General features: G+C 64.3%; 76 protein-coding genes (1 of these 76 only partly in view). 31 read left to right on the plus strand and 45 right to left on the minus strand.

The genetic code is table 11. The annotated features are described in order from the left end of the window. The 5 genes from ACYOEI_RS10635 to ACYOEI_RS10655 all read right to left on the minus strand — a co-directional run. A protein-coding gene (locus ACYOEI_RS10635) for an OmpH/Skp family outer membrane protein (RefSeq protein ID WP_462849440.1) crosses the window boundary here: on the minus strand, positions 1-664 show its 5' portion. Its footprint begins 50 nt before the window's first position; only the first 664 of its 714 coding nucleotides appear in the window; its start codon is at positions 662-664; its stop codon lies off the left edge, out of view. Between the two features lie 1114 nt (positions 665-1778). Further along, positions 1779-2180, minus strand: a complete 402-nt coding sequence (locus tag ACYOEI_RS10640) for an ArsR/SmtB family transcription factor (protein WP_462849441.1) — start codon at positions 2178-2180, stop codon at positions 1779-1781. A 350-nt stretch (positions 2181-2530) separates the two neighbouring features. Next, positions 2531-3430 carry a 4-hydroxy-tetrahydrodipicolinate synthase gene (gene dapA / locus ACYOEI_RS10645; protein WP_462849443.1) on the minus strand — a complete coding sequence of 300 codons (900 nt, stop codon included), beginning with the start codon at positions 3428-3430 and terminating at the stop codon, positions 2531-2533. Positions 3431-3552: 122 nt separating this feature from the next. Then, positions 3553-4272, minus strand: a complete 720-nt coding sequence (locus tag ACYOEI_RS10650) for a pyridoxine 5'-phosphate synthase (RefSeq protein ID WP_462849444.1) — start codon at positions 4270-4272, stop codon at positions 3553-3555. A 137-nt stretch (positions 4273-4409) separates the two neighbouring features. After that, positions 4410-6650, minus strand: a complete 2241-nt coding sequence (locus ACYOEI_RS10655; RefSeq protein WP_462849445.1) for an ATP-dependent helicase — start codon at positions 6648-6650, stop codon at positions 4410-4412. A gap of 189 nt (positions 6651-6839) precedes the next feature. Here ACYOEI_RS10655 and acpS point away from each other — a divergent pair, with 189 nt between their 5' ends. Beyond that, positions 6840-7313 carry a holo-ACP synthase gene (acpS, locus tag ACYOEI_RS10660; protein WP_462849446.1) on the plus strand — a complete coding sequence of 158 codons (474 nt, stop codon included), beginning with the start codon at positions 6840-6842 and terminating at the stop codon, positions 7311-7313. Positions 7314-7501: 188 nt separating this feature from the next. Further along, positions 7502-9679: a reverse transcriptase domain-containing protein gene (locus ACYOEI_RS10665; RefSeq protein WP_462849447.1), complete on the plus strand. Its 2178-nt coding sequence runs from the start codon at positions 7502-7504 to the stop codon at positions 9677-9679. A gap of 110 nt (positions 9680-9789) precedes the next feature. Here ACYOEI_RS10665 and ACYOEI_RS10670 read toward each other — a convergent pair whose 3' ends face one another. The 3 genes from ACYOEI_RS10670 to ACYOEI_RS10680 all read right to left on the minus strand — a co-directional run bounded on the left by ACYOEI_RS10670 (position 9790) and on the right by ACYOEI_RS10680 (position 11322). Further along, positions 9790-10242, minus strand: a complete 453-nt coding sequence (locus ACYOEI_RS10670) for a type II toxin-antitoxin system VapC family toxin (protein ID WP_462849448.1) — start codon at positions 10240-10242, stop codon at positions 9790-9792. Next, positions 10239-10493 carry a type II toxin-antitoxin system Phd/YefM family antitoxin gene (locus ACYOEI_RS10675; protein WP_462849449.1) on the minus strand — a complete coding sequence of 85 codons (255 nt, stop codon included), beginning with the start codon at positions 10491-10493 and terminating at the stop codon, positions 10239-10241. The genes ACYOEI_RS10670 and ACYOEI_RS10675 overlap by 4 nt, the downstream gene beginning before the upstream one ends. Positions 10494-10602: 109 nt before the next feature. Beyond that, the gene (locus ACYOEI_RS10680; RefSeq protein WP_462849450.1) at positions 10603-11322 is read right to left on the minus strand and encodes a DNA topoisomerase family protein; all 720 of its coding nucleotides are present in this window, start codon (positions 11320-11322) and stop codon (positions 10603-10605) included. Between the two features lie 758 nt (positions 11323-12080). Here ACYOEI_RS10680 and ACYOEI_RS10685 point away from each other — a divergent pair. The 3 genes from ACYOEI_RS10685 (at position 12081) to ACYOEI_RS10695 (ending at position 19937) form a co-directional block, all read left to right on the plus strand. Then, entirely contained in the window at positions 12081-13160 is a 1080-nt protein-coding gene (locus ACYOEI_RS10685; protein WP_462849451.1) for an efflux RND transporter periplasmic adaptor subunit, read from the plus strand. Positions 13161-13223: 63 nt separating this feature from the next. Then, positions 13224-16589: an efflux RND transporter permease subunit gene (locus tag ACYOEI_RS10690; RefSeq protein ID WP_462849452.1), complete on the plus strand. Its 3366-nt coding sequence runs from the start codon at positions 13224-13226 to the stop codon at positions 16587-16589. Further along, a complete protein-coding gene (locus tag ACYOEI_RS10695) occupies positions 16590-19937 on the plus strand; it encodes an efflux RND transporter permease subunit (RefSeq protein ID WP_462849453.1) in 3348 nt (1115 codons plus the stop codon). 537 nt (positions 19938-20474) lie between these two features. Here ACYOEI_RS10695 and ACYOEI_RS10700 read toward each other — a convergent pair. Further along, positions 20475-23051: a serine/threonine protein kinase gene (locus tag ACYOEI_RS10700; protein ID WP_462849454.1), complete on the minus strand. Its 2577-nt coding sequence runs from the start codon at positions 23049-23051 to the stop codon at positions 20475-20477. Positions 23052-23448: 397 nt separating this feature from the next. Next, the gene (gene topA, locus ACYOEI_RS10705) at positions 23449-26097 is read right to left on the minus strand and encodes a type I DNA topoisomerase (protein ID WP_462849455.1); all 2649 of its coding nucleotides are present in this window, start codon (positions 26095-26097) and stop codon (positions 23449-23451) included. A 248-nt stretch (positions 26098-26345) separates the two neighbouring features. Between topA and ACYOEI_RS10710 the strand changes: the two genes are divergently transcribed. Then, positions 26346-28241, plus strand: a complete 1896-nt coding sequence (locus ACYOEI_RS10710; RefSeq protein ID WP_462849456.1) for a peptidyl-prolyl isomerase family protein — start codon at positions 26346-26348, stop codon at positions 28239-28241. A 127-nt stretch (positions 28242-28368) separates the two neighbouring features. Here ACYOEI_RS10710 and ACYOEI_RS10715 read toward each other — a convergent pair whose 3' ends face one another. From ACYOEI_RS10715 to ACYOEI_RS10730, 4 genes are read right to left on the minus strand one after another with little or no spacing between them, the layout of a single operon-like run. Continuing rightward, complete coding sequence (locus ACYOEI_RS10715) at positions 28369-29769, minus strand: cobyrinic acid a,c-diamide synthase CobB (protein WP_462849457.1); 1401 nt, start codon at positions 29767-29769, stop codon at positions 28369-28371. A gap of 45 nt (positions 29770-29814) precedes the next feature. Next, positions 29815-30594 carry a precorrin-4 C(11)-methyltransferase gene (cobM, locus tag ACYOEI_RS10720; RefSeq protein ID WP_462849459.1) on the minus strand — a complete coding sequence of 260 codons (780 nt, stop codon included), beginning with the start codon at positions 30592-30594 and terminating at the stop codon, positions 29815-29817. Further along, positions 30591-31121, minus strand: coding sequence for a hypothetical protein (locus ACYOEI_RS10725; protein ID WP_462849460.1), 531 nt, complete (start codon positions 31119-31121; stop codon positions 30591-30593). The genes cobM and ACYOEI_RS10725 overlap by 4 nt, the downstream gene beginning before the upstream one ends. A 40-nt stretch (positions 31122-31161) precedes the next feature. Next, positions 31162-31686 carry a hypothetical protein gene (locus tag ACYOEI_RS10730; protein WP_462849462.1) on the minus strand — a complete coding sequence of 175 codons (525 nt, stop codon included), beginning with the start codon at positions 31684-31686 and terminating at the stop codon, positions 31162-31164. A gap of 520 nt (positions 31687-32206) precedes the next feature. On the opposite strand from ACYOEI_RS10730, the gene der reads away from it, so the two are divergent. The 3 genes from der (at position 32207) to ACYOEI_RS10745 (ending at position 35777) form a co-directional block, all read left to right on the plus strand. Continuing rightward, on the plus strand, positions 32207-33712 hold the full coding sequence (der, locus tag ACYOEI_RS10735; RefSeq protein ID WP_462849463.1) for a ribosome biogenesis GTPase Der: 1506 nt from the start codon (positions 32207-32209) through the stop codon (positions 33710-33712). A 275-nt stretch (positions 33713-33987) separates the two neighbouring features. Beyond that, positions 33988-35103 (plus strand): HD domain-containing protein, encoded by a 1116-nt coding sequence (locus ACYOEI_RS10740; protein WP_462849464.1) that lies wholly within the window; start codon positions 33988-33990, stop codon positions 35101-35103. A gap of 95 nt (positions 35104-35198) precedes the next feature. Then, positions 35199-35777, plus strand: a complete 579-nt coding sequence (locus ACYOEI_RS10745) for a ChuX/HutX family heme-like substrate-binding protein (protein ID WP_462849466.1) — start codon at positions 35199-35201, stop codon at positions 35775-35777. Between the two features lie 135 nt (positions 35778-35912). Here the strand turns inward: ACYOEI_RS10745 and ACYOEI_RS10750 are convergent, their stop codons facing one another. The 4 genes from ACYOEI_RS10750 to ACYOEI_RS10765 form a co-directional block, all read right to left on the minus strand. Then, positions 35913-37217 carry a PP2C family protein-serine/threonine phosphatase gene (locus tag ACYOEI_RS10750; protein WP_462849467.1) on the minus strand — a complete coding sequence of 435 codons (1305 nt, stop codon included), beginning with the start codon at positions 37215-37217 and terminating at the stop codon, positions 35913-35915. A 231-nt stretch (positions 37218-37448) separates the two neighbouring features. Beyond that, a complete protein-coding gene (locus ACYOEI_RS10755) occupies positions 37449-39635 on the minus strand; it encodes a glutamine synthetase III family protein (RefSeq protein WP_462849468.1) in 2187 nt (728 codons plus the stop codon). A 530-nt stretch (positions 39636-40165) separates the two neighbouring features. Beyond that, complete coding sequence (locus tag ACYOEI_RS10760) at positions 40166-40591, minus strand: hypothetical protein (RefSeq protein WP_462849469.1); 426 nt, start codon at positions 40589-40591, stop codon at positions 40166-40168. Positions 40592-40728: 137 nt separating this feature from the next. Then, on the minus strand, positions 40729-41778 hold the full coding sequence (locus ACYOEI_RS10765; RefSeq protein WP_462849470.1) for a 3'-5' exoribonuclease YhaM family protein: 1050 nt from the start codon (positions 41776-41778) through the stop codon (positions 40729-40731). A 341-nt stretch (positions 41779-42119) separates the two neighbouring features. Between ACYOEI_RS10765 and ACYOEI_RS10770 the strand changes: the two genes are divergently transcribed. Beyond that, complete coding sequence (locus ACYOEI_RS10770; RefSeq protein ID WP_462849471.1) at positions 42120-43727, plus strand: phytoene desaturase family protein; 1608 nt, start codon at positions 42120-42122, stop codon at positions 43725-43727. A 6-nt stretch (positions 43728-43733) separates the two neighbouring features. Here the strand turns inward: ACYOEI_RS10770 and ACYOEI_RS10775 are convergent, their stop codons facing one another. From ACYOEI_RS10775 to ACYOEI_RS10790, 4 genes are all read right to left on the minus strand, one after another. After that, positions 43734-45206, minus strand: a complete 1473-nt coding sequence (locus tag ACYOEI_RS10775; RefSeq protein WP_462849472.1) for a glutamate synthase subunit beta — start codon at positions 45204-45206, stop codon at positions 43734-43736. A 3-nt stretch (positions 45207-45209) separates the two neighbouring features. Beyond that, positions 45210-45683 carry a GxxExxY protein gene (locus ACYOEI_RS10780; protein WP_462849473.1) on the minus strand — a complete coding sequence of 158 codons (474 nt, stop codon included), beginning with the start codon at positions 45681-45683 and terminating at the stop codon, positions 45210-45212. A gap of 23 nt (positions 45684-45706) precedes the next feature. After that, on the minus strand, positions 45707-50284 hold the full coding sequence (gene gltB, locus ACYOEI_RS10785; RefSeq protein ID WP_462849474.1) for a glutamate synthase large subunit: 4578 nt from the start codon (positions 50282-50284) through the stop codon (positions 45707-45709). Between the two features lie 144 nt (positions 50285-50428). Next, on the minus strand, positions 50429-51379 hold the full coding sequence (locus tag ACYOEI_RS10790; protein ID WP_462849475.1) for a LysR family transcriptional regulator: 951 nt from the start codon (positions 51377-51379) through the stop codon (positions 50429-50431). Between the two features lie 1224 nt (positions 51380-52603). On the opposite strand from ACYOEI_RS10790, the gene ACYOEI_RS10795 reads away from it, so the two are divergent. The 5 genes from ACYOEI_RS10795 (at position 52604) to ACYOEI_RS10815 (ending at position 62772) form a co-directional block, all read left to right on the plus strand. Then, entirely contained in the window at positions 52604-54514 is a 1911-nt protein-coding gene (locus tag ACYOEI_RS10795) for a heavy metal-binding domain-containing protein (RefSeq protein ID WP_462849476.1), read from the plus strand. Between the two features lie 228 nt (positions 54515-54742). Beyond that, on the plus strand, positions 54743-58861 hold the full coding sequence (locus ACYOEI_RS10800; protein WP_462849477.1) for an efflux RND transporter permease subunit: 4119 nt from the start codon (positions 54743-54745) through the stop codon (positions 58859-58861). Between the two features lie 377 nt (positions 58862-59238). Continuing rightward, complete coding sequence (locus ACYOEI_RS10805; protein ID WP_462849478.1) at positions 59239-59529, plus strand: metal-sensitive transcriptional regulator; 291 nt, start codon at positions 59239-59241, stop codon at positions 59527-59529. 22 nt (positions 59530-59551) lie between these two features. Continuing rightward, a complete protein-coding gene (locus ACYOEI_RS10810; RefSeq protein WP_462849479.1) occupies positions 59552-62197 on the plus strand; it encodes a heavy metal translocating P-type ATPase in 2646 nt (881 codons plus the stop codon). 23 nt (positions 62198-62220) lie between these two features. Continuing rightward, on the plus strand, positions 62221-62772 hold the full coding sequence (locus tag ACYOEI_RS10815) for a hypothetical protein (protein WP_462849480.1): 552 nt from the start codon (positions 62221-62223) through the stop codon (positions 62770-62772). Here ACYOEI_RS10815 and ACYOEI_RS10820 read toward each other — a convergent pair. The 5 genes from ACYOEI_RS10820 to ACYOEI_RS10840 form a co-directional block, all read right to left on the minus strand. Beyond that, entirely contained in the window at positions 62715-64316 is a 1602-nt protein-coding gene (locus ACYOEI_RS10820) for a TolC family protein (RefSeq protein WP_462849481.1), read from the minus strand. The two genes, ACYOEI_RS10815 and ACYOEI_RS10820, sit on opposite strands and share 58 nt — an antisense overlap. 138 nt (positions 64317-64454) lie before the next feature. After that, the gene (locus ACYOEI_RS10825; RefSeq protein ID WP_462849482.1) at positions 64455-65465 is read right to left on the minus strand and encodes an RluA family pseudouridine synthase; all 1011 of its coding nucleotides are present in this window, start codon (positions 65463-65465) and stop codon (positions 64455-64457) included. Positions 65466-65607: 142 nt separating this feature from the next. Then, positions 65608-66687, minus strand: coding sequence for a tetratricopeptide repeat protein (locus ACYOEI_RS10830; RefSeq protein WP_462849483.1), 1080 nt, complete (start codon positions 66685-66687; stop codon positions 65608-65610). Between the two features lie 410 nt (positions 66688-67097). Beyond that, positions 67098-67886: a platelet-activating factor acetylhydrolase IB subunit gene (locus ACYOEI_RS10835; protein ID WP_462849484.1), complete on the minus strand. Its 789-nt coding sequence runs from the start codon at positions 67884-67886 to the stop codon at positions 67098-67100. Positions 67887-68049: 163 nt separating this feature from the next. Then, positions 68050-68721: a nitroreductase family protein gene (locus ACYOEI_RS10840; protein WP_462849486.1), complete on the minus strand. Its 672-nt coding sequence runs from the start codon at positions 68719-68721 to the stop codon at positions 68050-68052. A 190-nt stretch (positions 68722-68911) separates the two neighbouring features. Between ACYOEI_RS10840 and ACYOEI_RS10845 the strand changes: the two genes are divergently transcribed. After that, positions 68912-69523: a 3-keto-disaccharide hydrolase gene (locus ACYOEI_RS10845; RefSeq protein WP_462849487.1), complete on the plus strand. Its 612-nt coding sequence runs from the start codon at positions 68912-68914 to the stop codon at positions 69521-69523. Positions 69524-69808: 285 nt separating this feature from the next. Beyond that, positions 69809-71389 (plus strand): amino acid permease, encoded by a 1581-nt coding sequence (locus ACYOEI_RS10850; RefSeq protein ID WP_462849488.1) that lies wholly within the window; start codon positions 69809-69811, stop codon positions 71387-71389. Positions 71390-71705: 316 nt separating this feature from the next. Here ACYOEI_RS10850 and ACYOEI_RS10855 read toward each other — a convergent pair whose 3' ends face one another. Next, on the minus strand, positions 71706-73820 hold the full coding sequence (locus ACYOEI_RS10855) for a carbon starvation CstA family protein (RefSeq protein WP_462849489.1): 2115 nt from the start codon (positions 73818-73820) through the stop codon (positions 71706-71708). A 192-nt stretch (positions 73821-74012) separates the two neighbouring features. Further along, positions 74013-74366 (minus strand): translation initiation factor, encoded by a 354-nt coding sequence (locus ACYOEI_RS10860; RefSeq protein WP_462849490.1) that lies wholly within the window; start codon positions 74364-74366, stop codon positions 74013-74015. A 322-nt stretch (positions 74367-74688) separates the two neighbouring features. Between ACYOEI_RS10860 and ACYOEI_RS10865 the strand changes: the two genes are divergently transcribed. Continuing rightward, positions 74689-76263 carry an FAD-dependent monooxygenase gene (locus ACYOEI_RS10865; RefSeq protein WP_462849491.1) on the plus strand — a complete coding sequence of 525 codons (1575 nt, stop codon included), beginning with the start codon at positions 74689-74691 and terminating at the stop codon, positions 76261-76263. A 160-nt stretch (positions 76264-76423) separates the two neighbouring features. Here ACYOEI_RS10865 and ACYOEI_RS10870 read toward each other — a convergent pair whose 3' ends face one another. Continuing rightward, entirely contained in the window at positions 76424-76924 is a 501-nt protein-coding gene (locus ACYOEI_RS10870; RefSeq protein ID WP_462849492.1) for a DinB family protein, read from the minus strand. Then, positions 76921-77448, minus strand: a complete 528-nt coding sequence (locus ACYOEI_RS10875; RefSeq protein WP_462849493.1) for a hypothetical protein — start codon at positions 77446-77448, stop codon at positions 76921-76923. The genes ACYOEI_RS10870 and ACYOEI_RS10875 overlap by 4 nt, the downstream gene beginning before the upstream one ends. Before the next feature lie 342 nt (positions 77449-77790). Here ACYOEI_RS10875 and ACYOEI_RS10880 point away from each other — a divergent pair, with 342 nt between their 5' ends. Both ACYOEI_RS10880 and infA read left to right on the plus strand, forming a co-directional pair. Further along, positions 77791-79560 (plus strand): NADPH-dependent assimilatory sulfite reductase hemoprotein subunit, encoded by a 1770-nt coding sequence (locus ACYOEI_RS10880; RefSeq protein WP_462849494.1) that lies wholly within the window; start codon positions 77791-77793, stop codon positions 79558-79560. A 225-nt stretch (positions 79561-79785) separates the two neighbouring features. Further along, positions 79786-80004 (plus strand): translation initiation factor IF-1, encoded by a 219-nt coding sequence (gene infA / locus ACYOEI_RS10885; RefSeq protein ID WP_015248164.1) that lies wholly within the window; start codon positions 79786-79788, stop codon positions 80002-80004. A 404-nt stretch (positions 80005-80408) separates the two neighbouring features. Here the strand turns inward: infA and ACYOEI_RS10890 are convergent, their stop codons facing one another. Then, positions 80409-80909, minus strand: a complete 501-nt coding sequence (locus ACYOEI_RS10890) for a hypothetical protein (RefSeq protein ID WP_462849495.1) — start codon at positions 80907-80909, stop codon at positions 80409-80411. Between the two features lie 439 nt (positions 80910-81348). Between ACYOEI_RS10890 and ACYOEI_RS10895 the strand changes: the two genes are divergently transcribed. Continuing rightward, complete coding sequence (locus ACYOEI_RS10895; protein ID WP_462849496.1) at positions 81349-82488, plus strand: 3-keto-alpha-glucoside-1,2-lyase-like domain-containing protein; 1140 nt, start codon at positions 81349-81351, stop codon at positions 82486-82488. 24 nt (positions 82489-82512) lie between these two features. Here ACYOEI_RS10895 and ACYOEI_RS10900 read toward each other — a convergent pair whose 3' ends face one another. From ACYOEI_RS10900 to ACYOEI_RS10910, 3 genes are all read right to left on the minus strand, one after another. Continuing rightward, on the minus strand, positions 82513-83178 hold the full coding sequence (locus tag ACYOEI_RS10900; RefSeq protein ID WP_462849498.1) for a flavoprotein: 666 nt from the start codon (positions 83176-83178) through the stop codon (positions 82513-82515). Between the two features lie 75 nt (positions 83179-83253). After that, entirely contained in the window at positions 83254-83493 is a 240-nt protein-coding gene (locus ACYOEI_RS10905) for a hypothetical protein (RefSeq protein WP_462849499.1), read from the minus strand. A gap of 244 nt (positions 83494-83737) precedes the next feature. Continuing rightward, entirely contained in the window at positions 83738-84556 is an 819-nt protein-coding gene (locus ACYOEI_RS10910; protein ID WP_462849500.1) for a restriction endonuclease, read from the minus strand. Positions 84557-84786: 230 nt separating this feature from the next. Between ACYOEI_RS10910 and ispD the strand changes: the two genes are divergently transcribed. Next, positions 84787-85569 carry a 2-C-methyl-D-erythritol 4-phosphate cytidylyltransferase gene (gene ispD / locus ACYOEI_RS10915; RefSeq protein WP_462849501.1) on the plus strand — a complete coding sequence of 261 codons (783 nt, stop codon included), beginning with the start codon at positions 84787-84789 and terminating at the stop codon, positions 85567-85569. Between the two features lie 152 nt (positions 85570-85721). On the opposite strand, the gene ACYOEI_RS10920 is transcribed toward ispD, so the two are convergent. From ACYOEI_RS10920 to pyrC, 3 genes are all read right to left on the minus strand, one after another. Further along, on the minus strand, positions 85722-86567 hold the full coding sequence (locus ACYOEI_RS10920) for an amidohydrolase family protein (protein WP_462849502.1): 846 nt from the start codon (positions 86565-86567) through the stop codon (positions 85722-85724). 255 nt (positions 86568-86822) lie between these two features. Then, positions 86823-88307, minus strand: a complete 1485-nt coding sequence (locus tag ACYOEI_RS10925) for a DUF1501 domain-containing protein (protein ID WP_462849504.1) — start codon at positions 88305-88307, stop codon at positions 86823-86825. 174 nt (positions 88308-88481) lie between these two features. Beyond that, on the minus strand, positions 88482-89567 hold the full coding sequence (gene pyrC, locus ACYOEI_RS10930; protein ID WP_462849506.1) for a dihydroorotase: 1086 nt from the start codon (positions 89565-89567) through the stop codon (positions 88482-88484). 439 nt (positions 89568-90006) lie between these two features. Between pyrC and ACYOEI_RS10935 the strand changes: the two genes are divergently transcribed. Together ACYOEI_RS10935 and ACYOEI_RS10940 are read left to right on the plus strand one after the other, a co-directional pair. After that, positions 90007-91596 (plus strand): tetratricopeptide repeat protein, encoded by a 1590-nt coding sequence (locus tag ACYOEI_RS10935; RefSeq protein ID WP_462849507.1) that lies wholly within the window; start codon positions 90007-90009, stop codon positions 91594-91596. Positions 91597-91642: 46 nt separating this feature from the next. Continuing rightward, positions 91643-92458, plus strand: a complete 816-nt coding sequence (locus ACYOEI_RS10940; protein ID WP_462849508.1) for a DUF6348 family protein — start codon at positions 91643-91645, stop codon at positions 92456-92458. 217 nt (positions 92459-92675) lie between these two features. On the opposite strand, the gene ACYOEI_RS10945 is transcribed toward ACYOEI_RS10940, so the two are convergent. The 3 genes from ACYOEI_RS10945 to ACYOEI_RS10955 form a co-directional block, all read right to left on the minus strand. After that, complete coding sequence (locus ACYOEI_RS10945) at positions 92676-93608, minus strand: hypothetical protein (RefSeq protein ID WP_462849509.1); 933 nt, start codon at positions 93606-93608, stop codon at positions 92676-92678. A 1002-nt stretch (positions 93609-94610) separates the two neighbouring features. Beyond that, positions 94611-96437 (minus strand): DUF11 domain-containing protein, encoded by a 1827-nt coding sequence (locus ACYOEI_RS10950; RefSeq protein WP_462849510.1) that lies wholly within the window; start codon positions 96435-96437, stop codon positions 94611-94613. A gap of 220 nt (positions 96438-96657) precedes the next feature. Then, the gene (locus ACYOEI_RS10955) at positions 96658-97665 is read right to left on the minus strand and encodes a hypothetical protein (RefSeq protein WP_462849511.1); all 1008 of its coding nucleotides are present in this window, start codon (positions 97663-97665) and stop codon (positions 96658-96660) included. Positions 97666-97949: 284 nt separating this feature from the next. Between ACYOEI_RS10955 and ACYOEI_RS10960 the strand changes: the two genes are divergently transcribed. Continuing rightward, a complete protein-coding gene (locus tag ACYOEI_RS10960; protein WP_462849512.1) occupies positions 97950-99095 on the plus strand; it encodes a LolA family protein in 1146 nt (381 codons plus the stop codon). A 283-nt stretch (positions 99096-99378) separates the two neighbouring features. Here the strand turns inward: ACYOEI_RS10960 and ACYOEI_RS10965 are convergent, their stop codons facing one another. From ACYOEI_RS10965 to ACYOEI_RS10975, 3 genes are all read right to left on the minus strand, one after another. Continuing rightward, a complete protein-coding gene (locus tag ACYOEI_RS10965; protein WP_462849513.1) occupies positions 99379-100080 on the minus strand; it encodes an endonuclease III domain-containing protein in 702 nt (233 codons plus the stop codon). Positions 100081-100301: 221 nt separating this feature from the next. Then, a complete protein-coding gene (gene rpsT, locus ACYOEI_RS10970) occupies positions 100302-100580 on the minus strand; it encodes a 30S ribosomal protein S20 (RefSeq protein ID WP_462849514.1) in 279 nt (92 codons plus the stop codon). A gap of 121 nt (positions 100581-100701) precedes the next feature. Next, entirely contained in the window at positions 100702-102072 is a 1371-nt protein-coding gene (locus ACYOEI_RS10975) for a tetratricopeptide repeat protein (protein ID WP_462849515.1), read from the minus strand. Between the two features lie 348 nt (positions 102073-102420). Between ACYOEI_RS10975 and ACYOEI_RS10980 the strand changes: the two genes are divergently transcribed. The 3 genes from ACYOEI_RS10980 to ACYOEI_RS10990 all read left to right on the plus strand — a co-directional run bounded on the left by ACYOEI_RS10980 (position 102421) and on the right by ACYOEI_RS10990 (position 110868). Then, on the plus strand, positions 102421-103311 hold the full coding sequence (locus ACYOEI_RS10980; RefSeq protein WP_462849516.1) for an SMP-30/gluconolactonase/LRE family protein: 891 nt from the start codon (positions 102421-102423) through the stop codon (positions 103309-103311). 239 nt (positions 103312-103550) lie between these two features. Beyond that, complete coding sequence (locus ACYOEI_RS10985) at positions 103551-103961, plus strand: hypothetical protein (RefSeq protein ID WP_462849517.1); 411 nt, start codon at positions 103551-103553, stop codon at positions 103959-103961. Between the two features lie 820 nt (positions 103962-104781). Then, positions 104782-110868, plus strand: coding sequence for an Ig-like domain repeat protein (locus tag ACYOEI_RS10990; RefSeq protein ID WP_462849518.1), 6087 nt, complete (start codon positions 104782-104784; stop codon positions 110866-110868). Between the two features lie 312 nt (positions 110869-111180). On the opposite strand, the gene ACYOEI_RS10995 is transcribed toward ACYOEI_RS10990, so the two are convergent. After that, positions 111181-111747 carry a hypothetical protein gene (locus ACYOEI_RS10995; protein ID WP_462849519.1) on the minus strand — a complete coding sequence of 189 codons (567 nt, stop codon included), beginning with the start codon at positions 111745-111747 and terminating at the stop codon, positions 111181-111183. A gap of 531 nt (positions 111748-112278) precedes the next feature. Here ACYOEI_RS10995 and ACYOEI_RS11000 point away from each other — a divergent pair. The 3 genes from ACYOEI_RS11000 to ACYOEI_RS11010 all read left to right on the plus strand — a co-directional run bounded on the left by ACYOEI_RS11000 (position 112279) and on the right by ACYOEI_RS11010 (position 115290). Then, positions 112279-113148, plus strand: coding sequence for a ParA family protein (locus tag ACYOEI_RS11000; protein ID WP_462849520.1), 870 nt, complete (start codon positions 112279-112281; stop codon positions 113146-113148). Positions 113149-113235: 87 nt separating this feature from the next. Further along, positions 113236-114180, plus strand: a complete 945-nt coding sequence (locus tag ACYOEI_RS11005) for a ribonuclease H family protein (RefSeq protein WP_462849521.1) — start codon at positions 113236-113238, stop codon at positions 114178-114180. Positions 114181-114222: 42 nt separating this feature from the next. Continuing rightward, entirely contained in the window at positions 114223-115290 is a 1068-nt protein-coding gene (locus ACYOEI_RS11010) for an NAD-dependent epimerase/dehydratase family protein (protein WP_462849522.1), read from the plus strand. The last annotated feature ends 53 nt before the right edge of the window (positions 115291-115343 follow it).

Consider the following 115343-nt stretch of genomic DNA (forward strand, 5'->3'; position numbering starts at 1 on the left):
GAGCGACGCCACCGGCGGCCTTATAGACCCGGTTGAGGTGGCCGACGACCAGGGTCGTGATGTCATTGGCGGGGTCGTAGAAGACCACCGACCGCTCGACGGCCATCAGGGCCGAGCGCGGATCCGACGACGTGATCGGCTCGTTGGAAACCCGGAGAACATAGGTCATCTTCTTCGACCGGGCGACGGCGTTGACCATGTTCTGGATCTCTTTGTAGACGGTCGCCATCATCTCGGCTTCTTTGATCGTGAAGTCGCGCTGGGCGTTCTCACGATCCGCTTCTCCTTTCGCCTTCAGCTCCGTGATCTTGTTCTCACCCTTCTTGAAGTCGATGCTGCCCGGGGTCAGCTTGGCGAGCATCTCCGACTCTTTCTGCATCTGCTGCATCAGGCCCATCATCTCGGCTTCCTTGGCCTTGACCGCAGCCCGGAACTCTTCGCTGAGAACCTTGACCTTATCGTAGCCCTTGAAGACGGCGCTCATGTCGATGGTGCCGATGACCGGCGCCGAGGGGACCGCCGAGGGCGTGGCGGGTGCGGCGGCCATCCGATTCGTCTGGCGAACGGCCGTGTCGGCCTGCTGGCCGAACGAAGGGGAGGCCAGCATCCCGAATCCTGCAAGACCGAGCCCGAGCGTGACAATCGCGCGAGAGGAGACGACCATCGGTACTACTCCATTTTCCGGCCGCCAAGACGGCCCTGAGATCGTCGGAAATGCCGCGCCAACGCGCAGGGAGCGTCCGCGCAACCGCCTCGCCGTATCCTACAGCAAGGCACGGAACACCTCGGAGTCGTCCCCCGCCTGGGGAGGTAGGGCCGAAATCGAGCGTCATCCCCGGACAAAGCAGGAATAACGATGTCGTGACGAGAGGGTGTCCGGCGTCGGGCGGCATTCTGCGCCGAACCCACATAACGGTCAAGCCGAACTCAAGACTTGCCTCATCCTCTCATTCTCAATTCGAGACGATAGTTTCGCTCTGAGACAAAACCGCTCGAGAACTCACGATCGTTGGAGCTCGAGAACCTGAGTTTCGCCGAGTGCACGAGACACAAGAAGCCTCAGCCCATTTATCGCAATCCAACCAAACACCCCATTCAGCTTGATCCAAGAAGTTATGCAGAAGGTCCCGTTCAGGAGAACAAGCGAGAAACTGGTCGGCGAACGATCCTCAGCTCGGCAGTCGACGCATCTCAGGCCAGATTATCAACCACCACGACCCCCTTCACCACAATCCTTTAGAGAACACCACTTTAAGAGAATCGACAGCGGCTCCCTATCGAGATTTCGCCCCGGCAAACTTATCGACGCGGCGACGAATCGGGATTTTTTTTCGGAGGCGCGGCTCATTCGGGCGCGGTACGTCGTCTAGTTTATAAGGATGGAGTGATCTGCGAGTGTCCTTGGATCCAAGGTCGCCCCGAGTTGCTTCAGTCCAGGCAGAGAGGCATAAATAATGGGCACTGCTTACGAGTTGCCGACCCAACGAACGTCGAACCAACTCGCCCCAAACCGGGGCGACATCTGGGTTCGCGGAAGGTCCGGCGCACGGAGCGGCCCCAATAATTAAGTCAGGGATAAACGTCGAACTGGCCTCCTGTGCTCCGGTGTACCAGACCGGGGCGCAGACGGCCAGTTCGAGAGAAATCGGTGGCTGAGAGAAAGTCAGACAGGACAACTGGCGGAACAGACCTTCGACGGACTCGGGTCGGTGAAGCGACCGAGTTCCACAAACGCGAGGGCTGTCGTAAGGGCGAGATGACGTCCGAGGGGTGCTCGATTATTCTCCCGAGTAGTTGAGCACGAAGTCATGGAAGCGGACCTTTCGCGGCATCTCGCCGGTCGCGGAGAAGAGGCTGACGAGCAGTTCTCCGAAGTGGTCGGTCCGGACGCTGTAGAAGTTGTGCTTCCCTTCACGACGCGACTCGATCAGGCCCGACACCCGCAGAAGGGCGAGGTGGTGGCTGACGGCCGGCTGGCTCTGCCCGAGGCGGTTGCAGAGGTCGGTGACGTGCAACTCGTTGTTCTGGGCGAGGTAGAACAGGATGCGGAGGCGGGTCTCGTCGCTCAGGAGCTTGAAGACCTGGGCGAGCTCGCGAACGGCCTGCTCGGAGACCTCGGGGACGACGTCGGCGGCTGGCGCGCTCGACTCACCGGCACGCTTGGCGGTTTTTTTCGACATGCTGTTCTTCACCTATTGCTAGAACTAAAAACATCCGAGATCGCGTGAACACCCTCCTTGGCACGGCTCGGCATCGGTCTCGGTAAGGATGCGAACCTAACTTGCTGCTGCGGAGGCGACCTCGCGTCTTCAAGAGGTCACCCTTGCGGACGACCCCTGGGTCGGCGAAGCAGTGGGGAGGGAATAGGACAACAAGGCGTCCATCGTCTTGGCCGACCCGTCTCGGCCTCTCGCCGCAACTCGACGAGAGGGGAGAAAACCGCGAGATCGTCGTCCTTCCGATCATACGTCAGCACATAACATGCCACAAGATCGACCTTGATACCATCAAAATCTCGGTCGGATCTTCATCATCCTGCGGACAACAATCCATAACGGGTGAGCGTGCGACGCAAGACTTCCGTCGAACGCTCATCGAGCGGGGTGAGGGGCAGGCGGAACTCGCCGTTCCCGCGGCCCAGCAAGGACATCGCCGACTTGAGGGGGATCGGGTTAGCCGCGATGGAGAGGAGGTCGCGGCAAAGCGGGAAGAGCTTGAGATGGAGCCGACGTGCCTCGGCGAGGTCGCCTCGCTCGAAGGCGTTGACCAGCTCGATCATGTCGCGAGGGACCAGGTTCGCCACGACCGAGATGACCCCCTCGGCGCCAACGGCGAGCATCGGCAGCGTGAGGCTGTCGTCGCCCGATAGGATGGTCAGGTTGGTCCGGGCCACCAGGTCGCTCACCTGGTCGAGCGACCCACTCGCCTCCTTCACCGCCACGATCGGGCCCGACTTCGCCAGCCGCTCGACCGTCTCGGGATCGACGTTCCGTCCGGTACGTCCGGGGACGTTGTAGAGGACGAGCGGAAGATCCACGCTCTCGGCAATCCGGGCGTAATGGGCATACAGCCCTTCTTGCGTCGGCCGATTGTAGTAAGGCGAGACGAGCAAGGCGCCATCGGCGCCCGCCTTGGCGGCGAACTTCGTCAATCGCACCGCCTCGGCGGTCGCGTTCGATCCGGTGCCGGGGAGGACCTTGGCACGGCCGGCGGCGCGTTCCACGACCGCCGCGATCACCTTCTCGTGCTCGTCGTGGGACAACGTCGGCGACTCGCCGGTCGTCCCCACCGGGCTGATGACGGGAGTTCCCTGGGCGATCTGCCAATCCACCGCGTCTTTCAACGCCTGGTAATCGACGTCTCCATCCCGAAACGGCGTGACCAGCGCCACAGTACAGCCAGCAAAGATGCGTCCCTTGGTGGAGGGCATTCCGAACTCCGGGAATCCTGATGATCACGGCGCCTCACGGAAGTCATAACTTGGAATTCTATGTCCGGCGCGCGTGAGAGGGAAGACCATATCTCCAAAGAACCTCGATCAATCCAACTGGCTCATGATCGCTCGATACATTCTTTCATTTCTCGAACAGCTCGTTCCAATCCGACGAAGACCGCGCGAGCGACCAGGCTGTGACCGATATTGAGCTCGGCCATGCCGGCGAGCCGGGCCACCGGGCCGACGTTCTGGAGGTTGAGGCCGTGGCCGGCGTGCAGGGCGAGCCCGAGTTCGACCGTAGTTCGCCCCGCCTCCTCCAGCGCCGCGAGCTCCCGTCGGCGATCCGCGTCCGACGTCGCGTCGGCATACCGGCCGGTGTGCAGTTCGACGGCGCGGACGCCGAGCACCGCGGAGGCCTCGACCTGCGCCCGATCCGGGTCGATGAAGAGGCTGACTTCCAGGCCGGCATCGTGGCAACGAGCGACGGCTTCCGCGACGCGGGCCCGCTGCCCGATGACGTCGAGCCCGCCCTCGGTCGTCACTTCTTCCCGGCGCTCCGGCACGAAGGTCACCTGGTCCGGCCTCGTCTTCAGCGTAATCGCCACGATCTCCGGTTCGACTGCGGCCTCGAGATTCAGGCGCACCTTCACCGTCTCGCGCAAAAGCCTGAGGTCACGGTCCTGAATGTGACGCCGGTCCTCGCGGAGATGGACGGTAATCCCGTCGGCGCCCCCGAGCTCGGCCGCGACGGCCGCCCAGACCGGGTCGGGTTCGTTCCCTCCCCTCGCCTGGCGAATGGTCGCGACGTGATCGATGTTAACTCCCAGCCTTGGCATGCTTGCGCCTTTCCTCTCAAATCATAGCGTGTCCGGCTAGCCTTCAAGGGCGCGTCGGCTCGTCTTATCAGCCATTTCGGCAGCCTTCCGGGTCGCCCTGGCTCGATCAAAGAATGAGCGGGATGCCCCCAAAAGGTTCACCGGCCGTTCACCGGCCTCAAGGGCGACTTCGCCAGGATGAAGGTCCGCTCTCCGCCGACGGTGAAGGCGACGCGCCCTTTGCGATTCGGACCGGCCCCCTCGATCGCGACGATCCGGCCGATTCCGTACTGGGGGTGCAGGACCGAGATCCCCGGCTGGAACGCGTTCAGGTTCGCGCCCGTGGCCGCCGACCCCGACGCCGGCGCGCCGGCTAGCTCCGCAGCCGTCGTGATCCGGAACTCGCGCGGGGCGGACGGGCGAGGCTCGTTGCGAGGCTCAGGCCGTCGCCAGCTCGCCAACGCCATGGTCGTGCCCGCCTCCGAGAGGTCGCGGACGTCCATCGGGTCCTCGGGAAGCTCGCCGAGGAAGCACGACGGGATCGTCGCCAGGCGCTGGCCGCGGAATTCGCGGATCCGGCAATGGCTCAAGTACAGCTCTCGCTCGGCCCGGGTAATCCCCACGAAGAGGAGCCGGCGCTCCTCTTCCAGTTCCTTGACGTCGTCGTTGGCCCTCGAGTGCGGCAGGATCCCCTGCTCTAACCCGACGATGAACGCGACCGGGAACTCGAGCCCCTTGGCGGCATGCAAGGTCATCAGCGTGACCGCGCCCTCCTCGTCTTTCCAGCGGTCGACCGCGGAGGCGAGGCTGATCTCCTCCATGAAGTCGATCACCGAGGCCCCCGGATGCTCCCGGTCGAATTCGCGGGCCGCCGAGATGAGCTCGTCGATGTTGGCGAGCCTTTCCTCACCCCCCCCTTTGGAGTCCTCGGCGAGGTGGTCGCGGTAGCCCGTCAGGACGAGGATCTTGCGAGACACTTCTTCGGCCGAGTGGTCGCGCAAGGCGGTCAGTTCGTCCATCAGGAGGCCGAAGTCCCTGAGGTTTCGTGCCGCCTTGTCTTTCAGGCCGGGGACGGCCGAGCCCTGCCGGGCCATCGCCAAGAGGGGCAAACCCAGGGCCCTAGCACGCTCGGCCAGATGATCAAGCGTCGTCTTCCCCACCCCTCGAGGGGGGACGTTCACGACCCTCAAGAAGGCGATGTCATCCTTCGGGTTCGCCAGCAGTTTCAGGTAGGCGAGGACGTCCTTGATTTCCTGGCGTTCGTAGAACGACAGGCCGCCGACGACCTGGTACGGGACCCTGGCCGAGCGGAACGCCAACTCGAAGTTGCGGGTGAGGGCCGTCACCCGGCAGAAGACGGCGATGTCGCGATAAGCGTAGGCGCCCTCGCGCACGAGCTCGTCGATCTTCGAGGCGACGCTGCGAGCCTCGTCGGTCTCGTTCCCGAAAATGGTGAGCGAGACCGGATCGCCTTGCGGATTCTCGGTCGTAAGCCCTTTGGCTTTTCGCCTGGTGTTGAAGCGGATGAGGTGGTCGGCAACCGCCAGGATGTTCTTCGTGCTGCGATAGTTCTGCTCGAGCTTGACGACGCGGCAGCCGGGGAAATCCTGCTCGAACTCGAGGATGTTGCTGAGGTTCGCCCCGCGCCAGCCGTAGATCGACTGGTCCGGATCCCCGGTGACGCAGAGGTTGGGATGGTCAGTCGAAAGGGCTCGGACGATCGCGTACTGGGCGAGGTTCGTGTCCTGGTACTCGTCGACCAGGATGTAGCGGAACCGCGCGTCGAGCTTGGCCCGGACGTCGGGATGCCCCTTGAGGATCGACACGAGGTGGACGAGCAGGTCATCGAAATCCACCGCCGAGGACTCTCGGAGCCGCTCCTGATAGCCGCTGTAAACCTTGGAAACGATCGTGTCGACGTGGTCCCTGGCCCTCCTGGCGAGGATCTCGGGGGTCACCAGGTCGTTCTTGGCTCGGCTGATCGCGGCGTCGATCCGCTCGGGGGTGAGGCTCACCCCTTCGAGGTCGAAGCGTTCCATGACCTGCTTGACGGCACGGACGCGGTCGGACTGATCATAGATCGTATAACCGCGGTCGATGCCGACAAGCGGGGCGTAACTTCGCAGGAGCCGAGCACAGAGGCTGTGGAACGTGCCGACCCACGTGCCCGACTTCGGGGCAAGTGCCTCGATGCGCTCGCGCATCTCGCCGGCGGCCTTGTTCGTGAAGGTCAGCGCCAGGATGTTCTCCCCGGCGATCCCCTGTTGGAGCATGTAGGCGACGCGCCGGGTGATCACGCGCGTCTTCCCGGACCCGGCGCCTGCCAGGACGAGGAGCGGTCCGTCCACGTGGGTGGCGGCGTCGCGCTGCACCTGGGTCAGATCGGTCAGCAAATCCATCGGCTAGCCATTCCTGGGATCGGGGCGGGAAAGGCCCGTCTCGGGGAGCCCCCGGAGGCCGAACGACCGACTCCAGAGTATAGCGCGCCGAGGCTCGGGCCGCGAGGGAACCCGGGCGAGGCCGCCTCTCGAACGCAAGTTCCCCCGGGACGATGCCTTGGCCGCAACCTCGGGAGCGATTTAGACTAGATGAAGCTGAACGGCGCGGACGCTCCTCATTCTCCGAACGGGGCCGGCATGGAAATCCTGGGGATTGGCACCGATATTATCGAGTGCCCTCGAATCGGCAAGATGATCCAGCAGCACGGGGAGCTCTTCCTGCGTCGAGTCTACACCGAGCGTGAGATCCGCTACTGCCAGGCCCGCAAGCATGCCATCGAGCACTTCGCCGGCCGTTGGGCGGCCAAGGAGGCAATCCTCAAGGCGATCGGCACGGGTTGGAGCCGAGGGGTCGCCTGGACCGACCTCGAAATCCGCAACTCCGAAGGAAGACAGCCCCAGGTCCTCGTCTGCGGCGGGGCCAAGGAAGCCGCCCGCCTCCGAGGCATCGGCGACATCCTCCTCTCCATCTCCCATTGCCGGACCTACGCCACCGCCTACGCCCTGGCCCTCGGCCTCCGCGACTCCGCCCCCACCCCCGCGCCTGAGAAGTCGTCGGATTGAGCTTGGAACCTTTGCGCACCGTTCCGAAGCCTTCTATCCCATAACGCCGTTTAGTGGGATAGAAACCGTGCGGAGTCAAGCGACGTAATTTTGGAAGTCATGGCGAGTTCGCCTAGCTTAGAAAGTAGGTTCGGTAGTTAAAAAGGAGGATTTGGCAAGCCAGGGAAGATAGAATACAACGAGAGGAAATGGGATTTAGGAAGGTCGGCAATTCAGATGCGGGTAAAGCGATGATCACAGGGTATCCGCGAGCTTTTCTGACGAAAGCTAACTTCAGGCTGGCCTTTACCAGGATCGTCCGAAGTACGCATCTTGATTACAAAGCATTTTACCGTCATGTATTTACCAGTTACAATATAGGGCTTGAAGAAAACCTTAAGGCCCTCATTGACGAGGTGCGTCAAGGAACCTATAAACCAACGCCTCCGACAATCGTTTTTCTACCCAAGAAGACCGGGGTTTTACGGCCTTTGACCTTATTGAAATTCAAGGATCTTCTTGTATACCAGGCGACAGCTAACGTAATTGCCGATCGGATGAAAACCGTTCAAGACGAGCACGCGTATGTGAATGCCTTCGGGGCGATTTACGGAGGTCCTTCGAGCCCGTGGTTCTTCAAATCCTGGAGGACGGGCTATCGCCGATTCACTGAAGCTGTAGAGGCGTCCTATCACCGTGGGAACGTCTACGTTGCTGACTTCGATCTCGTGTCTTGCTATGAACTAATCGACCATAACCTATTATCGGCGTCGATCGAAGGGCGAGTTAAGAGTCAGGAATTTTTGGCCTTGCTCCGCAAGTGTCTTGCCTGTTGGACCACGAATTCCAGCGGACGGAACCTTCGCCACGGCTTGCCACAAGGTCCTGAAGCATCTGCCTACCTTGCGGAGTGCATTTTGTTCAAATTTGATACAGCAAAATATAACAAAGTTCAATATGTGAGGTATATCGACGACATTAAGTTGATGGCGAAGGAAGAAACGCCACTTAGGCGTGCCTTGCTCAAGCTCGATTTGCTGTCGAAGGATTTGGGGCTTGTCCCTCATGCACAGAAAATCTCTTGGAGTAAGGTTGATCGCGTCGAGGATATCACGAAGACGATCCCTAGCCAGGTCGTTGCTCAGGTCGAGACCTCGGAAAAAGGTTCCCAAGCCACTCTGTTCAAGATGTTGAGTGAGAACCTGGTGCGAACAACAACAGGTTACGAGATCAAAGACACAACGAAATTCAAGTATGCCTTAAATCGACTGAAGGGACGGATCTCCGTTCTCAGAAAGATCGCAACCATGTTAAACGTGCGTCCGGATTGTTCTTTCGTCTTTGCTGAATACTTCAAGAATTTCGCTGAAAACGAAGAGGCTGCTGATATGTTGCTGGATAGTCTAAAACGTGACCCAACTTACGACGCTGTGGCTGCAAATTATATTGAAGCAATGGATGTGTGCGAACCATTGGATCGTAAGGCTGCCTATCGAAGTGTGATCCTCTCGGCGGAAAAGCGTTCGATAGAAAAATCGATCCTCCTCAGGATAGCCGTCTTGAAGTTCCGAGGGAAGAGAGAGGGCCCAAAATATGCGGCTCGCACGCTGAGTGGCGAGAAAAATTCATTGATCAAAAATATCGTAATTAACGAATTATATGGATATGATGACAAAACGCCTTACAAGGTCAGCGATTGCGTGGGGCTATTTCAGGAAGGCGTTACCGATCAGGATGAAGATGAGGATGAAGAGTTCGCAAGATGTTGTGCATTTAATTGGATATACCATTCGTCAATTACAGGTGGGGGATTTGCAATTCCCTCTGACGCAAACCCTGCTGTCCTGAGACTCTTGGTGGGATTGGGTGTACGCAAAAGGGGAGCGAAGCGAATTAGCGTTTTAGAGGGCTTTTTCGCAAACCTGGGCATCCGTCCGAAAATTACGTGGGCCAAGGCTCTTGGCAGTGATCTGGCTGATGCGGAAGGTAGGTGTCTGCGAATTCAAGAGCTTAGGCTAACCGAGCCAACAGCGTTTGTGTTGATTTTAGATACATTTAATGAGGTGTTGGTGCAATCGTTTTCTCGACGTCATCCTGTTCTAAGCTCGGTTTATTCTGCGGCGTCGGGTAGGAACGCTAATCCCAAATATGGGTCGTGGTTGATCACCATGAAAGACATTAAAAAAATCGCAGTGCCTCTTTCTTCGGGAACAATCGCATGGCTCCTGGAAGTACATAAAAGCCGAGTATCTGGCGATCTGGCTCATGCAAAGAGTGAGACAGGGAAAAACACAAAAACAATTTCGTTTAAGCATGCTGACAAATTGTGGAGACGTGCGAGTCCTGCTTGGAGAAACCTTTTGGAAGAATGGCAAAAAGTGCTCTAAGCTTTCAGGGTTTGCTTGAATTGAAGGGGCGATTAGATTCGACGCACGTCAGACACTCGACTGCTCCGGCTCTTGCCTTGGGAGGATTTTGGAACGGGCACCGACTCCCTTCACTGCACTCCGTATAGGGATACGCCTACGGCACCGGCTGCGGCCCTTAGCTTCTCGTCCAAAGTAGCCAGGAGAAGACCTCGCCTCATCGCGAGTTCTAGATACGCGGCGTCGTAGGCAGATAGACTCTGCGACCTGCCCAGGTCGGAAATCTCCTTGAAAGCATGAAGCTTGGTTTCGTCGTCGACGGTGATCGGAAGCTCGGTCAGAAAGTGCATCCAGGCGACCGTTTCCGCCTGGGTCGAGCGTTTGCGACGCTCGCCCACCAGCAATGTGTTAGCTACTTCGAGGTGCCAGAGATCGGGCACAAAGGCGGTTTTGGACGCGAGTGCATCGAGGACCGACTGCGAATAGGTATCTTGCTCGTCGGAGAAACACCACGCGATGGCGACGGAACTGTCGACCACGATCCCTTCCGTGGGAGGTTTCGCGAGTCCTTTCTTCTTGCTCACGGCCGCCCCTCCTCGATCATTTCCTTGATCTCAAGAGCCGAAAGGGAGCCACGGGCCTGGACGTGCTTCTTGCTAAAGGCACGCAATTCCTCGATGACCGCCTTCACGTCACGCTTGGGCTGTTCCTGGGCTGGGGACAGCACGGCAATGGGCTTGCCGCGTTTGGTGATGGTGATCGTCTCTCCTTTCTCGACCCGGCTCAGAAGATGAGGCAGGTGAGTTTTGGCCTCATAGCTCCCAACGGATTTCATACGGCTTCCTCCATGTGTGATCTGGTCTATTGCTCCTAGTCTAAAGCCGGTTGACGAAAATGCCAAGCCTTTCGTAAGTTTGGACCTCGTGGACCGAGATGTCAGGCGTTTAGGGGCCGGCTCGTCGAACTTGAGGCTGTCGCAGGCATATAGTACGGGGTGACTCGGTGCCTGACAGGATTTTGCCGTCGGGACAAAGCCCCTCGGGTTTGAAGAACTCCGGAACCAGGCCGAAGCAGCGACCGGTGACGGCCGCGACCTTCTCGAGCGTTCTTTCGCCGGGTTCGCGCGTGCCCTTGCACTTGGGGAAGTTGGCGCAGCCGAGGGAGTAGCCGCGACGGCCTTCGCGGACGGTCATCGTCGAGCCGCAGGTCTCGCAGGTCTCCTCGACCTCGATCGCCTTGAGGTCATCGCGGGCGGCGGCCGACGAGGCGTTGGCCTCGCCGAGCTGTTCTTTGAGCTCGGCGGGGATCGGCTGGGTGCTCCGACACTTCGGATAGTTCAGGCAGCCGAGGAACGCCCCGCGCTTGCCGCGCTTGACGCCCATCGGGCCGCCGCACTTCTCGCACTTGACCTCAACCTTGACCGGCGTGACCGGTTTGCCCTGGTCGTCGACCGGCATGGTGTTGCGGCACTTCGGGTAGCCCGTACAGCCGAGGAAGTTCCCGCGCGAGCCTTGCCTCAGGGCCATCGGCTTGCCGCACTTCTCGCACACGTGCTCCGTCTCGACGACCGAAGGGACCTGGTTCCCCTGGGCGTCGATGTTGAACGACTCCTTGCAGGTCGGATAGCCCGAGCACGACAGGAACGGACCACGATCCACGCCCACTACGGGCCATCGACCGAACGATCCCCGTCGAGCTGCAAACCATCGTCCTGAAGATGATCCCAAGACCCCGACCGATCGTTACGCCACGGCCTGGGAGCTTGCGGACAACTCCAGCGGTTTATGGACGAGCGCCCAATCCTGGCCCGGCGGCCGACGCTCATGGACCAGGCGGGAAAGTGGGTCCGCCGGCACCGGGCCATCGTGTCGGTCGCGGTCGGCATGGTCCCGTTGACCGCAGTCGGCCTGGCAATCAGTACCGCTCGAAGCCACTCGCGCATCGCTCCAACTCAGCAACTGGCTCAACAACAAGAAGGCCTTCGACGGTCTTTGGGCGAAGACGATCGAACAGATCGTGGCGTTTCTCACCCCCGCCCAGCGGATTCGGTAGGCCGAGATGATGGGACCGCCAATCCGGGGCGAGGGCCACTTCCCCCGACGCGAACCGGAAAAGTAAACTGGAACGGCTGGCGAAAAAATATCGAGACTTCGGCGCTTCGCTTTCCCCGCAGTGGCATCTTCTCCTCATAGAGTCGTGTATTCCCGATCCCACCCCGGCAGCGCCGAGGCGGGACGGGTTGCGGCCACCTTCTTGGTCGCGTCCTCACACGTAACAGGAAGTCCCCCCCTTGCAACTCCCGTGGCCCCCCCTCGCGCTTGCTCTCATCGTCTTGTTTTTCGGGTGTTCCAAGCCGCCCGGCGGAAGTCCTCCGGGAGCTGGTGGTCCTCCCGGTGGGCCTGGAGCCCCCGTCGAAGTGGAGGTGAGTACTCCCGTTCGCGGGACGGTCACGGATGCCGAGGTCTTCACGGGCCGGACGCAACCGATCATGTCGGCCGACATTCGCTCGCGGGTCTCCGGGTATCTGGAGAAAGCGCTCTTCCGAGACGGGGAGGACGTCGTGGCCGGCTCCCCCCTGTTCCAGCTCGAGCTCAGGCCGTTTGAGTTGGCGGTGAAGCAGGCCCGAGGGACGCTCGACCAGCAGAAAGCGCAACTGAAGTACAACGAAGCGAACTACTCGCGGGTCAATCGACTTTCGAGAAACGGTGCCGTGAGCGTGGACGAGGTCCAGCAAGTGAGTTCCTCGAGGGACTCGTCCCTGGCCGCCGTCGAAACGGCCACCGCGGCGCTGGAGATGGCGCAACAGAACCTGGACTGGGCCACGGTCCGCGCCCCTTTCGCCGGCCGGATCAGCCGACGTCAGGTCGATCCGGGGAACACGGTCGCGGCCGACACGACAATCCTGGCTTCGCTCGTCCAGCTCGACCCGCTCTATGCGTACTTCGACGTGGACGAACGAACGGTCCTGAGGGTCCGCTCCCAACTGGCCCCCGGCAAATCGCCCGAGTCCAGACTCGCCCTGCCGGTGTCGCTAGGTCTGTCCGACGAGCCGGTCGAAGTCTTCTCGAGGTCCGGTTCGCTCAAGTTCACCGACAACAAGGTGGACCCGAACACGGGGACGCTCCGGGCGTGGGGGACATTCGCGAATCCCCAGCGCGACCTGCACCCCGGCCTCTTCGTCCGCGTTCGCCTCCAACTCGGGCAGCCGAGGACGGTGCTGATGCTCTCCGAGGCGGCGCTCGGCTCGGACCAGGGGCGGCGATACGTCTATGTGGTGGACGCCCAAAACAAGGCGGAGCGGGTGCCGGTCGAGGTCGGGCCGCGGTCGGACGGATTGATCGCCATCGACAAAGGGCTGAAAGGGGACGAGCGGGTGATTACTCGCGGGATACAGAACATCCGCCCGAAGGCGGCGGTCATTCCGAAGACCGTCGAAATGCCGCGAGCGAAGGCCGGTTTTTCGCCGGCCTTGGCGATGCCCGCGTCGCTTCCCGCGAAGTAGGGCTGTCCACAAGGCGATCGCCGGCGGTCCGTCCCCGATTCCGGTCCCCTCGAGTCGAATCCCATGCTCAGCTCGTTCTTCATCACCCGGCCGGTGTTCGCGACGGTCTTATCGCTCGTGGTGACGCTCGCCGGCGGGGTGGCCCTGGTCAACCTGCCGATGACGCAGTATCCGCCGATCTCCCCGCCGAACGTGAGCATCGAGGCCAACTACCCGGGGGCGAGTGCTCGCGTGGTGGCCGACTCGGTCGCGGCACCGATCGAGCAGGAGGTGAACGGCGTCGAGAACATGCTCTACATGTCCTCGAACTCGTCGAATAGCGGGTCGTACAGCCTCACCGTCACGTTCAAGCCTGGAACGAATCTCGCGTTCGCCCAGGTGCTCGTGCAGAACCGGGTGAACCTGGCGATGCCGCTGCTCCCCGACGTCGTGCGCCAGGCCGGGGTGACGACCCGGAAGCGCAATCCCGACATGCTCATGGTCATCAATCTTTTCTCGCCGACGAGGGAGTATGACCAGCTTTACATGAGCAATTATTCGGCCATCAACATCCGCGAAGAGATCGCGCGGGTGAAAGGGGTCGGCGACGTCGGGCTGTTCGGCAACCTCGACTACAGCATGAGGATTTGGATCGATCCCGACCGACTGACGTCGATGGGGCTGACCGCCGGCGACGTCATCTCCGCCATCCGCGAACAGAACCTGCAATTCGCGGCGGGCCAGGTCGGGCGGTCTCCGGTCCCGGACGGGCAGGTGTTCGAATTCCCCCTCCACATCCGAGGCCGATTGGTCCTGCCGGAAGAGTTCGCGCAGATCGTCATCCGACGGACGGAAGACGGGCGGCAGGTACGAATCCGCGACGTCGGTCGCGTGGAGCTCGGCGCCAAGAATGTGGACACGTCCGACAAATTCGATGGCCAGCCGACCGCGAATATCGGTGTGTTTCAACTCTCCGACGCGAACGCCCTGGAGGTCGGCGACCGGGTCCGGGCGAAAATGGCCGAGCTGAAGGAAGCGTTCCCCCCCGGCCTGGATTATACGATCGCCAACGATAGCACCCGGTTCATCCGGGATTCGGTCCACGGAGTCGTCCGCACGCTCGTCGAAGCGGTGATCCTCGTGGCCGTCGTGGTGCTCTTATTCCTGCAGAGTTGGCGGGCCGCGATCATCCCGCTCGCCGCCGTGCCGGTCGCGATCGTCGGCACGTTCGCGGCGATGTTCGCGCTCGGTTTCACGCTCAACACGCTGACGCTCTTCGGCCTGGTGCTGGCCATCGGGATCGTGGTCGATGATGCCATCGTGGTGGTCGAGGCCGTTCAACAAAAGATCGAGCACGGCATGGCGCCGCTGGAAGCGACCCGGCTCGCCATGGACGAAGTGAGCGGGCCGGTGATCGCAACCGGACTCGTCCTCGTCGCGGTCTTCGTCCCCTGCGCATTTCTCGGTGGGATTACCGGGTTGTTCTTCCGCCAATTCGCCGTCACCATCGCGGTCTCGACCGTACTCTCCGCGCTCAACTCGCTCACGCTCAGCCCGGCCCTCTGCGCGATCCTGCTGAAGCCGAGAGGCGCTCGCCAGGACCTGCCGGGGCGGGTCATCAATCTCCTCTTCGGTTGGCTTTTCCGCCTGTTCAACGCCGGGGTCAACCGCTCGACGAGCGTCTACGCGAGACTCGTCGGATGGAGCGTTCGCGTGGTGCCGTTGGTGTTGATGATTTACGCCGGTTTGGTCGTCCTGACGGGTTGGGGTTTGGGCCAACTGCCGACCGGGTACATCCCCAGTCAAGATCAAGGACGGCTCATGTGTGCCGTCCAGTTGCCCGATGCCTCGTCGCTCGAACGGACGCAGAAAGTCCTCGATGATGTCTCGAGCATGGTGCGAGAGATGCCCGGCGTGGCCCACACGATCGCCGTGGCGGGGAGGTCGCTCCCGCTGGGGGCGAACGGGGCGAATTACGGGACGATGTTGATTACCCTCGACCCGATCGACAAGCGGAGCCTCCATCCTTCGCGCTCCGCCGAGGCCATCGCCAACAACTTGCGGAAGACCTTCGCCACTCGCGTCCCCGACGCCCAGGTCATGGTGATGGCCCCGCCCGCCGTACCCGGGTTGGGCGCTGCCGGCGGCTTCAAGGTGATAATCGAGGACATCAGCGGCGAGAATGACGTCCTCAAGCTCCAGGAGAACGTCGGGCGAGTGATTGGCGAAGGGCGTAAGGACCCGAACCTGGGTGGTCTCTTCACGTCATTTCGGGCCGACGCACCCCAGTTGTTCGTGGATGTCGACCGCAAGCAATGCCAGACGATGGGCGTGCCGGTGGGGGATGTCTTCGAGGCCCAGCAAGTCTTCCTCGGCTCCCGCTACGTCAACGACTTCAACCGGTTCGGCCGGACTTGGCAAGTCAACGTGCAAGCCGAGGGGCCGTATCGGAACTCCGTGGAGGACGCCAAGCGAATCCGAGTGCGGAACGACAAGGGGGGCATGGTGCCCCTCGGGGCGGTTTTGGACATCCGAGAGGTGGCCGGGCCGCTCGTCGTCACCCGTTACAACATGCACCTGGCGGCGTCGGTCATGGGTTCGACGGCCCCCGGCGTCAGCTCCGGGTATGCGATCACGGCCATCGATCAACTGTCGAAGCGGGTCCTTCCCGAGGGGACGGCCCACGAATGGACCGAAATCAATTACATCCAGATCGATGCCGGCAAGAATATCTGGAACCAATTGATCTTCCCGCTGTCGGTCTTGTTCGTCTTCCTCGTGCTGGCGGCGCAATACGAGAGTTGGGCGTTGCCGATGGCCGTGATCCCGATCGTCCCGCTTTGCGTCCTCAGCTCGATGGCGGGAGTCTGGGCGACGAGTTCGGACATCAACGTCTTCACGCAGATCGGGTTCGTGGTGCTGATCGGACTGGCGTGCAAGAACGCGGTCTTGATTGTCGAGTTCGCGCGGGCCTTGCGGAGGACCGGGGAGTCGCGAGGGGACGCAGTGGTTGAAGCGAGCCGGCTCAGGTTGCGGCCGATCGTGATGACCTCGATCGCGTTCATCCTCGGCGTTGTTCCCCTGGTCTTTGCAACCGGATCGGGAGCCGAGATGCGTCGGGCCCTGGGCACCGCGGTGTTCTCGGGGATGATCGGCGTCACGGTGTTCGGGCTGTTCTTCACCCCCGTCTGCTTCATCGTCGTCGACCGGCTGGCGGAGGGCCGATTGCTCAGAGCGACCTGGATGCGACGGCTCGGACGGAGCCTGCTCGACCTCATTCGCCTGCGCCCCTTGTGGAGCCTGGCCTCGATGGTGACCGGAGTACGCCGGAAACACCGTCCCGACCACCTGGTCTTCCCCAAGGAGCGAGAGATTACGACGGCCGGAAGGCCCGACTCCTTCGAGGGCCGCCTTTCGGTCCCGGCCGATCATTCCGAGGTGGCTTCATAAATGTCTCACTTTTTCATCAGTCGGCCGATCTTCGCGGCGGTCTTGTCCATCGGGATCGTCCTCACCGGCGGGATCGCCCTGTCGACACTCCCGGTCGCCCAGTACCCGGAGATCGCCCCGCCGACGGTCGAGGTCTCGGCGGTGTACCCGGGGGGCAACTCTCGAGTGGTGGCGGATACCGTCGCGTCCCCGATCGAACAGCAAGTGAACGGCGTCGAGAAGATGCTGTACATGTCGTCGCAATGCACCAATGACGGTGTCTATACGCTGACCGTCACCTTCGAGCCGGGAGCCGACCTGAACATTGCCCAGGTGCTGGTGCAGAACCGAGTGGCGATGGCCGAACCCGTGCTACCGGAGCTCGTCCGCCGCCGGGGGATCTCGGTCAAGAAGAAGTCGCCGAACATCCTGATGATGGTCAACCTGTTCACCACCGAGGAAGGCGAGGACCCGGCCGCGACGAACCTGTTCCTGAGCAACTACGCGACCATCCAGCTCGCCGACGGTTTGAAGCGAATTCCGGGAGTGGGGGACGTAACCTACCTCGGTCAGCGCGACTACAGCATGAGGGTCTGGCTCGAGCCGCATAAACTCCAGGCGGTCGGGCTGACGCCTCAGAACGTGATCGCGGCCGTCAACGAACAGAACATCCAGGTCGCGGCCGGGCAGATCGGACAGCAGCCGACCCCGATCGGCCAGGTCTTCCAGTACACCATGACCACGCTGGGCCGGTTGGAGACCCCCGAGCAATTCGGGACGATCGTGCTCAAACGCGGGACCGACGGGACGCTCGTGTATCTACGGGACGTGGCGCGAATCGAGATGGGAGCCCTGTCCTACGATCAGACCTGCACCCTCAACGGCCGCCCGTCCGTCGCGTTGTCGATTTATCAGCTTCCCGGCTCGAATGCCCTGGAGGTCTCCGGCCGGGTGAAAGCCAGGATGGAAGAACTGCGGGAGTACTTCCCGGCCGGCATCGCGTACGAGATCGTGTATGACACCACGCCGTTCATCAACGAGTCGATCCGCGAGGTTTTCCAGACGCTGATCGAGGCGGTTGCGCTCGTGGCCGCGGTGGTGTTGCTCTTCCTCCAGAGCTGGCGAGCCGCAGTCATCCCGCTGGCCGCCATCCCCGTCGCGGTCATCGGCACCTTCGCGGCCCTGACCTGCGCCGGCTTCAGCCTGAACACCCTGACCTTGTTCGGATTGGTGCTGGCCATCGGGATCGTGGTCGACGATGCCATCGTCGTCGTCGAAGCCGTCCAGCATCACGTCGATCATGGGATGCCGGCCAAGGCGGCCGCCTCGAGGGCCATGGACGAAGTGAGCGGGCCGGTGGTGGCGGTCGGGCTCGTGCTCTCCGCGGTGTTCGTCCCGTGTGCCTTCCTGGGCGGGGTGACCGGTCAGTTCTTCCGTCAGTTCGCCGTCACCATCGCGGTCAGCACGCTGCTCTCGGCGTTCAATTCGCTGACGCTCAGCCCGGCGTTGTCCGCGATCTTGCTCCGACCCCAGCGAGGCCGCCGGACCGAGGTCCTGCCCCGAATGGCGTATGGGCTTCTGGGGGCCGGATTGGGAATCGCGGCCGCCTTGCGTTGGCCCGTCGATCTCGGCCAACCGAGCGGAGTGCTCGTCCCCGACTGGTCCCCGATGGCCGCCGGTGTTCTCGGTGGCGCATTCCTCGGTCGGATCCTTGGCCGCCCCGTAGACGCGGTCCTTGGTTGGCTGTTCGAGCGATTCAATCGAGGGTTCGACCTCGGCACCGAGGGTTACACCCGAGCCGTCGGCGGGCTGCTGCGAGTCACCCCGCTCGTGCTCCTCGCCTACGGCGGGCTACTCGCATTGACGTACACCACCTTCGCGAACACCCCGACCGGATTCATCCCCGCCCAGGATAAGGGATATTTGCTGGTCGACCTTCGACTTCCGGACGCATCCTCGGCGCATCGGACCGCCGAAGTGATCCGGCAAGCCGAAACCGTCATCCACAGTCTGCCGGGGGTCAAGGATACGATTGCCGTTTCCGGGCAGTCTCTCCTGCAGAACGCAACGGCCCCGAACTTCGGTTCACTGTATGTGATGCTCGCACCGTTCGAAGAACGGCGGCGCCCCGACCTGTCTGCCGACGCCATCGTCTCCTCGCTTCAAGCACGACTGCGGGCCGATGTCCCGGATGCGGTGGTCGCCGTGTTCGGAGCACCTCCGGTGGAAGGATTGGGTACGGCCGGCGGCTTCAAGATCGTCATCGAAGACCGCTCCGCGGGCAACCTCGTCGATCTCCAGGATGCCGCGGACCGTGTGGTCGAGCTCACGGCGGCCGACCCTGCACTCAATCGAGTGTCAACAAGTTTCCGTGCCGACGTCCCCTGGCTCGAATTGGTCGTGGACCGGCTCGAAGCCAAGGACCGCGGGGTATCCATCGACGACCTGCGCACGACGATCGAGGCGAGCCTCGGCCCCTATTACGTCAACGATTTCAACCGGTTCGGCCGCACATGGAAGGTCAATGTCCAGGCCAGGGACGTGTACCGTCAAGACGCCTCGGCGGTCAATCAACTGAAGGTCCGCGGGGCCGGCGGCGGGATGGTGCCCCTGGGGTCATTGGCGACCGTGCAGCCGACGACCGGCCCGACGCTTGTAATGCGGTACAACATGTACCAATCCGCGGCCATCAATGCCGATGCCGCCCCTGGCAGCAGCTCCGGCGAGGCACTGACCAGGCTCGGCATGGCGGCCCGCGCCAAACTGCCGCCGACCATGAGGGCCGAGTGGACGGAGCTCGCCCTGCTCCAACTCCAGTCCGGCAACTCGGCCATGTGGGTCTTCCTGCTCGCCGTGATCCTCGTCTTCCTCGTGCTGGCGGCTCAGTATGAGAGCTGGGCGCTGCCCTTCTCGGTGATTCTCGTAGTTCCGATGTGCCTCCTTTGCGCCCTCGCCGGCGTCCAGATGGCGCATCTGGACATGAATATCTTCACGCAGATCGGGTTCGTGGTGCTGATCGGACTGGCGTGCAAGAACGCGATCCTGATCGTCGAGTTTGCCAAGCAGCAGCGAGAGGAAGGGTTCGACCGCCGGTCCGCGACCCTGGCGGCGTGCCGGCTCCGGCTGCGGCCGATCGTGATGACCTCGATCGCGTTCATCCTCGGCGTCGCCCCCCTGCTCGTGGCCGAAGGGGCCGGGTCGGAAATGCGGCGGGCGCTGGGAACCGCCGTGTTTGCCGGGATGATCGGAGTCACGGCGTTCGGTATTTTCCTCACACCGGTCTTCTACTTCGCCATCCAGTGGTTCGTCGATCGCAAACCCGAGATCGATGAGCTTACGGTCGACGACCCGGTGTTCGATCGCCCCTGACGATCGGGATTTCGCCAGGCCCAACCCAACGAATCATGGACGCATGCACCCCGATTTGCCGCGTGGAGGACAGAGTTGCGCATTCCCAAAAAAACCATTGTTTCATTAATAAAAGATCAATATACATATGACCCAAAAGAGGAATGGATAGGGGCAAGGGCAGGATGGTCTGGAGGTGAGAAGTCTTCGACGGGGAGCCAAGGCCGCATGACGGCTCTGTCATGCTGGAGGGCGAACTTCGAATGAGACTCTCCGTATTGTTCCCATTGCCTTACGTAATCGAGCCACCGCGCCCGGTGGGCCGGGCCGCTGCCGAGGGGCTTGACCCCGTCGAAGGTTTTGGGATGACTGGCCGCGGATCAACTCTTGTTCGGAAAACAAATTAACCGGGCTTCTACACGAATCGCTTAGCTCCGGAATGGCTGGGCTTCAGCCAAAGCCGTCGTTCGCATCCTGGGCGGGAACCTCCCGGAAACGCCGCGATTCTCCTGGTTCGAAGTTGATCGAGCATGGACGGTTTTCGATATTCCAAGCCCCCTACTCCCTCGCGAGTTCGCCGACGCCTTCGCTCCCTCGCCCATCCGAGAATTGGAATCGGATGGTATCGCCTACCAACCTACCTTTCATCAAATGATAAGGAAGGTCGTCTCTGGGTGACCTCTCCTGCCAGGTGATCGACGCTCCGACCACTTCCCCTTCATCTTCGGCGCGATTTCGGCCGACGCCATTTGCGAAATTATACCCCTGGAATCGCCGTCCCGTGCGCTCGCGCACATGGAGTTCATAGTGAACGGTCTTACCTTGATAGGGGCCGCTTCGAAACGTCTGCGTCCCCTTCCAGACACTGTCGGGAAGCAGCCGATCGGCCGCCTTGATCATTCTTGGGGCATTGGGTGCCAGTGACGTATCTGGGACCTTGCCCGCTTCGAATTTGCCGAGATTTTCGCCGACGGCCCCCTCGCGAGTCAGTACTCCCTTTCCCTTGTTTGGAAGCTCTCGCTCATAGAGAGCGACCAGTTCGAGTTGAATGACCCCTCCAGAGATCGTGCCCCGGATCGTCCAGACAATCCGGCCGTTATTCAGGTACTCGCGCCAACTGATGGCCTCCCCATCGACCTCGCCTTCAACCTCGGCTCGATTTCGATTCTTCCCGTTGTCGAAGACGTTTCCCTTGAATTTGTCCCCATCGCGCTCGCGGATATGCAACTCGTAAGTAACCGTAACACCTCGGTAGATTTCCGCCGGATAGGTTCGACTTCCCGTCCAGATGGTCCCCTCGGCGAGTTGATCCAGCGCGATTGGTGTCGATGGTTCTTTGGCGTCGGGTTGCTGCTTGCGATCTTCTGATTCAGCGGCCTCTGACGTCTTGATTTCGGATCGATTCGTATGCTCGTCGACCTGAGTCGGCCAGTCCTCGTCAGTAACGTCCTTTTTCTCCGGCAGGGGGACGAGCCGTACGTTGACGACTTCCGACTCGCCGGCATCCAGGGTCACCCTATCACCGAAGGTCTTGTACCCGACCTGCTCGACTTCGATCTTTCGTTCCCCTGGCGCGGCCCGGATCCGGACGGAACTCCCAAGTTCCGGCCAAGAAAGAGGGATCTTCAGCCCATCGACGAGCACCTCCGCATCCTTCGGGAGATTCTCTAGCACGATCGTGCCATCCGATATCTTGGCCCGGAACACCCCGACCATCCAGACGATGAGCAGGACGCCGAGCGCCGCCAGGCCCGCTGCCGCCGGCCAGAACCGGCGAATCCATCCCGATGGCATGACATCGAGGGGTGTGTCCGAGATCAGTTCCGGCTCCCGGATATCGATCAGCCCATTCCATGAGGCGATCTTCGGCTCCGGCGATGATCTCACCCGACCCACAGGCATCGAGTCATTCGTCCCCGGCTCCGTTGACGCGGACGTATCGTCATTTCCCAGGAAAGACTTCGTTCGAACGATCTCGACCTGCGAGGTCTCGGGCCTTAGCTCAAGGGGCTTGGACCTGAAGAATGGGGTCAAGGCTTGTGCGACATCGCCGGGCGTCTGGAAACGCCGCCTCGGCTCCTTCGCCAACATCTTTGCGACCAATGCGGCCAACTCCGCCGGCACCTCGGGGCGGATCACGTTCAGGGGTTCGGCATCACGCGAAATGTGGGCCTGGTAGACGTCGTAGAGCGAGGTGCATTGGAAGGGAGGACGGCCCGTGAGCAGATAAAACAGCGTGCCTCCGAGGCTGTAGAGGTCGGCCCTGATGTCCACGTCGTGGGCGTTCAGGATTTGCTCTGGAGCAATATAGTCGGGCGTGCCGAGCGCCTGGCCCTCGGTCGTCAGCCCGCCGTCGCCATTTTCCTCTCGGGACGCCTTGGCCAGCCCGAAGTCGAGCACCTTGACGACTCTCGCCTTGCCGTCGGGGGTGAGCATCAGGTTATGCGGCTTGATGTCGCGATGGATCAGTCCCTTCTCGTGGGCGTGCTGGAGGCCCAGGGCCGCCTGGTGGGCGAAGTAGGCGGCATGGGCGACCGAGAGTGGCCCTTTCGCCCGGACCAGCTTCGCGAGGTCGAGCCCCTCGATGTACTCCATCGCAAAGACCAGCCCGCCCTCGATGCGGAACGCGGCGTAGGCGGCGACGATGTTCGGGTGGTGGAGCTTGGCGACGGCTCGAATCTCGCGCTGGAACCGTCCGAGCACGCCGGGCCGTTCCATGATCTGCCGCCCCATGACCTTCAGCACCTCGTCTCGTCCCATCATCGTGTTGTGGGCGAGATACACGACCCCCATCCCGCCCCGACCGAGTTCCCTCCTGATCTCGTAATCCGGGTGGTTGGCCAGCCCGGCCGGTAGGGCGGCGGTAACCGGCGGCGGCGATACGAGCTCGGGCGATGTGAAGCTGAGCGTGCCGCCGTCCGGCGAACCATGAGGGATCGACCGGGGCGAAGCCTCGCGGACGTCGCGAAAACGACCGAGGAAGGTGTCGGACGTGATCCCCGCGACCCGCTGGCGGCACCGTTGGCAGCTCTCCAGGTGCTCGTGGACCGCGACCTCCGATCGATCGTCGAGCTTGCCGAGACCGTAGTCGTTGAGGATCCGGTCAGACGGGTGGGAGGAGTTGGGGACGTCCATCGGCCGGCCTCCGGTTCCAGGTCAGATTCACCGCCGCGACTGATGAATTAAGATCACGTCCGTCCCCGACTTGCCTCGAAGTCTCCGAATCTACATCAATAGCTCACCCGCATCCCGCCTCAATCCTTTGAGGCTCGGGGATTCGGCCCGGATCACGTCGTTCTCGATGATCCCGACCCGCCCTCGAAGATCATCGCCGGAACCCGGCCGGGCGCGAACCTCCGGAACGCCTCTTGTTCATGTTTAGCGATGGGCGAGCTCTAGCCCGCCTGCGCCGGCAGGGGTCCGCTCGAGGGGCTTTCGGGCTAACCCGATCTCAGATCGTTGCAAAAAAAGGGCCCGGCCGCAGAAAGGCCGAGCCCTCGAGGTTGATGACTTACGAATCCGAGCTCTAAGGTCAGCGACCGGTGACGGCCGCGATCTTCTCGAGCGTTCGCTCGCCGGGTTCGCGCGTGCCCTTGCACTTGGGGAAGTTGGCGCAGCCGAGGAAGTAGCCGCGACGGCCTTCGCGGACGGTCATCGTCGAGCCGCAGGTCTCGCAGGTCTCCTCGACCTCGATAGACTTGAGGTCATCCTTGGCGGCGGACGTGGCGGCGTTGGCCTCGCCGAGCTGTTCCTTGAGCTCGTCGGGGATCGGCTGCGTGCTCCGACACTTCGGATAGTTCAGGCAGCCGAGGAACGCCCCGCGCTTGCCGCGCTTGACGCCCATCGGGCCGCCGCACTTCTCGCACTTGACCTCGACCTTCACCGGCGTGACCGGTTTGCCCTGGTCGTCGACCGGCATGGTGTTGCGGCACTTCGGGTAGCCCGTGCAGCCGAGGAAGTTCCCGCGCGAGCCTTGCCTCAGGGCCATCGGCTTGCCGCACTTCTCGCACACGTGCTCCGTCTCGACGACCGAGGGGACCGGGTTCCCCTGGGCGTCGATGCTGAACGACTCCTTGCACGTCGGATAGCCCGAGCAGGACAGGAACGGCCCTCGCTTGCTCTCGCGAAGCATCAGGGGCTTGCCGCACTTCGTGCAGATGTGCTCGGTCTCGACGGCCGCCGCACGGGTCGACCCGTCCATCTGACGGGTCGCCTTGCATTCGGGGTACTTCGAGCAGCCGAGGAATTGACCCGACTTGCTGAACTTCACCACCATCGGCGCGCCGCAGACCTGGCAGGTCTCGCTCGACATCACCTGAACCCGCTGCATCCGGGTCGACGCCTGTTTCAGCGCCTCCTGGAACGGGTGGTAGAACTCGTCGAGGACCTTGACCATTTCCTCCTTGGCGGTCGCGATGTCGTCGAGCTCGTCCTCCATGTGGGCGGTGAACTTCAGATCCATGATCGTCGGGAAGTGCTCGACCAAGAGGTCGGTCACGAGCATCCCGAGGTCGGTGGCGAAGAATCGCCGTTCCTTCTGCTCGACGTAAAGCCGTGCCTGGATGGTCTGGATGATCGGTGCGTAGGTACTCGGCCGGCCGATGTTCTCCTTTTCCAGCGCCTTGATCAGCGTCGCTTCCGTGAACCGGGGCGGCGGCTGGGTGAAGTGCTGGGTCGGCTCGAGGGCGTGGAGGTCGAGCGCCTGGTTGGCCTCGAGCTTCGGCAAGAGGGCATCCTCTTGCTTGCCGGCCGGCGGCAGGGCCCGCCGATAGCCGTCGAACTTCATGATCTTACCTTGCGACTTGAACACCCCTTCGTCGGCGGTGATCGTGACGTTGGTCACGGCGAAGACGGCGGGGTTCATCTGGCTGGCGACGAACCGGCGATAGATCAGTTGATAGAGTTTGTACTGGTCGATCGTCAAGCGGCCCCGGATGGCCTCGGGGTTGAGCGCGAGGTCGGTCGGGCGGATCGCCTCGTGGGCCTCCTGGGCCGACTTGCCCGCCGCGTACCGCAACGGCTTGGCGGGGAGGTAGCGGTCGCCGTACTCCGATTGGATGAGGTCGCGGACGTTGGTGACCGCCTCGTCGGACACGCGGAGGCTGTCCGTTCTCATATAAGTGATCAAGCCGACGGGACCGGTGCCGTCGACGTCGATCCCTTCGTAGAGCTCCTGGGCGATCTTCATCGTCTTCTTGCCCGAGAAGCGGAGGCGGATCGCCCCCTGCTGCTGGAGCGTGCTGGTCTTGAAGGGGGCGTCGGCCTTGTCGAGCTTCTCGACCTCTTCGACGGACGAAACGACGTACGGGGCCGCGGCGAGGGCATCGCGGATCGTGCGGGCATCCTCCTCGTTATTGGCCTCGAACTTCTTCCCCTTCCAGTCGGCCAGGAGGGCTTCGAAGCGGTCGGACTCCGACTTCGCACCCGCCGGGCTGACCGTCGCGGTGATCTTCCAGTACTCTTCCGAGACGAAGGCGCGGATCTCCTTCTCGCGGTCGGCGATCAGCCGGACGGCCACGGATTGGACCCGGCCGGCGCTCAGGTGCCGGGCGACCTTGCTCCAGAGGAGCGGGCTCAGTTGGTAGCCCACGAACCGGTCGAGGAATCGCCTCGCCTGCTGGGCGTTGACCATGTCCATGTTGATCGGGCCGACGTGCTGGAAGGCTTCCTTCACGGCACGTTCGGTGATCTCGTGGAACATGACCCGTCGGGCACGTTCGACGGGGATCTCGAGCGCCTCGAGGAGGTGCCATGCGATCGCCTCCCCTTCGCGGTCGGGGTCGGTCGCGAGGTAGACGATGTCGGCCTTGGCGGCCTCGCGCTTGAGCTCGCCGACGGTATCCTTCTTCCCCTTCATGATCTCATACGAAGGGAGATAGCCGTGCTCGACGTCGAGGCCAAGCTTCCGCTCGGGGAGGTCGCGCACGTGCCCCATACTCGCTTTGACGACATACCCTGAGCCGAGGAACTTGTTGATCGACTTGGCCTTCTTGGGGCTCTCGACGATCACGAGCGAGCGGCCGCCCGAAGGCGCCGAGTCCGCCGAAGCCCGACGTTGGGGCGTCTTCTTCGCCGCCGCCTTGGGCTTGGAAGCCGAAGTCGCGGAGGCGGCACGCTTCGTAGTCTTGGTATCGGCAGACGGGGCAGGACTGCCGGACGTCTTGGCGGACTTGCGAGCCACGGTGTCTTCCTATCCTATGACCCACTCAGCCTTTAAGCCAACACCCGGGACACCACGGGGGGGCCGAAAGGTCGAGTTGGGGCGTCCTGTTTGCGATTGCCCTTGCAACGAATCCTGGTACACTACGGTTTGGGCCGGTGCATCGAAACCTGCGCCCTTCAAATAGCTAGGGTATCGTGGCGTGTCAAGGGGGGAGGGCGAGTTCCCCCCTCTCCGACGGCCTGTTATTGAAGCCCTTGAGGATCCCCATGCCGTTCGCCGTCTTTCGACGCCACCAGCGGAAAATGCTCGCCGTCTTCGCGATCCTCGCGATGTTCGGCTTCGTCCTGGCCGACTCCCTCCCGAGGCTGCTCAGCCCGGGGTACGGCGGGCCAAGGCAGGATCCGGTCGTGGTCGAGTTGTACGGGAAGACGCTCCACCGGAGCGACCTCGAAGAAATGACCGTCCAGCGCGTCAACGCCAACCGGTTCATGGCCGCCCTCACCGGCCGGCCCGTCTTCGGCACCCACAACACTCGGTCGATCGTCGATGCCCTGATCCTGCAGCACGAAGCCGACAAGCTGAAGATGCCGAAGGGGCCCGACGCCGGGCGCGAGTGGCTCAAGGAAGCGACCGACGGCCGGATGAACCGCGCCCTGTTCGAGGCCACGCTCAGCGGCTTCGGCAACCAGGTCAGCGGCGAGCAGATCCTCAGCGATATCGCCGGTCAGGTCCGGATCCTCAAGGTCAAGAGGCTCCTCGGGAGCCCCGTCGTCACCCCCCTCGACGTCTACAAGACCTATCGCGACCAGAACGAGCGGGTCTCGGCCCGGGCCGTCTCGATCCCCGTCGACGGCTTCCTCGCGAAGGTCCCCGAGCCGACCGAGTCCCAGGTCAAAAGCTATTACGACAAATACAAGGATGTCCTGCCCGACACCAACCGGGACACCCCCGGATTCAAGATCCCCCGGCAGGTCCAGGTCGAGTTCCTCACCATCGACGGCTCGGCGCTCGCCCTGAAGCTCAAGGACACCCTGACCGAGCCCGAGTTGCACTCCTATTACGAAAGCCGGAAGTCGGAGTTCAAAAAGACCTCCCCCTTCCCCGACGAGATCTTCGCCGGACACCCCGAGCTGACCCCGCCCCAGGTCCAGTCGTTCGAGGAGGTCCGCCCCTATTTGGCCACCTCGCTCGCCGACGAGAAGGCACAGTCGGAGATCGTCGCCAAGTTCGGCAAAATCACCGACGACGTGATCATCCCCTTCACCAACGCGTACCTGGAAGCGAGCGACGCGATCGCCGACGCGAAGAAGCGGGAAGAGAAGACGACGGTCCAGCTCCCCAAGCCGACGAGCCTGAAAGACGTCGCCGCGAAGGAAGGCATGGAGCATGAGATCTCCCCGCTGCTGTCCAGGGAACAGGCGGAGCACTACGGCGAGATCTCCGGCGCCGAGGTGGGCCTCTCCAAGCTCAGCGGCGGCCGCAAGTTCGTCGGCGAGTTGTTCGACTCCAAGACGAACCTGTTCGAGCCGATCGAGCTGACCGACCTGCTGGGCCATCGGTTCCTCGCCCGCAAGCTCGACGATCGGGAGCCGCGCGTCCCCTCGCTGGATGAAGTCCGCTCGCAGGTCGTCCTCGCCTGGAAGACCGAGCAGGCACGTCCGCTCGCCGAGAAGGCGGCGCAGGACCTCGCGAGCGAGATCCGCAAGGCCGGCGGCAAGGTCGAAGGGGAAACGCTCAAGGGATACCCGGTGGTCACGACCCTCCCCCTGACCAGGCTCCAGCCCGGTTTCCCCCTCCCGGGCCAGTTCTTCCAGAGCGGCCCCCCCACGGAGACCGAGTTCCCGAACATCCCGAACCCGGGCGAGGCGTTCCGCAACGCCTACTTCCAGCTCGAGCCCGGCTCCGTCACCGTCGTGACAAACCTGCCCAAGTCGAGCTACTACGTCCTGACCCTCGACCGTCGAATCCCGGCCACGTTCGCCAGCCTCTACGCACCGAACGGCGAATACCTCCGCTATAAGAACGAGGCCCAGACCGACGCCTTCCGCCGCCTCGAAGACGATTGGATGAATCGACTTCGGGTCGACGCCGGGCTCAAATCCGACTGGGTCCCGCTCGACGAGGCCAACCGCGACTCCGCCCCGAGCTCGACCCAGGGCTGAGCGCAAAGACTAAATCCAGATGGGGAGGATTCACCACAAAGACACAAAGGCTAAGACAAAAAAGGACAGACAATTCTTTCTTTGATCTCCTTTGTGCCTTTGTGGTGAATCCTCCCCGTTTCGTCTTTCACGAAATGCCCGAGCTGCTGCGACCCACGCTCATAATCCCGCCCACGACCTCGTCGTTCGACCCGAAGTGGAGGTGGGCGTAGCCCGCGAGGAGCCCGCCGATCTGGATGCCGTCGGACCTTGGGTCATGCCCGGGGCGTTCGAGACGCGTCGAGTAGGAGAGCTTGCCTCGGGGCTCGAGCGTCGAGTAGTGGAATTCGTGCCCTCGGAGCCTCGTCCCGGGCGGTCCCAGGAGGGTCGGGACGTCGGTGGTCGCCGTCACGTAGCCGAGCGTCGTGAACTTCGGCTGCATGACGGCACGGGCAGGGATCAGGCCCCACATCGGGTAAACACTCCCCGAGTGATCCCGGATCGACTCCGAGCAGGCCATCAGGCCGCCGCACTCGGCATAGATCGCCCCGCCCTGGGCGTGGTAGCGACGGATCGCCGTCTTCATGCTCGTGTTCGAAGCGAGCCGCTCGGCGAACGCCTCCGGATAGCCTCCGCCGAGATAGAGGAGGTCGATGTCGGGCGGGAGTTCCCCGTCGTCAAGCGGCGAGAACGGGACGACCTCGACGCCTTCGTCCCGCAATGCGTCGAGGTTATCCTCATAATAGAAGCAGAAGGCCGCGTCGCGCGCCTGAGCGACTCGGAACGAACGCCCGCAGGGCTCAGGCCGATCTTCCCCTCGATCCTCGAGCATGGGTCCGGAATCGGCGAGTATGGGGGGCCTTGCCAGCGCGATCAGCCGATCGAGGTCGAGGTTCGCCTCCGCGGCGTCCGCGAGTGCGTCGAGGAAGGTCGAGCCCGGCCCGAACTCGTCGGCCGTCAGCAGGCCAAGATGCCGGGAAGGGATCGTCAGGCGCTCATCCCGCAAGAAGTAGCCGAGCGGCTCGACCCCGCGGACCTCGACCCTCAGGCTCGGGGCCAGGTATTGGGAGAAGTGCCGCTCGCTCCCTACCTTGTTCGCCACGACTCCTTCGACGCTCACCGACTCGTCGAAGCGGGCGTAGCCGAGCACCATCGGGGCGATCGATCGGGCCATGCCCCTCGCGTCGACCACCAGGACGACGGGGAGTCCCCAGGCCCTCGCCAGGTCGGCCGTCGATCCCGACTCGTCGAGCGACCCCCGGCCGTCGAACAGGCCCATGACCCCTTCGATCACCGCGATGTCGGCACCTGGCGTCCCTCGACGAAAGGCCCGCGCCAAAGACGCCGGGCCGAGCAGCCACGTATCGAGGTTACGCCCGGGTCTCCCGGTGACCCTGGCGTGATGGCCGGGATCGATGAAATCGGGGCCGACCTTGTACGCCTGGACGCATAACCCGCGACGCGCGAGCGCGGCGAGGATCGCCAGTGTCACCGTCGTCTTGCCCGAGCCGGAATGCGTACCGGCGACGATCAGCGCGGGGATGGACATGGGACGACCCCGAAAAGCGGCGAGGACGGGACGAGGGACCGTCCTTCAATCTCTCGCCTTGCGAAACAAGTGCGAATACGACTTCGCGTAAAGGTGACTTTCGGACGGGGGGGAGTCGTCGAGCATGGGCCCGACGAAGACGAGGGCGGTGCGGGTGATCTCGGCCTCCTCCATGCGAGCCGCGACCTCGGCGAGCGTGCAGCGGAGGATCAACTCGTCGGGCCAACTGACCCGGTAGGCGACCACGACGGCGGCCTCGGGCCCGTAGTGGGGTAGGAGCTTGGAAACCACCTCGGGCATTTGTGCCGCGGAGAGGAAGAGTGTCAGGCCGGTACGGTGGGCAGCCAGGGCTTCGAGGTCCTCGTTCTCGGGGATCCCAGTGCGACCGGCGGCCCGGGTGAGGATCACCGTCTGGTTCTTCCCCGCGGGGGTAAGTTCCATCTTCAGGGCCGCGGCGGCGGCCTGGAAGGCGCTGACGCCGGGGATGACCTCGTAGGTGATCCCGAGCGCGTCGAGCCGTCTCATCTGCTCGGCGATCGCGCCGTAGAGGCTCGGGTCGCCCGAGTGGACGCGGGCGACGTCGCGACCTTCGAACACGGCCTCGGCCATCATCGCGACGATGGCGTCGAGGTCCATCCCCGCCGAGTTCCGGACGACGGCGCCCGGGGGCGCGAAGGCGACGACGGCCCTCGGCACGAGCGAGCCGGCGAACAGGCAGACCGGGCAGCGTTCGATCAGCGCCTTCCCACGGATCGTGAGCAGGTCGGGGTCACCCGGCCCTGCTCCGATGAAATAAACCGTTCCTTGGGACACCGACGTGGTCATGGCAAGCCTTTTCCGAGGAGGATCATCGCCGCCCAGGCGATCGGCCAGGTCAGGAGGAGGACGACGGAGGCCCGATGGGTCCAGTCCGGATCTCCCGGAGTTTCGACCGGCAGCCTCGAGCGCGAAAACCGGAGGAGAACGGCGGCGAGGATCGGAAACAGTCCGAGGAACGCGGAATCGAGCGTGCGAGACATGGGGAGCCGGGCCGGGACGACGAACATGGTCAGCCCGATCCAATAGAAGCCGATGATCAGCCAGGCCATCTCGGCCCAGGACCTCGAAGCCCCGGCGACCCGGTCGTCATCGGTCGAAGCGACTCGGCGGCGGCCCAGCAAGACGACCGGCCCGCTCATCGCGAACCCAAGCCACGCATAGGCCAATCCGAGCACGACGTAGGAGGGGATCGGCGGGGGCTCGTCGTATGGCCAGAATGCGCGGACGAGGAGCGCGGCTAGACTGTAGCCCACGACCAGGGCCGTCAGGTCGAGCAGGTGGAAACCCCGGCGTCCCGGCGGAGGTGAGGTCACGGGCCGGCCTCCCTTGGGATTCGGCCGGAAGCGGGTCGGATCAACTGCCCACCACCATTCCGATGCCGCACTGGATCGGCCAGGCCACCGCGAGGCTCAGCCCGACTCGATTCGTCCAGGGCGTCGACGCGACCCTCCTCGCCTGCTCCGGCGGGACCATCACCCAGGTCGTCCAGACGGTTCCCAGAGCGATCAGCGAGGCCATTGCTAGCCCCACGCTCAAGGCCGCCATGATGAACTCGCCCCGGCTCTTGACCGCATCCGGGATCGTCGACTGGAGGAACGCCGTCACGAGCCAGGGGAAACCGAGCAGGGCCCAAAGATAGTCCCCTACCTTGGGATAGTCGGGGATTTCTCGCGCGAAGCGACGCACCACCAGCAGGAACGGGCCGGTGGCCGTCAGGGCCACCCAACTGAACGTCAACGACACCAGGACCCAGACATGCCCGGTCATCCCCTCTCGAATGACCCCGCGAATATGGATCGAAGCGACGGCGGCTCCCATCACCAAGGCCACGCAGTCGAGGACGCTGAAGCCGTCACCGGTCTCGACCCGGTCCATCATGATCGAAATCCATCGGAGAAGGAAGGAACAAACGCCCGATCGGGCTCGCATCTCGCGACATAACGGACCGGGCCAATGGTATCCTTCCGTCGGATGTCGACAAGCATGTCCCTCGAGGTCTCGAGCCCTCGACGACAGGGCCCTGGCCCGTCCTCATTTTATTATGGCACGGACGGATAGTCCCGGGGCCGATCCTCATTTCCCGGCCCCGATTCAAAAATGATTGGGCGGTACCGCCGAAAACAAGATGGAGGAGGCTCCTTCCCCGACCGCGTTCGTGGGTGACATGGAGGCCGAATCCATCACGCGCAGCACCCTCGACGCGAGTAAATGTCGAATCCGAAATTGTCCGATCGTGTGGTGGCCCCATATAATAAATCGCGAGGTTCGGGGTAGCGTGTCGTGCCGATCGTGAATCGAGGCAGTCAAGGCCACCGAGCAGCATCGAATTCATTCATTCCGCGGGACTCGATCCCTCGGGCTTGGCCAAGGCCGTTGGCGAAAGGTACTGGTTGTCCACATGCCCGTTCCTAAAGTTGTCATCGTAGGACGACCGAACGTCGGCAAGTCGTCCTTATTTAACTGGATTGCCGGTCGCCGGATCGCCATCGTCGACGACATGTCGGGCGTGACACGCGATCGAGTCGGGTCGCTCGCACAGGTGAGTGACGACCCCGAGTCCCGCTTTTTCGAGCTGACCGACACCGGCGGCATCGGCATGGTCGACCGCGACGACCTGAGCGATCACGTCGACCGACAGATTGAAACCGCCTTGAACGAAGCCGATTTGATCCTCTTCACGGTCGACATCCGCGACGGCCTGATGCCGCTGGACGAAGAGGTCGCCCATCGCCTGCGCTACATCAACACGCCCGTCATCCTCGTGATGAACAAGGCCGACACCCCGGAGTTTGACAACCGCGGCGGCGAGTTTTACAAGCTCGGCCGGGGCAAGCCCATCGCCGTCTCGACGCAGCAGAACCGCAATAAAAAGCCGCTCCTGAAACTCATCGAGGAACGGCTCCCCCCGAGCGACGACGCGAAGCCCTCCGATACGGCGATGAAGATCGCCGTCATCGGCCGACCGAATACCGGCAAGTCGACGTTCATCAACACCCTGGCGCGGGCCGAGCGGATGATCGTCTCGGAACGCGCCGGGACGACCCGCGACTCGGTCGACGTCCGTTTCGAGCTCGACGGACTCCCGTTCATCGCCATCGACACCGCCGGCATCAAGCGCAAGGCGAAGATCCGCGACAACCTCGACTTCTACTCGGTCCACCGCGCCGAGCGGTCGATCCGAAGGGCCGACGTCGTCCTGCTCTTCCTCGATCCGACGCAGGGGATCTCCCGGCTCGACAAGCAGATGGCGGACTATATCGCCAAGCAATACAAGCCGTGCATCTTCTCGGTCAACAAGTGGGACCTGATGGTCAGCGACCCCTCGGTCCTCGAAGGTTCGATGGGCAAGTACGCCAACGTGATTCATCACGCCTTCCGGTCGATGTCCTACATGCCCCTGGCGTTCATCACCGCCAAGACCGGTCGGAACATCAAGGCGCTCTTGAACCTCGCCCAGGCGATGCACAAGCAGGCCTCCAAGCGAGTGGGGACCGGCATCCTGAACCGCGTCCTCCGCGAAGCCGTCGAGGCCCATCCCCCTTCCTCTCGCGACAACCGCAACGCGCGGATCTACTACGCCACCCAGGTGAGTGCGGCCCCGCCGACGATCGTGCTCTTCGTCAACAGCACGTCCCTGTTCGACGCCACCTACCAGCGCTACCTCCTGAACTTCTTCCGCGAAAAGCTGCCGTTCCACGACGTCCCGATCAAGCTCTACCTCCGAGCTCGGACCCAAACCGATCGCTCGGCGTACGCGCCGAAGGGCGACAGGGGAATCGAGATCGAGCCGACCCCATTCTCCGACTTCCAGGAAGAGCTGACCGACGCCGATTTCTCCACGGCGTTCGCCGAACGCCAACTCGACCACGAAATCAACGAGCTCCTTTCAGAGCTGGACGACTGAGTCTTTCTCCCAGGACCCGATTTTTCCCAACCCACCGACATCGGGTACCACGGGTTTCGTCTTCGGAACCCGTGGTACTCCCAAGTACCGACACACCCTGATTTTGCTTCATGAGTCGGTCGGAGAGCATTGGGATCGACTTGACGCCCTTTCGCGGCCGATGCTATCTTGGCCCGCGTTCCCCTTCCGACATGCACGCCGAGCGATTCGGTCTCGACCGACATCTCGGCAGCCCCGCGCCGCATCGATGGGCCCAATCGGCGCACCTCCCCATCATGGCTGACGAACGGATCCGGCGGCAGATTGCCTTCCTCGCCGCCCAGATGATGTATCACCGCCTCGAGTCCGAGTATTTCACCTCGAAACGCAAGGCGGCCAAGCAACTCGGGGTCGAGTACCGCCACCGACCCGGTGACCTCCCCACGAACCGCGAGATCCGCGACCAGATCCAGGCGATGGCCCGGATCCACGAAGGTGACAAGCGGCTCGACCACCTTCGCGACATGCGACTCGAGGCGCTTCGCCTCATGCGCAAACTGACCCGCTTCCGCCCACGGCTGATCGGAAGCGTCTGGACCGGCCACGTCCGGCACGGGTCCGACATCGACATCCACCTCTTCAGCGACAGCCTCTCGATCGTCACCGACGTGCTCGACGAGCTCGCCCTCCCCTACGAGGTCCAGCGCAAGCGGATCGTCAAGCACAACGAGGAGCGTGTCTTCACGCACATCCACATCGAAGACCGCTATCCCTACGAGCTCACCCTCTACCCCGAGGACAAAGCCCACTACGTCTTCAAGAGCTCGATCACCGGCCAGGCGATCGAGCGTGCCTCGATCGCCGAGCTCGAGGCCTTCCTGCGGGCCGAAGACCCCGACATCGACCTCGACCGCGAGGTCGAGCGCGTCGAGGACCACGTCGACCGTTTCGAGATCTACAGGCTCCTCCTCCTGCCGCTCGAACGGGTGAAGCAAAGCCCCAAGTATCACCCCGAAGGCGATGCGCTCTACCACAGCCTCCAGGTCTTCGAGCTGGCCCGCGAGGAGCGATCATACGACGAGGAATTCCTCTTGGCCGCACTTTTGCATGACGTCGGGAAGGCCATCGACCCGGCCGACCACGTGCTCGCGGGGCTCCAGGCCCTCGAGGGGACGATCACCGAACGGACCGAGACCCTCATCGCGCACCACATGGACGCCCTGGCCTATCGCAACGGCACACTCGGCGCGCGTGCCCGGATTCGTCTCCAACAATCGGAAGAGTTCGACGACCTGATGCTGCTCCGCGAGCTCGATGTCCGAGGTCGGCAGCCGGGTGCCGTCGTTTGCGAGGTCTCGGAGGCCCTCGACTTCATCCGAGAGCTCGCCGCGGAAGACGACCTGGACGAGTGACGGATTCTCGAAGTCGCCCGTCGCGGCCCACGTGGTTTCGACGGCCGGGCCCGACCGAGGGCCCGGCATCTTTCCCATTCAACGAGAGTTCAACCATGGATGTTTTGTCGAGCTTGAACGACGACCTCGCCGGCTCCATCCGCGCCTACTTCGAGAGCGACCGGTCGCGGATGACGATGATGGCCGCCCGCAAGTTCGGCGTCCCCGAACAACTGGTGGTTGAGGCCCTCCTCGGCCAATGGCCGATCACGCGCCTCCGCGAGGGCGTTTTCTCCGAGTTGCTCCAGGCCCTCCCAGAGCTCGGCACGATGCGAGTCTTCGTCCGCAGCCGCGCCGCGGTGATCGAGTCGGTCGGGGTCTTCGGCGGATTCTCCGAGACCGGTCCGTTCTTCAACGTCCAGACCGACACCCTCGACATGCACATCCTGCACGCCGAAATCGGCTCCGTCTACGCCGTCGAGAAGTGGGGACACGACTCGCCGACCGTCACCTATTCCTTCCAATTCTTCGACAAGACCGGCGACGCAGCCTTCAAAGCCTTCCTCTGGGAAGACTTCCCCGACGTCCCCCGGGCCACGATCGACGCATTCCATGCGCTCGCGACGCGATTCTCATCTGGGGAGGGGGAAGATTCACCACGAAGGCACAAAGGGCACAAAGATAAAGACCAATGAATTTTAAATCATTTTTGTTTGTTCTTGCGATGGTCTATCTTACTTACGAATTGACTCATCACCACAAAGGGCACAAAACTTTCTATCTTCACTTTGTGCCCTTCGTGCCTTCGTGGTGAATCCTCCCCCACTCCATCAATAAACCTTGGCGACCAGTAACGTCCGGTCGTCCGCCGCGGGTTCGCCGTCGGTGAAGTCCTGGAGGGCTTCGAGGACGGCTTCGATCAAGCCGTCGGCGTCGAGGTGGCAGTTCGCGAGGGCCTTGTCGAGCCGGCCCATGCCGAACATGGAGCCTGTCGGGTTGGTCGCGTCGGTGATCCCGTCGGTGTAGAAGACGATCTGATCGCCGGGGCGGAGGGTCTGGGTCGACTGCTCGTATTCCTGCTCGGGGAAAAGCCCCAACGGTAGGTTACCGACGCTGTCGAGCGAGATGACCGAGCCGTCCTCGCACCGCTTGAGGCGCGGGGGATTGTGTCCCGCACAAGCGTAGGTCAGCTCGCGACGCGACGGGTCATACGTCCCATAGAAAGCCGTGACGAACGTCTCGTTGTCGGCCGTGTAGAGCGTGGCCAACTGCCGGTTGACGTGGTTGAGCATGGACGCGGGGGGGTCCGGGGGTCCCGGGACCGCGTGGGCGATGCTGTGGGTGATCGCCATCATCACCGCCGCGGGAGTCCCGTGGCCGCTCACGTCGGCGATCAGGATCCCCCAACGACCGTCGGGCAACGGGAAGAAGTCGTAGTAGTCGCCCCCGGCCCACTGCGAGGTCTGATAATAAGCCGCGAGACCGAGTCCGGGGATCTCCGGGATGGTCTTCGGGAGCAACGAGCGCTGGATGTCGGCGACGACTTTCAACTCGCGTTCGACGATCTGATAGGCCCGCTTCAGTTCATCGGCCAGGACGAGGTTCTGGGTCGCCCGGCCGAACAGGTTGCTCATCCAGACGTGTTCGGGAAATTCTTCGTGGTCGAATGCGTCGGGGCTCGAGCGCATCAGCACGGTCATGTTCTGGCCGACGCCCCCGCTGTAGTGGGGAATGGCCATCAGCGAGCGTTGCCCTTCGAGGTAGGCCGCGGCCGGGTCGTCCGGCGGGACCTCGACGTCGTCGAGGAGCCGGGGGACGTCGCCGTACAGGAGCTCGCCCAAAATCCCCCCTTCGAGCAGGGGGAGGCGATCCTTCTCCTTCCAGGGGTTGATTTCCTCGGTCCAGCCACTGAAGCGAGTGATCCGGTACTTCGGGTACGACAAGTCACGCCGGCTCACGGCGAGGAAGCGTTCGGCGGGCAGGATCTCGCGGATCCTCGCCCCGTAGGCCCGGACCATCGCCTGAGGGTCCGTCTGGCGGCTCATCTCGCGCATCGTGGCCACGATGACGTCCAGGCGCCGCCGCCAGTCCACCGACTTCAGGCTCTGATCGAGCTCGCCTTGCTGCAAAATCATCGTCGCCGCCCCTCGTCGAGGACCATCATACCGAGACCTCTCGGGACTTGCCTCGACCCATTGTAGAGGTCAGGGCAAATCATCGAAAGGTGAGTCGATCTCGAGGATCCCTGAGCGGTCGGCCGGATCGAGCTCGATCGCGGGACGAAAAAAGGCCGGCGACGTCTCGTTGAGATGCCGCCGGCCCTGAGACAAAGCCCGGCCGAGTCGGCCGGGCGAATCAGGTCGAGCTCACTTGATGAAGAGCATTTCCTGATAGGTCGGCAACGGCCATAGGTCGTCGGCGACGAGGCCTTCGAGCTTGTCGCCGGCGGCCCGGACGGCGTTCATCGCGGGGATGAGCGTCTCGAGCGAGTGCTTGGCATGGGTCAACGTGTCGCCCTCGACGTGGTCGTCGATGGCCTTGGACAGGGCGATCGTCTTGGTACGCAGCTCCTCGATCGTCGTGGAGACCTCGGTGAGGAGGTCCGCCTGCCCCTTGGGCACAGCAACGCCGGCCGACTTCAGGTTGGAGATCGCCACGGCGACCTCAGCCTGGTAGCGGAGCGAGGCCGGGAGGATCTGGCGGTTGGCCATCTGGACGGTGATCTGCGACTCGATGTTGATCGTCTTGATGTAGTTCTCGAGCAGGATCTCGTAGCGAGAGTGGAGCTCACGCTCGCTGAAGACGCCGTACTTGCCGAACAGGGCGATCGACTTGGGCGAGATCAGGTCGGGGAGGCTGTCGAGCGTGGTCTTGTTGTTGGGAAGGCCACGAGCTTCGGCTTCCTTGTGCCAGGCCTCGCTGTAACCGTCGCCGTTGAAGATGACCTTCTTGCTCCGGGCGATGATCTTGGGCAGGAGGGCCTGGATCTCGGCGGTCAGGTCCTTGCCGGCGGCGACCGCGGCTTCCAGCGTCGTCGCGATCTCGTCGATGGCCTCGGCGGCGATCGTGTTCAGGACGACGTTGGGACCGGCGATCGACTGGCTCGAGCCGACGGCGCGGAACTCGAACTTGTTGCCGGTGAAGGCGAACGGGCTGGTCCGGTTGCGGTCGCCGGCGTCGCGCGGGAGGGTCGGCAGGACGGAGACGCCGACGGTCATCGTGCCGCCAGCCTTGGTGCTCTTGGCGCCCCCCTTCTCGATCTGGTCGACGATGTCCTGGAGCATGTCGCCGAGGAAGACCGAGATGATGGCCGGAGGGGCCTCGTTGGCACCGAGGCGGTGGTCGTTGCCCGCGTAGGCGATCGAGACGCGGAGCAGGTCGGCATGCTTGGCGACGGCGTCGAGCACGGCCGCGAGGAAGAGCAGGAACTGGGCGTTCTCGTGCGGGGTGTCGCCCGGCTTGAGGAGGTTATTGCCCAGGTCGTCCGACATCGACCAGTTCAGGTGCTTGCCCGAGCCGTTGACGCCGGCGAACGGCTTCTCGTGGAGCAGGAGCTGGAGGCCGTACCGCGATGAGATCCGCTTCATCGTCTCCATGATCAGCATGTTGTGATCGGTGGCGACGTTGGCGTTCTCGAACAGCGGGGCGAGCTCGTACTGGGCCGGGGCGACCTCGTTATGCCGGGTCTTGACCGGGACGCCGAGCTTGTAGAGTTCGAGCTCGGTTTCGAGCATGCAGGCGAGGACGCGCTCGGGGATGGCGCCGAAGTAGTGGTCTTCCATCTCCTGGCCCTTCGGGGGCTTGGCCCCGAAAAGGGTCCGACCCGCGTTCAGGAGGTCGGGGCGGGAGTAGTAGAAGTTCTGGTCGATCAGGAAGTATTCCTGCTCGGGGCCGGCGGTCGTGTAGACCTTCGAGGCTTCGGACTTGAACAGCTTGAGGATCCGGAGGGCCTGCTTGGAGAGGGCCTCCATCGAGCGGAGCAGCGGGGTCTTCTTGTCGAGCGCCTCGCCGGTCCACGAGCAGAACGCGGTCGGGATGCAGAGGGTCGTCCCGTTCGGGTTCTCGAGGATGAAGGCGGGGCTGGTCGGGTCCCACGCGGTGTATCCGCGGGCCTCGAACGTGGCGCGGATGCCGCCCGAGGGGAAGCTCGAGGCGTCGGGCTCGCCGCGGACGAGTTCCTTGCCGCTGAACTCGGCGATCGCGCTGCCGGCCTCGGTCGGCGAGAGGAACGAGTCGTGCTTCTCGGCGGTCAGCCCGGTCATGGGCTGGAACCAGTGCGTGTAGTGCGTCGCCCCCTTCTCGATCGCCCACTCCTTCATGACCGACGCAACGACGTCGGCCACGGACGGGTCGAGGGGAGCTCCCTTCTTGAGGGTGTTGCGCAAGGCCTTATAAATATGCTCAGGCAGCCGCGCCCGCATCACCTCGTCGGAGAAGACGTTGACGCCGAAAAGCGTGCGGACCGGGGTCTCTTTGAAGTTCAGTCGGGTGCCGTTGGACTGCCAGGCGGTGACGGCCGCGATGGCGTTCTGACGGGCGGCGGACTGTTGCATCGGGAAGGCTCCAACGTTGAGGACGTCGTCTGGGGCGTAACTCGGCGGACCCTACCCCCCGGCCGAGACTCGGCCGGGTCGGGCTGAACCGGGCCGCGCAGCGACTCGCCTCGTCCCTTCATCGGGGCGAGGCTGGCTTTGCGCACGGGTCGCGGATCTGGGAGCACCTAGTCCGAGGGAGAAGCCGGTCCCTTCGATGGATCCGCCGCACCAAATCGTCAACGAGGGGGTCCCCCGCGGTGTTCGCCGGGGCCGTCGATCGAAAGGGTCTGCGAGGATCAGTCGTGGGAACAACTCGCGGTACGGCCGACTTGGCTCAAAGGCAGGTAGACCTTCGCTCGGGGAAGATCCCTGGAATCGTCGAGATCGAAAACCAAGCCAGCCACCGCCGCAGCGGGAGAGACGCCGGTCCTGCATTTCGGTCGGGAACCACCCCAAGGCTCGGGGTGGCCCCGCAATCCCATTCTCGCTTGAGGCATGATTATAGCGGGGCGTTCAGACCGCCGCCAGACCCCGCCCAACCTCCGTGCTCACTTCTGATTAAGTTTCGCGAGAGCATCCTTGGGATGGTCCTTGACGTCTTCGAGACATCCCTTGCAGCAGACCAAGAGCGGCGTCCCCTCGGCGCTTGTCTTAAGAGGTGTCCCCATCGAGCCGAGGGGCTCACCCGTGATCGGGCAGACCTTCTGCGCCAGGGCCAGCTTCTGGTCTGCTTCGGGAAGTTTCTTGATGTTGGCGAGTTCTTCTTCGCCGAGCTTGACGTCGGCAGCTTTCGGCGCGGTGCTCGCGGCCGCACCGGGGGCGGCCTTCGACTCTTCAGGCTTGGCGGGCGGAGTCTCCGGGGCATTGCCGGGGACGGCCGGGGGCACGTCCTTCGACTCCGGCGGCTTCTCCTCGCAGCCGACGAACATCGTCAAGACCATCGCCGCCAGGAAGGCGTTACGAATGACAACCATGGATGTTTTCTCACGAAGCTCTCGGACGGGACCCGAAACCTCCGACGACCGTAGCCGACGGGGGACGGGCCTATTGTAAGGGGTCAGACGCGGCCCCGCCAAGGTCGCGAAGGGTGCGGGGCGGTCCTAGTCCCCCGTCAGGCGAGTTCCGGCAGGTCGTCGTCGACCGGTTCCTCGCGAGGAATCCCCTTGTAGAACCGGCGATTGTCGAGCGCGAAGACCTTGTCGGTGAAGTCGCCGTCGCTGGTCGAGCGGAGCCGTTCCCGGGCCGCGATGTTCATCTTGGCGTCGAGGTCGTCGATGTACGAGACCAGGAGCGCCTCGAGGGTCTGGGGGACGACCGGGGCGCCGAAGTCGCGCCGGCCGTGGTGGGAAAGGATCGCATGCTCGAGCAAGAGCAGCGTCTCCTCCGGGAAGCCCTCGATCTTGCGGGCCGCCTCACGGACGAGGTCGCGACCCATCAGGACGTGACCGATCAAGCACCCTTCCTTGGTGTATTTCGCCTCGACCGGATGGTAGTCGAGCTCGCGGAGCTTCCCGATGTCGTGGAGGATCGTCGCCGCGATGATCACCCCCTTGTTCAGCGGGGGGTTCAACCGCTCGTAGTAGCTCGCGTAGTGGTCGGCGAGGAAGCCCGCGATCCGCGTCATGCTCCAGACGTGCTCGAGGAGCCCCGCGGTGTAGCTGTGGTGGAAGTTCTGCGCGGCGGGCATCTTCTTGAAGAGCTCGCCATGCTCTTGCAGGATCGATACGACGAGTTGCTTCAGGCGAGGGTCATCGATGCAGCGATCGATGCGGTCGTGGATCGAGCGGAGCAGCTCGTCGGGGTTGTAGTCGGTGCTCTCGACGAGGTCGAAGAAGTCGTAGCCCTCGGCCACGTCCTCATCCCGGGCGGGCCGGATCTCCATCACGTCGAGCTGGAGCCCGTACTTGACCTTCCAGTCGCCTCGGACGCGGAGCCGATAGCCGATCCCGTCGACCCACGTCTCGGCCTGCTCGCGCAGGGCATTTCCCGACCAGAACGGGGCCACCGCGCTCGATCGGCGGTCGCGGAAGTGGCACTTCACGAACGGATTGCCGTGCTTGTCGACCCCCTTGTCCTTCTTGACCAGGGCCGCGAAACAGATCGCCTCCTGCCCGTGGGACAGGTCGGAAAGCCTCACCACCGCCGTATCGATGCTAGCCATTGGGCCATCGCCCCTTTCCGCAAACCCGACGTCGGTCGCGAGACGCCACGATCATCTCAACGTTGTTTTATCGTCCTGGAGCGGGCCTAGACTTGAACTAACCATATGACAACTACGGTTCAAGGAGATACCATGTCCGCCTGTCCCCTACAATAGTGACCAAAAAGACACCTATAGAACCAAGTCTAAGGGGTGGGGAAGATGAATCGATTGCCTCGATCTCTTGCCGCGATCCCGCCCAGGACGAAGGGGCACCGATCCTCAAGACTGATTCGGAACGACTGGTAAATCCGGTCGTCGAGATCGATCGAGTCTATCGCGAAGCCGTTGAGGATACGACCGTGAGCCCGATCGAGCGAAAAACGGCCGAGACCCTGGGAATGCTGGGCCAGCCGGCCCCGGTCCGTGGGCTCTCGGCGAAACGTTGGGACGCGATCATCGTCGGCGCGGGGCACAATGGCCTGACGTGTGCGGCCTATCTGGCGAGAGCGGGCAAGTCCGTCCTCGTCCTGGAGTCCAGGCCCAGGGTCGGGGGTGCCTGCACGATCGACGAGGTCTGGCCGGGATACCGGGTCTCACCTTGCGCGTACCTGGTCGGGTTGCTCCACGGGAAGGTCATCGAGGAGCTGGACCTGATCGGCCAGGGGCTCCGATGGTTCCCGGCCTCCGCGGGGATGTTCGTCCCGTTCGACGACGGCGAGAGCGTGCAACTCTGGGACGACGACGAGGCCTGCGAGGCCGAGATTCGCCGCGTGGCGCCGGGCGACGTCGAGGGGTGGCGGGCGCTCGGTGACGTGAAACGCCGACTCCGCGACGCGATCCGCCCTCCCGACGACGGCGACCTCTGGATCGGGCCCGCCCCGTCTCGGGGCCAACTCGAGGAGCGAATCGGCGACGATCCCGAAGCGAAGAAGCTCCTGTTCGACTGGTCGATGGTCGAGCTCGTCGAGCATTACCTCCGCGACGAACGGCTCCAGACGGCACTCCTGGGCCAGGGGGTCATCGGGACGAACGCCAGCCCGCACGACCCCGGCACCGCCTCGATCCACTTCCACCACGCGTCGGGGCGGCTCGGCGGCTCGCCTGGCCTCTGGGGATATGTCGAGGGGGGGATGGGGATGGTCTCCTTCCTCCTGTGCGACGTCGCCCGGCAGGCCGGCGCGGTCGTGGCCACGGGGCTGCCCGTGGCCCGGATCCTCCCCGGAGAAGGGGTCGAGCTCGAAGGAGGAGAGCGCCTCGAGTCCGAGGTCGTCGTCTCCAACGCCGATCCCCGATCCACCTTGCGACTGCTCGGCGATGCCGCCGACCCGTCATGGCGATCGCGCGTCGAGGCGATCCCGATGGTCGGTTGCACGGTGAAGCTCAACGTCGCGCTCAAGGAGCTGCCGAACTTCCTCGCCCGGCCCGGCACGAGTCAGCCCCACCACCTCGGCCAGATCAACACACCTTTGTCTAAAGACGAATGGCGCACCGCCCCCGAAATCGCCCGGGCCGGCAGGCTACCTGAGCGGCTATGGACGGAGCTCTATTTCCACGCCGCACACGACCCGAGCGTGGCCCCGGAGGGGGTGCAGACGATGAGTGTCTTCGCCCAGTATGTGCCGCACACCTTCGCCGAAGGGGACTGGGACTCGCGCCGGGAGGAGGTCAAGGACCTCGCCCTGGGCTCGATCGCCCGGTATTGCGACAATCTCCCTGACGCGGTGATCGCCGCCCAGGTCCTGGGTCCGCCCGACATCGAGCGGACCGTGGGCCTGTCCGGCGGCCACATCTTCCAGGGGGAGTGTTTACCGGCTTATATGTGGGACCGTCGTCTCGAGCCCCGGACGCCCATGCCCGGCGTCTTCCTCTGCGGCGCCTGCACCCATCCGGGCGGCAGCGTCATCGCCATCAACGGCCGCAACGCCGCGATGGAGGTTTTGCGGGCGTCGGCGACGACGCCCGCATGAATCCGGTCAGGCGAAGGGCCGGGCGTGATTCCCATAGTCCAGCGGAGTGGGAAGGTCGGAGTTACCCATCAAGAACTGATCGATCGACTGGGCGGCGTGACGCCCTTCGGCGATCGCCCAGACGATGAGGCTCTGGCCTCGGGTCATGTCGCCGGCGGTGAAGACCTTGTCGAGGCTCGTCCGCTTGTCGGCCCCGGCCTTGACGTTCCCCATCCGGTCGAGCTCGACGCCGAGGGCGTCGAGCAGGCCCTTCCGCTCGGGGCCGACGAACCCCATCGCCAGCAGGACGAGATCGGCGGGGTAGGTCTTCTCCGAGCCCGGGATTTCGACGAACGTCGCGCGGCCGTTCTCGGTCTTCAACTCGACCCGAACGGTCTCGAGGCCGGTCACGTGGCCGTTGTCGCCCAGGAACCGCTTCGTGCTGATGGCGTACTCGCGCAGGCCCCCTTCTTCGTGGGCCGAGGAGACGCGGAAGACGTTCGACCACTGGGGCCAGGGGTTGGTCGGTGTCCGGCCGTCTGGAGGACGGGGGACGATCTCGAACTGGTGGACGCTCTTGCAGCCGTGACGATGGGCCGTCCCTAGGCAGTCGGCGCCGGTGTCACCGCCGCCGATGATGATCACGTCCCGCCCCTTTGCGGAGATGAACAACTCTTCCGCGATCTCGTCGCCGGCGACCCGCTTGTTCTGGAGCGGGAGATACGTCATCGCGAAGTGGATTCCCTCGAGATCCCGGCCGGGGATCGGGAGGTCGCGCCCCTGGGTCGCCCCGCCGCAGAGGCAGACGGCGTCGAACTCGGCGAGGAGTCGGTCGGCGGGAAGGTCGATGCCGACGTTGACGCCCGGCTTGAAGACAACCCCCTCGGCCTCCATCTGGGCGAGGCGACGGTCGAGGTGCCGCTTCTCCATCTTGAAGTCGGGGATCCCGTAGCGCAGCAGGCCACCGATCCGGTCGTCACGCTCGAAGACCGTGACGGAGTGCCCTGCCCTCGCGAGTTGCTGCGCCGCGGCGAGCCCCGCCGGGCCCGAGCCGACGACGGCCACGGTCTTGCCCGTGAGGACCTTGGGAGGCTGCGGGACGACCCAGCCTTCCTCCCAGGCTTTCTCGATGATGCTCGCCTCGACCTGCTTGATCGTGACGGGATCGCTGTTGATCCCGAGCACGCACGAGGCCTCGCAAGGCGCCGGGCAGAGCTTGCCGGTGAACTCGGGGAAGTTGTTCGTCGCGTGCAAGCGGTCGATCGCCGAGCGCCATTGGTCGCGATAGACGAGGTCGTTCCAGTCGGGGATCAGGTTCCCGAGCGGGCATCCCTGGTGGCAGAACGGGATCCCGCAGTCCATGCACCGCGCCCCCTGGGCCCGGAGCTTCTCCTCGGGGAACGGGTTATAAACCTCGAGATAATCCTGCACCCGCTCCGGGATCGGCCGCCGGGTCGGCAACTCGCGAGGAAACTCCATGAATCCGGTCGGCTTACCCACAACTCACCTCCGAAGGCCCTGACTGACCTGCGGATCCCTCAAGAGATCGATCCACAGATGACGCAGATGTACGCGATTGGGAGAAAGAATATAACGCTTGTAGTCGAGGCGGGAACTTCCAAAATTCAAGAGGATCGCACGCGAAAACTGTGTTGCCTTGAGATAGTTCATGACTTGCGATTGCTCTCGCTTGGTCAACTCCCCGAGTGCCTTCAATTCGACGATGACCGAGCCGTAGCAGACGAAATCCGCCCGGAACGAGCAGGAGAGCGGCCGGCCTTTGTAAGAGACCGGCAAATCGACCTCTCGCTGGAAGGGAACGCCTCGCTCGGCGAATTCGAGGGCGAGGGCCTCTTGGTAGACCGACTCCAGGAATCCCTGTCCGAGCTGGCGATGGACCTCCATTGCAGACCCGATGATCGAATAGGTCTGAGAATCTCTCTGACTATTCTCTTCATCTGCGTCAATCTGCGTCATCTGCGGATCGATCTCTCAGGACTTCACTTCCGCGAAATCGGCTCTTCCATTTCCTTGAGGCGTTTGGCCTCTTCGAGCTTCTTCTGTTCTTCGAGGACCCGGCGGTAGTCGACGGGCATGACCTTGACGAACTTGCTGATGGCCCAGTCCCAGTCGCCGAGGATGCGGGCGGCGACGGTGCTGCCGGTGTAGCCCGCGTGCTGGATCAAGAGGTCGCGGAGCAGGTCGAGGTCTTCGGGCTCGCGGAGCGGTTCGAGGTCGACCATCTCGAGGTTGCAGCGCTGGGGGAACTCGCCCGACTCGTCGAAGACGAACGCCGATCCACCGCTCATGCCCGCCGCGAAGTTGCGGCCGGTCGCCCCGATCACGACGGCGAGACCGCCGGTCATGTACTCGCAGGCGTGGTCGCCGGTCCCTTCGACGACGGCAAGCGCCCCGCTATTCCTGACGCAGAACCGTTCGCCGGCGCGGCCCCGGAAGAAGGCCCGGCCGCCGGTCGCCCCGTAGAGTGCGACGTTGCCGATGATGACGTTGTCCTCGGGGACGAACGTCGCGACCTTGGGCGGGAAGATCATGATCTTGCCGCCGGAGAGGCCCTTGCCGACATAGTCGTTGGCGTCCCCTTCGAGCGTCAGGGTCATCCCCTTCGGCACGAACGCGCCGAAGCTCTGGCCGGCGGAGCCCTGGAACTTGATCTTGATCGTGTCGTCGGGCAGCCCGGCCGAGCCGTACTTGCGGGTCAGCTCGCTCCCCAGGATCGTCCCGACGGTTCGGTTGACGTTCCGGATTGTCATGGCGATGTCGACGGCCTCACCACGCTCGAGGGCCGGGGCCGCGAGCGGCAGGAGTTGCTGGTCGAGCGCCTTGTCGAGCCCGTGGTCCTGGCTGATCATCTGCCGCACGGCCACGTCCGGGCCGACGGGCGGGCGGTAGAAGATGTTGCTGAAGTCGAGGCCCTGGGCCTTGTAGTGGCCGATGGCCTGCTTCATGTCGAGCAGGTCGCTGCGGCCGATCATCTCGTCCATCGTGCGGAAGCCGAGCTGGGCCATCAGCTCGCGGACTTCCTGGGCGATGAACTTGAAGAAGTTGACCACATGTTCGGCCTTGCCCGCAAACTTCTCGCGAAGCTTGGGGTTCTGGGTGGCGATCCCCACCGGGCACGTGTCGAGGTGGCAGACCCGCATCATGATGCAGCCCATGACCACCAGGGGCGCGGTGGCGAAGCCGTATTCCTCGGCCCCGAGCAGGGCGGCGATCACCACGTCGCGGCCGGTCTTCATCTGGCCGTCGGCCTGGACGACGATCCGGTCGCGAAGTCGGTTCAGGACGAGGGTCTGCTGGGTCTCGGCCAGGCCGAGCTCCCAGGGGATGCCGGCATGCTTGAGCGAGGTCAACGGGCTCGCGCCGGTGCCGCCGTCGAAGCCGCTGATGAGGACGACGTCGCTGTGGGCCTTCGCCACGCCTGCGGCAACGGTCCCGACCCCGACCTCGGCCACGAGCTTCACGCTGATGCGTGCCCTCGGGTTCGAGTTCTTGAGGTCGTGGATCAGTTGCGCGAGGTCTTCGATCGAGTAGATGTCGTGGTGCGGCGGCGGGCTGATCAGCGCGACGCCGGGGGTCGAGTGCCGGACCTTGGCGATCCACGGCCAAACCTTGTGGCCGGGGAGCTGCCCCCCCTCGCCCGGCTTGGCCCCCTGGGCCATCTTGATCTGGATCTCGTCGGAGTTGACCAAGTACTCGCTGGTCACCCCGAATCGGCCCGAGGCCACCTGCTTGATCGAGCTCCGCTTGCTGTCGCCGTTCGGCAGCGGGGTGAACCGGGACGGGTCTTCACCCCCTTCGCCGGTGTTGCTCCGGCCGCCGAGCCGGTTCATGGCGATAGCCAAGGTCTCGTGAGACTCGCCACTGATCGAGCCATAAGACATGGCACCGGTCGCAAACCGCTTCACGATCGACTCGACCGACTCGACCTCATCGATCGGGACGGCCGTGCATTCGTCGAGGGCGAAACGAAAGAGGCCGCGGAGCGTGCAAAGCCGCTCGTTCTGCTCGTCGACGAGGTTCGTGTAGCTCTTGAAGATGTCGTACCGGCCGGCCTGGGTCGCGTGCTGGAGCCGGAAGACGGTCTCGGGGTTGAACAGGTGGTACTCGCCATCCCGGCGCCACTGGTACTGGCCCCCCTCCTCGAGCAGGGGCGGGCCGACTTCGCGGTCGGCGTAGGCGCGGTGGTGATGCGACAGGGTCTCGCGGGCGATCGCGTCGAGGCCGATGCCGCCGATTCGCGAGGCGGTCTTATCGAAGTAGCGGTCGATGAACTCCTGATTCAGGCCGATCGCCTCGAAGATCTGGGCCCCTCGGTAGCTCTGGATCGTGCTGATGCCCATCTTGGACATCACCTTCACCACCCCCTTCTTGACCGCTTTGCGGTAGCGGTAGACGGCCTCGGCGTGGTCGACCTCGGGCTTGATCAACCCCTGGTTGATCATGTCGTCGAGGGTCTCGAACGCGACGTACGGGTTGATCGACCCCGCGCCGTAGCCGAGCAAGAGGGCGAAGTGGTGGACCTCTCGGGCGTCGCCGCACTCGAGCACGAGGCCGGCCTGGGTCCGCTGCCCCTGGCGGACCAGGTGGTGGTGCAGCCCGGCGCAAGCGAGGAGCGAGGGGATCGGCGCGTTTTCGGCGTCGACGCCCCGGTCCGACAGGATGATCAGGTTCGCGCCGTCGGCGATGGCCTTGCTGGCCTCCGCGAATATGACCTCGAGCGACCGCTCGAGGCCGGCAGCCCCTTCCTTCGCGGGGAAGAGGATCGGCAGGACGGCCGACTTGAACCCTCGCCAGCCGTCGAGTTGCTTGAGCTTCGCGAGGTCGTCGTTGTCGATGATCGGGATGTCGAGCGAGATCTGGCGGCAGCTTTCGGGTGTCGGGGTCAGGAGGTTCCCCTCCCCGCCGGCGCCGGTGAGGACCGACGTGACGAGCTCCTCGCGGATCGCGTCGAGCGGCGGGTTGGTCACCTGGGCGAAGAGTTGCTTGAAGTAGTTGAAGAGCGGCTGCGAGCGGTCGGAGAGCACGGCCAAGGGGGTGTCGGTCCCCATGGAGCCGAGCGCCTCCTCGCCGTTGCTGCCCATCGGCGCGAGGATGTACTTGAGGTCCTCGAGCGTGTAGCCGAACGCCTGCTGGCGGTGGAGCAAGGTGTCGTGGTCGGGCCCGGGGACGTGCGGGGCGCCTGGGACCTCGGCGAGCGGGACCATGTACTCGCGGAGCCACTTGCCGTAGGGCTTGGCCGAGGCGATCGAATGCTTGAGCTCCTCGTCGTCGACGATCCGCCCCTCCTCGAGGTTCACGAGGAACATCCGGCCCGGCTCGAGCCGGCCCTTGTGCAGCACGTCCTCGGGGGCGATGTCGAGCGCCCCGACCTCGGAGGCCATGATCACCAGGCCGTCCTTGGTGACGACGTACCGGCTCGGACGGAGCCCGTTGCGGTCGAGCACGGCACCGATGTTCTTGCCGTCGGTGAAACCGATCGACGCCGGGCCGTCCCACGGCTCCATCAAACAGCTATGATAAGCGTAAAAGTCCTTCTTGACCTGGGACATCGTCTCGTGATTTTCCCAGGCCTCGGGGATGAGCATCATCATCGCCCGAGGGAGGGTATAGCCCGACTTGACGAGCAGCTCGACGGCGTTGTCGAGGCAGGCCGTGTCGGAGAGCCCCTCGCGGATGATCGGCAGGAGCTTGTCGACGTCGCCCGGCTCGTACAGCTCGGAGGCGAAGAGCGCCTCGCGGGCCCGCATCCAGTTGATGTTGCCGCGGAGGGTGTTGATCTCGCCGTTGTGCGAGATCATCCGGTAGGGGTGCGCCAGCTCCCAGCTCGGGAAAGTGTTCGTGCTGAACCGCGAGTGGAAGAGGGCGATTGCACTCGTGAGCCGGGGGTCGGACAGGTCGTCGGCGAAGTACTCGCCGAGCTGGTCGGGGGTGAGCATCCCCTTGTACACGACCGTGCGGCAGGACATGCTCGAAAAGTAAAAATATTTGTGATCGTCGAGCCCGGAGCGTTCGATGCGGGACTCGAACACCTTGCGGATGACGAAGAGCTTGCGCTCGAAGCGATCGACGTCGGCGCCCACCATGTTCGGCCCTCGGCCGATCAGGGCGTGAAACATCGCCGGTTCGACCGACTTCGCGCCATCGCCGAGGAGGGAGTTATCCGTCTTCAAGGGCCGCCAGCCGAGGAACACTTGGCCTTCTTCGGCCACGATCCTCTCGAACAGGGCCATGCCGAAGGCCATCTGGGCCTTGTCCGGCGAGGAGAAGAGGGCGCCGACGCCGTATTGCTCGAAGGCGGGGAGCTCGATCCCGTGCTCCTTGCAGCGTTCGACGAGGAAGTCGTGGGGGATCTGGATCAAGATCCCGGCGCCGTCCCCGGTGTTGTCCTCGCAACCGCAGGCGCCCCGATGGTTGAGGTTCCGCAGCGCGGTGAGGCCGTCCTGGACGAGGCGATGGGATTTGCGTCCCTTGAGGTCCACCACGAAGCCGACGCCGCAGCTATCGTGCTCATGTTCGGGGTTGTAGAGGCCTTGCGGCTTGGGAAGTCCTGAGCTCATGATAGCTTACCCCTCACGGCGTCTTCCGTGGGTACGAACGTCAAGGCGATGGAATCGGGACCTCGGCCTCGGTTGATCCCAGCCCCTCCAGACCCTCGTCGGAGGGGCCGAGTTCGCTCGGATCGGGCCGAACGTTAAATCCTGTCAGGGTTTCGCGTGGACGTGTCCGTGGCCGCCCGAGGGCGCGGCCGTGGTGCCGTCACCGGACGTCAGCAGTTTCAAGAACCGCGACGCCGTCACGCCGAGTTGATGGCTCCGCCGACGCAGGATCGCCAGCGGGCGCGTCAGGCGATGAGCAGGATCCTGGCCATCGATCCGGACCGCCACGATCGCCCCGGTCTCGACCTCGCGAGAGACCGTCGGGGCCGGCAAGATCGCCACCCCCGCGGGGATTTCGACGGCCCGTTTGATGTTCTCGATGTTGTCGAACTCGAGCGCCACGCGGACCTGGACGTCATGATGCCTGAGGAACCGGTCGATCGCCCGTCGGATCGAAAGGTCGGCATCGAAGCCGACGAACGTCTCGCCGTCGAGCTTCTCGACGGGGACGCTTTCCAGTCCGGCGAACCGGTGCGACGGGTGGACGGCCAGGATCATGTCCTCTTCACGCCAGGGGATCACGGTCATCTCGGGCCACTTCCTGGGATAAGAGATCAACCCCAGGTCGGCACCGTCTTCCGAAACACTCTCCACCACGCGCGTCGGGTGCAAATATTCGAGCTGGACGTTCGCCCCTGGATAAAGGGTTGCGAACGTCTGAACATACCGGGTCATGTGGTTGAGCCCGACCGAATAGATCGAGGCCACCCTGACGGTGCCCACGACATTCCGATCGTTCTCCAACGCCTTGACCCGGTTTTCGATCTCGAAGTACCGCCCGACCAACTCCTTGCACCCTTCGTAGTAAACCTTCCCATGAGGGGTCGGCACGAGCGGACGCTTCGAGCGGTCGATCAGCTTGACCCCTAGGCGCACCTCGAGCTGGTGGACCGCTTGACTCGCCGACGACTGAGAAATGTTATTCTCGGCCGCCCCTCGCGAAAAGCTTGCCCACCTTACCACATCACAGAAAATCTTCAGCGACTCCAACTGCATGCCATCTTGCCTGTTGGCAATTCCTCGATACTGCGCAGGGCGTGGTATTGGAATTCGTAATACTAAACACGCCCCTCCGGAGCCCCGTCAAGAGGGAACCCTAAAAAAAACTCGATCATCTCGTGAATCCATCCTCGCCTCTCCACGTCGACCCCGGCGCGAAAAAGGTCGTTGGCCGCGGGAATTGAGCACATCCAGATCCTAGGCTCGACGTCTAGGATGGGGCTCCGAGACATGTCATGGTGAGCCCGACGGCCTCGCGCCCGGATTCCTCAACGCATCACCTACTTCCGACGTGCGCAGGATGAGTGGTTGCCTTGTTAGGGTGGGCATTGCCCACCAAGTCTTCCGGGATCCCCATGGGCGGTGCCCAACCTGCCTATTGCGAATGAACCGCCCGAGTCTTCGCTTGGCGAGCATTGACGGCGGGGGAGGTCCGGGCCGGATTGCCCGTCTTGTCCAGTCGCAAGTTTCCCCGTATAGTTGGTCGATAATGTCGGTGGATCTTGGGCCATTCCCTTCCGATCTTCGACCTTTCGCCAGGTGATGAGCATGTTCCTTCCTCGCCGACGCTTGAGTCCATCCCTCCTCGCCGCCTTGGCGTTCGTGGGGATGGTCTGGGTGTCGGGAAGCTCCGAAGCGTCGGGTGTCGATCGCTCGGCCTCGAAACAGACCTCGAGTTGTTGCCGGACGGTCCCAATCACCCGGGGGTGTTGTTGCGGGCCGACCGCGACCAGCACGACCCCGAAAGCGAGCACATCCGTCGCCCGGTCGGCGAAGGGCCTCTCCGAGAGGCAGAACGTCTCCGAATCGAGTGGACGTCCGTGCGACTGCCGAGGCTCCCAGCCCGTGGCGCCCGGCGAGCGACCTTCGCCTCGCCATGGGGAAGACGACCGAAACGAGTCGGCGTCTGGTCTCGCCTGGGAATCGATCCCAAAGTCGCTTGCACTGCGATCACCGGTCCGACATCACTGGGCCGGGACGACCCATCCTTCCAGATCTCCGCTCTACCTCCGAACCGCGCGTCTCATCCTATGAAGTGAGTGGACCGAGGTCTCGTGCGAGGTGATCGCGCCTCGTCGTCGCCTGGCGTCCGCGCATTGAAGGTCCACTCCCCCCTTCGCGACGCCTCCCAACCATTCGCTTTCCTCGAGACATTCTTGCGCGGTCTATCGGCCGACCCGATCCCTTCGTAGAGCGGTCGGCACGGGAGGTCAGGACACCATGTTACCGAACGGCCATTCCGGCTCGAGCGACCATCGAATCGCCGAGTCCATCACGACCGGTGAACCAAGCCGGTCGCGCTGGCAGCAGTTCCGCCTCGTCGTGAAGGTCGTCGAGCTCCGCCTGCGATTCATCGCCCTGATGGCGATCACGGCCTTGACGTTTGCCTATTGGGATACGCTCTGGAACCGCTACGACAAGTGGATGCGTCCTCCGGTCACGACCTCGGCCGTGGAGAGCCCGTTCGAGTTCTTCTGCCCGATGCACCCGAACGTGATCCGCGACGAGCACGGGAGCTGCCCGATCTGCGGGATGCCCCTGTCCAAGCGGGAGAAGGGGGAGAAGGAGACGCTCCCCGAAGGCGTCCTCGCCCGAGTCCAGCTCGCCCCTTATCGGATCCGGCAAGCGGGCATCGAGACATCCGAAGTCGCGTATACCCCCCTCGCCGAATCCCTGACCACGGTCGGGACGGTCGAATACGACGAACGAAGTCAGGCCCAAATCGCCTCCAAGACTCGGGGGATGGCGCGAGTCGAGACGCTCTTCGTCAACTTCAATGGCGTCGCCGTCGCGAAAGGGCAGACGCTTGCCGAGTTGTACAGCCCCGAGCTCTACCAGGCGATCCAGGAACTGCTCCTTGCCAGGCGATCAACCCAGGGCGGGGCGCGTCCGCGTTCCGAATTGGGGCGTTCGATCCTTGGCGACCCAGAGGAACTGACCCGGCTCGCGGTCGAGAAGCTCAAGCTCTGGGGGATCACCCAGGGCCAGGTCGACAAGATCCTCGCCGAGGGGAAGGCCGACTTCAAAGTCCCGATCATCTCGCCGATCGGCGGGCACGTGGTCAGGAAGAGCGTCGTCGAAGGTCAGTACGTCTCCGAAGGGCAAACGATGTTCGAGGTCGCCGACCTGCACACCGTTTGGGTGAAGGCCCAGGTCTTCGAAGACCAGATCGGCCTCGTGCGGCCCGGCCAGGACGTGGACGCGACCGTCGAGGCCTTCCCCGGCCAGACCTTCCCCGGCAAGGTCGCATTCGTCCAGCCGCACCTCGACCCGAGCACCCGGACGGTCGAGGTCCGATATGACCTCGCGAACCCCGACCAGAAGCTCCGGCCGGGCATGTTCGCCACCGTGACGCTCAAGACCCCGGTCGCCGAGACGCCGATGTTCCGCGACCAGCTCGCCTCGGCTCATCATCACGTCTCTACGCGTCTGACCAACCTCACCGTCGAGCGGCAGAAAACCTGCCCCGTGACCAAGGCGAAGCTCGGCTCGATGGGAACCCCCATTCGCGTCGAGGTCGAGGGCAAATCGGTCTGGGTCTGCTGCGAAGGGTGCGTGGCCAAGCTCAAGGCGAACCCGTCCAAGTACCTTCCCGAGCTCCTCGGACCGATCGCCAGCCGGGACGATCAGACGATCTGCCCGGTGACTTCGGCGAAGCTCGGCTCGATGGGCGATCCGGTCGCGGTCGACGTCGCCAGTCGGAAGGTCTGGACCTGCTGCGCCGCGTGCCTCCCCAAGCTCAAGGCGAGCCCCGAGCGCTACCTGGCCCGACTCGCCCCCCCTCCCCTCGACGGCGTCCTGAGCGTCCCCGAATCGGCGGTCATCGACACCGGGACGCTCCGGATGGTCTACATCGAGACCGACCCGGGCGTGTATGAAGGGCGGCAGGTCGTGCTCGGGCCGAGGATCGGCGATCGCTTCCCCGTGCTCGATGGGCTCTCCCCCGGCGAGCATGTCGTTGCCAATGGGGCCTTCCTCGTCGACGCGGAGAGCCGACTGAACCCGACGACCCGCAACACATCTCCGCGGCACGACCACGCGCCGGCGAACCCCGAGCACGAAGCCCCTGCCCCGCGGCCGGCACCGATCACCCGCTCGGCGAGCATGCCGACGGGGCACATCCACCGTTGAGCATTTTTCCCGAAACCCGGTTTTTGCTTCAAAACCGGGTTTCGGGCACCGTCGACGTCGACAGCCCCTCCCGAGCTGTCGCCCTCGGGCGAGGTCCTGAGGGTGCCAGCCGCAAGAACCTGGGCGGGGTGGCCTTGACTGCGGCAGAAACCCGGTTTTGAAGAGAAAACCGGGTTTCGAATCCGGCAATCTGGGCAGATCTCTACGTGGTGTGGGGAGTCGTGCGTCATGATCGAAGGGATCATCGAGTGGTCGATCCGCAACCGGTTCCTCGTGATCATCGCCGCGATGGCACTCGGCGTCGCGGGGTTCCGCGCACTGATGACGATGCCGGTGGACGCGATCCCCGACCTCTCCGAGAACCAGGTCATCGTCTTCACCGACTGGATGGGCCGGAGCCCGAAGGAGATCGAGGACCAGGTGACGTATCCCCTGTCGGTCAACCTCCAAGGGTTGGCCGGCGTGAAGGTGGTGCGGTCGTCGAGCGAGTTCAACTTCTCGATGATCACGATCATCTTCGAGGACGCGACGGACTACTACTTCGCCCGCCAGCGCGTCCAAGAGAAGCTCGCCGTCGCGTCGACGTTCTTGCCGACGGGCGTCACCCCATACATGGCCCCCGACGCCACGGCGGTCGGACAGATCTTCTGGTACACCGTGGAAGGCGACGGTGGTGGGGCCGGGGGCGGGAAAGACCTCGGTGCGCTCCGATCGATTCAGGACTGGTTCATCCGTTATCAGCTCAATAGCGTTCCCGGCGTCGCCGAAGTCGCCTCCGTCGGCGGGGCTCCACGCGAGTATCAGGTCGACATCGACCCGAACAAGCTCCGCGCGTTCGACATCAGCCTGGGCGAAGTCTATTCGGCCGTCGCCCGCTCGAACTCCTCCGTGGGGGGCCGGGTCATCCACCAGGGGAACGCCGAATACCTGATTCGCTCGGTCGGGTGGATCCGCAACCTCCGCGACATCGAGAACACCGTCGTCACCGAGCGGAAGGGCGTCCCGATCTCGCTCAAGAACCTGGGCGCCGTCCAGGTCGGCCAGGGGTTCCGCCGCAGCGTGTTGGAGAAGGACGGCCGGGAGGTGGTCGGGGGCGTGGTCCTGATGCGCTACGGGGAGAACCCCCTCGAGGTCACCCGGCGGATCAAGGAGAAGATCACCGCCCTCCAAACAAGTCTGCGCGAACAAGGGGTGCGGATTGTCCCGTTCTACGACCGCACGCCACTCATCCACAAAGCACTCGAGACGGTCAGCGGGACGGTCAAGGAAGAGTTGATCGTCTGCACGGTGGCGATCCTCCTGGTCATGGGGCACGTCGGGAACGCCTTCGTCGTGGCGATCACGCTGCCGATGGCGATCCTCTTCAGCTTCCTCATGATGAGGCTCTTCGGGATCTCCTCGAACATCATGAGCCTCGCCGGCATCTCGATCTCGGTCGGGATCCTGATCGACCAGGCGGTCGTCATGGGCGAGAACGCCTCGCACCACCTGGCTCGACATTTCGGCCGGGAGAAGGTCACCGGCGACACCACCGAGATCGTCGTCCACGCCTGCCGCACGGTCGGCCGCCCGATCTTCTTCTCCGTGCTGATCACGATCCTCTCGTTCCTGCCGGTCTTCGCGCTCTCGGGCCGTGAAGGCAAGCTGTTCCATCCGCTCGCCTACACCAAAACCTTCGCCCTGATCGGCGTCGCGATCCTGTCGATCACCCTGGTCCCCGCGCTCATTCCGGTCTTCCTCCGAGGGCGGATCAAGTCCGAGGATGAGAACTGGCTCGTGCGGTCGATGATCGAGATCTTCAAGCCGATGCTATCCTGGCTGATGGACCGGACGACCCTGGTCTGCTGGCTGTTCGCCGTGATCTTGGGGCTCGGCTACGTCGCCTCGACCCACCTCGGCCGCGAGTTCATGCCCGACCTCGACGAGCAGACCCTCCTGGAGATGCCGACGACCGTCCCGCGCGTCTCCGTGACCCAGGTGGGCAATGACCTGCGGGTGCGCAACGGAATCCTCCGAGGATTCCCCGAGGTCTGGCAGGTCGTCGGCAAGGCGGGAAGGGCCGAGACGCCGACCGATCCCTCGCCCCTCGATATGGTCGAGACGATCATCAACCTGCGCGACAAGCGAGCCTGGCCCAAGCGCAAACTCCGCTTCGAGGACGCGAGGGACGAAGTCGCGGCCGCACTCGCCCATCTCGAGGCCAAGGGGAACTTCGCCCGAGTCCCCTCGGGCTCCGAGCAGGGTCCCCCGGTCGGACGGTTCAAGTCGCTCGCGAGGAGAGTCTTCGGCTCGACTCCGATCGTCGGCGAACGTGAGAGCCTGCTCGACGAGGTGACCATGACCGTCGTCGGCCAGGTCGACGAGACCCTTCGCGGAATGGCGACCGAGCGTTTGCGAGCCTTCCAGCCCGATCTGGGTCGAGCCCTCATCGCCGAAGCTATCGACGAGCTCCTTCGCCGGGTTGCTCCTTCATCGTTGAACCGTAAGCCGACTACGGCCGAGCGTGAGTCGTTGGTCACGACTTTGGCCCAAGAATACGGAGAGCGCCTGGCAACCGACGTCCTCTTCGACGACGTCTCCTCGCTGGTCCGAGACGCCGCCCGGCGACTGATCGTTCTCGGTATTTTGCGGGAGAGCCCGACCCTGCTCACTCCTCCGCCGACGCTCGCGGAACAGGTTGTCGAGGTGCCCGGCGAGCTCCTCGGTTTCGAGAAGCCGACCCTGTTCAGCCGGTTGACCTTGGGTCTCGTCGAGGGCCGAGAACGTCGCCTCGAAGACCGGACGAAGTCGCTCAACTGGGAACTCTTCGACCGAGCCGTCGAGGTCGGGGATCGGGTCGCCCTGGACGAGTTGATCCGAATCGGCAAGGACCGCAAGCTCGTCCGGAAGGAGTCGACCGCCGAGGAGCTCCAGGTCCTCCGCCGCACGCTCTCCAAGCCGTTCGCAGCCAGGCTCCTCCTCTGGAAGAAGACGAAGGACGACCTCGTCAAGGAGATGGACACTGCGCTCCAGATGCCCGGCTGGGGCAACAGCTTCACGCAGCCGATTGCCAATCGCATCGAAATGCTTTCCACCGGCGTGAGGCTCCCGGTCGCCGTCAAGGTCTTCGGCTCCAACCTCGACGAGATCCAACGAATCAGCGGCGAGATCGCCGGTCTCCTGCGAGGAGTCCGAGGGGCGGCCGACGTGTTCCCCGACCAAGTTACGGGCAAAGGCTATGTCGACATCGACATCAACCGCGAGAAGGCCGCCCGCTACGGGATCCAGGTCGGCGACATCCAGGACGTCATCGAGGTGGCGATGGGGGGACGGCCACTGACCATGACCGTCGAAGGGCGCGAGCGCTACCCCGTGCGCGTCCGCTACGCTCGCGCCTATCGCGACGACGTCGCCTCGCTCAAGCGGATCCTGATCACCGGTCGGAGCATGGGGGCAGCCTCCGGCATGGTAGGCGGCGGCGAAGGCGCGGGGCGGATGGATGGAGCGCAGTCCGTCGGACCCCCTCCAAATCGCGACAAACCGGCCCAGATCCCCCTCGCCGAGTTGGCCGAGGTCAAGGTGGTCGAAGGCCCGTCGATGATCAAGAGCGAGAACGGGCTCTTGCGCGCGTATATCCAATTAAATGTGCGCGACCGCGACGAGGTCGGATTCGTCGAGGAGGCACGACGGGTCGTCCAGGAGAAGATCAAGCTCCCCGCGGGGATGTACCTCGAATGGTCGGGGACCTTCGAGCATCAAGTCCGGGCGCAAAAGACCTTGAGGCTCGTCTTCCCGGCGGTGATCGCCACCATCATCCTCATCCTCTACCTGACCCACAAAAGTTGGATCGACGCCTTGCTGATGATGACGAGCGTGCTCGGGGCCCTCGCCGGCGGGGCGATCTTCCAGTGGCTCTTCGGCTTCCGGTTCAGCGTGGCGGTACAGGTCGGTTACATCGCATGCTTCGGGATGGCCGTCGAGACGGGCGTCGTCATGCTCGTCTACCTTCGCGAGGCGATCGACGAGCGTGGCGGCCTGGCCGGGATCGGCTCGATCGCCGAGCTCCGCCAGGCGATCCTCGAAGGGGCCGTGCACCGACTTCGCCCCAAGCTCCTGACCGAAGGAGCCGCCATCATCTCGATCGCCCCCATGCTCTGGGCGACCGGCGTCGGCGCCGAGGTCATCCGACCGATGGCCGCGCCCGTCCTGGGCGGGCTCCTCATCGCCGACGAAGTCATCGACGTGTTCTTGCCCGTCCTCTATTTCGCCGTCCAGAAGCGGCGCTGGGCCAGGACGCACCGAACCCCAAACCCCGAGGTTCGCCCCGCCGAGATCCCTGCCCGCGACCCACTGGCAACAACGCTTTGATGCCAGAAGCCCGAAGAACGGTCAGTCCCTACCCCGAAACCTGTTTTTTTCTTGAAAAACGGGGTTCTGTGGGAATCCACGAGGACGTCCCCGGGAATTGTCGAAGTCGTGGGCATCAGAAACCCGTTTTTCAAGAAAAAAACAGGTTCAATCCCCCGCCCCCCGCCCTCCCGTGGCAAATACCTCGCTCCTCCTCGTCACCGAGGAAAGGGCAGTTATCCGTAGCCGGTTGATGTCGCGGCTTCCGCTGCTCCGCCGAGTGTTCCCGTAGACGGGGAAGCGGACGGGCGTGCCAACTTGAATTCCTTGACAAGGCTTGCCTCCCCGCCTAAGGTTGAGGAATAGATACCCTACGGGGGTATTCAGCGGAGGGCATCATGAGTCATGCACCGTCGGTGAAGATCAAGGCCCGCGCCAGTCGGATTGCCGGGCAGGTCGCGGGGATCCAGCGGATGATGGACGAGGGACGCTACTGCGTCGACATCCTCAACCAGATCGCCGCGGTCCGCTCGGCGCTCGATGCGCTCGGGATCGAGTTGCTAACCAATCACCTGGAGTCTTGCGTACTCGGGCATGGCTCGGACACCGAGCACCCGTCGGCGAAGCCGATGACCCAGGAGCAACTGCTCGCCGAGATCCAGACCGTGCTCTCTCGTTTCTTGAAGTAAAGCTTTCCGGAGGATCCTGGCGATGGAATCCAAGTTCTCCGCGCCGGACATCGTGTGCGACGGTTGTGCCGGGGCGATCAAGCGAGCTCTCGGGCCGGTCTCGGGGGTTTCCCACGTCGACGTGGACGTCGACGCGAAGACCGTGACCGTGTCCCACGAGGAGACGACCCCTCGCGAGGTGCTCGCCGAGGCGCTCGCCCGAGCGGGCTATCCCGGATCCTCGGGAGGCGAATCTCACCATCTTGCAGGATCGAAGGGGCTCGACATCCTCCCCGACGTCCACACGATCGGAGCGAAGCTTGCGCCTTCGCTCGTGACGATCGGAGGAGGGGCCAAGGTCCTCGATCCTGTTTGCGGGATGACCATCGACCCGGCTTCGGCCGCCGGGAGCAGCCGTCATGGGGGGGTCGAGCATTTCTTCTGCTCGAGGTCTTGCAAGCAGAAATTCGACGCCGATCCCCGACGCTATCTCTCCGACCATGCGGCCGGCCAACACTCGAGCCACCACTCGGGACACGCGAAGTCCGCCGGCTCCGATACGGCGACGTATACGTGCCCGATGCACCCGGAGATCGTCCAGCAAGGCCCGGGCTCGTGCCCGATCTGCGGGATGGCGCTCGAGCCTCTCACGGCGACGGCCGACGACGGGCCGAACCCCGAGCTCGTGGAGATGAGCCGGAGATTCCGGGCCTGCCTGCTCCTCTCCGCCCCTCTGCTCGTGATCGCGATGGCGGAGATGGTCGCGGGCGACCGGATGACCGGCCTGCTCTCGGGGCAAGCGATCGTTTGGCTCCAGCTCGTCCTGGCGACCCCGGTGGTCCTTTGGGGAGGCTGGCCGTTCTTCGTTCGCGGTTGGGCGTCTCTCGTCAGCCTCCACCTGAATATGTTCACGCTCATCGCGCTCGGGACGGGAGCCGCCTACCTCGACAGTGTCGCGGCAACGCTCGTCCCGGGACTCTTCCCGGCCTCGTTCCGGACCCACGGTGGCACCGTGCCGGTCTATTTCGAGGCTGCGGCCGTGATCACCACGCTCGTACTGCTGGGCCAGGTCCTCGAGCTCCGGGCCAGGGGACAGACCAGCGGCGCGATCAAGGCCCTCCTGGGCCTGGCCCCGAAGACCGCACGAAGGCTCCTCGACGGCGGCAAGGAGGAGGATGTCCCGCTCGAGCACGTCCAGGTCGGCGACCGGCTCCGCGTGCGACCGGGTGAGAAAATCCCGGTCGACGGGGTCGTGATCGAAGGCGCGAGCAATGTCGATGAGTCGATGGTCACGGGCGAGCCGATCCCGGTCGAGAAGCGCGCCGGCGATCGTTTAATCGGCGGCACGGTCAACGGCAAGGGGGGCCTCGTCCTGGGCGCGGAGCGAGTGGGCTCCGAGACGATGCTAGCCCAGATCGTGCAGATGGTCGCCGACGCTCAGCGCACTCGGGCGCCGATCCAGCGGCTCGCGGACACCGTCTCGGGCTACTTCGTGCCCGGCGTGATCGCCGTCGCCGTGCTCACCTTCCTCGCCTGGGCGACCTTCGGACCCGAGCCGAGGATGGCCTACGCCCTGGTCAATGCCGTGGCTGTGCTGATCATCGCCTGCCCGTGTGCCCTCGGCCTCGCGACCCCGATGTCGATCATGGTGGGGACCGGTCGAGGCGCGTTGATGGGCGTTCTCATCAAGAATGCCGAGGCCCTCGAGATCCTCGAGAAGGTCGACACGCTCCTGATCGACAAGACCGGCACGCTCACCGAAGGCCGGCCGAAGCTGGTGACGGTCACCTCGGCGGAAGGTCAGGATGAGCGAGGGTGGCTCCGCCTGGCCGCGAGCCTCGAACGTGCGAGCGAACACCCGCTGGCCTCGGCGATTGCCGCCGGGGCCGAGGAACGTGGCGTCTCCTTGTCGGCTGTCGAGCACTTCCAGTCGATCACCGGGCGAGGGGTCGGAGGGTCGGTCGAAGGGCACGACGTCCAGGTGGGTAACGCTTCCTACCTCAAGGGTCTCAGCATCGAGAGTGGACCGCTTGCGGACCGGGCCGAGTCGCTTCGTCGCGAAGGTCAAACCGTCGTCTTCGTCGCGATCGACCGGAAGATGGCGGGGATCCTCGGGGTCGCCGACCCGATCAAGGAGTCCTCGGCCGAGGCGCTGCGGACGCTCCGCGCGGAAGGGCTTCGCGTCATCATGCTGACCGGCGACGGACGGACGACAGCCGAGGCCGTGGCGCGTTCGCTCGGAGTCGAAGACTTCCGAGCCGAGGTGCTCCCCGAGCAGAAGGGCGAGGTCGTCAAGGAGCTTCGCGCCAAAGGGCATGTCGTCGCCATGGCGGGCGACGGGATCAACGACGCCCCGGCCCTGGCCACATCCCAGGTCGGCATTGCGATGGGGACCGGGACCGACGTGGCGATGGAGAGCGCGGGGGTGACCCTGGTGAAGGGTGACCTCAACGGAATCGTCAGGGCCCGCAAGCTCAGCCTGGCGACCATGCGAAACATCCGGCAAAACCTGGCATTCGCCTTCCTCTACAACCTCCTCGGCGTCCCGATCGCGGCGGGGGCCCTCTATCCCGTCTTCGGGATCTTGCTCAGTCCCATGATTGCGAGCGGGGCCATGACCCTCAGCTCGGTCTCAGTCATCCTCAACGCCCTGCGCCTCCGCCGGATGTCCCTGGACTCGACGCGATGAATGCGGCCCTGGAGAAACCTGACATGCAGCCGATCATGCGACGACTCCCGAGACGCCTTCTCCTACTCGGGATCGCGTTGCTCCCGCCCTCCGTTTGCCAGGCCCAGATGTCGATTTCGGCAGGCTCACGCTCGCTCGGGGGCTATGGATCCACAGCGATCTCGTCGTATTACGGGACCAGCGGAGGCGGCTATCTCCCGTACAACGGGGGAGGCGCCGGGTTCATCCCCTACCGGGGATCTTCCGACGGTGCGCTCGGGACGCAACCGATTTCCCGAAGGCTCCCACAGACTCCGTTCGGGGGGGCATCGATGGCCGAAACACCGATCGGGGGAGCTTCGCTTTCTGGAAACATGAGTAGTGGAAGCTCGAGAAACCCGGGCCTGATCGCAGGCCAGGCGCCTCGGACCTATATCCCGTTCGGCTATGAAGGGGGCGTGGGAGCGGCCGCCGGGATGTCGGCGATGACCTCCCCCGGGCGCGGGAGAACGGGGCCAAGGCCTGGCCCCGGCTTCGGTTATCCGTTTCGGATGCCGGCCAACTTCGGGAGCTCGGGCTTGATGTCCATGCCGTGAGGGGGAGCCCGTTCGGCGGGGATCCATCCGCTTTCGATCTCGGGTTTGGTCTGCGGGGGCTTGGCGGGGAACGGCCCCGGGGCCCGAGAGGGTGGGGGTGGGGGCGCTGCCGTTGTCGCAGTCGTCGAATCCGCTGATCCCGTGACCGGGGCCGTGGGGAGCGGACGTTCGTTGAGCTGGATGCCGACGGCACGCTCGAGGGAGGCGAGGGCCTTGCCCAACTCCGACTCGACCTGGGCGGCCTGGAGACGGATCTGAAGGACCTCGCGCCAGGCGGTCACGAGCGTGACGTAGTCGACGTTCCCGAGTCGATAGTCGCTCGCGGCGGCCTTGAGGGCCTGCTCGCTCTTGGGCAGGATGCTCTTGTGGAAGAGCGCGAGAGTGTCGCGCTGGGCCTTCGCCTGGACGAACAGGTCTTTCACCTCGCGGTGGGTTGCGTCACGCTCGGCGTCATAGAGTTTGGCGTCGGCGACCGCCCGGGCCTGGGCCTCGCAGACGCCGGCGTCGAGCTTGCGCCGATAGATCGGGAGGTTGAAGCCGACGAACAGCCCGACGTTCGGCATCCCGCCGGCCGTCGCGGGCGTCACCGCGTTCGTCTTCTCCATATCCATATACGAGAGGCCGACCGTGATGTTGGGGTAGTAGCGTTTCCTCGCCAACTCGACGGCACGCTCGTCACGTGCGATCGCAGCGAGCCTGCCCCGGAGCTCGGGCTTCGCGGCGACGGCGAGGCGATAGAGCCGGTCGACCTGAGTCGGGGCGTCCCAGACCGGGTTCTCGGGGAGGGTCTGGAGGTCCGAATCGGGGTCGACGTGGAGGACCTGGGCGAGGTCGGCCTTGGCGTTGGACCGACCTTGGCGGATCCGGATCAACTCACGCTCCAGATCGGCGACAGCCACCTCGGCGCGGAGGACATCCTGCTGGGCGGCCAGCCCCGTCTTGTATCGTTGCCGGGCGACTTCGACGATGTCGAGGGCGAACTTTCGGTTCTCGGTCAGGATGTCCTCGGCCCGTTCATTGAAGTGGAGGTCGAGGTAGGCTCGCTTGACCCCGGCGACCGCGTCGAGCTCCGAAGCGGCCAGCTCGGCGAGGGCCACCTTCACGTCCTGCTCGGCCGCTTGTCCCCGGAGTGCCAACGTCCCGCTCCAGGGGAACTGCTGGGCGATCATGAGGTTATACGGGTTGTATCCCATCAAGGAATACTGGGGGGCGACCGCGGGAATGGGATAAATCGTGTTCGAGACGACCGGGTCGTCCAGCGCCGTGACCTGGGGGATGCGTGCCCTGAGGGCCAGGACGTTAAACCGGGCCGCCTGGACCGTCCGGTTTTCGGCGAGCGCCCGCCCGAGGAAGGTCGCGACCGGTTGCGGACCGAGCAATTCTGGCGGCGTCGGTGCCGGGTTGAGGGCGATCGCCGCCGGGTCGTCGGGGCCGATCGTCTCCGGCGGACGAACCGCCGCCTCGTGGAGTCCCTCGAGGACGTCGAGATACTCCCGACGCGACGCCGACTGGACGCAGCCAGTCAGCCCGACGAGGAAAACCATGCCGACATATTGTGGCCATCGCCCCAACATTCCGGAGACCCCCAAGGCGCCATCGCCGGGACGCGCAACCGAGGCGCGACCGCCATTGCCGGTTGGTTGAGCCCGGAGGGGTTTATCGGTTGCCCGGGTTGTCGGGGATTAGCGATTCGGGCGGGCGCTCGGCTTGCGGTGGGCTCGCAACGCCTCGAGGACCCGGGTCATGTCGGCCGGCAGGGGCGCGGTCAGGTCGAGTTCCCGGCCGTGGATCGGATGGGGAAAACAAAGCCGATGGGCATGGAGCGCCTGCCGGTCAATGAGGACCGAATCCGCGTCATCGACACCGGCCCCGGCGATGTCTCCCAGGGTCATGCGATCCCGCCCCGAGTAGGCCTTGTCACTCAGGATCGGGTGGCCGATGTGAGTCAGATGGACGCGGATCTGGTGGGTCCGCCCCGTCCTGGGCTTGCAGCGGACGTAGGCGAATCCATCGAACCGCTCGAGGACCTCGTAGAAGGTCACGGCGGCCTTCCCCCCGTCTTCGGGGAGGCGGATCGCCATCTTCTCGCGGTTCGTCGGGTGGAAGCCGATCGTCCGTTCGATATAGTCGCTGTCGCGCGACGGGACGCCGGAGACGAGCGCGAGATACTCTTTGTGGATGGTCCGCTGCTCGAAGAGTGCCGCGAGCTTGCGGTGGGCGAAGTCGTCCTTGGCGACGATCAAGAGTCCGGTGGTGTCTCGATCGAGCCGGTGGACGATCCCCGGGCGACTCTCGCCGCCGACGGTCGAGAGCGAGTCGTAGTGGAACTGGAGGGCATTGACGAGCGTCCCCGACCAGTGCCCTTTTGCCGGGTGGACGACCATCCCTGGCGCCTTGTTGACGACCGTCAAGGCCTCGTCCTCGTAGACGACCTCGAGCGGGATCTCCTCCGGAACGGGCGCATCGTCGGCGAGCTCGGGGAGCCAGACCCGGATGATGTCGTCGAGCCGCACCTTGTACGAGGCCTTAACCGTCTGGCCGTTGATGTGGACGGCCTTGGCGTCGATCACCTTCTGGATCACGCTCCTCGAATAGTCGGGGTAGCGGCTGGCCAGGTAGGCGTCGATCCGCTTACCGACCATCCTCGCCTTGACCGCAAATTCGCAGGGGGTGCTCGAGAGCTCGGGAGGCATGGGAGGGTCGGATCGTGCTGGGATCAGAAAGTCGACGCCCGGGACGCCGAAATGGGCCCGGGCTCGTCTAGGAAGGGACTACGATCGTGTCACTTGGAAGGACCCGGCACCGGCGAAGGTGTCGGGTCCGATCGCAGGCGAGTCAGGGCTTCGGGGCGGCGTCGGCCTTGGGCGCCGCATCCTTGGCAAACGGATCATTCGGAAGCTCGGAGCTCGGAGCCGGCTTCGGAGCCTCGGCCTTCGGCTCTTCCGGCTTCGGGGTTTCCGCCTTCGGAACTTCCGGCTTCGGGGCTTCCGCCTTGGGTGCCTCGGGCTTGGGCGTTTCGGCTTTCGGAGCTTCCGGCTTGGTCGCGTCGGCTTTCGGAGCGTCCGATGCCGGTGCATCCGCCTTGGGCGCACCGATCAGCGGTGCAAAGAGATCCTTCGGCATTTCGGCCTTGGCCGCGCCCGAGGCACTGGGCGGCGGGGGCGGCAAGAGTCCCGGGGCCGGGATGGTCGGGCTGTCGAGCGAAGGATGCATCGGCGGCAGCGAGATACTCTCCTGGCCCATCGGCGGCAGGCTCACCTCGGTCGGCTTGAAGGCGTAGAGTTCCTTGTAGAAGGCAACGCTCTCCGGCTTCTTGAGCGTTTCGGCGAACTGGGTCGACTGCTTGGCTTCGTCGGTGCCGGGCCAGGTCTTGGCGACCAGCTCGTATTGCTTGATCGCCTTGTCGAGCTCGTTGCGGGCCTCGAGCGTCCTCGCCTTGCCGAAGGACGCGGCGAGGGCCTGGGGCGAGGTCTTCTCGGACTCGTCGATGACCCGGTCGAAGAGTTCGAGGGCCTTCTTGAGGTCCGGCAGGGCGACGTCCCGGTTCGCGGGGAGGTCGGCGAAACCCTTGTTGTAGTACTCGGTCGCGGCCTGGAGGAGGGCCCACCGCTCCGCCTGCGTTTTGGGATATTTCTCGGCGACCTTCACGCGGTCGGCCGCCGACTTGGCCTGGTCGAGCTCGGTCCAGGCTTCGTCGGACGCGACCTTCCCGCCGGACAACCCTGCCGAGAGAACCGTCACCCCGATCACCACGACCACGAGGCCGATAATCAGACTCCAGAAGCGGGTCTGGTTCTCCATCGCATGCGCCAGCCAGCGCGCGAGGATGGGCAGATCCTCTTCGGGGTGGTGGATGACCGTCGGGATTTCATGCTCGAGCTGATGTTTCGCCGTCGGGTGTGGAGTGTCTTTCATCCTCGCCTCAATCCCTTCTTCGATACCCTTCGCCGAAACCGAACGGGGAACACCCTGCCCGGCAATGACCAATCGTCAGGAGCACCACGACCGCGGCCACCCCGTCGTCGGGCGGGCACCAACGCGCTCTCGCGGCAAGGTTGGTGGGGGTTCCGACCTTGCGATGTCCCGAGGCGAACGACGTGTACGGCGTTCCTGGCGGCCAATCAACCCCAAACCCCGGCTCATCTTACAATTTCCGTCGGCCCAGGGTCAAGCGAACCCGGAACCGGGCCCTGGCCCGAAACCCGGCTTTTTCTTCAAAGCCGGGTTTCGGGCGTGTTCGACCCCGACGATCCCTCGGGAACGTTATCGCCCACGTCTACCCGAGGCCCGGTTTTTCGGAAGAAGTCCGGGTCCGAAACAGGTCGTTACTTCCCGGCGTCCTTCTTGACCGCCTCCTCGTCCAGCATCGACCAGAGCGTCGGCTCCATCGCGTCGGCCCAGAGGCGATAGCCCTTGCGGGAGAGGTGGAGGTAGTCGGGCATCACGTCCTTCGAGATCGTGCCGTCGTCGTTCAAGAAACTTTTGCCGATGTCGAGATATTTAACCATCTTCCCGTCGTCAAGCTTGGCGATCGACGTGTTCACCGCGGCGAGTTTGTCCCGGATCTCGGCCGGCTTCGCGCCTCGGGGGAAGACGCCGAGGAGGAGGATCTTGGTCTCGGGGAGCTTGGTGCGCAGGGATTTGACGATCGCCTCGACCCCCTCGGCGATCTCGGCCGAGGAGTTGTCGCGCGAGTTGTTCGTCCCGATCATGAGCACGGCGACCTTGGGCTTGATCCCGTCGATCTCACCGTTCTCGATCCGCCAGAGGACGTGCTGGGTCCGGTCCCCGCCGATGCCGTAGTTCGCCGCGTTCCTGGGTCCGTAGTAGCGTTCCCAGACCTCGATGGGCCCCTTGCCGTCGCGGTCGCGACCGGCCCAACCCTGGGTGATCGAATCGCCGAGGAACAGGAGGTCGACGGATCCCTGCTTCGTCCGCTCGAGAAACGCCTCGTGGCGCTTCATCCAATTGACCTCGCGCGGCGCCGGCTTGATCGCGGCGTTCTCGGGCGGGGCCTGGGTCGGCGCCTGGGCACGGGCCTCCGAGCCTACCACCACGATCATCAAAGCCCCGACGATCAGGCCGATCGCCCCACCGGCTCTCCGCTGACTCAACGCCCCTCGCATCGTCGTGCCCCCTGCCTCATGGTGAAGGGATGAATACTCGTCGCGGACCCCATACCGGTTCGGCCCGCATCAGGGACGACATGGTACTCCGCAGCCCGAGCCTATTCCAGCGTCCCCTTACATCACTCGGATTTCGCGTCCCGAGTCTCCGTCAATCGGGGCCTTCCGACTCACCCAAGGCCCAGGGCTGCCCGAAATGTTCCTGGTAGCAGACTTCGGCGAGGCCCATCCGCCCCGGAAACGGCTCATCGTGCTCGGCGTATCCGAGGGCGACGACGCCGCAGAGCGAGTGGTCGTCGGGGATGCCGAACGCGGCGACGACCCTCGCCCGGTCGTATTCCTCGACCAGCACCGTGGCAACCCCCAGGGACTCGGCCACTAGCCTGACCGCGACCTCGGCGCGGGAGGTCGCCGCCCTCGCCGGGGCCGTCGGGTCGTCGAGCCGATCGAAGTGCCTGGGGACGGTCACCCGGAGCTTCGCCCCCTCCTCGGGCGAGATGGACCCGAGCGCGAGTTGCCGTTCCACGACCGCGTCGAGGTGGGTCCGATGCGAATGGTGGTAGGCGAGCACGATGACCACGACGGGCGCCTCGACGACCTCGGGACGTTCGTAGACACAGGCTCGCAGCCGTCGGCGGTTCCGAGCTTCGCGGACGACGAGGAATCGCCAGGGCTGCAGATTCGCCGGGGAGGGGATGCGCGTCGCCTCGTGCAGGATCCGCTTGAGGAGTGCGTCGGGCAGGGGCCGATCGGGGTCGAATCGGCGTCTCGACCCCAGCCGGGCGATCGAGTCGAAGGTCGAGAGGGGAGGAGACGCATCCATCGAGCCCGGCTCCCAGGGTCGGACGAGGCCATGACTTCCCCCCTATCTCACCACTAACCCCTAGCGGCACGCCACCTTCGACGCTTAAGATTCGCCTTGCCAGGGGAACGCCTTCCTTTGCAAAACCCACCCGGGAAGGCCAGTCCCGAACAACGACCGAACCCATCAGACTTCCGAAGGACTGCCACCCATGAATCGACTGATTCGGATCGCCTGCGGCCTTGCCCTGGGGCTCGTGACGCCCGGCCTCCTTCGCGCGGACGAGAAAGACGACGGCAAGTGGGTCTCGCTCTTCGACGGGAAGACCTTGAGCGGTTGGACGACGGCCGACGGCACGCCCGGCAAGTGGAAGGTCGTCGACGGCGCGATCCACGGCTCGGGCCCCGCGTCGCACCTCTTCAGCCCGCGCGGCGATTACAAGAACTTCCGCTACAAGGCCGACTTCAAGATCGCCGATAAGGCGAACTCGGGGATGTACTTCCGCACCAAGAAGGGCCCGGGCTTCCCCGACGGGTATGAGGCGCAGGTCAACAGCACCCACACCGACCCGCTCCGGACCGGCACCCTCTACAAGTTCGTGCCCGTCCGCGAGATGCTGGTCCCGCCCGACACCTGGTTCACCCAGGAGGTCGAGGTGGTCGGAAACCACATCACGATCAAGGTCAACGGCAAGAAGGTCGTCGACTTCGTCGACACGAAGAACACCCACAGCGAAGGGCACTTCGCCTTCCAGCAGCACGACCCGGGCAGCCAGGTCGACATCAAGAACGTCGAGGTCCAGGAACTGCCCGCCTCGAAGTAAGTACGCCTGCCGAACCCCGGTTTTTCCTGAAAAACCGGGTTCTGACGCACTCGACGCCGACATCCTTCCCCGGATGTCGACGTCGCCTTCCCAAGAAGCCTGGTTCTTCAGATCGACCGGGTTTCGAGGCATGCGTTGAGCGATAGTCTTCTCCTGATTTCCGCTGCTTGAAACAAGTCCGCCGGGAGGGTCGGGTCGACGATCGACCCGACCGCCCGGCGTTTGCCGATGGTCGTTCCGAATTCGATCCCGGGGATGCGACGCGATTCTCTCGAGGGGTAAACGATGGCGAATTTGTTTGTCCGAAAGTCAATCGCTTCGCTCAAGGCCGAGGCGGCCTCCAACGACGAGGGGGGGCCGAAACGCTCGTTGACCTCGTTCGACCTGACGATGCTCGGGATCGGGGCCATCATCGGCGCGGGGATCTTCGTCCTCACCGGCCACGCCGCCGCGTCGAACGCCGGCCCTGCGATCGCGCTCTCGTTCGTCCTCGGCGGGATCGCCTGCGCCTTCGCCGGGCTCTGCTACGCCGAGATGGCCTCGACCGTCCCCATCGCCGGATCGGCCTACACCTATGCCTATGCCACCATGGGCGAATTCATCGCCTGGCTCATCGGCTGGGACCTGATCCTCGAATACTCGCTCGGGGCGACCACGGTCGCGATCGGCTGGTCCGGCTACGTCGTCAGCTTCCTCCACAACGTCGGGATCAATATCCCGCCGCACTACGCCAACGCGCCCGGGACCGATATGATCAACATTCCCGACGCGATCGCCAACAAGCTGCACCTCGCCTCGGGATGGACGGCGCTCGGGGGCGTGAAGGATCTCCTCGAGAAGAACCACATCGATTGGAACACCTTCGACCACTCGATGGCTTACATCAATATTCCCGCGATGTTCATCGTCGCGGCCGTCACGACGCTCCTCGTCTTCGGGATCAAGGAGTCGGCGCGGGTCAACAACGCGATCGTCGTCATCAAGATCGCCATCGTCCTCCTATTCATCGCCGCGGGCATCGGCTACGTCTCGACCGAAAACTGGGGCGGCTCTTACATCCCCCCAAACACGGGCGAGTTCGGCGTGTTTGGTCTCTCCGGCATCTTGCGCGGTGCGGGGGTCGTCTTCTTTGCCTTCATCGGATTCGACGCCGTCTCGACCACGGCCCAGGAGGCCAAGAACCCCCAACGCGACATGCCGATCGGCATCCTGGGATCGCTCGTCATCTGCACGATCCTCTACATCCTCGTCGCGTTCGTGCTCACGGGCGTCGTCAACTACAAACAACTCAATGTTCCCGACCCGATCGCGGTCGGGATCGACGCGATCGGCTTCAAGTGGCTCGCCCCGATCATCAAGCTGGGCGCGATCGCTGGGCTTAGCTCGGTCATCCTTGTCATGCTCCTGAGCCAGCCACGGATCTTCTACACGATGTCGCGCGACGGGCTCCTCCCCAGCTTCGTCTCGAAGCTCCATCCTAAGTTCGGCACCCCCTACATCACGACCATCATCACAGGGTTCGTCGTGATGATCGCCGCCGGGACGTTGCCGATCAGCCTCGTCGGCGAGCTCGTTTCGATCGGCACCCTCTTCGCGTTCGCGGTCGTCTGTATGGGCGTCCTCGTCCTCCGCATCAAGCAGCCGAACATCGACCGCCCGTTCAAGACCCCGGCGGTCTGGGTCACCGCCCCGCTCGGCACGGTGTTTTCCTTCTTCTTGATGTCAGGTCTCCCGTTGGATACCTGGATTCGTCTCGTGATCTGGATGGTGATCGGGTTGGTGATCTATTTTGCCTATGGCGTCCATCACAGCCGGATCGGACACGAGAAGAAAGATCCCCTCCTCGTGGGCGACGAAATCGCCTGAGCCAAAGGCAAACGCCCCCGCGAGGCGGCAAAGAGCCGCCTCGGGGGGCGTTCAGCATTTCGAACCAAAGCTCAAGGGAGTCTTCGAAACCCGGCATCTCGTCCAAAGCCGGGCTGGCTGATGGGACGAGATCGGTGCTTATAAAAGAGGTCGAGGGTGCCACGGGGTCCGAAGACGGAACCCGTGGCACCCATATACAGATCATCAACACTGTTTTCTCACGATACGTCTGCCGCGTTGCCGAGGCGGTCGACTCTATTTTCTCGCCCTGGCAAAAGTCTTGCCCCAGAAACAGGGACGAGCTCGTGGTCGGTCCTCACACGCCGACTTCCATCTCGACCTTCCCGGGCTTCGACGGCGAGAGCCACCCGGTCACGGCCGCCACGAGGATCACCGCGACGCACGCCAGCAGCATCGCGGTGAGCCCGATGTTGAGCCATCCCTTCACGACGGCCCCGCTCTTGATCATCTTGGTGAATTTACCCGTGATCTCGTAATAGCCCGTCGCGGTCGTCGTCGTCGCGACGAAAAGCATCGGCAGGAGCGTGATTGGGGCGTATCGGCCTCGACCCGAGTTGATGAGCACCGTGGTCGCCACGCAGAGGGCGATGACCGCCAGGAGTTGATTGGCCATGCCGAACATGGGCCAGATCGTCTCGACCGACCCCGAATAGATGAAGTAGGACCAGCCGAAGACCACGAGCGCCGTCGCGAGCATCGACGCGGGGAGCCAATCCAGGTTCCCTAACGGCTTCCAGATCTTGCCCAGGAATTCCTGGACCAGGAATCGGCCGATTCTCGTCCCCGTGTCGATCGTGGTGAGGATGAAGAGCGCCTCGAACATGATCGCGAAGTGGTACCAGTACTTGAGCAGCCAGTCCATGTTCGGGATCGCCTTCGAGAAGATCCGCGCCATCCCGACGGCCAAGGTCACCGCGCCTCCGGTCCGGCCGTGGAGCGACTCCTGGACGTTTTTCTCCATCTCGACGAGCTCGCTCGGGGCGCCGGGATGGCCGTCGTGGTCGGCGTCCATGGCCTTGAGGGCCTGCGTGAACTGGGGTCGTCTCGCGAGGTCGATGTTGATGTCGTAATACATCGAGTTCGGCAGGGCCGCCGCCGCGATCAAGGCCACGATCCCGACGAGCCCTTCCATCAGCATCGCCCCGTAGCCGATCATCCGGACGTGGCTCTCCTTGTCGACCATCTTCGGGGTCGTGCCGGAGGAGACCAGTGCGTGGAATCCGGAGATCGCCCCGCACATAATACAAATGAACACATAGGGGAAAATCGGGCCATCGAAGTAGGGGCCTCCGCCCGACTGGAACTGGTGGTTGATCGCCGGCGCCTCGAGCGCCGGGTTGGCCACGATCACGCCCAGGACGAGCAGCGCGATCGTCCCGATCTTGAGGAAGCTCGAGAGGTAGTCGCGCGGGCAGAGCAACAGCCAGACGGGGAGCACCGAGGCGATGAAGCCGTAGGCGGCGATGGCGCCGATGGTCCAGTTCCTCGAGAGCTCGAACCAGGGGCGGAGGTGGGACTCGGGAATCCAAGCTCCCCCGACCGTCGCCGCAAGGACCGCGATGGCGCCGACGATCGACGCTTCGACGACCTTCCCCTTGCGGAACCGGTACATGTACCAGCCGACGAAGAGCGCGATGGGGATGGTGCAGGCGATGGTGAAGGTCCCCCAGGAACTCCCCGGGACAAGCCGGACCGTGTTTTTGGGCAGCATGTACCCCTCGCCCTTCGGGTTCCCCCTCAGCGACTCGCCCGGCGGGACGGAGAGCCTGAACGGCTCCTGGAATTCGATCGACTGGTCCTTCCCTTCACCGAACTGGTAGGTTGTCCCGGGGGGCACGGAGTAGATGCTCGGTTGATTCGGCCGGAGGATCTTCTCGAGGGGCGCCCCCTCGGGATAGTGCAGCACCGCCTGGGCCTTCATCGGCACTTCCTCGCCGCCGAGCGCCTTGACCACGACGATCCCCAGGCCGGCGAGAGCGATGATGATGATGTAGAGGATCGCGAGCGTCGTCGCGGCCCCGGCCACCGGACCGATCTCCGCCCGGGCAATCCCCGCGAGGCTCTGCCCCCCGCGTCGGACCGACGCCGCCAGCACCATCATGTCCTGCACCGCACCGGCGAGGCAGACCCCGACGACCAGCCAGATCAGACCCGGCAGATATCCGAACTGGATGGCCAGGACCGGCCCGATCAGCGGCCCCGCTCCCGAGATCGCCGCGAAGTGGTGGCCGAAGAGGACCCAACGGTTCGTCGGGTGATAGTTCTGACCGTCGTTTTGGGTATGGGCCGGGGTCACGTACGAATCGTCGAGCGCGGCGACCTTGGCGGCCAGGAAGGCGCTATAGTAGCGGTAGGCCACGGCCAAGACGGCCAGCACCCCGAGCATCACCGGCATGGCATGGAGGGTCATCGCGTCTCTCATGTTCTGAAAGCGTCAAGCCCCGCACGACCCTCGCTGCGCCGGCGGGGCGATCAAGTTGGAATCAGTTTACGGCACTCGCGGCATCGGTCAAGTTGGCCAGGATCCGCCGCCGGTCTCATCTTGCGCCGACGACCCATGACTATCAGAGTCGGCTCTCCTCTTCGCCCAGCCCGAGCCCGATCACCCTCGCTTGGTCTTGTAGCCGAGAGTCTTCAACGCGGCGTCGGCCGCGGCCAGGTGATCCCCCTGGAGCTCGATCTGGCCGTCCTTGACCGTCCCCCCTGCCCCGCATTTCTCCTTGAGACGTACGGCGAGGGCCGGCAAGTCGTTCCCCTCGGGGTCGAGGTTGGCCACGACCGTCACCAACTTTCCCTTGGCCCGTTTCTCGGTGCGCAACCGCGCCGTCTGAGTCTCGGGCGCGAGCCGGACCGGTTCGACCACCGGAGGCGGACAGTCGCACTCCGACTCCAGCTTCCCGCAGCGTTCACACGTCGGAGGGCGATCCCAGGGCGTCCCGGCGAAAAGGCGTTGCACGATCCCGACCCCTTCGGCTCTTCGATCGCCCCGAACGCCCCGCAATCCGGGGATCGCCCTGGGCCGAAGACGACAATACAAGCAAGATCCATACATTCTTTGTAGACTCGAAACATCCGAGCCCTCGATCCGCGACCTCAACTGTAGGGGTTGCCGGCGGAATCTTCAACGACCCGAGTGCAAGCGAGTGAGGAAGACAACAGCGATCCGCCGAGGACGTAGATCGCCACAGGTTTCCATCAGTAGAATCGAACCCGAATCTCCTCTGCGTTAACCTGCGACATCTGTCGATTACCCATCCTGTTCCCTCAAGGAGCCTACCGTGTCGGATCCGTTGCCCCACGACACCGACGTGCTCATTGTCGGTGCCGGCCCGACGGGACTCGTGCTCGCGGTCTGGCTGACCGAGTTGGGCGTGAAGGTGCGGATCGTCGACAAGACCGCCGAGCCCGGGACCACCTCGCGGGCCCTGGCCGTCGCGGCCCGTACTCTGGAATTCTACCAGAGACTCGGGATGGCCGAGCCTCTCGTCCAGGGCGGAGTCCAGGTCGCCGCGGCCAACCTCTGGGTCCGAGGACGCAAGGTCGCTCGCTTGCCCTTCGAGAATCTCGGTGACGGCCTCACCCCGTTCCCCTACCCCCTAATTTTTCCGCAAGACGCGCACGAACGCGTGCTCATCGAACGCCTCGAAGGCCTCGGCATCTCGGTCGAACGACAAACCGAGCTCGTCCGATTCGAGCAGGACGAACGCGCGGTGCGCGCGGTCCTCCGAAGGATCGACGGCGGCGCGGAGTCGACGTGCACCGCGGCTTACCTCGCGGGCTGCGACGGCGCGCGTTCGATCGTAAGAGGGGCGATCGGCGCAGGCTTCCCAGGGGGAACCTACGAGAAAATCTTCTTCGTCGCGGACGTGGACGGGTCCGGGCCCGCGGTCGACCGCGAGATCCACGTCGACCTCGAAACCGCCGACTTCCTGGCGGTCTTCCCCCTCAAGGCCAAAGGGCGAGTTCGCCTGGTCGGCACCGCGCTCGAGGCGACGGACGAAAGTCGTTCCCCCTTAACGTTTGAAGACGTGCGAGATCGTGTGGTCCAGCATCTCGAATTCAAAGTCGTCCGGGTGAACTGGTTCTCCACCTACCACGTCCACCACCGCGTCGCGTCGCGGTTCCGCGACGGGCGAGTCTTCTTGCTCGGAGACTCCGCGCACGTCCACAGTCCCGTCGGCGGCCAGGGGATGAACACCGGCATCGGCGACGCCGTCAACCTCTCGTGGAAGCTGGCCGCGACAGTCCAAGGGAACGCCCCGCCGAGCCTGCTCGACACCTACGAACCGGAGCGGATCGCCTTCGCCCGCAGGCTTGTCGCGACCACCGACCGCGCGTTCACCCTGGTCACAAGCCAGAATCCCCTCGCCCAGTTCTTCCGGACCCGCCTCTTCCCCCGATTCGCTCCCCTGCTCTTCCGTCGCGCCGCCTGGCGCCGAATCCTTTTCCGCACCGTCTCCCAAATCGGCGTCAACTATCGTGACAGCCTGCTCAGCGAAGGAGAAGCGGGATCGGTCCGAGGCGGCGATCGACTCCCCTGGACCCCGACCGGCCCCGACGCGGACAACTTCGCACCCCTGAGTGACCTCTGCTGGCAAGTTCACATCTACGGCGATCCACGACCCGATTTGGTCGCCGCCTGTCACGAGTTAAATTTGCCCATCTACGCCTACGTGTGGCGATCCGAAATGGCACGCGCCGGGCTGACGCCCGGCGCGTTCTATTTGGTGCGCCCTGACGGCTATATCGCCCTCGCCCAGCCGGACGGCCGCCCGGCTCGGTTGCGAAGTTACCTCGCCAGAAGAGGTATGAAGCAACTCCTGGGGGGAAGCCATAAGCCATCACATCCTTGAGTGAGGATCATGGCTCCCGGACCCAGCCCCGTGCGGGACGTCGGAGTCGGCTCGTGTTACAAGGCGACGGGCCCTTCTTATTCATACCCGAGGGGGCGTCACGTGACGCCGCGCATCCCGGGACCGAATATCTAATGCTTACCCACTTACACGTCGCACCTTACTGCGCGGTGTATCGAGGCGGGATGGCAATGCCCAGATTGGCGCGTTTGGTGTAGTGGAATCTCAGGTGGTGATCGAGGTGCCCGATGGCTCCGGCGACGAGGTCGGCCAAGGTTTTGCGCCCGGTCTCGGTGTGGTTGCCGCTCCTGGCGAAGTCGGAGTCGGAGCACTGGCGAAGGATCCGCGTCATCCACCGTCGGTTCGCCGCGAAGAGGTGCGCGGCCTCTTCGACGGGCAACGATTGCGAATTCAGGCGGTTGATCCAGGCGTTCTCGTCGTAGGCATAAAGGATCGGGTCTTCCTCGGCGATCACGCGTTTCATCCGGTCGCCGTAGACCAGGTCGGAGTCGAGGAGGTGGCCAACGAGCTCGGCGATGCTCCATTCGCCGGGGCCCGGGCGTGCGAGCTCGTGCTCGCGGGTGAGGCCGGAGATCGCGTACAGGAGAAGCGGGGCCCCTTCGGCATAGCGATCGATCACCGACGTCGTTCCGCTACTCATCGACCCTCCTCATCATGGTTTTCAGGTTCGTCGACATCGTCCGGATTCTTGCGCCAGATGGCGAGTTGCGGGTGGCTGTACTCGAGGAACCAGATCTCTTCCTCGACGCCGAGTTCGGCCGCGAATCGGTGGGCAACCAGGTGGTTGACCACCTCGAGCGACGCGGCGAGGAAATCCGTCTTCGGCCCGGGCTCGCCGCCGGGGTTGTGGAAAATGAATCGGATGACCAGCACCCGTTCGTCGATCGGCCCTTTGGCCGAGAGGTACCGGCCGTCCATCTCGTAGATCGAGTATCCTCGCGAGGCGCGGCAAAGAGTCTTGACCCACGCGTGCTCGTCGAAGTTCGGATCGAGCCGACGATTTCGGGCAATCGCCTTCATGACGAAGGGGACGATCCGGATCGCATCTTCGTCGAAGAGCGTCTCGAGGACCTCCTGGACCTTGCCGAAGTAGCCGAGCTTCTTCGGCAAGATCACCTCGTACATGCGAGCCGGCTTCGGTCCCTCGAGGGAATAGTTGAACATCGGGTCGAGTCTCCGGACGGTGCCCCGCCAATCCGATCCTACCAGCCCCGACTCTCCCCTCGAGCGTAACGGATCCCGAAGATCATGTCCCCCCGGAATCCCGGGCGGGCAGAAACCCCGATCTCAACGTCGAGCGTTCACGCGAACACACGCCGACTCAATCGTTTACGCCGGCGAGTTTGCCGATAATAGCGCCTGCACCCGGCGGAGGAATTCGAGCGGCCGTTGATTCCGTTCAACCAGGGCGGTAGAATCTAATTCTGACAATCTTTATGTGATAACCGACCTTTTCGCGGCGCCGATGTCGTCGGGCGTAAGGGTTCGGCCCGGAGGTTGAGCGAGATGGACGCGAGTGGGAACGGTAGCGCCAAGCCGAGCAAGGTCGAAGCGATCAAGGTTGCCAGCCAGTACCTTCACACGTACATCGCGGATGAAGCCCGCAACGGCGAGACGCATTTCACCGAAGACGCGGCCACGGTCCTCAAGTTCCACGGCTCATACCAGCAGGACGACCGCGACGTCCGAACACTCCTGAAGCGTGAAGGGAAGGAAAAGGCCTTCCAATTCATGGTTCGGATCCGGATCGTCGGCGGCAAGCTCAACGCCGAACAATTCCTGGCCTCTGACCGGCTCGCCCACGCGTTCGGCAACGAGACGCTCCGGATCACGACCCGGCAAGAGTTCCAGCTCTACGGCGTCTCGAAAGACGACCTGCCGACGACCATCCGGCGGATCAACGAGATGCTGCTGTCGACGCTCGCGGCCTGCGGCGACGTCGAGCGAAACGTCCTGAGCTGCCCTGCCCCGATCTGCGACTCGGTCCGCGACGCGATGCAGGATGACGCCGATCGTTTCGCCGCCCACTGCGCCCCGAGGGCGTCGAGCTACTGGGATATCTGGCTCGATGGCGAGAAGGTCGACAACCCGCTCTTTCCCGTCGCCGGCCCGATCCAGGTCCCCACGGCGGGAGACGACACGGTCGAGCCGATCTACGGCAAGACCTACCTCCCCCGCAAATTCAAGACCGCCTTCGCGCTTCCCGAGGACAACTGCACCGACATCCACGCCAATGACCTCGGCTACCTCTCCATCGTCGAGGATGGCAAGCTCGTCGGCTACAACATCCTCGTCGGCGGCGGGTTGGGCACCACTCCGAGCGCCCAGAAGACCTTCCCGTTCCTCTCGCAGCCGCTCTGCTACGTCGACCGCGAGGACATCCTCAAGATCGGCGAGGCGGTGATCAAGGTCTTCCGCGACTTCGGCAACCGTTCCGACCGGAAGCGGGCCCGCCTCAAGTACATCATCCACGACTGGGGAATGCCGGCCTTCCGGGCCAAGATCGAGGAATACCTCGGCCACCCGATCGCCGACCCCAAGCCCGTCTTCGTCACCGGCGTCGAGGATCACCTCGGCTGGCACGAGCAGGGCGATGGCAAGCTCTTCCTGGGCATCCCCGTCGAGAACGGCCGGATCAAGGACGACGGCGACTTCCGCCTGATGACCGCCCTGCGGACGCTCTTCACCAAGTACAGCATGCCCGCCAGGCTGACCTGCCAGCAGTCGATCCTGCTGGTCGGGCTCGACCCCGCCTGGCGTTCCGACATCGAGAAGACCCTGGTGGAGCACGGAGTCGCGTCCGTCGAGCAAATCTCCACGGTCCGACGCTGGTCGATGGCCTGCCCGGCGATGCCGACCTGCGGCCTGGCGGTGACCGAGGCCGAACGGGCCCTCCCGACGATCATGGATCAACTCGAAGTTGAGCTCGCCAAGCTCGACCTGGCCGACGATCGGTTCACCGTCCGGATGACCGGCTGCCCGAACGGCTGTGCACGCCCCTACAATGCGGACATCGGCCTGGTCGGCCGTTCCGCGACCCGCAACGCCGACGGCACCCCGGGCGCGGGGACGTATACAGTCTTCCTCGGAGGGCGAACCCTCGGCGACCGCCTCAACGTCGAGTTCAAGGACTACGTCCCCTTCGACCGGGTCGTGGCGGAGCTGGTGCCCGTCTTTACCCGCTACAAGGCCGACCGACTCCCGGACGAGACCTTCGGCGACTTCTGCCACCGTGTCGGTGTCGAGGCCCTGGTCAGCGAGCCGACACCGGCCTGATTGCGGAAAAGCCTGCGGGCTGGCCGCTTGGACGCTGGTCAAGCCCGCAGCGATCGATTATCCTAGGTTTGTTCCGGTCGGGGGAAGTCGGTCGATTCCTCGTGCTCGCTCAACGAAGCCCACGACGATTCGTGGGCCCCGTTGGTCGAGTTTTTGCCCCTTTTCCGGTTGGATGACTTTCGAAGATCACGACTCGGGTGGTGCCGGTCGTCGTAGGAGATCCGCGTGGCCAAAGAGGAACCCATCCGTACCGAGGGCCGGATCGTCGAGGCCCTGCCGAACACGCAGTTCATGGTCGAGTTGGAGAGCGGGCATCGCATCCTGGCGCACATCGCCGGCAAGATGCGGAAGAACTTCATCAGGATCGTGCCAGGCGACCGGGTGACGATCGAGATCACCCCCTACGACCTGACCAAAGGCCGGATCATCTACCGAGAACGCTGAGTCATCCTTCGCTCGCGACGGGCTCGGCCCTGGAATAGAGATCCAAGCGTTGCCGGCCCGAAGCCCCTGCCAAGTCACCCGGACCGATCGCCTTGACCCCGCAGGCGACGGTCACGCCCTCGCCGACGATTGACGGAGGGGCATCCTTCAATCGGTCGGCTTCCCCCAATCGACTTCGTCGAACCTGCTCGCCACCCTCCCCTCAACTTCGGTGGAACGACACCGGTGCGCGGCTCCAGAGCCCGAGGCAGAGCTCCGGTGCTCAGTCTCATGGATAGGCGTCGACACGCACCGCAAGGCGGCATGAGCGAGGCCCGGCTGGCGAGTCGCCGAGCCGGGCCTTGAAGGTCGAACCTCGATCGTCGGCAGTGATGCCCCTGGAAAGATTCGGGGTATTCACCCCCTTATCGTCGTGCGCTGGTGCTATCGATCCGGTCCCAGGCATCACGAGCCGCAGGCCTCGCTCGATCCCAACCGAGCGACTTCGAGTGCCCGGTCGACTCCCAATCACGCCGGAGCTCGCTCTCGGCCTCCTCGAAGGTACGGCCTTCGTACGTCCCACGGGTTTCCCAACCATGTTGGTAGGCGGGGCGGACGTCGTCGTAGCTGAGCGTCGAGTCGTAATAAGGTCGGCTCGAGTAGGCATCGCGCCAGTAGGCGTCTTCGACCGTCGGGTCGATGGACTCGGCTACGCTCTTGCCCGCGAGTCCCCCCGCGACGGCACCGACGACCGTCCCCACGACCGCGCCGACCGGTCCGGCCACCGCACCAGCCGCCGCGCCCGTCAACGCACCGGCCGCCGCCGCACCGAGGCCCGTTCCCACCGGATGGGCGCCGGGCTCGCCGCTGATGGGGTCGCGATTCGCGTCGACGGCGTGCGATCGATCGGGCTTGATTTCAGACATGGTCGTCTCCCAGGTTGAAAAATCGACTTGTTCGAAGATCCTTAAAGGACCTACACCTCTTAGCTACCCGCAAGCCGAATGCCAAAGTCTGAAGAGGGTTCAAGATCCGTCTTCCGAGACCGGTTGCCCTCTGTTTCCATCGGGATTCTCGAGGTCGGTGAAACAAGCCGAATTCGACGGATCGATGATTGGTCCTCGAAAGGGCCGCCACGGAAAGACAATATCGAGGATGTCGGGCAACGGGCTTCTCGCTCGCCCTCAACGGATTTCAGCGAATTGGCAAATCCCCGAGATCGTCGAGCTCCGGAAAAAGTTCGGCCCGACCCCCGGAAGTCATACGGACAAGTCCTATGATGTATTCAGGCCGTCGATCGGTTCTTATCGATCGACGCTGATTGATTCGACGGGGTCGTCTCCATAAAAGTCCGGGGCACAGGCCATGGGAGTTCCCGAAGCGCACCGCCACGTCGCCGCCAAAGTCGTCGGGGGTATCTTCGCCGCGGTGATCGCGCCGATCGTCGCGGGCGTGGGCGTTAACGTGATTCAGAAGAAGCTGGAGGATAAAGCCGAGCCCGAGAAGGTAGCCACCTCGCCCGCGAATGCGAACGCGAAGGAGGAGCTCGACCCGAGAGCGGCCCTCAAGGTTTCCGAGCCCCTACACCCGAGTGTTCTGCCGGGATCTTTAGGGACGAAAGAAGCGCCGCTCGCCTTTGCCTTCAATGGGAAGGATCTGGCCGGGTTCCGCACCTACCTCGGCATCCCACTCGGCGAGGAGGAACCCCTCGGGCTGGACAATGACCCGAAGCATGTCTTCTCTGTTCCCAGAAATGGCGAACACAAGGGACACCTCCGGATCTCGGGGGAGGTCAACGGGGCGCTCGAGACCGAGAAGGAGTACGAGAACTACCACCTGACGGCCGAGTACCAGTGGGGAGAATTGCGCTGGGCCCCCCGCGAGAACGAGGAGCGTCTTAGCGGGTTCACGCTTCACAGCACGGGGGCAGAGGGCAGCTCGCACAAAGCGTGGAGACCCGGATTTCGTTGCCGGATCCTTGCCGAACAAGGGGCGGGCGACCTAATCCCGTTCCCCACGATGACCAACAAGCTGAGCGTGGCCGTCGAAGCCGAGGTCGTCAAAGGATTCGTCACGAAGAAGTCCACCTCGAACGAGAAGGCGCACGAAGGATCCAACTCGGAGAAGTCCTCGCGAGCGAAACATGCCAAGCACGAGCATGAGTCGAAAGAGCACGAGGCCCACAATAAGGTCGAGATCCTACGCTACTTCTACAACCCGGGGTTCCCGCTGACCACCGTGACCACCAACACGGTCATCCACCACCTCGGTGCACCCCGCACCATCCCCCAGCCGGGCCACTCGACACAACCTTTGGATACGCGTTGGCACACCGTGGAATGTCTTTGTTTCGAAGACAAGCTCACGATTCGATGGGATGGGAAGACCGTCCTCGAGGCGAGCAAGCTGAGCCAATCCCGAGGCAAGATCCAGATCATCTCGGACGGTGCCGAGATCTTCTTCCGGAGGGTCGAGCTCAAGCCGCTCGTCAAGCCAGCGTCGTGACGCGACGTGAAGGGTGTCGGTTCGTCAAGCGAAGATCGTCCGCTCGGCCCAGGCCCTGACGGCTTCCGCAATCGTGGCGACCTCGGCCATCGCGCCGATGCCGATATCCCCGCAGGCCAGGCGCTTCGACTGGGGAGGCACCAGTACGATGCCAGGCGCGTGGCAGGCGAAGACCTCCGCAGCCTCGTCGAGGCCCCAGTCGTTTCCCGAGCGGCCATCGCCCCTGTCGGCCAGTAGCAGCTTCAGGTGGCGCAAGGTCACCGGGCTCTGCCACATCAGCGTGTTCATCGCCGGCGCAAGGATCACGGGCTTGGAGAAGTCCCAAGCCCGGAAGACGCATGTGAGGAAGTTGTCGGAGAGCCCGAGCGAGAATTTCGCCAGGGTATTGGCGTCGAGCGGTGCCACGATCAGGAGGTCGGCCCAATTTCGGAACGTGATGTGGAGCACCGGGTCGTCGCGACGATAACACGGGCCTGACCACTCGTCGGCGTCGCGGAAAAGCGGCCCCCCTGCGGGGTCCGACTGATCGCGGGCGAGGTCGGCCTTGTCGAAGAAATGGAGCGAGGGCTCGGTCGCGACGACACGGACCGCGTGCCCTGCGCCTCGGAGCGAGGCATAGAGCGCGGGTGTCCGCACGGCGGCCACCGAACCGGTCACCCCCAAGAGGATTTTCGTCGGTATTTCTTCCATGGCGATCGGGAGATCACCCGGCCCCGGACGTAAGAAAGGGGAACGGGAAAGGGACCGAGTGGAGATAGGTTACCGTCAGCGTCGATCGGCCGAGAGCGGGGCGACGGCGTCGTTGACGGCCTTGGACATGTTGTTCCAGAGCGTCCGCCGGAGTTGCTGCGTTTCGCGGCGGGTGAGCAAGAGGCGTTGGCTCGCGCGCTCGGTGAGCGCCGAGACGACGACCTTCAGGTCGACCTGGATCATGCCGCTCAAGTCTTCGAACTCCGCGGGCAACTCAAGTGATCGCAGCGGAGTCTCATGTTTGCAGATGGCCATCGAACCCTCCTTGGCTGAGGGGAACCTCGTCTGCGGCGAATGCCTCCCTGGCGTGAGCAAGGCTAATCCGCGTCCGTCCCCCCAGTCAAGCATTTTTCACGAGCCGTCCTGCCGTCCCATCAATCTGTTCCGATTATCAAGATGAGATTCGGCACTCAACTTCCACACTAACTTGCAAGTCCCGCGCCAAAAATCCGCGGCCCCCGCCGTACTCGAGCCTCGCTCGAGGCGTCGAAGGGGCCGTTCAAAACCAGGTCGGTTCCGACTCCTTGTGGGCCCCGGGGCCGATGGCATCCTGGACGAGCTCGACGAGCCTGGGCCCGTCGATGAGCTCGATCGGATGTTCGGCGACGAACTTTTCGGCCGCGAGGGAGAAGGTCCGGGTGGTCACGAAGAACCCCTTGTGACTTCGCGTGTGGTGGATCGTCCCGAGGAACTTCTGGAGCTCCGGAGAGCCGACGACGCCCCTGCTGTGATACTTGCATTGGACGACGGCCTGGAGCCCCTCGCGTTTGATCCGGAGGTCGGCCCCTTCGTCGCCGGTCCCGCCGACTTGCTCGACTTCATAGCCCAGGGCCTCGAAGACCTCGGCGACGAATTCCTCGAAGCCTTCGGGGGTCAGCGAGCCGAGTTGTGCCAGCTTGAGGTCGGCCCGCTTGGCCTGGAGCCGCAGCCGCTCGGCACGCTCCCGAGCCTCGATGACCTCTTCACGCACGGCGTGGAGCTCGCGTTCGGCCTCCGCCTGCTCAACCCCCTCGAGGCGTTCGACGTAGCGCTCGATCTTGTAGAGCACATTCCGGATCGTGTTGTCGAGCCGGGCCCGCTCGGCCCGCGTGAGCTGATTCTGATATCTCCGGAATACGGCGTAATGCAGGTGTTCGAGGGCCCCGGCGAACTCCCCGACCGATCGGATCGCCGGGGCCTCGTCCTGGTACGCCGCGCTCGTCCAGAGGATCCCCTGCTTGGCCGAACCTTGAGGTGGCACCGTCGTCGGCAAGCCCGAGGCGCGCTCCTTGAGCCAGTCCAGCAACATCGCCGCACACTGCGGTCCGAGACACTCCATCGCCGATAGGCCCCCTCGTCCTCGATCGCGCCCCCGACCCGCGAGGCGGCGTCTTTCTTTAAGGATCCCCGTCACCATTCTCGACAGCAAGCGAAATCCCGGGGCCCTTCTCTCGCGAAACCCTCGTCTCGGCCTCGTTGACTTCGCCACCCTGCCTGGCCAACAATCAAGTTGGAGTGCCCATGCCTCAAGATGAGGCAACGTCAGTCGCTGTGCTAGGAATCCGTGCCATGGGAAAATTCGCCGTCATCCTACCAGCCGCGGGGCGTTCGACGCGGTTCGGCGACCCGAAGCAGAAGAAGATCTTCGCCGAGCTCGACGGCCGGGCGGTTTGGCTCCGCGCCGCCGAGCCATTCGTGAATCGAGATGACGTCGCCCAGACGATCGTGGTAATCTCGCCCGACGACCGCGACCTCTTCGAGCGCCGATTCCGCCCGAGCGTCGCCTTCCTGAACATCAAGGTGATCGACGGCGGGGCCGAACGATCCGACTCGATTGCCAGGGCGCTCGAGGCCCTCGACCCGGAATGCGACTTCGTCGCGATCCACGACGCCGCCCGGCCCTGTCTGACTTCCGAACAGGTCGACGCCGTCTTCGACGCGGCCATCGAGCACGGCGCCTCCCTCCTGGCGGTCCCGGTCGCCGACACGATCAAGCGGGTCGGCGAGGATCGATTCACCTCGGACACCGTACCCCGCAACGGACTCTATCTGGCCCAGACACCCCAGGTCTTCCGCCGCGACTGGATCGAGGCCGCCTATGCCAACCGCGCCAGGCTCGGCGCCGCGGTCACCGACGACACCCAGCTCGTCGAGGCGCTCGGGCATCGTTGTGCCGTGGTCGAGAGCTCATCACTGAACATGAAGATCACCACACACGCCGACCTCCGCCTCGCGGCCGCCGTCCTCCAAGCCCTGCCGAAGCCGAAGCGCGAGGGCCCCTCGCATCCCTTCGCCGACGAGAAAGCCATGTGGGGCGACCTGCCCAAGCCGAAGGCGAGCGACCTCTTCTGAAGCGATCTACCTCCTCCTCTTCAATACAAGCCCGAAGCGCAAGCGATTGAATTTTTCTTAAGGCGAAGAAAAATTCAATCGCTTGCGCTTCGGGCTTGTAAAGAGGACGTAACTTCAGCCATCCGCTCGGTAGAGACCGGGGCTGAGTGACTTCAAGAAAAGAGCGCCTGTTCCGCGGTCCGCCGCAGGAGCCACTCCTTGTCATCCGCGGAGAGGAAGTCCAGGCGGGTTCGGATCAGGTCGAGGCTATCGGCGTAGGTGTCGTCATCGACCTGGAAGGGGCAGTCGCTCTCCCACATGCACCGGTTCGCCCCGAAGGCGCGGACGACCTTTTGAATCAAGGGGCCGAGATCGAGGTAGGGGCGAGTCTTCTTCCCCAGGGCGTAGAACGCCCCGACCTTGATCAGGACCTTGGCGTGCTTCGCCAGGGCGCAGAGGGCGTCGACGTCGGCCGAGTCGATCGTGCCACTCACGCCGATCCGCCCGATATGGTCGATGATGACCGGCGTCTCGGGGAATCGGCGGCACATCCGGTCGACTTCGGGGAAGGCGTCGGGGCCGATCAGGCAGCTCAGGACCTGCCCGGTCTCGGCGGCTGCGGCGAACATCGCATTGTAGCCTTCGGGCTGGAGCCATTTCGCCGGGGGGAGCCTGCTGTAGTTCGGCGCGATCCGGAACGCCCTCACTCCCTTCGGCCGCAGCGCCCGCATCGCCTCGTCGGGGCGAGTCGCGAGCGGGTCGACGATCGCCGTCCCCACGAAGCGGTCGGGGTACAGCCTGATCATGTCGAGCATGTAGCGATTATCAAATTCGTAATAGCTCATCTGGATCAGGTTGACCCGGCCGACACCGGCGGGCCGGCAGTGGGCGAGCAGCTCCTCGGCGGTGAACGACGGCGGCTTCATGTCGGCCACCGTGAACCCCTGGGCCAAGGGGTAGTGCGCGACGTCGGGGGTCCAGATGTGCGAGTGCGCGTCGATGTACGGTTCCAGGGCCATGGGGCGCTCGTCCCGTTGCAAGAGGGATGTTGGCTCATGGAGCGAACTCGGAGGTGTGGATCTGGACTCGGGTGCCACGGGTCGGTACTCCACCCCGTGGCACCCGCAACCTCCGTTCAACCACCGATTTCTCTACATGACCCGGGGAGGTTCGACCTGTGGTCGACCCACGTTGGCACAGGACGAAACCCCGTGCCAGTATATTCTCCGGAAATCGGTCGACCTCGGCGTCCTCGGTGGCGAGGAGCCGCGCCGTCAGGCGAGCACTTCGGGGACGACCTCGCCCTCGGGGTTGAGGGCCATGGGCCTCCCTTGGCGGTCGGTCAGCATCGTCTCGGGATCGATCCCGAGGAGGTGATAGATCGTCGCCAGGATGTCCTTGGGCGAGACGCGACGCTCGACGGGGTCGCCCCCGACCTTGTCAGATCGGCCGACGACCCGTCCCCGGGCCACGCCGCCCCCGGCCATGAGGACCGAGTAGCATCGCGACCAGTGATCCCGGCCGCCGCCGCGTCCCAGGCTCAACTGGGGCGTCCGGCCGTGCTCGCTCAGGCAGACGACCAGGGTCTCGTCGAGCAGGCCACGCGAATCGAGGTCGATCAGAAGGGCCGAGAGTGTCTGGTCGAGGCCTGGGAGGAGCTCGTCCTTCATCCGGGGGAAGTGGTCCCAGTGCGTGTCCCACCCCGTGCCAGCGAGGCCGTACTCGTCCCAGAAGGCCGTCACAAACCGCCCGCCCGCCTCCACCAGTCGCCTCGCCGTAAGCGTGGCCTGGCCGAAGAGGGTCATCCCGTAAAGATCGCGGGTCTCGGGGGACTCTCGGTCGAGGTCGAAGGCGTTCCGGAGCTTCTCCGAGCCGAGCAGTGAGTAAGCCATCGCGCGATGGCGGTCGATCCCGGACCGCGCAGTCCCCGAGTCGAACTCTCGACGGGCCTGCTCGAATTGCTCGAGGAGATTCCGACGCCGGTCGAGTCGATCGAACGTCATGTCGGGACCGAGGCTCGAGACCGACCCCAGGCGGAAGCGGCTCTCCGGGGTGACCCCCCGGTAGGGCTCGAAGTCATTCCAGGTCTTGTCGGCGAGCGTCTTCGTCGACTTCTTGGTCGCCTTGCCGACGAACTCCGTCGAGATCGGGTCATAGGCCTGGCCGAGGAACCCGCCGTAGGGGCCCGCACGAGCAACCTCGCCGACTCGCTGGCTGCTGAAGGCCCAGGGGAGGGCGAGATTTCGCGGGACGTCCGGGAGTCGCTCGCCGTCCTGGCTCCGCCCGACGTAATCGACGACCGATCCGATGTACGGCCACTGCGCCGGATCCCTGGGATTGAGCTCCATCGAGACGTCGATCCGGGGGATGCTGGTCGTCGCGTAGGCGACCCCGTGCAGCGGGTACGGGTGCGAGACCGACCGGATCACGGTGACCTTGTCCATCACCTTCGAGAGCTTTGGCAAGAGTTCGCAAACGTCGAGGCCGGAGACGCTCGACTGGATCGACTTGAGTTCTCCCCGGATCTGTTCGGGGGCCTCGGGCTTCGGGTCGAAGGTCTCGAGCTGGCTCGGCGATCCGTAGAGGAAGAGGAAAATGCAGGACTTCGCCTTCCCAAACCCGTTGACGACCGGAGTTCCCAGCGCGGGGGTGCCTCCCGAGAGCCCGAGACCCAGCAGGCCGAGAGAACCGACGTGGAGCAAGTCGCGTCGCGTCAGGCCGTCGCAGAGCCGTTTCGGACCACCCAGGACGCGAATCATGACCACCTCATGACGGGTTCGGGCATCGTGCAGGAGACCGACGGGGCCTTCGCCAAGGGTTGCGGGGCCGCTTCGGTGGCGGGTGTCGAGAGATTATGGCAAATCCAACGACTATTCAACAACAGAAAACCACGAATCCTCTTCGGAAAACGGCTCGCGGCTCCTTTCGAGAACCTACGGGGCGACCCGCCAACCAAGCCGTTCTCCGGCGCGCCAGGGACGGATCCGCTCCCCTTGAGTGTTATCGGCGACGATGAGGACTGGCACGACCTCATCGCCAGGGGTGGTCTCGATCAGGGAGACCTGACCCTGATTCAGAGGTAGCCCATAGAACTCGGCGCCGAACCGGCTGGCGAACCCTTCAAGCCGTTCGAGGACCCCGGCCGCCGCGAAGACTTCGGCGTAGGTCGGCAGGGATGCGGGCGCACAGTAGGCCCCGGCACACCCGCAGGGCGATTCCTTGCGGCCGACCGTGTGAGGGGCCGAGTCGTCGCCGGCAAAGAACTTCGAGTTGCCCTCGAGAACATGCCGGCTGATCGTGGAGCGATCTCGGATCGTCTTCGGGACCGGATAGCAGAAGTTGTGCGGGTTCAGGCCGCGCTGGCCTGCCGGGGTGACGTGGCCAAGGATGTCGTCGATGGTCGTCGTGAGATGCATCGGCGTGACCGTGGCCGCCACCGTGGCAGGCGCGGCCGCCACCCAGTTGGCCATCGCGGCGGACGAAACGTGTTCGACGACGATCCGGAGGTTCGGCACCTCCTCCACGTAGCGAGCGATCTCGACGATGAACTCTCCCTCGGCCTCGAGCACCGAACACTCGGGTCGCTCGCCGTGGATCGAAAGCATCATCCCGCAGTCCCGCATCACCCCCAGGACCTCGATCAGTCCCGCGGCCTGGAAGTCCGAGATCCCGCCGTGGCTCCCCGTGGTCGTCCCGCTCGGGTAGAGCTTCGCCGCAATCACGCCGGCCTTGCGGGCCTCCTCAATGATCCGAGGGGTCGTCTCGTGCGTGAGCTTGATCGTCATCAAAGGCTCGAAGCCACCTTGCTCGCGCACACTGTTCGGGAGTGCTGCCAGGATGTCTTCTCGATATCTCGTCGCATCCTCGCCCGTCAGGATCGGGGGATCCGTGTTGGGCATGACCATGGCGCGAGCGTAGACCGAGGCCGTGTCGGGCACGACAGCCCGAAGGATATCGCCTTGACGGAAATGGACGTGGAAGTTGTCGGGGCGACGAATGCTGATCTTCGCTCTCTGCATCGTGGGGATTGCCTCAATGACTGTCCAGAGATGCCGGCTCCGTCGGATCCCATGCAGCCCTTTTGATAGACGCTGGCGTTAGCCGAAATGCAGGCTCCGCTCGTGAGTGCCTCGGCCCACCGATCGGCACTGGGAGCCCGGGGCGACCACGATTTCGGCTTCGGGGATCGCCGAGGCCCGCGAGGGTGATGCGTCCCAATCCGGCAAGGGTAAACGATCCCGCGGTTCTCTACCAGTCGCCTGGCTCGGGCCCCCTGCCAAAGCCGGCCGTCAGGAGCGGCTTGAAAAGTGGATGAATTCTGCACACAAAGGCGATTGCGATGAGGGCAGAAGAACGGTCGACGAATGCGCCGGGCATGAAGGAACCGCGTTCGGAGACGCACCTGGTGTCGTCGATTCGATCCCGTTCCGCTTTTGACCATTCGAGTTGGAGCGACAGATGACGGACGCATCGACCGGAGGGAGCCCCGGACCTCGTATCCCACGCGATGAGGGTGCCGATCAATCGAAGAAAACTTCACTTACAAATACTATCAAATCTAAAAGTTCAGCCAATGCGTCTTTCGCGCGAGGAAGGGCGGCAAGGAGGCAAGGCAACCTGGATCGGGCCGTCGAGGAATTCGCACGGGCAACCGTCGCCGATCCGGAGAACGCAGCCTACCGCCGGAATCACGCATCCGCACTGTACGCCCTGGGACGTTACGAGGAAGCCGTCGCCGCCTATCGTGAAGTCATTCGTCGACGGCCTGACGGCGCCGTGGCTCACAAGGGACTCGGCACCGCACTGGCCGGCCAAAACAAGCTCGACGAGGCGATCGCGTGTTATCGCGAGGCGATCCGGCTTCGTGCCGACGACGCCGGAGCCTACAACGCCCTCGGGAACGCGCTGCGTATTCTTCGGAGCTTTGATGAGGCGATCGCCGCGTATGACCGCGCCCTCGAGTTGAACGGAAATCAGGCGGGGGCGTGGAACCACCGTGGGGTCGCGTTGGCCAGACTGGGGCGATATGACGAGGCCATCGCGAGCTATACTCGATGCATCAAGCTCCGACCCAAGCACCTCGACGCCCACTTGAACAGGGCCTCGGCCTGGCTAGTCCAAGGGAACTTCGCCCAGGGGTGGGCCGAGTATGAGTGGCGCCTGTGTCAGCCGAATGTCGCGTCGCAACCGCCGACGATGCCGGCCTGGAACGGGTACCCGCCCCGCGGGATGCGGTTACTCCTCGTCCACGAGATGGGGCTCGGCGACTCGATCCACTTCATTCGTTATGCCCCGCTGCTGAAGCGGCTCGGTGCGACGGTGATCTACGAGTGTCCCAAGGGGCTTATGACGATCCTGGCCAAGATGCCAGGGATTGATATCCTGTTCCAACAAGGGCAGGAACCGCCCGAGCACGATTTCTACGTCTCGCTCCTGAGTTTGCCCGGCCTGATGGGCATGAGTCTCGAGTCGATCCCGCTCGACGTCCCCTACATCGAGCCCGACCCGGCCCTGGTCGAGCGTTGGCGGCTCGAGCTGGCCCAGTACCCCGAGCTCAAGGTCGGGATCAACTGGCAGGGAAACCCGGGATTTCCGGGCGACGCCCATCGCTCGATTCCCCTATGCGACTTCCAACCCTTGGGGCAAGTGCCGGGCGTCCGTCTGTTTAGCCTCCAGAAGAACGTCGGCCACGAGCAGCTCGCGGCCCTCGGCGATGCCTTCCCGGTCGTCGACCTCGGAGCACGGCTAGACATCGAAGCCGGGCCGTTCATGGATACGGCGGCGGTGTTGAGAAATCTCGATCTGTTCATCACCTCTGACACCGCCCTGGCACACCTTGCGGGGGCTCTGGGAGTGCCGGTCTGGTTGGCAACCTCGGCCGCCCCCGAGTGGCAGTGGATGCTGGACCGCGAGGACAGTCCCTGGTATCCGACGATGCGGCTCTTCCGGCAAGAGCGTCTGATGGAATGGGCGCCGGTCTTCAAGCGAATGGCAAGCGAGGTCGCCAAGCTCGTCCCTCCGGCGCCTGAACCAAAACCGGCCGCATAACCACATCACACGAGCTTCGCCGACGAAGACGAAAGGGATAAGTCGAATGTCGGGAATTCCAGACGATATCCAGCCGCTTGAGGCCAACCCAGGCTATCGAGGGCCGATCCGGCTCGCGTTCGCCAATAGCGAACGGCAATGGGAGGAGCAGGCCGACCTCGTCGCGCTGCTTGTCGAGGTCCTGGGGCAGAACGGAGAGTCGGCTTCCTCACATAAAGGGAGGTGGGTCGAGCATGAGGCGAGCGGCTACCGACTCCTGCCACTGATCGTGAGCTTTCAGCCGCTCGAGGAAGGGGGAGTCCAGACCGTCACGACAATCCAGGTCCACCACCCAACCGTCGTCCCCGGGGGGATCTTCGAATTCCAGCACTCGACCGGGGATAACACCGAAGTGGCGATCCGACGGGCATTCGAGCAGTGGGTGCAGACGGATTTCATCACGCTGGTCGATGCCACCCGTCCCAAGGGCGAGGCGTGCATGCAACTGATGCTCACTTTGCCCGAGACGGAGGACCGACCGAAGCGTACCCGGCGGGCAACCCTCGGCCCGATCGCGCATTACCAGTCGACTCCGCCAGCGAACGACCCGGAGGATGAGCATCCCTTCTGTCCGTGCTGCCTCCTCACACGCTCGTTCCTGGCCTTCAAGCCTCTGTTGGAGGGTGACGAATTCTTCGGAGTTCGCCTTTTCGCCCTGAGAGACAACCACGGGGTCCCCGAAGCCGATTGCCGCGTGAACGGCGAGGATTACCCGGTCGGCGCCGAGGCCCTGAAGGAATACGCGGAAGGCTGGCCAGCGGCCGGGTATGAGTTCCGCAAGCAGTATGTCATCATCCAGACGGCCGAGGACGAGAGCGTTTGACCACGATCGACGTCGAATATCATCGTTTGACGACAAGACGAGCGCGAGCACGTAGGGCCTAGGATCCTCGACATCCTCACGGAAAGCCTCGTGGGGTCGCGGCCGGTATTGCCGTCGGCCGGCCGCGACCCAGAAGCCTCGATCGAGCAGTGGAAATGGCCTTGGAAACCAACCGCCACGTCCTCCGAGCGGATCATTCAGACCGTCCAGAAACGGCTCAAGATCTCGACGAAGTGAGAAAGAGGTGGAGCGTCGAGTCCACACCGGTTTTGGCGTCGGCGGTGAGCCCGTCGACTTGCTGGCGGACGTTGAAGGAAAGCTCGTAGTTGTTCAAGATATTCGTGAGCTCTTGCAGAAGACTCCCATTCGAATAGTCATAGACTTGCGTCTGGAGGGCGCCGAGGAGATTCCCCTGGATCTTGTTCTCCGTATAGATGCTGACGAGAGTGGCATTGAGCGTGTTGATCTTCGCCAGGAGGGGAGGGCCGAGCTTCGACGGGTCGCCGTTGGATTGCAGGCCCGGCAGGGCATTCACGTCGGCCAAGAAGGTGGCGAAGGCCTGATCCACCTGGGCATTGACTTTCGCAGCCCGATGATTCGAGGTGCGGACCCCGTGCGGAGCCCGCGAACTCCCGAATAGCTCCACCTGCCCTAGAATCGCTTGCTCAACCGTGCTGTATTGGTGGTATTGCTGGGAGTTGGCGGCGGCAGCGTTCCCCATGGCGTCGTACGAGGCCGGCTGGCCGGTCAAAAGAAGTGATTGTATCTGCCCAAGGGATGATGTAACGATGGATACCATGCTGGAATCCTGGCCGCCTATCATCTCGTACCTGATGGTAGCGATCAATTCCTTGGACCGAGGCAGAGGGGCGAGCATGGTCTTCACTTCGCTCCACAACCCTGCGAGGTCGGTCGACACCGTGGCACGGTAAGTCGCGAAGGCATTGGGGTCGAATTGGGTGTTAAAGCCATCCCAGTAGTTCGTCACCGAATTGACCCAGAGGGGGCTCGGGATCCCTCGCACCTCGGAATTGGAGTTCGGGCCGAAGCCGTTCTTGTTTGCAAAACTTTCGAAGGTGGCGGCGAGGTTGTCGACCAGTTGAGCCTTGTAGATCACGGTCGGCGTGACCGCCGCCGAAGAGGGGACCACTCGATCCTCGAGAGGTTGGACGCATGTGGGTTGAAAACGCTGATTCTTCCGCATCGAAATCGCCCCCAGGCGGGAATGTGTGAGATCGGAAACCGCAGATCGCGGCAGGCCTTTTTACTCGAGTAGGACCGCCTCAGCGGAATCGAATCGAGACGAGCGTCCCATACTCCTCGCCGTCGACCCCGTGATCGGCGAACGGACGACAAAGCCCCTGGCCACCCTGGCTTCCGCGCAGCCGATTCCCTGTCCAATTCGGGGTCGAGCCTCGATTCGGAGTGCCAACGGTGTGGGTAAGGGGCCGTTCCGGTCGCGTCTCGGACTTCCACACCAAAGGCCGTATCGATCCGGCTGAGATCTATCTACGAACCTACCACACGATTTCATCCCACAAGGCATTCGACTCAATCGAACGACAAATAATCCCGAAACTCCCACCTTGTCGAAGTAAGCCTCGCGAACACAATATATCGAAACAACATATACCGTAACGACACAAAAGATGATCTCGAATCACATGGCTCGCCGCGTCCCGAAAACTCGGTTTCTCCTAAAAAATCGGGTTTCTGTGCCATAAGATGAGGCTTTCCCGCGAGGGAAAGACGGCGTTGAGCGGTCCGGGAACCCGGTCTTCAAGAAAACACTGGACTTCGGGACGGGCACACGGGTCGGAAAGACCAACGGGAAATCCGGGAGGTATTCGTCCTCTCGGGAATGCACCACCTTGCGACCGGGTAGTGTTGTCGCAGGGAATTCGCGCGAGGAGCGATTGTCGGAGAGCGACGAGAGGTATACAAACGGTTAAAGCCGTACCGAAAATAGAGGCCGAGCCACCCTCGTACCCCATCGTTTCGGAACGACCCGCGGCGATGCCCAGGGCTCGGCGACCAGCGAACTGGGTACAGAAGATAGGGAAGCCATTTCCGTTGCCGCACCAGAAACGCGAAACGGGTGGGACAAGCCCACCCGTTTCGCCGGTTCAATGAATGAAGGAATCGCCCTGCGTTAGCGGACGATGGTCTTGAAGGAGACATACCCTTCGACCCCAGGCGTGAGCGTGCCGGGGAGATCCCAACGGAGCTCGGTCGAGCCCGAGCGATTCTCTGCGGCAGTGAAGACGGCCCCCTTTGGGCCTTGGGCACTCCCGGCGACGTAGCCGAACCGAGGGAGGAGGCTGTCGACGACGGAGACCGCGCTGATCGGCGTGTTGCCCATGTTGCGGAACTGGATGACGAAGGTCACTTCATCCCCCTGCTCCGCCTGGTTGGTGCTGACACGTTTGATGACAGCGACGCCCGGCCGGTTGGGAGGGGTCTCGACGCCGACCGTCTCGCGGGCGGGCCACGCCATCACCATCTGACCGGCCCCTTCGACGATTCCGGTGACCGCGGCCCCGGTGCCGGTCTTGATGCCCATCGCCACGACGTTCGTTTTGATGTCGCCGGGCTTCTGCCGGTTGCTCGAGAAATCGGGTCCCTGCACTTTGACGTGGCCGGCGAGGTGGGTCTGCGCATCATAACCGCTCAGCACGCGGAGCTCGGTGTGCGAGCCGGCGTAGACGCGCCCGCGCATCCCCGACGCCCTGAGCCGTTCCCGGCTCGCCTCGGCCGCCTGGTTCTGGTTCAAGCGGTTCGGGTGCTGCTTCCCGTCGAAGGCGAGTTGGCTCTCGACCTTGTCGGCTCGCTTCAACGACTGCACGATCAGGGCCTGGTTCGGACCGACGCTCACGCGGACCTCGGCGAACCGGGGGGCGTAGATGCAGACGAGGTTGGTCGGCAGGATTCGGGCCCGGCGCTCGTCGTTGAACTGGATCACCGCGTCGCGCGGGTCGATGCCGAGAAGCCCGCCATCGCCCCCGAAATGGGCGGGCGACTTGTGGTCGCCGCCGTCACAGAGGAATTCGTCCTTCGGCAGCCAGACGCGTCCCCGAGGCGGGGGCGTCCCGCAGACCGGTCCACACGGAAGCTTGCACGGGCCGCCGTCCGATGCCGTGAACGGGCAATGCTCGGCGCCGGGCACGACGCCGATGATCCCCATCCCGGCGAGTTCGTCGTTGTCGGGTTTGCGGGTCCCGGTCCGAACGACCGCCATGACTCGCCCCAGCGCCGCGCCGACCTTGATCGGGTCCTCGGATGGACCCAGGGTCACGATCGGGATCTCGCCCTTGGGCGTGGCGATCGGCAGGGCCTGCTCGGGATCCTCGAGGTAGATGACCTGGGTCACGAGGCGCTTGTGGTCGAAGGAGTCGACGAAGTCGTCCTCGTTGAAAATGATCCGGATCGGAAACTTGCCGACGTCCATGCCGTTCGGCCGATGCAGGTGGCCGACGATCTCGACGACCGGATAGATCTCGGCGTCGGGACGGCCGGGAAGATTCGAAAGCTTGAGTCGATAGCCGACCCCGACTTTCAGCCCGACCAGCCCTGGGGGCGGGCCATCACTCAGGGCGGACGGCACCGGCTCGGGAGTTGGGCCGAGGACCTCGACCACGACGCCGTCGGGGGCCTGGAACCGCACGACCTGGATCTCGTTCGGGAGTTCCGGCGCCGAGGTCTCGACCACGGCCACGCCGGGCGTGGTCACGGCCGGGGCCGGGGCCGGGACATCCTCAACCGGTGCAGGAGAACCAGGCGAGGGCGAGGAAACAACGACTCCGGCAGGCGCCTCGACGGGTGCGGGGGCTGTCGCGGGTGCGGGCGCCGGTCCGGCGGGGGGCGTCGACGTCTGGGACCGGCCGGTCGTCGGCAGGCCCAACGCCAACGCCAAGCCGAGAGGCAAGGCGAGGCGGCCCCCCCTCCCCCCGGCGTGGCGGATCAATCCTTGATCGTTCATCTGTCTTGATTCCTTCAACGCTCGAGGGCCGTTGGGGAAGTTCCTCGGGGGCGTCGTGCCGACCGAATTCGGGCACGACGCGCGATGAACCGAGCCGGAGGACGGCCCGGGATTGTCGACGAACCTTCCGCGAAAAGCCCCGGCGGATCGCGATCGAGGCGCGGATCCGTCGGGGCGTCGGTGAGTCACGAGTACCCTGTCGGCGATCCCTCGCGACGGGTCAGGACTTCGGCGCCTCGGCCGGAGGAGCGGGGGCCGGGACTTCGGCCGCCGGGGGCTCCGGCGATGGGGGGGCCGGGGCCGCTTCCGCCGCGGGGGCAGGAGCCGGAGCCGGAGCCGGACCGACCGGGGCGACCGGCGAGACCGGGGCCGTATCGACCGGCACGCTCTCGATGGCCGGCGGGGTCACGACGCCCGGCTGGGTCACGACGCCCGGCGGCAGGGTGCCCGGGGGCAGGACCACCGTGCTCGGGGCCCCGTTGATCACCGTTCCGGGGGGAACGGTGACGGCACCGGCGGCCGGGACCGACCCGCCTCCGGGGGGCATCTCGAGGTCGATCGCACCGAGGCGAACGATCATCAGGATCGTCCCACGTCGGTCGGCTTCCAGGATCGGGTCGACGCCCGGCTCGAGTCGGGTCGACACCAGGGTCTCGACGCCCGCGATCGCCAGCTCCTGGTACTTCGGATCGGGGAGATAGATCACCTTGGTGACGAAGTTCCCGCCGTCGACGACCTGGTCGAAGTCTTCGGCCGTGAACTGGACCGGGATCGGGTTGTGCGTCAGGTAGGCGTCGGTCGCGGGCGCCGAGGGGGCGACCTCGATCGTCGGATAGAGCTGGACGCTCGGCCGACCCGGGATGTCGGTCAGCTTGAGCCGATAGATATAACCCTGGAGGAAGTTGAATCGGGCGGGGACCGTCAGTTGGGCCGGGAGGTAGACGCGCTCAGCCCCGCCGCCGCCACCGGTCTGCCAGCCGATCTTCATCCCGTCCGGGTCGAGGAAGTAGATCTGGCTCTTCGTGTTAGGGAACCGCCGGCCCGCGCCGGGGCCGCCGCCGCCCCCCATGTCCGGCCCGCCGGGCATCATCGGACCGCCCGGAGGGGGCGGGCCATCGGCGACGACGTGTGGGCGGAGGAGTTTCTTGAGCCCCACGCCTGGTTTGCTATATCCGAAACCGTCCCCGGCGGTCGCCGCCGCCAAGAGGAGTACGCCGATCGTATGCATGGAAATCCTCCACCACCCGCGACCGATGCCGGCCTTCCTGAGGCAAGGGCGTACGCCGATCGGGGAGAACTCGCACCACCGTTAAGGAACTCCGCGACCGCCTCGGCCTCGATCCTCAAGGCCGGGTCGCTCGTGGATGACGGCCGAACTCGGGAGAGGGGTCGGCCAGGCGGTTGCCTGCCCCCCCTTGTCTCACCCTTAGGTCGGCCTTGCGTCCAATAACGCCTAGCGATAAGATCGGGCATTCCTTTCCGACCCTTGAGGAAAAGCCCTACATCCCTACCATGCCCAAATACCGGATCATCCCCGCGATTGCGACCGTGATCGTCTTCTCGGTCCTCTCGCGAGCCAGGGCCCAGGACGGACTCTCGGCGCCGATGCCTCCCGCCGGAGGCCCCGGTTCGGCCGTCAAAGCTCCCGAGGTCAACGAGCCGCCGACCGAGGCCGAGCTGTTCCTCGACGACGCCATCAAGAAGGTTGCCGAGATCAAGTCGGTGTCAGCCGACGTCTTCCAGACGGTCTCGATGCTCAACCAGAAGTTCGAGATCACCGGTCGCTACCTCAAAGCCCCCGGCGACCGGCTCCTCCTCGACCTCTCGGTCTCCGGGATGCCCGACTCGTCCGGCAAGATGCGCCAGGTCTGCGACGGCACTACCCTTTGGGATTATCAACAGGTCTTCGAGAGCCGGGCCTACCGCAAACTCGACGCGGCCTCCATCCTGAAGAAGATCCGAACCTACGACCTCGACGACAAGATGAAGGAAGGTGCCATCGAATCCATGGGATTCGCCGGCCCTGATATCTTGCTCGTCGGGCTGCGCCGGACGATCAAATTCGATCAAGGGCCCGTCAAGACGACGCTCGACGGCCGGCCCGTGATCCGTCTCGCGGGCGTCTGGAAGAGTCGCGAGAACCTGCTGGGGCCCGATTCTCGGCCCTTGCCGATGACCGCCCCGCTTCCCTCCTACATCCCCAGCCTGGTCAAGCTCTACCTGGGTGCGAACGACTTCTGGCCCTATCAGGTCGAGCTCGTGGGCCAACCCTCCACGACCTTGCTCGACACCCGACCGGTCGGGCCCGACGGTCGGAAGATCGGATCCAAGAGCTTGATCCAGCAGCCACTTCTGACGCGGATCAAGTTGGTCTACAAGAACGTCAAGATCAACACCCCGATCTCCGACGGCGAGTTCGTCTTCCAGGCCCCGCCCGACGCCCAGGTCGAGGATAGCACCAAGGCGATCCTCGACAACCTGGAACAGTACGCCACGATGCGGGCCGCGCAGAAGAAGGCCGAAGCATCCCAGGGGGGCGATACCCCTCTCCTGAACCAGGGGATCGATATCCCCAAATCCGCGGCCCCGCCGAGCGCACTCCCTTCGGTACCTGCGCCCGCACCCACACCAGCTCCGACGGCCCCGGCAGCTCGCTGAGGATTCGGAGCACGCTGAGCATTGTTCGCGATTCATTTCCTCGCCCTGTCGGGCAGGCTTCTCTCGGGAGGCCTGTCCGGCAGGGCGAGATGCCTTTTCTCGTGCTGTGGCAAAGTCAAACCATACAAAGACTCACTCGCATGAGCACAAGACCTCCCCCGGGTAGGCGGGGCAGGAGTGCCCCGCCTACCCGGGGGGATAGATCGCATGCGAATGACTTCGAGCACGAGTCCCCTACTCTTAGCTTTGCCCCAGCGCTTGTTCGGTTTGCGCACAGGAGCGGTCAGTCTGCGCTAAACGCGGGATTGACTGGCCCACCTTCGGGAAGCCAGGGGCGGAGCGGACATTCATCGCAGCGCGGAGAGCTGACGCGGCAGAAGTCTCGGCCGATGCGCTCCATGCCGGATGAGAGATGGGCGAATGTGGTGGGAGTGTCTGTCCGTTGTCGCTCCACGACCGCCTGGGCTTCTTCATAGTCGGCCGTGGGATCGATCCACCCGTGGCGGACCATAATCCGGTACGACGCCCGATCGACGGGATAAACCGGCCGGCGCAGCCCGAAGAGCAGCAGGACGTCGGCCGTCGCGCGACCGATCCCGTTCACGGAACCAAGCTCTTCACGAAGCCGCTCGACCGAGATCGACTCTTCGAGGAGTCGATCGGCCGATCCACGGTGGTCGTCGACGAGCCAACGGGCCAGCTTGCGGAGCGAGCTGAGGACCCGCGAAGGGACAGTCACCCCGGCCGTGCGGAAGGCCTCGCCGACCTCTACCGACTCGGCCTCAGCGAGTGCGCGAGGCTCGAGAAGTCCCGCGTCGCGCAAGGAGTCCAGGGCCCGGAGACACTTCCGCTGATCGAGTGAACGACCCAGCAAGACGGCGATCAAGGACGCGAACGAGTCGGGATCGCTGGGGCCGAGGTCGCGTCCATACCCTTCGGCGAGTGCGGCGACGATGGCGGGAAACGACTCGTCGAACGTCGGCATCGCCGAGCCCTCGATCGTTTTCAAAGTCGAAACGCGAACGAACCGAAAACGCCGCCTCATTCCAAAGGCGGCGTCACGGTCGGTCGTGGGACACGGAATGACCGCCTGGGAAGTCATCCCTGCCCGGATGAGGCGAATGCGAGCCGAGGAGGAGAGAGTCCCGTTCGGACACTAACCACCACTCCGTGACTAACGAGCTCCTCCAGGGGAGGAGTTCGACGTCAACCCTTGGCCTTGGCGACGGCGACCTTGTAATCGCGGGCGAGCTTGCTCTTGCGACGAGCGGCCGTGTTGGGGTGGAGGACCCGACGCAACCCGGCCTTGTCGATCTTGGCGGTGGCGAGCCGGAAATCGGCCTCGGCCTTTTCGAATTCCTTGGCGACCACGGAAGCCAAGGTCCGCTTCATGTAGGTCTTGATGATCTTTTTCGCGATCCGGTTGTGCATCCTGCGCTTGGCGCTCTGCTTCAGTCGCTTGATCGCGGAAGGCGTGTTCGGCATAACTGGGTCCAGAAGGCTCGGTCGTAACGGCCGGCTCTCGCACCGGGATCCCTCGAAAGCCCGGCCGGAGGGCTTCGAATTCCGTCGAAACGTCTACTGTATCACAAACCGCGTCTCGGGATCAAGTTCCCAAAACGCGGAGTCGTTCCGCGACGTCGAGGTAGGAGTAGTCGTTCGCGGCCACTTCGTTGTAGTACTCCTCGGCGGCCTGGGTATTCCCCTGTTCTTCGGAGACTCGGCCGAGGCGGTAGTTGATGGCGAGGGACAGGGCCGGGTCCTTCGACGACTCGAGCCCCTTGAGAGCGTCGAGCAGCATCCGCTCGGCGAGCTTGAACCGGCCCATCGACTCGAAGCTGAGCCCGGTGTTGTACAGGGCTTTGACCTTGATCAGGGGGTTCGTGCCGGCCTGCTGGAAGGCGGCGATCGCCTCGTCGTGGCGGCCGACCTGGGCGAGCCGCATCCCGAGCTCGAGCTGCAGGTTCATGTCCTGGGTGTCGACCTTGGTCCGGCGCTGAAACTCCTTGATCTCGAAGTCGACGAGCATCTTGGAGAACTCGGCGAGCTTGCTCTTCGCCTTCTCGTCCCCGGGGTTCTCCTTGAGCCGCTTCTTGCACTTGTCGATCGCGCCGTTGACCCTGGCGATCTGGACTTCGGCGAGGGCGAACTGGAGGTCCGAGTTGCCCGGCACGGACTTCAGGCCCTTCTCCAGGGTCTTGTAGGCCTCGTCCAACTGCCCGCGCATCTTGTAGTAGTCGGAGAGTTGGAGGTAGGTGAAGACCCGCTTGGGATCTTCCTGGAGCTCCTTGAGGTAGCGTTCCTCGGGGGAGAGGGCCTGGATCTTGAGGTCCTCGAGCTCGTTGGCGGCCTGCTCCTTCTTGGCGTCACGCTCGTCGATCGCGTCTCCGATGCCGGATTTATGGATCGTGGCGGCGGCGGAGAGGGCGTTGATCTCGCGGTTCGCGATCTGGTTGTTGGGGTCGAGCTTCTTGACCTTCTCCCAACACTGGATCGCCTTGGGGAAGCTGTTATTCAGCTTGTGGATGTGCGCCGAGAAGATGAAGAATTCGGCCTCGCTCGCCTGATTCTGGACCGACTCGACGAGCCACTGGGCCAGGGAATTGAGCCCGAGCTGCTCGGCGGCCTCGGCGGCCACGCGAGAGACCGAGACGTCCCAGGGGTGGTTGGCGAACGCCTCCTCGCAGATCTCCAGGACCTGGGTGAAGTTCCCTTTCGACTTGGGCGAGCGGGTGCGGAACAGGATCGCCTGGTTCTTGGCGGCGGCCAAGCGGCCGATCTTGGCCGGGTCATTGCCGAGCTTCTTCTTCACGACCGCGCGGAGCGCCTGGCGGTAGAGGAGGTTCTCGGGCTCGAGCTTGCAGGATTGCTGGTACATCTCGATCGCGTAATCGAGATTCTGCTTCAACGCGGCCTCGTTGCCGAATTGGAATAGCTTCTGGGCCTTGATCTTGTTGGATTCCGACGCCGAGGACATCAGAGCGAACCCTCCAGGGCAACGACGAGGCGTGATCAAGGGACCGCGACGCGCGAGGTCGAGGTTTCCCGCAAGCATGCCGCGAGGCGAGCGACCCACTTGATTTTAGTGAAAGGGAGCGAGCCTTGCCACGCAAAAGCCGTCGCGGCCCAGGCCAGGTCCGGTGTCGCTCGACGCCCGGCTGATCCGGGCCGAAGACGATCGGCGCGAGGCTTCTCCGATATCATACTCAAAAGCCCGGGGAGAGTGACGCCAAGGGGAAACCCTCGGCCGACGGCAGGGCCACTCGAGAGGCCCGCCGGTCCCCGGTTCTACGAATGACTCGAGAGGCGGGACGGGAGGCCTTTGATGATGAATCTGCTTCGGGACGCGGGACTGTCGGCGATCGTGTCGAGCGACACGGTCGAAACCCTGGCCGGGGGCTTCCAGTTCACCGAAGGGCCGCTCTGGTGCCCGGACGGCTCCCTCCTCTTCCAGGACATCAAGGCCGAGCGGACCTATCGACTGGCGAGCGAAGGCGCCGTCGAGACGCTCCGCGAACGGACCGAGGCCGCCAACGGCCAGACGTTCACCGCCGACGGCCGGGTCGTCTTCTGCGAGCAGAACGGCCGAAGGATCTCGGCCATGGCCCCGGATGGGTCCGGCGTCGAGACGATCACCGAGCGTTGGTCCGGCAAACGACTGAACAGTCCGAACGACATCGTAAGCCGGTCCGACGGTTACCTCTACTTCACCGACCCCCCGTACGGGGTCGCCCCCGAGAACCGGGAGATCGACTTCCAGGGGGTCTACCTCCTCGAAGGACTCGGCGAGCCCCGGGTCCTCCTCGACGACTTCGAGAAACCGAACGGGCTGGCCCTCTCCCCCGACGAACGCACGCTCTACGTCTGCGACACGGGGCGTTATCACGTCCGCGCGTTCGAGGTTGAGCCCTCGGGGGCCCTGAAGTCCACCTCGGGTCGGGTCTTCGCCACCGTCGACCCCGAACTTCCCGGGGGGCCCGACGGGATGAAGGTCGACCAAGAGGGACGCGTCTACGTCGCCGTCGCCCAAGGCATCTGGGTCTTCGAGCCGGGGGGACGACTCCTCGGCATCATCGGCCTGCCCAAGCGTCCCTCGAACCTCGCCTGGTGCGGCCTCGACGCGAAGACCCTGGCGATCACGGCCGTCGACTCCGTCCACCGAGTCCACCTCCACGTCTCCGGGGTCCTGCCCCCGTTCACCCCCGGCCGCCCCTGATCGTGGCGAGTTAGGTGCCCGCCCGGTCGACGGCCGCGGGCACGACTCCGCACCGTCGCAACGTCCCGGACTCCGAGGCCGAACCCGCTTGTCGACAAATCCCTGAAATCGGCCTGTGACGATTTCTACGAAATCTCCGAGAGCGAACAAAGAAAGGATTGCGATGACACGATCGGTTTGGAATACTTGATTGCAAGGACCCTTGTCTGCACACTCATGATAGTCTTGAGAACCGCTTCATGAGATTGCTTGCGAGTCTCTCGCGATCGGCCATCGTCGTCGTGACAATCGCCTGCATCGGGTGCGACGAGCACGCAGGGGCTCTTCCCGTCTATTCGTCGATGGAAGAGCCGACGGTCAAAGGGGTGGTGAGGATCAATGGCAAGGCCGTCACCAATGGGACGGACCTCTCCCGTTGCTCGAACATCCTCCGTCCCAGTGCCCCCTCGCACTCCGCCCCAATCCAAAAAGACGGGACGTACTCGATCACGACGGTCGTCGGTGAGATTTATGTCGAAGTGAGCTGCAAGGAACTCCAAACGTCGAAGAATCGACGTTATGCCAACCTAGAATTGGATGTCAAAGTGGCGTCGGGCGAGACCTCGATCGACCTCGATCTCCCACCGAAGACCAAGACCGCTAGCCGATAACCCAGACGCACACGGAGGCACACGAGCTGGTGCACGCGAGCCAAGGACGATCCTGCGTCGTCGAGGCGTGTCGTGCCGCCTCGGCTATCCGATTGACTCTTGATGAAGGGAGAAGTCGTCGACGACCTCTCCCGACCCTTTAGGGACGTTGCCGCCCCACCGACCAACGCGACATCGAAGACGCTACCACTGGACGACTCGCCCAACCGTCATCCTCGCCCCAATGATGAGGAGGAGTGACGGATCATCATGAGCCGTTGACGCCGAATCGGGTCGACATCGATCGGCCTCGCCCAAAATCTTCGCCGCCGTTATTTCCACGCGACCTACGCTAGAGTCATAGATCGATCGAGGCCCCATACCTCCGCGTTCCGATCGGGGACCCGCGACGGCATTTCGCGTCGAGAAATCGCGAAGTGACCAAGGTGGAATCGTGCGCCTTGAAAACGGATCACTTCGATCGAGTTTGATGTAAGTTAGTGCAATGATAACTTTTTGCGACTTCGAAATTGTTGTTTTATAATTCTTCTTGATTTGTCTTGTTCGATTTGGTTTTACTGTCGCGGCAAGACTCAACCGGAACAATGGGTAATTCTGTTCATGCAGGACACTTAAACTTTTCGAAGACCCGTTTCGTTACTTCGAAAGAAAATCACGGACAACATTCGTTACAGTCCGACTCCCTGACGGGTTTCTCATAGGGTACGAGTCCTTCCATCCTGTTGAGGTACAACGAAACATGCCACGCCCGAAGCTCTCCACCTCCGGGGCAAGTCATTCGTCGCGAGTTTCTGCCCGTCGGCCTCATCGGACGGCGTCCGTGAAGCGAGTGCGGTTGGAATACCTCGAAGAGCGGACTCTGCTCGCGGCCCTCCCGATCCTGTCGATCAGCAACCCCGCCCCGTTTCCCGAGGGGAGCACGGGGACCAGCAACATGGTCTTCGTGATCAGCCGGTCCGGCGACACCGCCCCCGCGCTGTCGGTCCACTATCAAACGCAGAACGGGACTGCGGTCGCGGGCGTCGATTACGTCACGACCTCCGGATCGGTCAACTTCGCGGCCAACCAGACCTCGGCGACGGTGTCGGTGCCCGTCATCGGGAGCACCGTCTTCAAGGCGGACACGACCTTCACCCTCGCGATCCAGCCCGACATCACGATCGCCGGAAACCAGGACTTCGCCGTCTCCGGCTTCCCCACGTCGGCGACGGTGGTCGACGTCAACGGCGACGGGCTCCCCGACATCGTCAACGCCAGCTACGGCAGCGGCGGCCGGGTCTCGGTCCTCCTCAACACGAGCGTCGGCACCGTCTTCAGCCTGGCCTCGCAGATGACCTTCAGCGTGGGGAGCAACCCCAGCTCGGTCAAGGTCGGCGACGTCAACGGTGACGGGCTCCCCGACATCGTCACCGCGAACAGTGGCGCGAATACCGTCTCGGTGCTCTTGAACACCAGCACCGGCACGGCCGCCACCGCCTTCAGCCTCGCCGCGCAGCGGACCTTCGGCGTCGGAGGCTCCCCCAGCGGCGTTGCGATCGGTGACGTCAACGGCGACGGACTCGTCGACATCGTCACCTCGAACGCGTCCAGCAATACCGCCTCGGTGCTCCTGAACACGAGCACCGGCACGGCCGCCACCGCCTTCAGCCTCGCCGCGCAGCGGACCTTCGGCGTCGGAGGCTCCCCCAGCGGCGTCGCGATCGGCGACGTCAATAACGACGGACTCGCCGATATTGTCACGTCCAACTCGTCCACCAACACGGTCTCGGTGCTCCTGAATTCGAGCCCGAGCACGGCCGCCACCGCCTTCAGCCTCGCCGCTCAGCGGACCTTCGGCGTGGGCAGCTCCCCGAAGGCCGTCGCGCTCGGCGACGTCACCGGCGACGGGCTCCTCGACATCGTCACCGCCAACAACGGCTCCAATAACGGCACGAATAGCGTCTCGGTGCTGGTGAACACGACGACCGGCACCGCGGCCACCGCCTTCAGCCTCGCCGCTCAGCTCGGTGCGAACGCCGGCGCCAACCCGATCTCGGTGGCGTTGGGCGACGTCAACGGCGACGGCCTTCCCGACATCGTCGTGTCGAACTACACGAGTTCCTCGGCCACGGTCGTCCTCAACGCCCGCTCGGGGACCGCGGCGACCAGCTTCGCGCTCACGCCCTCCCACACCTTCCCCACCGGCGGGAGCCCCCGAGGCGTGGCCGTCGGCGACCTCAACGGCGACGGCCGGCTCGACATCGTCACCGCGAACTACGACACGAAGAGCCACACCGACTCGGTCCTCCTGAACACCACGACCCCGGTCTCCGTCTCCAACGGCGTGGCGACGGGCACGATCCTCAACACCAATTCGCCGGCTTCGGCGACCATCTCCACCGGGAACAGTCAGACGACCACGGTGGGCACGTCCTTCGCCACCCTCATGTCGGTCGCGGTCAAGAACTCGGGCGGCTTCCTCGTGCAAGGGGCCTCCGTCACCTTCACGGCCCCGGGCTCCGGGGCGAGCGGGCTGTTCACGGGCGGGCTCAGCAGCGTGACGGTCGTCACCAACGCGAGCGGGATCGCCACGGCGCCGGCGTTCCTCGCCAACACGATCGCCGGCGGTTACTCCATCATCGTGACCACCGGTTCCGTCAGCCCCCTGTCGATTAGCCTGACGAACTCCCCCGGCGCCGCGGCGGCCCTATCCCTCGTCCAGGGCGGCTCGCAAGTGGCGCTCGCGGGTCACCCGCTGACCAACTTCACCGTCCAGCTCCTGGATGCCTACGGGAACGTCGTGATCCAGCCGGGCGTGGCGGTCACTTTCACGGCACCTTCCCCCGATGGCTCGAACGGGACATTCCCCGGCAGCGCCACGACGGCCACCGGGACCAGCGGCCCGAGTGGCCTGGCGACGGCACCAACCTTCACGGCCGGCCCCAATGTCGGCTCGTACGTGGTGACGGCGTCGTTGGGCGGCGCCCCCCTGCTCTCCATCCCGTTCACCGTCAAGGCGGCCTCGACGACGTCGGTGACCGCGTCGCCCGCGAACCCGCTCGTCTTCGGGCAGTCGGTGACCTTCACCGCCACCGTCGCCCAGTACATGGGTTCGGGCACCCCGTCCGGCACCGTCAATTTCTACGACCTCAGCAACAACCTGCTCGGTAGCGGCTCGCTCAACGGCGCTGTGGGCAACGACCAGGCTACCTTCACCACGTCCACGCTGCCGGTGGGGACGACCAACGTGAAGGCCGTCTACGTCGGCGACACCTCCTACGTCGGCAGCGACACCACTTACCTGCCGGTCCAGGTCCTGCAGGCGACCACGACGACCCTGGCCTTCAACGCGAACCCCACGCTGGTCGGGACTCCGGTGACGTTGATCGCGACCGTCACCGGGATCGGCAGCCCCACGACCCCGACAGGGTTCGTGTCCTTCCTGCTGAATTCGACCGTCATCGGCTTCGGGGCCATGGTCGACGGGGTGGCCACATACACCACCTCGACGCTGCCGCTCGGCAACGACTCGATCACCGCCCAATATCTGGGGACCGCCAACGTCTCCGCCGCCAGCACGTCGAGTGCCTCGAACCTCCAGGTCACCCAGGCGGCGACGACGACGGCGATCGCGACGACCGGGTCGACCTCGGTCAAGGTGGGACAGGCCGTCAGCTTCACCGCCACGGTCGGCAATAGCAGCGGGACGACGACCCCGAGCGGCACGGTGGCCTTCTACAGCGGCTCCACCTATCTGGGGTCGGCCGTCACCATCAACGGGATCGCGAGCTTCTCGACGTCGAGCCTGCCGGCGGGGACCGCCCCCGTCGTCGCCAACTTCATCGGCAGCAGCGGGTATGCCCCCAGCCAGTCGTCTGGGCTCTCCATGTCGGTCACCCTGGCGGCCACCAGCACGACGCTCACGACGTCGGCCTCGGCTCCGGTCGCGGCGAATCAGGCGGTCACTCTCACCGCGACCGTCGCGAACCTCGACATGTCGTCCTATCCGATCGGCCCCGTCGGCTTCTACCTCGGCACCAGCACGTTGCTGGGAGTCGGTGGCCTGGTCAACGGTGTGGCCTCCTTCACGACCTCGAGCCTTCCGGTCGGGACGCTCTCGATCACGGCGAAGTACCTCGGGACCAGCGAGTTCGCCACGAGCACGTCGACCGCGAATTCGGTCGTGGTCACGAGCGCCTCGTCCCCGACCAATCCGACGTCCTCGGTCGCGACGAGCACGACCCTCAGCTCGTCCGCCCTTCTTCCGGTCAACGCGGGACAGTCGGTCACCCTCTCGGCCAGCGTGAGCAACCTCGCGGGCCCCGCCACCCCCACGGGCGTCGTCCTCTTCTATCTCAGCGGGGCGAATCCGACGCTCCTCGGCTACAACAAGCTGGCCAACGGCTCGACGTCGATCACCATCGGCAACCTGCCGGTGGGCAACAGCACGGTCTACGCCCAGTATCTGGGGGCCGGTAACTTCGCCGCCAGCACGTCCGCGACGGTTGGCCAGTCGGTCAATCTCGCCCCGACCACCACGACGGTCACGAGTTCCGCCCCCGGCGGGGCCGCGGCAGGCCAGGCGGTGACGTTCACGGCGACGGTCAGCGGTCCCTCGGGCCTCGGGAGCCCGACCGCGGGTGTCGCCTTCTACCTCAACGGGACGACCTATCTCGGCGTCGCCGGCCCCGTCAATGGCGTGGCCACGTTCACCACCACGGGCCTGCCCGCGGGGGCGAACACGATCACGGCGATCTCACTCGGGTCGAGCACCTTCGCCGCCAGCACCTCCTCGCCGCTGGCCCAGCAGATCAATACGGCCACCACGACGACCACCCTCGCGACATCGGCTCCCAGTGGGGTCGCCCAGGGCCAGACGGTGAAGCTCACGGCGACCGTGTTGTCCGGCGGATCGGGCGTGGCGAAGGGGTATGTCCTCTTCACCTACACCAACACCAACGTGGTGATCGGCTACGCCGGCGTGGCCAACGGGGTCGCCACTCTCGCGACGACGACGCTGCCGGTCGGCACCACCTCGATCACCGCGCATTACCTCGGGACCAGTAGCTATGCGGCGAGCGACTCGTCCCCGCTCTCGCAGCTCATCACCGGCACACCCTCGGGATCACCGGTCGTCGCGAAGGCCACGACGACGACCCTCTCTTCGTCGGCCCCCGGGGCCGTCGGCGCCGGCGACTCCGTCACCTTCACGGCGACCGTCGCCGCGTCCGTCGGGACGCCGACCGGCTCGGTGGCGTTCTACCTCAACGGCACCACGTTCCTCGGCTTCGGCAGCCTGAGCGGAGGGGAGGCAAGCTTCACGACCACGCTGCTGTCGGTCGGCACGAACGCCATCACCGCCACGTATCTCGACACCCCGCAGTTCACGTCGAGCACCTCGGCAGCGGTCTCCCAGGCCGTGAACGCCGTCTCGACCACCACGACGATCACCGGAACTCCCTCCGGTGTCCTCGCCGCCGGTCAAACGGTGAGCTTCACCGCCCACGTCACGTCCTCCAGCGCCGCGGCGACGCCGAACGGCTACGTCCTGTTCTACAGCGGCAGCACGCCGCTCGGCTTCGCCTACCTGAGTCAAGGCGACGCGACCTTCACCACCTCGGCGTTGGCGGTCGGGAACAACGCGATCACCGCGCAGTATCTCGGGACGGGGAACCTGCTGGCCAGCACCTCCGCCCCGCTCTCGAAGACGGTCAACTCGGCGACGACCAGCACGACGATCACCTCGTCGTCCCCCTCCGGATTCATCGCGGGCCAGTCGGTGACCTTCACGGCCACCGTCGCCAACGTGACGAATTCGATCGTGCCGACGGGCTACGTTGCGTTCTTCTCCAACTCGACGACCCTGCTCGGCTTCGGGACGCTGGTCAACGGGGTGGCAACCTACACGACGACCAACCTGCCGATCGGCACCGTGTTGATCACCGCCCAGTACCTCGGGACCAACAGACTCATCGCGAGCACGTCCTCGCCCTTCGCGCAGGTCGTCAACGGGCCCTCGACGCCGGGTTCGGGTACTCCTTCGAGCGTGGCGACGACGAGCACGACGATCACCTCGGCTCCGTCCGGCCCGGTCGCCTTCGGCCAGGGGGTGACCTATACCGCCACGGTCAACAACCTCGACGGGGCCCCCATCCCCACCGGTACCGTGGGCTTCTATCTCAACGGTACCACGTTCCTGGGTTACAGCGACCTCATCAACGGCGTGGCGAGCTTCGCCACCGCCTTGTTGCCGGTGGGCAACAGCAACATCACGGCTCAATATCTGGGGACTTCCAAGTTCGCCCAGAGCACCTCGGCACCCTTCGCCCAGTCGGTGACTCAGGTTTCGACCACCACGAGCCTGGCCTCGTCGACCTCGACGCCAACCCCGTCCGGACAGACGGTGATCTTCACGGCCACCGTCGCGAACAGCACGACTTCGGCGACCCCGACCGGCAGCGTGGCGTTCTATCTGAACGGCAACGTCTGGCTGGGATCCGCGACCCTGATCGACGGCGTGGCCACCTTCTCCACGTCCTCGCTGCCGATCGGCGGTGGCACGATCACCGCCCAGTTCGTCGGCTCGTCGGGCTTCGGGGCCAGCACCTCGGCCGGCACCGCAGTCACGATCAATGCCCTGGCGACGTCGAACGTGCTCACGCTCTTGACGTCCTCGTCGATCAGCGTCGGGCAGGCTGCCAAGTTCTCGGCGACGGTGTCCAACCTCGCCACCGGTGCCGTCCCCACGGGCACCATCATCTTCCTCGACGGATCGACCCTCCTGGCTACGGTGGCCCTCAGCAACGGCACGGCGACGTTCGCGACGTCGAGCCTCACCTACGGGGTCCACAACATCGTGGCGATCTTCATCGGGACCTCGAATTACCAGGGAGGCTCGTCGAACTCCGTCTCCGTCTCCGTTTCCTAATCTCTGATCCTGCTCGAAGTCCCTCAACGCGGCGGGCCACCGTCCGGATCTCGAAGGATCCGGTTCGGTGGCCCGCGGCTATTCCCGGCACGAAATTAATGACTAACCATAGTCACAAACCACGAATTCAAACAAAAACAAAACACTTATACAATTTACCATAAACAGCACAGTAGAATCACACTCCAAACGCATTCGATGACGCCGAACTTATCAACAACAAATTGATTCCATCTGCGAATATCTGCGGATCGACTTCGGCCCCTCAGACTTGCCCCGCCGCGTGCCAGGGCACGCGGCGAGCAGCGGCCATCAGACGTAAGTGCTGGCGTCTTCGTAACGATAGTCGGGATCGGCCTCCCAACGGCTACGATGGTTGTCGAGTCCCCGCATGCCGCAACGTTCGAGGATCGTGTTCGCCTCGGCCTCGCGGCCGTCGGGGGTGTCGATCATGAGGAGCACTCCGCCTCGCTCGAGCCCGGCCTGGTAGGTGTGAGCGTCTTCCTCAGAGGCCCCCAGGTCGATCAGCGAGCCGACGACGCCTCCCGTGAGCATTCCTGCGGCCCCCCCGCCGACGATCGCCGCCAAGGGGCCGGCCACCAGGATCGGGCCGACCCCCGGGATCGCGAACGCGGAGAACGCGAGCGCGAGACCGGCTAGACCGCCAACCAACCCCCCACTGACGGCGCCGAGGGCTCCGCCGTAACTCGAGTCCGACTCCGCCACCACGCCCGTGTCCTGCGATTCGACGCCCAGCCTCTCGTTGTGCCCGCGCAGCAACAGGCTCATGTCCGCCTCTCGGAATCCGGCGCGACACAACTCATCGATGGCGTGCTTCGCCACGTCTCGAGACTCGAATAACCCCATGACGGTCCCCATCTGTCGATCTCCTTCCACAACAAAGATGTCGAGATCCACGGCCGAGGTCGTCCGGGACGACGTCGGAACCTTGAGAATTGATGGAGAATAAGTCGCAAGATTCATGCCAACCTCCTCGCGAGCCGAAGACCTCCCGGGCCCGTGGCCATCTGTCCAAGGGGATCCGATCACCACCTTCGGGTTCATCTCCGGAGCTCCTCCGCGGAGTCGCCAATCCGGGAGAGATTCCCTTGAGGAGCCGGCCTTCCGCGACCGAAGTTCATCAACGATACGCGGGCAAGAGCTGCCAACGCCCCGGGGACGACCGAGGGGCGAAGGCGAGTTTGCCGATGATACTTCGGGAACGAGATCGGGACGCCCAAGACTCCCGGCCAAGTTCCCGAGTCGCCTTCAGGCGGTCGGTTGGTTGACAAAGCCTGCACGCCTGTCTCTGTAGATGACGCGGCGAGGATCCCGGGGCACGCTGCGCGTGACCCCGGCTCCCGGAGAGAATCATCCGGGATCGGCCCTCAAGGAGAGAGGATTTCGACGATGCGACGGATCGCCGTGCTGAATCAGAAAGGCGGGGTGGGCAAGACGACCTCGACCGTCAACCTCGCCGCCGCCCTGGCGGCCGAAGGCCACAAGACGCTCGTCCTTGACCTCGACCCCCAGGCGCATGCGACGCTCCACCTCGGGCTGCTTCCGGGCCGGTCGGGCCCCTCGCTCTACGAGGTTCTGACGCAAAACATGCCCCTGGAACAGGTTCGCCGCGAAGTCGCGCCCAACCTGTACATCTGCGGCAGCCACATCGACCTGGCCGGGGCTGAGCTCGAGTTGATCGGGACGGTCGGCCGCGAGGTGATCCTCCGCGACCAGCTCGAGGCCGACCCCGTCAAGTTCGACTACATTCTGATGGACTGCCCCCCGTCGCTCAGCATCCTGACGCTGAACGCCCTGTGCGCGGCGAAGGAAGTCCTGATCCCCCTCCAGGCCCACTTCCTGGCCCTGCACGGGCTCTCGAAGCTGCTCGAGACGATCAACCTGGTGGCCAAGCGAGTGAACCGCGACCTCCGAGTCCTCGGGGTCCTGCTCTGCCTGTACGACGCCGGGACGCGCCTCGGCGGCGAAGTCATCGAAGACCTCGACAAGTTCTTCGACGGCAAGCAGCGGACCGGCTCGACGCCCTGGTCCGACGCCCTCCTGTTCCGGACCCGAATCCGGCGCAACATTCGGCTCGCGGAGTGCCCGAGCTTCGGACAGTCGATCTTCCAGTATGCTCCGAGCAGCCGAGGGGCCGAAGACTACGCCTCGCTCGCCGGCGAAGTCCAGGGCCGCGAGCCCGCCCCGCTCTGGCTCCCCGCCGATACCCGTCAGGATTCGGCCCATGAGGAAGTCGCCGCAGCGGTGGTACAATCCTGACGAGGTCCGGCCAATCGTAGGCCGGCACCATCCCAAGGGCGGGGCGAGAACGCCTCGCCCGAGAGGTGACCGGGAAGGCGCCGCCTGATGCGATGGGTGGGGATCGACGAGGCGGGGTACGGGCCGAACCTCGGCCCGCTCGTCATGACGGCCGTGGTCGCCGAGGGGCCGGAGCCCGACATTTGGTCCGACCTCGAGGCGACCGTTTGTCGCGCAGGCGGGGCGACCGACCGGCTCTGGGTCGATGATTCCAAGGCCATCCTGAAGGCCCGACGCGGCCGAGACCGCCTGGAAGCGGCCTGCCTGGCCGCGATCGCCGCGTCGGGGCAAGGATCACCCAGTACGCTCCTCGAGTTGTTTGAAGCGCTGGGGGCCGGCACGCCCGACGACGTCGAAATCGCCCCGTGGCTCGACGACGAGCCGACTCCCTGGCCCCTGCCCCAGACCCACGAACTTGTCCCCCAGATCCAGGCGTTGCGGGCATTCGACGCGGCTCCCTGGCGGATCGCCGAGATCCGCACGGTGGTGGTGGGACCGTCGGCCTTCAATGCCAGGCTGGCCGGATCGGGATCGAAAGCAACGGTCCATTTCGACGCGTTCTCCCGACTGCTCCGCCCGCTTTGGGAAGGAACTCCGGACGGTGTCACGACCCACGTGCGGGGCGACAAGCACGGCGGCCGGCATTTCTACCTCGACCTGCTCCTTGGCCTCTTCCCCGACGCCTGGATCGACCGCGGACCCGAGGGTCCCGAGCTGAGCCGCTACACGATCCGAGCGGGCGCCCGTCGCCTCGAACTGAGCCTGGTCCCTCGTGCCGACGCCGAAGACGGGCTGGTGGCGCTCGCATCCATCGTAAGCAAGGCCGTCCGAGAAGCGTGGATGGACGTCTTCAACGCCTACTGGGTTGCGAAGATTCCAGGTCTCCGCCCCACGGCCGGTTATCCGGTCGACGCGACCCGGTTCCGCAAGGCGATCGAGCCCGAATGCCTCGCGATGGGGTTCGACCCGATCCACTGGTGGCGAAACAAATAGACGCAGGGCGGCCTCTCCCCCGAACCCCCGATCGGACGCACCATGCCGAGTTCTTCGAACGCCCTGCCCCGCGACTTTCGGGTCCTCGTCACGGGGGCCGGAGGCTTCGTAGGGGGTCACGTTGCGCGGACCTTGGCCGCCGAGGGCTACATAGTCCGAGGACTGACCCGTCGTCCTCCCAAAACGGCCGCGGGCGACCCTCCGATCGAATGGGTCATCGGCGACTTGCGCGAAGCCAGGGATCGCGATCAGGCGTTGGCCGGGATGCGCGGGGTCATCCACACGGCGGGGTGGGTGAGCCTCGGGCCGGACCCTTCGGGGATGGGTCACGCGGTCAACGTCGAGGCCACTCGAGCCCTCCTCGATCGGGCGATCGAAGTCGGTGTCGAACGATTCGTTTATACGTCCACGCTTTGGACGGTCGCCGCCGGGACGAGCGAGGCGCCGGCGGATGAGTCCTCGCCGTGGAACCTCGACCCGATCCGCTCCCCGTACTGCGACTCGAAGCGCGAGGCCGAACGGATCGTGCTCGAGCGGGACGCGCCGGGTTTTCGGACCGTGGTCCTGTGCCCGGGCCTGGTCGTGGGACCTCGCGACGTCCGCCCGACCTCGACGCGGGTCCTGCTGGAGATGTCTCGCTATCCCTTGGTCGTGCTGCCGAGGGGAGGCATCCCGATCGTCGACGCTCAAGTCGTCGCCAGGGCCCATGTTGGGGCGATGGAACTGGCCGAGTCCGGCAAACGGTTCGTCGTCGCCGGGCCCTACCTGAGCTATCTCGAGATGGCGGCCCTCGTCGCGGCGATCGCGGGCAAACCTTGGAAGTCCCTGGTGATCCCGGATGGCCTCCAGGGCCCCCTCGAAAAGCTAGGTACGCTAGGCGGCCGCCTCCGAGGTCGACGTACCACCGAGCTCTCTGCCGCCTCGGTCGCGGGCGGGTTTCTCCAGCTCCACGTCAGCGGTGCCCTTGCCGATGCCACGTTCGGGCTGGGCCATCCCCACCCGGCCCAGTCGATTTTCGACGCCCTCGACGACTCCCGACGCGCCGGCCGCGCCCCCTGGCTGCGAGGGCTCAGGCATCCCGACGAGGTCTTCGGCCTGGCTTCGACTTGACCTCAGTCGCCGACAAATCACAAAAATGCGATCAGACTTTAGTCACAACAACA

The organism is Singulisphaera rosea, from assembly GCF_054877945.1.

Excerpts from the sequence above, each read along its gene's own strand:
- ACYOEI_RS10640 (WP_462849441.1), bottom strand. The coding sequence starts at position 2,180 with ATGTCGAAAAAAACCGCCAAGCGTGCCGGTGAGTCGAGCGCGCCAGCC.
- dapA (WP_462849443.1), bottom strand. The coding sequence starts at position 3,430 with ATGCCCTCCACCAAGGGACGCATCTTTGCTGGCTGTACTGTGGCGCTG.
- ACYOEI_RS10650 (WP_462849444.1), bottom strand. The coding sequence starts at position 4,272 with ATGCCAAGGCTGGGAGTTAACATCGATCACGTCGCGACCATTCGCCAG.
- ACYOEI_RS10655 (WP_462849445.1), bottom strand. The coding sequence starts at position 6,650 with ATGGATTTGCTGACCGATCTGACCCAGGTGCAGCGCGACGCCGCCACC.
- acpS (WP_462849446.1), top strand. The coding sequence starts at position 6,840 with ATGAAGCTGAACGGCGCGGACGCTCCTCATTCTCCGAACGGGGCCGGC.
- ACYOEI_RS10665 (WP_462849447.1), top strand. The coding sequence starts at position 7,502 with ATGGGATTTAGGAAGGTCGGCAATTCAGATGCGGGTAAAGCGATGATC.
- ACYOEI_RS10675 (WP_462849449.1), bottom strand. The coding sequence starts at position 10,493 with ATGAAATCCGTTGGGAGCTATGAGGCCAAAACTCACCTGCCTCATCTT.
- ACYOEI_RS10690 (WP_462849452.1), top strand. The coding sequence starts at position 13,224 with ATGCTCAGCTCGTTCTTCATCACCCGGCCGGTGTTCGCGACGGTCTTA.
- ACYOEI_RS10695 (WP_462849453.1), top strand. The coding sequence starts at position 16,590 with ATGTCTCACTTTTTCATCAGTCGGCCGATCTTCGCGGCGGTCTTGTCC.
- ACYOEI_RS10700 (WP_462849454.1), bottom strand. The coding sequence starts at position 23,051 with ATGGACGTCCCCAACTCCTCCCACCCGTCTGACCGGATCCTCAACGAC.
- ACYOEI_RS10710 (WP_462849456.1), top strand. The coding sequence starts at position 26,346 with ATGCCGTTCGCCGTCTTTCGACGCCACCAGCGGAAAATGCTCGCCGTC.
- ACYOEI_RS10715 (WP_462849457.1), bottom strand. The coding sequence starts at position 29,769 with ATGTCCATCCCCGCGCTGATCGTCGCCGGTACGCATTCCGGCTCGGGC.
- cobM (WP_462849459.1), bottom strand. The coding sequence starts at position 30,594 with ATGACCACGTCGGTGTCCCAAGGAACGGTTTATTTCATCGGAGCAGGG.
- ACYOEI_RS10730 (WP_462849462.1), bottom strand. The coding sequence starts at position 31,686 with ATGATGGACCGGGTCGAGACCGGTGACGGCTTCAGCGTCCTCGACTGC.
- der (WP_462849463.1), top strand. The coding sequence starts at position 32,207 with ATGCCCGTTCCTAAAGTTGTCATCGTAGGACGACCGAACGTCGGCAAG.
- ACYOEI_RS10740 (WP_462849464.1), top strand. The coding sequence starts at position 33,988 with ATGGCTGACGAACGGATCCGGCGGCAGATTGCCTTCCTCGCCGCCCAG.
- ACYOEI_RS10745 (WP_462849466.1), top strand. The coding sequence starts at position 35,199 with ATGGATGTTTTGTCGAGCTTGAACGACGACCTCGCCGGCTCCATCCGC.
- ACYOEI_RS10750 (WP_462849467.1), bottom strand. The coding sequence starts at position 37,217 with ATGATTTTGCAGCAAGGCGAGCTCGATCAGAGCCTGAAGTCGGTGGAC.
- ACYOEI_RS10755 (WP_462849468.1), bottom strand. The coding sequence starts at position 39,635 with ATGCAACAGTCCGCCGCCCGTCAGAACGCCATCGCGGCCGTCACCGCC.
- ACYOEI_RS10760 (WP_462849469.1), bottom strand. The coding sequence starts at position 40,591 with ATGGTTGTCATTCGTAACGCCTTCCTGGCGGCGATGGTCTTGACGATG.
- ACYOEI_RS10765 (WP_462849470.1), bottom strand. The coding sequence starts at position 41,778 with ATGGCTAGCATCGATACGGCGGTGGTGAGGCTTTCCGACCTGTCCCAC.
- ACYOEI_RS10780 (WP_462849473.1), bottom strand. The coding sequence starts at position 45,683 with ATGACGCAGATTGACGCAGATGAAGAGAATAGTCAGAGAGATTCTCAG.
- gltB (WP_462849474.1), bottom strand. The coding sequence starts at position 50,284 with ATGAGCTCAGGACTTCCCAAGCCGCAAGGCCTCTACAACCCCGAACAT.
- ACYOEI_RS10790 (WP_462849475.1), bottom strand. The coding sequence starts at position 51,379 with ATGCAGTTGGAGTCGCTGAAGATTTTCTGTGATGTGGTAAGGTGGGCA.
- ACYOEI_RS10795 (WP_462849476.1), top strand. The coding sequence starts at position 52,604 with ATGTTACCGAACGGCCATTCCGGCTCGAGCGACCATCGAATCGCCGAG.
- ACYOEI_RS10800 (WP_462849477.1), top strand. The coding sequence starts at position 54,743 with ATGATCGAAGGGATCATCGAGTGGTCGATCCGCAACCGGTTCCTCGTG.
- ACYOEI_RS10805 (WP_462849478.1), top strand. The coding sequence starts at position 59,239 with ATGAGTCATGCACCGTCGGTGAAGATCAAGGCCCGCGCCAGTCGGATT.
- ACYOEI_RS10810 (WP_462849479.1), top strand. The coding sequence starts at position 59,552 with ATGGAATCCAAGTTCTCCGCGCCGGACATCGTGTGCGACGGTTGTGCC.
- ACYOEI_RS10815 (WP_462849480.1), top strand. The coding sequence starts at position 62,221 with ATGCAGCCGATCATGCGACGACTCCCGAGACGCCTTCTCCTACTCGGG.
- ACYOEI_RS10820 (WP_462849481.1), bottom strand. The coding sequence starts at position 64,316 with ATGGTTTTCCTCGTCGGGCTGACTGGCTGCGTCCAGTCGGCGTCGCGT.
- ACYOEI_RS10825 (WP_462849482.1), bottom strand. The coding sequence starts at position 65,465 with ATGCCTCCCGAGCTCTCGAGCACCCCCTGCGAATTTGCGGTCAAGGCG.
- ACYOEI_RS10830 (WP_462849483.1), bottom strand. The coding sequence starts at position 66,687 with ATGAAAGACACTCCACACCCGACGGCGAAACATCAGCTCGAGCATGAA.
- ACYOEI_RS10840 (WP_462849486.1), bottom strand. The coding sequence starts at position 68,721 with ATGGATGCGTCTCCTCCCCTCTCGACCTTCGACTCGATCGCCCGGCTG.
- ACYOEI_RS10845 (WP_462849487.1), top strand. The coding sequence starts at position 68,912 with ATGAATCGACTGATTCGGATCGCCTGCGGCCTTGCCCTGGGGCTCGTG.
- ACYOEI_RS10850 (WP_462849488.1), top strand. The coding sequence starts at position 69,809 with ATGGCGAATTTGTTTGTCCGAAAGTCAATCGCTTCGCTCAAGGCCGAG.
- ACYOEI_RS10855 (WP_462849489.1), bottom strand. The coding sequence starts at position 73,820 with ATGACCCTCCATGCCATGCCGGTGATGCTCGGGGTGCTGGCCGTCTTG.
- ACYOEI_RS10870 (WP_462849492.1), bottom strand. The coding sequence starts at position 76,924 with ATGAGTAGCGGAACGACGTCGGTGATCGATCGCTATGCCGAAGGGGCC.
- ACYOEI_RS10875 (WP_462849493.1), bottom strand. The coding sequence starts at position 77,448 with ATGTTCAACTATTCCCTCGAGGGACCGAAGCCGGCTCGCATGTACGAG.
- ACYOEI_RS10880 (WP_462849494.1), top strand. The coding sequence starts at position 77,791 with ATGGACGCGAGTGGGAACGGTAGCGCCAAGCCGAGCAAGGTCGAAGCG.
- ACYOEI_RS10890 (WP_462849495.1), bottom strand. The coding sequence starts at position 80,909 with ATGTCTGAAATCAAGCCCGATCGATCGCACGCCGTCGACGCGAATCGC.
- ACYOEI_RS10895 (WP_462849496.1), top strand. The coding sequence starts at position 81,349 with ATGGGAGTTCCCGAAGCGCACCGCCACGTCGCCGCCAAAGTCGTCGGG.
- ACYOEI_RS10900 (WP_462849498.1), bottom strand. The coding sequence starts at position 83,178 with ATGGAAGAAATACCGACGAAAATCCTCTTGGGGGTGACCGGTTCGGTG.
- ACYOEI_RS10905 (WP_462849499.1), bottom strand. The coding sequence starts at position 83,493 with ATGGCCATCTGCAAACATGAGACTCCGCTGCGATCACTTGAGTTGCCC.
- ACYOEI_RS10910 (WP_462849500.1), bottom strand. The coding sequence starts at position 84,556 with ATGGAGTGTCTCGGACCGCAGTGTGCGGCGATGTTGCTGGACTGGCTC.
- ispD (WP_462849501.1), top strand. The coding sequence starts at position 84,787 with ATGGGAAAATTCGCCGTCATCCTACCAGCCGCGGGGCGTTCGACGCGG.
- ACYOEI_RS10920 (WP_462849502.1), bottom strand. The coding sequence starts at position 86,567 with ATGGCCCTGGAACCGTACATCGACGCGCACTCGCACATCTGGACCCCC.
- ACYOEI_RS10925 (WP_462849504.1), bottom strand. The coding sequence starts at position 88,307 with ATGATTCGCGTCCTGGGTGGTCCGAAACGGCTCTGCGACGGCCTGACG.
- pyrC (WP_462849506.1), bottom strand. The coding sequence starts at position 89,567 with ATGCAGAGAGCGAAGATCAGCATTCGTCGCCCCGACAACTTCCACGTC.
- ACYOEI_RS10935 (WP_462849507.1), top strand. The coding sequence starts at position 90,007 with ATGACGGACGCATCGACCGGAGGGAGCCCCGGACCTCGTATCCCACGC.
- ACYOEI_RS10940 (WP_462849508.1), top strand. The coding sequence starts at position 91,643 with ATGTCGGGAATTCCAGACGATATCCAGCCGCTTGAGGCCAACCCAGGC.
- ACYOEI_RS10950 (WP_462849510.1), bottom strand. The coding sequence starts at position 96,437 with ATGAACGATCAAGGATTGATCCGCCACGCCGGGGGGAGGGGGGGCCGC.
- ACYOEI_RS10955 (WP_462849511.1), bottom strand. The coding sequence starts at position 97,665 with ATGCATACGATCGGCGTACTCCTCTTGGCGGCGGCGACCGCCGGGGAC.
- ACYOEI_RS10960 (WP_462849512.1), top strand. The coding sequence starts at position 97,950 with ATGCCCAAATACCGGATCATCCCCGCGATTGCGACCGTGATCGTCTTC.
- ACYOEI_RS10965 (WP_462849513.1), bottom strand. The coding sequence starts at position 100,080 with ATGCCGACGTTCGACGAGTCGTTTCCCGCCATCGTCGCCGCACTCGCC.
- rpsT (WP_462849514.1), bottom strand. The coding sequence starts at position 100,580 with ATGCCGAACACGCCTTCCGCGATCAAGCGACTGAAGCAGAGCGCCAAG.
- ACYOEI_RS10975 (WP_462849515.1), bottom strand. The coding sequence starts at position 102,072 with ATGTCCTCGGCGTCGGAATCCAACAAGATCAAGGCCCAGAAGCTATTC.
- ACYOEI_RS10980 (WP_462849516.1), top strand. The coding sequence starts at position 102,421 with ATGATGAATCTGCTTCGGGACGCGGGACTGTCGGCGATCGTGTCGAGC.
- ACYOEI_RS10985 (WP_462849517.1), top strand. The coding sequence starts at position 103,551 with ATGAGATTGCTTGCGAGTCTCTCGCGATCGGCCATCGTCGTCGTGACA.
- ACYOEI_RS10995 (WP_462849519.1), bottom strand. The coding sequence starts at position 111,747 with ATGGGGACCGTCATGGGGTTATTCGAGTCTCGAGACGTGGCGAAGCAC.
- ACYOEI_RS11000 (WP_462849520.1), top strand. The coding sequence starts at position 112,279 with ATGCGACGGATCGCCGTGCTGAATCAGAAAGGCGGGGTGGGCAAGACG.
- ACYOEI_RS11005 (WP_462849521.1), top strand. The coding sequence starts at position 113,236 with ATGCGATGGGTGGGGATCGACGAGGCGGGGTACGGGCCGAACCTCGGC.
- ACYOEI_RS11010 (WP_462849522.1), top strand. The coding sequence starts at position 114,223 with ATGCCGAGTTCTTCGAACGCCCTGCCCCGCGACTTTCGGGTCCTCGTC.